Origin of the sequence: Tractidigestivibacter scatoligenes (assembly GCF_001494635.1) — a bacterium.
In the GTDB taxonomy this organism is placed as follows: domain Bacteria; phylum Actinomycetota; class Coriobacteriia; order Coriobacteriales; family Atopobiaceae; genus Tractidigestivibacter; species Tractidigestivibacter scatoligenes.
In genome coordinates this window covers 1-114,320 of the sequence record NZ_LOJF01000009.1, presented here as the reverse complement: position 1 = coordinate 114,320, position 114,320 = coordinate 1, and the positions used below count along the sequence as shown (strand labels likewise).

Annotated in this window: 107 protein-coding genes, 1 tRNA gene and 1 pseudogene (1 of these 109 running past the window's edge); 38 read left to right on the top strand and 71 right to left on the bottom strand. The window is 61.3% G+C overall.

Annotated elements, in window-relative coordinates:
- The 4 genes from AUL39_RS05040 to AUL39_RS05025 all read left to right on the top strand — a co-directional run.
- Window positions 1-1,670: the 3' portion of an ABC transporter ATP-binding protein gene (locus tag AUL39_RS05040; RefSeq protein WP_059054344.1), read on the top strand. Its footprint begins 193 nt before the window's first position; only the last 1,670 of its 1,863 coding nucleotides appear in the window; its start codon lies off the left edge, out of view; it ends in the stop codon at window positions 1,668-1,670.
- A 427-nt stretch (window positions 1,671-2,097) separates the two neighbouring features.
- Window positions 2,098-3,582 (top strand): NAD(P)/FAD-dependent oxidoreductase, encoded by a 1,485-nt coding sequence (locus tag AUL39_RS05035; protein WP_059054342.1) that lies wholly within the window; start codon window positions 2,098-2,100, stop codon window positions 3,580-3,582.
- Window positions 3,579-4,853, top strand: coding sequence for an NAD(P)/FAD-dependent oxidoreductase (locus AUL39_RS05030; protein ID WP_059054340.1), 1,275 nt, complete (start codon window positions 3,579-3,581; stop codon window positions 4,851-4,853). Before AUL39_RS05035 ends, AUL39_RS05030 begins: the two co-directional genes overlap by 4 nt.
- Window position 4,854: 1 nt before the next feature.
- Entirely contained in the window at window positions 4,855-5,217 is a 363-nt protein-coding gene (locus AUL39_RS05025; protein WP_059054338.1) for a DUF1667 domain-containing protein, read from the top strand.
- Window positions 5,218-5,382: 165 nt separating this feature from the next.
- Here the strand turns inward: AUL39_RS05025 and AUL39_RS05020 are convergent, their stop codons facing one another.
- Window positions 5,383-6,123: a hypothetical protein gene (locus tag AUL39_RS05020; protein ID WP_153001572.1), complete on the bottom strand. Its 741-nt coding sequence runs from the start codon at window positions 6,121-6,123 to the stop codon at window positions 5,383-5,385.
- A 566-nt stretch (window positions 6,124-6,689) separates the two neighbouring features.
- The gene (locus AUL39_RS05015) at window positions 6,690-6,890 is read right to left on the bottom strand and encodes a hypothetical protein (protein ID WP_059054334.1); all 201 of its coding nucleotides are present in this window, start codon (window positions 6,888-6,890) and stop codon (window positions 6,690-6,692) included.
- 110 nt (window positions 6,891-7,000) lie between these two features.
- Between AUL39_RS05015 and AUL39_RS05010 the strand changes: the two genes are divergently transcribed.
- The 3 genes from AUL39_RS05010 to AUL39_RS10895 are packed head-to-tail and all read left to right on the top strand — an operon-like array spanning window position 7,001 to window position 8,897.
- Complete coding sequence (locus AUL39_RS05010; RefSeq protein WP_059054332.1) at window positions 7,001-7,582, top strand: cysteine hydrolase family protein; 582 nt, start codon at window positions 7,001-7,003, stop codon at window positions 7,580-7,582.
- Window positions 7,583-7,590: 8 nt separating this feature from the next.
- A complete protein-coding gene (locus tag AUL39_RS05005; RefSeq protein ID WP_032111773.1) occupies window positions 7,591-8,088 on the top strand; it encodes an acyl-CoA thioesterase in 498 nt (165 codons plus the stop codon).
- 41 nt (window positions 8,089-8,129) lie between these two features.
- Window positions 8,130-8,897, top strand: coding sequence for a C39 family peptidase (locus AUL39_RS10895; protein ID WP_160327033.1), 768 nt, complete (start codon window positions 8,130-8,132; stop codon window positions 8,895-8,897).
- Window positions 8,898-8,912: 15 nt separating this feature from the next.
- Here AUL39_RS10895 and AUL39_RS04995 read toward each other — a convergent pair whose 3' ends face one another.
- Complete coding sequence (locus AUL39_RS04995; protein WP_059054328.1) at window positions 8,913-9,431, bottom strand: HD domain-containing protein; 519 nt, start codon at window positions 9,429-9,431, stop codon at window positions 8,913-8,915.
- Between the two features lie 249 nt (window positions 9,432-9,680).
- On the opposite strand from AUL39_RS04995, the gene hypB reads away from it, so the two are divergent.
- From hypB to AUL39_RS04975, 4 genes are all read left to right on the top strand, one after another.
- Window positions 9,681-10,376 (top strand): hydrogenase nickel incorporation protein HypB, encoded by a 696-nt coding sequence (gene hypB / locus AUL39_RS04990; protein ID WP_235810770.1) that lies wholly within the window; start codon window positions 9,681-9,683, stop codon window positions 10,374-10,376.
- A 3-nt stretch (window positions 10,377-10,379) separates the two neighbouring features.
- On the top strand, window positions 10,380-13,286 hold the full coding sequence (locus tag AUL39_RS04985; RefSeq protein ID WP_070807560.1) for an FAD-dependent oxidoreductase: 2,907 nt from the start codon (window positions 10,380-10,382) through the stop codon (window positions 13,284-13,286).
- Window positions 13,287-13,631, top strand: a complete 345-nt coding sequence (locus tag AUL39_RS04980) for a hydrogenase maturation nickel metallochaperone HypA/HybF (protein ID WP_059054326.1) — start codon at window positions 13,287-13,289, stop codon at window positions 13,629-13,631.
- A gap of 197 nt (window positions 13,632-13,828) precedes the next feature.
- Window positions 13,829-14,479 carry an HAD hydrolase-like protein gene (locus AUL39_RS04975; protein WP_059054324.1) on the top strand — a complete coding sequence of 217 codons (651 nt, stop codon included), beginning with the start codon at window positions 13,829-13,831 and terminating at the stop codon, window positions 14,477-14,479.
- A 5-nt stretch (window positions 14,480-14,484) separates the two neighbouring features.
- On the opposite strand, the gene AUL39_RS04970 is transcribed toward AUL39_RS04975, so the two are convergent.
- The 3 genes from AUL39_RS04970 to AUL39_RS04960 all read right to left on the bottom strand — a co-directional run bounded on the left by AUL39_RS04970 (window position 14,485) and on the right by AUL39_RS04960 (window position 17,046).
- Window positions 14,485-14,790 carry a (2Fe-2S)-binding protein gene (locus tag AUL39_RS04970; RefSeq protein ID WP_059054322.1) on the bottom strand — a complete coding sequence of 102 codons (306 nt, stop codon included), beginning with the start codon at window positions 14,788-14,790 and terminating at the stop codon, window positions 14,485-14,487.
- A 190-nt stretch (window positions 14,791-14,980) separates the two neighbouring features.
- Window positions 14,981-15,604, bottom strand: a complete 624-nt coding sequence (locus AUL39_RS04965; protein ID WP_059054320.1) for a hypothetical protein — start codon at window positions 15,602-15,604, stop codon at window positions 14,981-14,983.
- Between the two features lie 242 nt (window positions 15,605-15,846).
- Window positions 15,847-17,046, bottom strand: a complete 1,200-nt coding sequence (locus AUL39_RS04960; protein ID WP_059054318.1) for an alanyl-tRNA editing protein — start codon at window positions 17,044-17,046, stop codon at window positions 15,847-15,849.
- Window positions 17,047-17,294: 248 nt separating this feature from the next.
- On the opposite strand from AUL39_RS04960, the gene AUL39_RS04955 reads away from it, so the two are divergent.
- Both AUL39_RS04955 and AUL39_RS04950 read left to right on the top strand, forming a co-directional pair.
- Window positions 17,295-18,689, top strand: a complete 1,395-nt coding sequence (locus tag AUL39_RS04955; protein ID WP_059054316.1) for a PTS transporter subunit EIIC — start codon at window positions 17,295-17,297, stop codon at window positions 18,687-18,689.
- A 52-nt stretch (window positions 18,690-18,741) separates the two neighbouring features.
- Window positions 18,742-19,938, top strand: coding sequence for a hypothetical protein (locus AUL39_RS04950; RefSeq protein WP_160327032.1), 1,197 nt, complete (start codon window positions 18,742-18,744; stop codon window positions 19,936-19,938).
- Between the two features lie 9 nt (window positions 19,939-19,947).
- Here AUL39_RS04950 and AUL39_RS04945 read toward each other — a convergent pair whose 3' ends face one another.
- On the bottom strand, window positions 19,948-21,348 hold the full coding sequence (locus AUL39_RS04945) for an MATE family efflux transporter (protein ID WP_059054311.1): 1,401 nt from the start codon (window positions 21,346-21,348) through the stop codon (window positions 19,948-19,950).
- A gap of 83 nt (window positions 21,349-21,431) precedes the next feature.
- Between AUL39_RS04945 and AUL39_RS04940 the strand changes: the two genes are divergently transcribed.
- Window positions 21,432-23,048, top strand: a complete 1,617-nt coding sequence (locus AUL39_RS04940) for a RecQ family ATP-dependent DNA helicase (protein ID WP_235810769.1) — start codon at window positions 21,432-21,434, stop codon at window positions 23,046-23,048.
- Between the two features lie 193 nt (window positions 23,049-23,241).
- Here the strand turns inward: AUL39_RS04940 and AUL39_RS04935 are convergent, their stop codons facing one another.
- Genes AUL39_RS04935 through AUL39_RS04920 form a run of 4 tightly spaced genes read right to left on the bottom strand, consistent with a single transcriptional unit; the run spans window position 23,242 to window position 27,873 of the window.
- Entirely contained in the window at window positions 23,242-23,691 is a 450-nt protein-coding gene (locus AUL39_RS04935; RefSeq protein ID WP_059054307.1) for an aconitase X swivel domain-containing protein, read from the bottom strand.
- Complete coding sequence (locus AUL39_RS04930; RefSeq protein ID WP_059054304.1) at window positions 23,691-24,962, bottom strand: aconitase X; 1,272 nt, start codon at window positions 24,960-24,962, stop codon at window positions 23,691-23,693. Before AUL39_RS04930 ends, AUL39_RS04935 begins: the two co-directional genes overlap by 1 nt.
- Window positions 24,963-24,997: 35 nt before the next feature.
- Entirely contained in the window at window positions 24,998-27,052 is a 2,055-nt protein-coding gene (locus AUL39_RS04925) for an oxidoreductase (protein ID WP_059054302.1), read from the bottom strand.
- A gap of 41 nt (window positions 27,053-27,093) precedes the next feature.
- Window positions 27,094-27,873 (bottom strand): HAD family hydrolase, encoded by a 780-nt coding sequence (locus tag AUL39_RS04920; protein ID WP_059054300.1) that lies wholly within the window; start codon window positions 27,871-27,873, stop codon window positions 27,094-27,096.
- 240 nt (window positions 27,874-28,113) lie between these two features.
- Here AUL39_RS04920 and serC point away from each other — a divergent pair, with 240 nt between their 5' ends.
- Together serC and AUL39_RS04910 are read left to right on the top strand one after the other, a co-directional pair.
- Window positions 28,114-29,202, top strand: coding sequence for a 3-phosphoserine/phosphohydroxythreonine transaminase (serC, locus tag AUL39_RS04915; RefSeq protein ID WP_059054298.1), 1,089 nt, complete (start codon window positions 28,114-28,116; stop codon window positions 29,200-29,202).
- Between the two features lie 54 nt (window positions 29,203-29,256).
- The gene (locus AUL39_RS04910) at window positions 29,257-30,426 is read left to right on the top strand and encodes a phosphoglycerate dehydrogenase (protein ID WP_059054296.1); all 1,170 of its coding nucleotides are present in this window, start codon (window positions 29,257-29,259) and stop codon (window positions 30,424-30,426) included.
- A gap of 64 nt (window positions 30,427-30,490) precedes the next feature.
- Here AUL39_RS04910 and AUL39_RS10890 read toward each other — a convergent pair whose 3' ends face one another.
- Entirely contained in the window at window positions 30,491-30,829 is a 339-nt protein-coding gene (locus tag AUL39_RS10890; protein ID WP_153001571.1) for a DUF1292 domain-containing protein, read from the bottom strand.
- Window positions 30,830-30,998: 169 nt separating this feature from the next.
- On the opposite strand from AUL39_RS10890, the gene AUL39_RS04900 reads away from it, so the two are divergent.
- The 11 genes from AUL39_RS04900 (at window position 30,999) to AUL39_RS04850 (ending at window position 42,029) form a co-directional block, all read left to right on the top strand.
- Window positions 30,999-32,393: a M20/M25/M40 family metallo-hydrolase gene (locus AUL39_RS04900; RefSeq protein WP_059054293.1), complete on the top strand. Its 1,395-nt coding sequence runs from the start codon at window positions 30,999-31,001 to the stop codon at window positions 32,391-32,393.
- A gap of 157 nt (window positions 32,394-32,550) precedes the next feature.
- Complete coding sequence (locus AUL39_RS04895) at window positions 32,551-33,288, top strand: CDP-alcohol phosphatidyltransferase family protein (protein WP_059054291.1); 738 nt, start codon at window positions 32,551-32,553, stop codon at window positions 33,286-33,288.
- Between the two features lie 68 nt (window positions 33,289-33,356).
- Window positions 33,357-34,433 (top strand): D-alanyl-D-alanine carboxypeptidase family protein, encoded by a 1,077-nt coding sequence (locus tag AUL39_RS04890; protein WP_235810767.1) that lies wholly within the window; start codon window positions 33,357-33,359, stop codon window positions 34,431-34,433.
- A 35-nt stretch (window positions 34,434-34,468) separates the two neighbouring features.
- Entirely contained in the window at window positions 34,469-35,359 is an 891-nt protein-coding gene (locus tag AUL39_RS04885; protein WP_059054288.1) for a hypothetical protein, read from the top strand.
- An 11-nt stretch (window positions 35,360-35,370) separates the two neighbouring features.
- Window positions 35,371-35,748, top strand: a complete 378-nt coding sequence (locus AUL39_RS04880; protein ID WP_059054286.1) for a Rid family detoxifying hydrolase — start codon at window positions 35,371-35,373, stop codon at window positions 35,746-35,748.
- A gap of 42 nt (window positions 35,749-35,790) precedes the next feature.
- Complete coding sequence (locus tag AUL39_RS04875; protein ID WP_059054284.1) at window positions 35,791-36,225, top strand: FHA domain-containing protein; 435 nt, start codon at window positions 35,791-35,793, stop codon at window positions 36,223-36,225.
- Between the two features lie 3 nt (window positions 36,226-36,228).
- Entirely contained in the window at window positions 36,229-36,966 is a 738-nt protein-coding gene (ftsR, locus tag AUL39_RS04870; RefSeq protein ID WP_059054283.1) for a transcriptional regulator FtsR, read from the top strand.
- A gap of 56 nt (window positions 36,967-37,022) precedes the next feature.
- A complete protein-coding gene (locus AUL39_RS04865; protein ID WP_059054281.1) occupies window positions 37,023-37,559 on the top strand; it encodes an adenine phosphoribosyltransferase in 537 nt (178 codons plus the stop codon).
- Window positions 37,560-37,709: 150 nt separating this feature from the next.
- Entirely contained in the window at window positions 37,710-38,915 is a 1,206-nt protein-coding gene (locus tag AUL39_RS04860; protein ID WP_160327031.1) for a C40 family peptidase, read from the top strand.
- Between the two features lie 116 nt (window positions 38,916-39,031).
- Window positions 39,032-40,321 (top strand): NlpC/P60 family protein, encoded by a 1,290-nt coding sequence (locus tag AUL39_RS04855; protein ID WP_059054278.1) that lies wholly within the window; start codon window positions 39,032-39,034, stop codon window positions 40,319-40,321.
- 94 nt (window positions 40,322-40,415) lie between these two features.
- A complete protein-coding gene (locus AUL39_RS04850) occupies window positions 40,416-42,029 on the top strand; it encodes a ClC family H(+)/Cl(-) exchange transporter (protein WP_059054276.1) in 1,614 nt (537 codons plus the stop codon).
- Between the two features lie 49 nt (window positions 42,030-42,078).
- Here the strand turns inward: AUL39_RS04850 and AUL39_RS11445 are convergent, their stop codons facing one another.
- The 7 genes from AUL39_RS11445 to AUL39_RS04810 form a co-directional block, all read right to left on the bottom strand.
- Window positions 42,079-42,348 carry a hypothetical protein gene (locus AUL39_RS11445; RefSeq protein ID WP_235810766.1) on the bottom strand — a complete coding sequence of 90 codons (270 nt, stop codon included), beginning with the start codon at window positions 42,346-42,348 and terminating at the stop codon, window positions 42,079-42,081.
- 684 nt (window positions 42,349-43,032) lie between these two features.
- Window positions 43,033-43,989: an NAD(P)/FAD-dependent oxidoreductase gene (locus AUL39_RS04835; RefSeq protein ID WP_059054269.1), complete on the bottom strand. Its 957-nt coding sequence runs from the start codon at window positions 43,987-43,989 to the stop codon at window positions 43,033-43,035.
- A 203-nt stretch (window positions 43,990-44,192) separates the two neighbouring features.
- On the bottom strand, window positions 44,193-45,506 hold the full coding sequence (locus tag AUL39_RS04830; protein ID WP_059054267.1) for a solute carrier family 23 protein: 1,314 nt from the start codon (window positions 45,504-45,506) through the stop codon (window positions 44,193-44,195).
- Window positions 45,507-45,674: 168 nt separating this feature from the next.
- Window positions 45,675-46,988, bottom strand: coding sequence for an NCS2 family permease (locus AUL39_RS04825; protein WP_059054265.1), 1,314 nt, complete (start codon window positions 46,986-46,988; stop codon window positions 45,675-45,677).
- Window positions 46,989-47,084: 96 nt separating this feature from the next.
- Window positions 47,085-47,531 carry a dUTP diphosphatase gene (gene dut / locus AUL39_RS04820; protein WP_059054263.1) on the bottom strand — a complete coding sequence of 149 codons (447 nt, stop codon included), beginning with the start codon at window positions 47,529-47,531 and terminating at the stop codon, window positions 47,085-47,087.
- Window positions 47,528-47,977, bottom strand: coding sequence for a transcriptional regulator NrdR (gene nrdR, locus AUL39_RS04815; protein ID WP_059054261.1), 450 nt, complete (start codon window positions 47,975-47,977; stop codon window positions 47,528-47,530). The genes dut and nrdR overlap by 4 nt, the downstream gene beginning before the upstream one ends.
- 149 nt (window positions 47,978-48,126) lie before the next feature.
- On the bottom strand, window positions 48,127-48,576 hold the full coding sequence (locus AUL39_RS04810; protein ID WP_160327030.1) for a LysM peptidoglycan-binding domain-containing protein: 450 nt from the start codon (window positions 48,574-48,576) through the stop codon (window positions 48,127-48,129).
- Between the two features lie 195 nt (window positions 48,577-48,771).
- On the opposite strand from AUL39_RS04810, the gene lexA reads away from it, so the two are divergent.
- A complete protein-coding gene (lexA, locus tag AUL39_RS04805; protein WP_059054257.1) occupies window positions 48,772-49,434 on the top strand; it encodes a transcriptional repressor LexA in 663 nt (220 codons plus the stop codon).
- A gap of 2 nt (window positions 49,435-49,436) precedes the next feature.
- Window positions 49,437-50,225, top strand: coding sequence for a heparan-alpha-glucosaminide N-acetyltransferase (locus AUL39_RS04800; protein WP_082667254.1), 789 nt, complete (start codon window positions 49,437-49,439; stop codon window positions 50,223-50,225).
- Here the strand turns inward: AUL39_RS04800 and hflX are convergent.
- The 30 genes and pseudogenes from hflX to lepA all read right to left on the bottom strand — a co-directional run bounded on the left by hflX (window position 50,209) and on the right by lepA (window position 87,052).
- Window positions 50,209-51,549 (bottom strand): GTPase HflX, encoded by a 1,341-nt coding sequence (gene hflX / locus AUL39_RS04795; RefSeq protein WP_059054255.1) that lies wholly within the window; start codon window positions 51,547-51,549, stop codon window positions 50,209-50,211. The genes AUL39_RS04800 and hflX overlap by 17 nt on opposite strands.
- Before the next feature lie 2 nt (window positions 51,550-51,551).
- Window positions 51,552-52,514: a tRNA (adenosine(37)-N6)-dimethylallyltransferase MiaA gene (gene miaA / locus AUL39_RS04790; protein ID WP_059054879.1), complete on the bottom strand. Its 963-nt coding sequence runs from the start codon at window positions 52,512-52,514 to the stop codon at window positions 51,552-51,554.
- Window positions 52,515-52,522: 8 nt separating this feature from the next.
- Window positions 52,523-53,896 (bottom strand): tRNA (N6-isopentenyl adenosine(37)-C2)-methylthiotransferase MiaB, encoded by a 1,374-nt coding sequence (gene miaB, locus AUL39_RS04785; RefSeq protein ID WP_059054253.1) that lies wholly within the window; start codon window positions 53,894-53,896, stop codon window positions 52,523-52,525.
- Window positions 53,897-54,214, bottom strand: coding sequence for a stage V sporulation protein S (locus AUL39_RS04780; RefSeq protein ID WP_059054250.1), 318 nt, complete (start codon window positions 54,212-54,214; stop codon window positions 53,897-53,899).
- A 147-nt stretch (window positions 54,215-54,361) separates the two neighbouring features.
- Window positions 54,362-55,405, bottom strand: a complete 1,044-nt coding sequence (locus AUL39_RS04775) for an ATP-binding protein (protein WP_059054878.1) — start codon at window positions 55,403-55,405, stop codon at window positions 54,362-54,364.
- A gap of 69 nt (window positions 55,406-55,474) precedes the next feature.
- Entirely contained in the window at window positions 55,475-57,025 is a 1,551-nt protein-coding gene (gene rny / locus AUL39_RS04770; protein WP_059054248.1) for a ribonuclease Y, read from the bottom strand.
- A 352-nt stretch (window positions 57,026-57,377) separates the two neighbouring features.
- On the bottom strand, window positions 57,378-58,082 hold the full coding sequence (locus AUL39_RS04765) for a regulatory protein RecX (protein ID WP_059054246.1): 705 nt from the start codon (window positions 58,080-58,082) through the stop codon (window positions 57,378-57,380).
- Window positions 58,079-59,182, bottom strand: a complete 1,104-nt coding sequence (recA, locus tag AUL39_RS04760; protein WP_059054244.1) for a recombinase RecA — start codon at window positions 59,180-59,182, stop codon at window positions 58,079-58,081. Before recA ends, AUL39_RS04765 begins: the two co-directional genes overlap by 4 nt.
- Before the next feature lie 229 nt (window positions 59,183-59,411).
- Complete coding sequence (locus AUL39_RS04755) at window positions 59,412-59,936, bottom strand: CinA family protein (RefSeq protein WP_059054242.1); 525 nt, start codon at window positions 59,934-59,936, stop codon at window positions 59,412-59,414.
- 2 nt (window positions 59,937-59,938) lie between these two features.
- On the bottom strand, window positions 59,939-60,547 hold the full coding sequence (gene pgsA / locus AUL39_RS04750; RefSeq protein WP_059054240.1) for a CDP-diacylglycerol--glycerol-3-phosphate 3-phosphatidyltransferase: 609 nt from the start codon (window positions 60,545-60,547) through the stop codon (window positions 59,939-59,941).
- Window positions 60,544-61,898 (bottom strand): annotated as a pseudogene (rimO, locus tag AUL39_RS04745) (30S ribosomal protein S12 methylthiotransferase RimO). Before rimO ends, pgsA begins: the two are co-directional and overlap by 4 nt.
- A complete protein-coding gene (locus AUL39_RS04740; protein WP_059054235.1) occupies window positions 61,891-62,388 on the bottom strand; it encodes a YajQ family cyclic di-GMP-binding protein in 498 nt (165 codons plus the stop codon). Before AUL39_RS04740 ends, rimO begins: the two are co-directional and overlap by 8 nt.
- Before the next feature lie 86 nt (window positions 62,389-62,474).
- Window positions 62,475-64,136, bottom strand: a complete 1,662-nt coding sequence (locus AUL39_RS04735) for a RodZ domain-containing protein (protein ID WP_059054233.1) — start codon at window positions 64,134-64,136, stop codon at window positions 62,475-62,477.
- 6 nt (window positions 64,137-64,142) lie between these two features.
- Complete coding sequence (locus tag AUL39_RS04730) at window positions 64,143-66,638, bottom strand: FtsK/SpoIIIE family DNA translocase (RefSeq protein ID WP_059054231.1); 2,496 nt, start codon at window positions 66,636-66,638, stop codon at window positions 64,143-64,145.
- Window positions 66,639-66,642: 4 nt separating this feature from the next.
- Window positions 66,643-68,307, bottom strand: a complete 1,665-nt coding sequence (locus AUL39_RS04725) for a ribonuclease J (protein ID WP_059054229.1) — start codon at window positions 68,305-68,307, stop codon at window positions 66,643-66,645.
- A 424-nt stretch (window positions 68,308-68,731) separates the two neighbouring features.
- Window positions 68,732-71,011 (bottom strand): polyribonucleotide nucleotidyltransferase, encoded by a 2,280-nt coding sequence (locus AUL39_RS04720; RefSeq protein WP_059054227.1) that lies wholly within the window; start codon window positions 71,009-71,011, stop codon window positions 68,732-68,734.
- Between the two features lie 170 nt (window positions 71,012-71,181).
- A complete protein-coding gene (gene rpsO, locus AUL39_RS04715) occupies window positions 71,182-71,460 on the bottom strand; it encodes a 30S ribosomal protein S15 (protein ID WP_032111731.1) in 279 nt (92 codons plus the stop codon).
- Window positions 71,461-71,622: 162 nt separating this feature from the next.
- A complete protein-coding gene (locus AUL39_RS11625) occupies window positions 71,623-74,142 on the bottom strand; it encodes a L,D-transpeptidase (protein WP_160327029.1) in 2,520 nt (839 codons plus the stop codon).
- A 201-nt stretch (window positions 74,143-74,343) separates the two neighbouring features.
- Window positions 74,344-75,093, bottom strand: coding sequence for a DNA repair protein RecO (gene recO / locus AUL39_RS04705; RefSeq protein ID WP_059054223.1), 750 nt, complete (start codon window positions 75,091-75,093; stop codon window positions 74,344-74,346).
- A 15-nt stretch (window positions 75,094-75,108) separates the two neighbouring features.
- Window positions 75,109-76,005 carry a GTPase Era gene (gene era, locus AUL39_RS04700; protein WP_059054877.1) on the bottom strand — a complete coding sequence of 299 codons (897 nt, stop codon included), beginning with the start codon at window positions 76,003-76,005 and terminating at the stop codon, window positions 75,109-75,111.
- 69 nt (window positions 76,006-76,074) lie between these two features.
- Window positions 76,075-76,449: a diacylglycerol kinase family protein gene (locus tag AUL39_RS04695; protein ID WP_059054221.1), complete on the bottom strand. Its 375-nt coding sequence runs from the start codon at window positions 76,447-76,449 to the stop codon at window positions 76,075-76,077.
- The gene (gene ybeY, locus AUL39_RS04690) at window positions 76,446-76,955 is read right to left on the bottom strand and encodes an rRNA maturation RNase YbeY (RefSeq protein ID WP_059054219.1); all 510 of its coding nucleotides are present in this window, start codon (window positions 76,953-76,955) and stop codon (window positions 76,446-76,448) included. Before ybeY ends, AUL39_RS04695 begins: the two co-directional genes overlap by 4 nt.
- On the bottom strand, window positions 76,939-77,937 hold the full coding sequence (locus tag AUL39_RS04685; protein ID WP_059054217.1) for a PhoH family protein: 999 nt from the start codon (window positions 77,935-77,937) through the stop codon (window positions 76,939-76,941). The genes ybeY and AUL39_RS04685 overlap by 17 nt, the downstream gene beginning before the upstream one ends.
- Window positions 77,938-78,048: 111 nt before the next feature.
- Window positions 78,049-79,410, bottom strand: coding sequence for a MiaB/RimO family radical SAM methylthiotransferase (locus AUL39_RS04680; protein ID WP_059054876.1), 1,362 nt, complete (start codon window positions 79,408-79,410; stop codon window positions 78,049-78,051).
- A gap of 20 nt (window positions 79,411-79,430) precedes the next feature.
- On the bottom strand, window positions 79,431-80,693 hold the full coding sequence (dnaJ, locus tag AUL39_RS04675) for a molecular chaperone DnaJ (protein WP_059054215.1): 1,263 nt from the start codon (window positions 80,691-80,693) through the stop codon (window positions 79,431-79,433).
- Window positions 80,694-80,838: 145 nt separating this feature from the next.
- On the bottom strand, window positions 80,839-81,954 hold the full coding sequence (locus AUL39_RS04670) for a DnaJ domain-containing protein (protein ID WP_059054212.1): 1,116 nt from the start codon (window positions 81,952-81,954) through the stop codon (window positions 80,839-80,841).
- A 143-nt stretch (window positions 81,955-82,097) separates the two neighbouring features.
- Window positions 82,098-82,586: a deoxycytidylate deaminase gene (locus tag AUL39_RS04665; RefSeq protein ID WP_059054210.1), complete on the bottom strand. Its 489-nt coding sequence runs from the start codon at window positions 82,584-82,586 to the stop codon at window positions 82,098-82,100.
- Between the two features lie 323 nt (window positions 82,587-82,909).
- Entirely contained in the window at window positions 82,910-84,190 is a 1,281-nt protein-coding gene (locus tag AUL39_RS04660) for a coproporphyrinogen-III oxidase family protein (RefSeq protein ID WP_059054208.1), read from the bottom strand.
- On the bottom strand, window positions 84,180-85,118 hold the full coding sequence (locus tag AUL39_RS04655) for a tRNA dihydrouridine synthase (protein ID WP_328586087.1): 939 nt from the start codon (window positions 85,116-85,118) through the stop codon (window positions 84,180-84,182). Before AUL39_RS04655 ends, AUL39_RS04660 begins: the two co-directional genes overlap by 11 nt.
- Window positions 85,119-85,240: 122 nt before the next feature.
- Window positions 85,241-87,052: a translation elongation factor 4 gene (gene lepA, locus AUL39_RS04650; protein WP_059054875.1), complete on the bottom strand. Its 1,812-nt coding sequence runs from the start codon at window positions 87,050-87,052 to the stop codon at window positions 85,241-85,243.
- Between the two features lie 232 nt (window positions 87,053-87,284).
- Between lepA and rpsT the strand changes: the two genes are divergently transcribed.
- A complete protein-coding gene (rpsT, locus tag AUL39_RS04645; RefSeq protein WP_059054204.1) occupies window positions 87,285-87,548 on the top strand; it encodes a 30S ribosomal protein S20 in 264 nt (87 codons plus the stop codon).
- Window positions 87,549-87,655: 107 nt separating this feature from the next.
- On the opposite strand, the gene holA is transcribed toward rpsT, so the two are convergent.
- From holA to AUL39_RS04570, 15 genes are all read right to left on the bottom strand, one after another.
- Entirely contained in the window at window positions 87,656-88,624 is a 969-nt protein-coding gene (holA, locus tag AUL39_RS04640) for a DNA polymerase III subunit delta (RefSeq protein ID WP_059054202.1), read from the bottom strand.
- Window positions 88,625-88,675: 51 nt separating this feature from the next.
- Complete coding sequence (locus AUL39_RS04635) at window positions 88,676-91,087, bottom strand: ComEC/Rec2 family competence protein (protein WP_235810765.1); 2,412 nt, start codon at window positions 91,085-91,087, stop codon at window positions 88,676-88,678.
- A gap of 64 nt (window positions 91,088-91,151) precedes the next feature.
- Window positions 91,152-91,904: a helix-hairpin-helix domain-containing protein gene (locus tag AUL39_RS04630; RefSeq protein ID WP_070807559.1), complete on the bottom strand. Its 753-nt coding sequence runs from the start codon at window positions 91,902-91,904 to the stop codon at window positions 91,152-91,154.
- A gap of 499 nt (window positions 91,905-92,403) precedes the next feature.
- Window positions 92,404-93,654: a tRNA uracil 4-sulfurtransferase ThiI gene (gene thiI, locus AUL39_RS04625; protein WP_059054196.1), complete on the bottom strand. Its 1,251-nt coding sequence runs from the start codon at window positions 93,652-93,654 to the stop codon at window positions 92,404-92,406.
- Between the two features lie 3 nt (window positions 93,655-93,657).
- Window positions 93,658-93,942: a DNA-directed RNA polymerase subunit omega gene (locus AUL39_RS04620; protein WP_059054194.1), complete on the bottom strand. Its 285-nt coding sequence runs from the start codon at window positions 93,940-93,942 to the stop codon at window positions 93,658-93,660.
- Window positions 93,929-94,522 carry a guanylate kinase gene (gene gmk / locus AUL39_RS04615; RefSeq protein WP_059054192.1) on the bottom strand — a complete coding sequence of 198 codons (594 nt, stop codon included), beginning with the start codon at window positions 94,520-94,522 and terminating at the stop codon, window positions 93,929-93,931. Before gmk ends, AUL39_RS04620 begins: the two co-directional genes overlap by 14 nt.
- Window positions 94,522-94,830: an integration host factor, actinobacterial type gene (gene mihF / locus AUL39_RS04610; protein ID WP_059054191.1), complete on the bottom strand. Its 309-nt coding sequence runs from the start codon at window positions 94,828-94,830 to the stop codon at window positions 94,522-94,524. Before mihF ends, gmk begins: the two co-directional genes overlap by 1 nt.
- Before the next feature lie 220 nt (window positions 94,831-95,050).
- On the bottom strand, window positions 95,051-95,773 hold the full coding sequence (gene pyrF, locus AUL39_RS04605; RefSeq protein WP_059054189.1) for an orotidine-5'-phosphate decarboxylase: 723 nt from the start codon (window positions 95,771-95,773) through the stop codon (window positions 95,051-95,053).
- Complete coding sequence (locus AUL39_RS04600; RefSeq protein ID WP_059054187.1) at window positions 95,767-96,693, bottom strand: dihydroorotate dehydrogenase; 927 nt, start codon at window positions 96,691-96,693, stop codon at window positions 95,767-95,769. The genes pyrF and AUL39_RS04600 overlap by 7 nt, the downstream gene beginning before the upstream one ends.
- On the bottom strand, window positions 96,687-97,505 hold the full coding sequence (locus tag AUL39_RS04595) for a dihydroorotate dehydrogenase electron transfer subunit (RefSeq protein WP_059054185.1): 819 nt from the start codon (window positions 97,503-97,505) through the stop codon (window positions 96,687-96,689). Before AUL39_RS04595 ends, AUL39_RS04600 begins: the two co-directional genes overlap by 7 nt.
- On the bottom strand, window positions 97,506-98,798 hold the full coding sequence (locus AUL39_RS04590) for a dihydroorotase (RefSeq protein WP_059054183.1): 1,293 nt from the start codon (window positions 98,796-98,798) through the stop codon (window positions 97,506-97,508).
- Window positions 98,782-99,717: an aspartate carbamoyltransferase catalytic subunit gene (locus AUL39_RS04585; protein ID WP_032111710.1), complete on the bottom strand. Its 936-nt coding sequence runs from the start codon at window positions 99,715-99,717 to the stop codon at window positions 98,782-98,784. Before AUL39_RS04585 ends, AUL39_RS04590 begins: the two co-directional genes overlap by 17 nt.
- Complete coding sequence (pyrR, locus tag AUL39_RS04580; RefSeq protein WP_059054181.1) at window positions 99,717-100,274, bottom strand: bifunctional pyr operon transcriptional regulator/uracil phosphoribosyltransferase PyrR; 558 nt, start codon at window positions 100,272-100,274, stop codon at window positions 99,717-99,719. The genes AUL39_RS04585 and pyrR overlap by 1 nt, the downstream gene beginning before the upstream one ends.
- Before the next feature lie 242 nt (window positions 100,275-100,516).
- Window positions 100,517-101,623 (bottom strand): ABC transporter ATP-binding protein, encoded by a 1,107-nt coding sequence (locus AUL39_RS04575; protein ID WP_235810764.1) that lies wholly within the window; start codon window positions 101,621-101,623, stop codon window positions 100,517-100,519.
- A 68-nt stretch (window positions 101,624-101,691) separates the two neighbouring features.
- Window positions 101,692-102,576: an ABC transporter permease gene (locus AUL39_RS04570; protein WP_328586086.1), complete on the bottom strand. Its 885-nt coding sequence runs from the start codon at window positions 102,574-102,576 to the stop codon at window positions 101,692-101,694.
- A 403-nt stretch (window positions 102,577-102,979) separates the two neighbouring features.
- On the opposite strand from AUL39_RS04570, the gene AUL39_RS04565 reads away from it, so the two are divergent.
- Window positions 102,980-103,054: transfer RNA gene (locus AUL39_RS04565), tRNA-Asn, on the top strand.
- Between the two features lie 151 nt (window positions 103,055-103,205).
- On the opposite strand, the gene AUL39_RS11060 is transcribed toward AUL39_RS04565, so the two are convergent.
- Window positions 103,206-103,412 carry a hypothetical protein gene (locus AUL39_RS11060; RefSeq protein WP_235810763.1) on the bottom strand — a complete coding sequence of 69 codons (207 nt, stop codon included), beginning with the start codon at window positions 103,410-103,412 and terminating at the stop codon, window positions 103,206-103,208.
- 110 nt (window positions 103,413-103,522) lie between these two features.
- On the opposite strand from AUL39_RS11060, the gene folP reads away from it, so the two are divergent.
- From folP to AUL39_RS04540, 5 genes are all read left to right on the top strand, one after another.
- Window positions 103,523-104,704 (top strand): dihydropteroate synthase, encoded by a 1,182-nt coding sequence (gene folP / locus AUL39_RS04560; RefSeq protein ID WP_059054177.1) that lies wholly within the window; start codon window positions 103,523-103,525, stop codon window positions 104,702-104,704.
- Window positions 104,705-104,884: 180 nt separating this feature from the next.
- On the top strand, window positions 104,885-105,589 hold the full coding sequence (locus AUL39_RS04555; protein WP_235810762.1) for a hypothetical protein: 705 nt from the start codon (window positions 104,885-104,887) through the stop codon (window positions 105,587-105,589).
- Between the two features lie 8 nt (window positions 105,590-105,597).
- A complete protein-coding gene (locus AUL39_RS04550; RefSeq protein WP_059054175.1) occupies window positions 105,598-106,167 on the top strand; it encodes a TetR/AcrR family transcriptional regulator in 570 nt (189 codons plus the stop codon).
- 122 nt (window positions 106,168-106,289) lie between these two features.
- Window positions 106,290-107,081, top strand: coding sequence for a DUF1295 domain-containing protein (locus tag AUL39_RS04545; RefSeq protein WP_059054172.1), 792 nt, complete (start codon window positions 106,290-106,292; stop codon window positions 107,079-107,081).
- The gene (locus AUL39_RS04540) at window positions 107,066-107,581 is read left to right on the top strand and encodes a hypothetical protein (RefSeq protein WP_059054170.1); all 516 of its coding nucleotides are present in this window, start codon (window positions 107,066-107,068) and stop codon (window positions 107,579-107,581) included. Before AUL39_RS04545 ends, AUL39_RS04540 begins: the two co-directional genes overlap by 16 nt.
- Window positions 107,582-107,625: 44 nt before the next feature.
- Here the strand turns inward: AUL39_RS04540 and AUL39_RS04535 are convergent, their stop codons facing one another.
- From AUL39_RS04535 to AUL39_RS04520, 4 genes are all read right to left on the bottom strand, one after another.
- Complete coding sequence (locus AUL39_RS04535) at window positions 107,626-107,907, bottom strand: type II toxin-antitoxin system YafQ family toxin (protein ID WP_059054168.1); 282 nt, start codon at window positions 107,905-107,907, stop codon at window positions 107,626-107,628.
- A 9-nt stretch (window positions 107,908-107,916) separates the two neighbouring features.
- Window positions 107,917-108,561: a type II toxin-antitoxin system RelB/DinJ family antitoxin gene (locus AUL39_RS10885; protein WP_160327028.1), complete on the bottom strand. Its 645-nt coding sequence runs from the start codon at window positions 108,559-108,561 to the stop codon at window positions 107,917-107,919.
- The gene (locus AUL39_RS04525) at window positions 108,488-108,820 is read right to left on the bottom strand and encodes a Rossmann-fold NAD(P)-binding domain-containing protein (protein ID WP_059054166.1); all 333 of its coding nucleotides are present in this window, start codon (window positions 108,818-108,820) and stop codon (window positions 108,488-108,490) included. Before AUL39_RS04525 ends, AUL39_RS10885 begins: the two co-directional genes overlap by 74 nt.
- A gap of 439 nt (window positions 108,821-109,259) precedes the next feature.
- Window positions 109,260-110,243: a YihY/virulence factor BrkB family protein gene (locus tag AUL39_RS04520; RefSeq protein ID WP_059054164.1), complete on the bottom strand. Its 984-nt coding sequence runs from the start codon at window positions 110,241-110,243 to the stop codon at window positions 109,260-109,262.
- Window positions 110,244-110,462: 219 nt separating this feature from the next.
- Between AUL39_RS04520 and AUL39_RS04515 the strand changes: the two genes are divergently transcribed.
- Window positions 110,463-111,554 carry a DUF6273 domain-containing protein gene (locus AUL39_RS04515; protein ID WP_059054162.1) on the top strand — a complete coding sequence of 364 codons (1,092 nt, stop codon included), beginning with the start codon at window positions 110,463-110,465 and terminating at the stop codon, window positions 111,552-111,554.
- Window positions 111,555-112,056: 502 nt separating this feature from the next.
- Here AUL39_RS04515 and AUL39_RS04510 read toward each other — a convergent pair.
- Window positions 112,057-112,617 carry a flavin reductase family protein gene (locus tag AUL39_RS04510; RefSeq protein ID WP_059054159.1) on the bottom strand — a complete coding sequence of 187 codons (561 nt, stop codon included), beginning with the start codon at window positions 112,615-112,617 and terminating at the stop codon, window positions 112,057-112,059.
- Window positions 112,618-112,859: 242 nt separating this feature from the next.
- Between AUL39_RS04510 and AUL39_RS04505 the strand changes: the two genes are divergently transcribed.
- Window positions 112,860-113,792 (top strand): site-specific integrase, encoded by a 933-nt coding sequence (locus AUL39_RS04505; protein WP_059054157.1) that lies wholly within the window; start codon window positions 112,860-112,862, stop codon window positions 113,790-113,792.
- Window positions 113,793-113,805: 13 nt separating this feature from the next.
- Here the strand turns inward: AUL39_RS04505 and AUL39_RS04500 are convergent.
- Window positions 113,806-114,320 (bottom strand): restriction endonuclease subunit S (locus AUL39_RS04500; RefSeq protein WP_160327027.1); only part of this gene is annotated, 515 nt, incomplete at its 5' end.

Sequence of the window (114,320 nt, the reverse complement as noted above, 5' to 3'; positions counted from 1 at the left end):
CTGCTGTCTCGGTGGTGCTCCAGCTCTACGTGCCCATCGTGATTGGCCGTGCGATCGATTGCATGGTCTCGGCCGGAGACGTGGACTTTGCCGCGCTGGTAGCCCTCCTCCAGGAGCTTGCGCTTGTGGTTGTGGGCGCCGCGGTAACGCAGTGGCTCTCTGGCTACTGCACCAACCGGCTCACGTACGAGACGGTCCGCGACCTGCGCATCGATGCCTTCTCGCGCTTCCGTGACCTGCCGCTCTCATTTGTCGACGCACACTCGCACGGAGACCTGCTCTCCCGCGTGGTAAACGACGCCGACCAGGTGGGCGACGGGCTGCTCCAGGGCCTCACGCAGCTCTTCACCGGCGTGGTAACCATCGTGGGCACGCTTGTCTTCATGTTCTCAATCTCTGTTCCCGTGGGCCTTGTGGTGGTTATCGTGACGCCCGTCTCCATGCTCGTGGCCTGGCTCATCGCGCGCTACTCGGCCAAGAGCTTCAAGGAGCAGCAGGCCCTCCAGGGCTCGCTTGGTGGCTACGTCGAGGAAATGGTGGGAAGCCAGAAGCTGGTCTGCGCCTTTGCATATGGCGACCGTGCCCAGGCGGGCTTTGATGAGATTAACCAGCGCCTGCTGGGGGTGGGGGAGCACGCCCAGTTCACGAGCTCCCTCTCTAACCCCGCAACGCGCGTGGTGAACAACATCACCTATGCCGTCGTGGCGGTTGTTGGCTGCATCTGCGTCATCTCCGGATGGCCGAGCGTCCTTACGGTAGGCCAGGTGCAGACGTTCCTCTCGTATGCCAACCAGTACATGAAGCCCTTCAACGAGATCTCCAATGTGGTCACGCAAATCCAGACCGCCTACGCCTCGGCCCGGCGTCTCTTCACACTCATCGATGCACCAGCCCAAAGCGCCGATCCCACCGAGCCCGAGGTGGACGAGAACCCCGAGGGCGCTCTGGAGTTCTCGCACGTCGACTTCTCGTACGTCCCCGACCGCCCGTTGCTCCAAGACATCTCGTTTGTGGCAAAACCCGGCCAGACCATCGCCCTGGTTGGCCCCACGGGATGCGGCAAGACGACCCTTATCAACCTGCTGCTGCGCTTCTATGACGTGGACTCCGGTCAGATCCTGGTTGACGGCCACGACACCAGCCACATGCGCCGTGAGGACCTTCGCTCGCTCTTTGGCATGGTGCTTCAGGACACCTGGCTCTTCAGGGGCACGGTTCGCGAGAACATTGCCTACGGAACGCCCGGGGCAACTATGGACGATGTTGTGGCGGCCGCTAAGAAGGCGCACGCGCACAAGTTCATCGAGCAGCTGCCGCAGGGCTACGACACGCTCTTGGGCGAGGATGGCGGGTCCCTCTCGCAAGGCCAGCGGCAGCTCCTCTGCATTGCACGCGTGATGCTTGCAGACCCCACGATCCTTTTGCTCGACGAGGCAACGAGCTCCATCGACACGCGCACCGAGCTGCAGGTGCAGGATGCCTTCGATCGAATGATGGAGGGCCGCACCTCCCTGGTGGTGGCACACCGCCTCTCTACCGTTCGCGATGCGGATTGCATCCTCGTGATGAAGGACGGCCACATCATCGAGCGCGGCACGCACGACGAGCTGCTGCGTCAGGGCGGTTTCTACGCAAGCCTCTACGAGAGTCAGTTCGAGGGGACGCGGTAGCTCAGGACTCCGTTCTCGTTTGCGCAAAATGCTGCTTGGGCGAGAATTTGGCGCCCGAGCAGCGACTTTATACGCACTTGCTGCTAAAACCCACGCTCGGGCGAGAATTTGACGCCCGGGCGTGGGTTTTATACAGGATTGCGTACGAGGTTTGCCTTCGGGCGTCATTTTGGCGCCGGAGGGCTCCCTTTGTGCATCGTTGCGGCGATAACGTGCTCTCGGGCGTCGCCGTCGCCGTGCGTTGACGCTACCCGTGCTGTCGTTAACTGATAGCACCGTTCGCGGACGCTTGGTGCCGTTCTACGGGACGGCACTACCGTCCGTCCACCGCGCAAATACGCTCCAGCCTTCGGGGTGGATAATCTGCCCCGGTGAGACTCGCTGGATGGCCTCGCCACGTCCACCCACCGGGAACGAGGAGAGGTCGATGCAGGAGAACGAACGCCACTACGACGTTGTGGTCATCGGGGCCGGTGTCTCTGGCTGTGCCACGGCGCGCGAGCTTGCAAAGACTACGGCGAGCGTCTGCGTAGTCGAGCGTGAGGACGATGTCTGCTGCGGCACGTCGAAGGCCAACTCTGCCATAGTTCATGCTGGCTACGATGCCACGCCCGGATCGCTCATGGCTCGCCTCAACGTCGAGGGCAACGCCCTCATGTACGAACTGGCAAAGAAGCTGCAGTTCACGGTTAAGAATATTGGGTCTCTCGTTGTGTGCACGAGCGAGCGCGACATGGACGGCCTGCGCGAACTCTTCGCACGAGGCGTGGCCAATGGCGTACCTGACCTCAAGATTGTTGACCGAGACACGCTTCGCTCCATGGAGCCCAACATCTCTCCGAATGCCGTCGGTGCGCTCTGGGCACCAACAGCCGGCATCGTGGACCCCTTCGGGCTCAACGTGGCCCTTGCCGAGAATGCCGCGACCAACGGTGTCGATTTCATCTTTAATGCTCCGGTGACCTCCATCGAGCGTAGGCCAGAGGGTTGCTTTGCCCTCGTGACGCCGCGTGGCCGCATCTTCGCTCGCTGCGTGGTGAATGCGGCCGGCGTCTACGCGGACCAGATCCACAACATGGTCTGCGAGGACAAGCTGGAGATCATCCCGCGCCGCGGACAGTACATGCTCCTCGACACCACTGCTGGCAACCACGTTCACCATGTGGTCTTTGCGCTTCCCTCAAAGATGGGTAAGGGCGTGCTTGTCTCGCCCACCATTCACGGGAACCTAATCGTGGGCCCCACGGCAGAAGACATCCAAGACAAGGAAGGCACCGACACCACTGCCTCCGGTCTTGCCGAGGTGGCCGAGAAGTGCGGGATCACCGTGGCCGACGTTCCTCTCCGCGAGGTCATTACGTCTTTCTCCGGACTCCGTGCGCACCGGGCGGAGCACGAGTTCCTCATTGGCGAGAACCCCTCAGCACCAGGCTTTGTGGACTGCTCGGCCATCGAGTCGCCCGGCCTCACGGCATCCCCTGCCATTGGGCGCATGGTTGCGGGCATCGTGTCCAACATTCTGGGGCTAGAGGAGAGGCCCTCTGGCGAGTTTGTGGACACGCGCCGCGGCATCCCTAACATGAACGACCTTTCGTTCGAGCAGTGGGGGAGCCTCTGCGAGGAGAATCCGCTCTACGGCAGGGTCATCTGCCGCTGCTGCCACGTAACCGAAGCGCAGATCGTGGACGCCATACACCGTCCCGTGGGCGCCCGCTCGCTCGATGGCGTCAAGCGGCGCACGGGAGCATGCATGGGCCGCTGCCAGGCCGGCTTCTGCACGCCAAAGATCATGGAAATCCTCTCGCGCGAGCTGCCCGACGTCACCATGGAGAACGTCACCAAGTCCGGGCCTGGTTCCGAGTTCATCGAGGGTCACGCAAAGAACGCTATCTCAAAGGAGGCCCGCGCATGAGCGACTACGACGTCATTGTCATTGGCGGCGGCCCCGCCGGACTTGCCGCGGCAACGGCCGCACGTGGCGAGGGCAAGCGCTCCGTTTTGGTGATCGAGCGCGACCAAAAGCTCGGTGGCATTCTCAACCAGTGTATCCATAATGGTTTTGGCCTCATCACCTTCAACGAGGAGCTCACTGGCCCCGAGTACGCCGCGCGCTATGAGAGGCTTGCGCGCGAGGCTGGCGTGGAGTTCCTTCTCGACACCATGGTGCTAGACGTCTCGCCAGACCACGTGGTCACCTGCGTGAGCGAGGCACGCGGCATGCAGCGCATTACGGCCGGTGCCGTCGTCCTTGCTATGGGCTGCCGCGAGCGGCCGAGGGGTGCGCTCAACATTCCAGGCTTCAGGCCAGCAGGCGTCTACACCGCGGGTACGGCTCAGCGCCTGGTGAACATTGAGGGACTCATGCCCGGCCGCGAGGTCGTCATCCTTGGTTCCGGCGACATTGGCCTCATCATGGCACGCCGCATGACGCTCGAGGGCGCGCACGTCGCGTGCGTGGCCGAGCTCATGCCCTACTCAGGCGGTCTCAAGCGAAACATCGTCCAGTGCCTCGACGACTTTGGCATTCCGCTGCTGCTCTCGCACACGGTCACGCGCGTGGAGGGCAAGAGCCGTGTCGAGGCGGTGTGGATTGCCCAGGTGGACGAGAAGGGCCGGCCGCTCCCCGGCACCGAGAAGCGCTATCCGTGCGACACGCTGCTTCTCTCGGTTGGCCTCCTACCCGAGAACGAGCTCTCGCGCGCCGCCGGCGTCGAGCTCTCGCGCGTCACGCGTGGCCCGGTGGTAAACGAGAGCCTGGAGACCAGTATGCCTGGCATCTTTGCCTGCGGAAATGTGCTACACGTGCACGACCTTGTCGACTACGTTTCGCAGGAGGCAACGGCTGCCGGCACCGCGGCGGGTGCGTGGGCGGACGCCTGCGTACAGCACCAGGCGCAGGACGAGGAGCCTGGCATTCCCGTTGTGGCTGAGGGTGGCGTCCGCTACACGGTGCCGCAGTCCATCGACCCCGAGCGCATGCCCGAGAAGCTCACGGTTCGCTTCCGGGTGAGCGGCGTCTACGAGGACAGGCGCATCTGCGTTTATCTGGGTGACGAGCGCGTCATTGCCAAGCGCCGGCCCATCCTCGTGCCCGGCGAGATGGAAGACGTCACGCTCAAGCGCGATGACCTTCTCGCCAGGCCTGGTCTTGAGAAGATCGTCGTGACGCTCGAGGAGGCATAGCATGGAGAAAAGAACGCTTACCTGCATCCGCTGCCCCCGAGGCTGCACCGTGACCGTTACCCTGGCGGATGACGGTACCATCACGAGCGTCACCGGAAACTCCTGCATGCGTGGTGACAAGTACGCCCGCGACGAGGTCACGCACCCCGTTCGCGTTGTCACGACAACGGTGCCGGTCGTGGGCTCGGCAACGGAGAAGATGGTCTCGGTCAAAACGGCGGGGGATGTTCCCAAGGGCCGGGTCTTCGACGTTGTGCGAGCCCTCGCAGACGTCACGGCAACTGCACCGGTTCACATTGGCGACGTCATTCTCGCCGATGTCGCCGGAACCGGAGTAGACATTGTGGCAACAAAGGACGCCTAGGTAGCGTGAGGGGCCGGCTATGTAGCCGGCCCCGCCTGGCCCCCGCTTGCGGAGAATAGCTCCATTTCTTAAACCGGCTTTGCGCCAACTGGGCAAACGCAGGGGGCTTTTAAGAAAAAGGAGCTATTCTCTGAAGCGCGAGCAGTCGCATGACGAGAACAGCGCCTATCGCAGGGCCTTCCAGCCCGTAAGTGGCTCCACCCGAGGTATGCCGTAGCTCTCTAGCAGGCTATCGAAGAATGGCCGGTCCTTGACCTGCGTCGGTGTGAAGCGCATCACGCTTCTGCCGCCTATGGTGAGGCGAGATTCCCGTTGCCGCTCTCGAACAAAGGCCAACAGCGTGTCTCCGCCCGTAAGAGACGAGTCCGAATATTTGAGAAGCCCGTCCATCTCGCCGATGACTGTGCCAGCATCGCCAAGATTCCACGAGAAGTCTGCTCGGTACCATTTTCCGGTAACGGGATCCTGGTAGGGGACCTGCAGATCGGGCATCTGGAACCCCAGCTCAATCATTGCTGCGCGTGCCTCGGACTCTCCCCAGCTCTCGGAACGCCCATCTGCCAAACTTGCAACGAGACGCGCGTTCCTTATCCCAGCCTTGCCCATCTGAGGTTTGGCAACCATTGCCTCCAGGCGCTCGCGCGGTTGGTTTGTTTTGCGCAGGTAGGAATCTGCTACTGCCAGCGCAGAGGGGAACTCGAGCGTACACATGCAATCGACAACAGTCCTGTCCAGCGATGTCACTCGAATGCCATCGATGACAAGAACCTCGCATGGCGAGATGCGCTTCCGAATCGCGTTCGCATAGGTCTTGCACGTGCCATTGCCCGTTGTTGCAATGCAAAGAGGCCACAGTGCAGACGGGGGAACTTGCAGGTCGTAGACAAGCGCAGCCGATGGGCCCACGAATATCCAACTGGGGTGGAGCCGGGCAAGCGTGCGCATAACCCGTCGCGTCCGTTGGCTGGGAAGGAGTCGCGACCAGACATCTGCGCTAGCAAATAGTCCGGCATAGGGGCTCACAAGCTCGCCCTTGCGTCTTAGATACGTGAAGCGATTGAGTTCTTCCCGATTGGTCGGCGATGCGCAGAATCCTCGGCGTTCCGCTGTGGCAAGGATCCTCTCGCACGCCGCCCGTGTGTCTTTGCCCACCAGAGTCTCACCCCCGTAGTTGTTAGGGGGGAGAATACCTAATAAACCCACAGCTCAGAGCCTCATTGACCGTCGAGTTTCTGACAGATTCGTGCAAGGCTGGGCCGAGCGTGCACCTTCTGTTCCTGTGCCTTGCGACCGTGCTGCGGAGAATAGCTCCTTTTCCTAAAACGACTTCGCGTCAACTGGGAAAATGCAGGGGTCGTTTAAGAAAAGGAGCTAATCTCCGGGAGAGGGGGATGGGGCGACCCAGAGTACATGGCGGCCAGGAGGTCGTTGGGGCCCGGAAGCCGTGGCTCATTGGGAGACGTGCGTCTCCGTTACCTGCGATACCGCAGAGAGACCTCCAGGAACTCCGCCCTTCCAGCGATGTAGTCGGCATAGGCCGTCTCGGGATCGCGGCCGTGGTAGGCGGCGCAGAACCCGCACTGGTCGCAGTCGGCAATGCAGGGGAAGCGCTCCTTCACGTACGCGCGTCGCTCCTCCTCGGTCGAGCCTGCTACCTGCGGTGCATTGCTCATTGAGCTCGCCTCTCCCTGCATGCAAAAGGTGCCCGTCCCGTGTGGGACGGCAAACTCCCGTTCCCAAAGGGTACCATGTGCACGTACCCCAACGGAAACCGGAGGACATCATGAACATCGACGCAGCCTCGACTGCCCTGCTTGTCGTTGACATTCTCGTGACGGACGCATCTGACTCGCTTTACAACCCAGATCCCCAAGAAGAGGCACTCGTCTCCAAGGCCGTGCAGGTCACGCGCGCGGCGAGAAGTGCCGGCCTTCCCGTGCTCTTCCTCTGCGACCAGCACATCCCCGGCGTGGACCGAGAGCTTGAGCTCTGGGGCGATCACGGCGTGAAGGGCAAGGCCCACCCGCACCCCGCCCTCGAACCGGGTAGCGGCACGCGTGACTTCGTGATTCCCAAGCGGCGCTACTCGGGCTTCTTCCAGACGGATCTCGACCTCACCCTGCGCGAGCTTGGCGTCAAGACTGTCATCGCAGTGGGGGAGGACACCAACATCTGCGTCCTGCATACCCTCGCCGACGCCTGGAACCTGGGCTACGACTCCGTCGTGGTGTCAGACGCCACGCGCACCTTCCTCGTGGGCACCCAAGAGGGCGCGCTCGAGCACATGCAGCGCTGCTTTGGCACGAAGGTTGCCACCACTGATCAAGTCCTCGCCGCACTCGGCACCGAACCCGCTCGCAGCTAGGGGGACGCATGGCTGAGAGGACCTATTCCAAGGGAAAGAAGAGCGTCTCCGATTCGCTCACCGAGTCGATCAAGTCCGTACGCTACGAGGACATCAACGGCGTCAACCGGCTCTTTGGCGGCCGTCTCATGGAGTGGATTGACGAGACCGCCGGCATCGCGGCACGCCGCCACTGCGGCGGGGACGTCACCACCGCCTGCGTCGACCAGCTCACCTTCAAGCATCCGGCCTTCCTCAACGACGTGGTGGTCATTGTCGCAGCGGTGACCTACGTTGGCCACACCTCAATGGAGGTGCGCGTGGATTCGTACGCCGAGGACGTCCATACCGGGGAGCGCCGTCTCATCAACGTTGCCTACCTCACCGAGGTCTGCGTGGACGAGAAGGGTAAGCCCACACCCGTCGAGTACGGCCTCTCGCTCGAGACAGACGAGGAACGCCGCGAGAACCAAGACGCCCTCAAGCGCATCATCTTTCGCAAGACCCGTGCTGCTGAGGGGTTCTAGCCACCATGCAGCAGGACGATGACTCATGTCGTCCAAGGCACGTGAGAAGATCGCTCCGCCACGCCGCTCTGCGCCTCCGCTGGCACGTCAGACGCCTTACACGGCGAGACGTCATTCTCGCCGCCGCACTGGGGGTTGCCGCCGCAGCAGTGATTGCTGCGGTGGTCGCCCTCGTCTCGCCAAAGGCCGAGCAACCCGGAGAAACCGAGGTAACAGCAATCGACACCACCGGTACGCAGCGCACCGTTGCCTATGACGAGGAGGTCGTGCCGGTCACGCAGGCGCCACAGTCCACACCAAAAGACGAGTGGCACCAGGGCTCCATGCCCTACCTCTACCAGATTGACCCGCAGTACAAGGATTACCCGTACAGCAATGGGACCCTGGAGAAGCAGGGTTGCGGCCCCACGTCGCTCTCGATGGTCTACATCGACCTCACCGGCGACACGACCTACGGCCCCACCGAGATGGCCGACTTTGCTACCGAGAACGGCTACTCGACGGATGGCAACGGCTCTTCGTGGCTTCTCATGTCTGAGGGCCCCGAGAAGCTCGGGCTCGCTAGCACGTCAGTCGCCAACACCCCTGAGGCGCTCGCGGCAGAGCTCGAAGCCGGTCATCCCATCATCTGCAACATGGCGCCTGGCATCTTTACCAAGGTTGGGCACTACATAGCCATAGAGGGCCTCGACGACGAGGGCAAGGCCCTCGCGCACGACTCAAACAGCCGCGCCCGCAGTCTCTGGCACTGGGACCTCTCAATTATCTGCGAGCAAGCACGAGCCGTCTGGAGCTTCTCGGTAGCCTAACCTGCGGGCTCCCGGCTACGAGAGGAACTGGTCCCTAAGCATCGCAAGCCCAGTCTTTGTCTTGAAGACCTTGGCCGCGGCGGACTCCGCCATGCGGCGCCTTGCTTCCGGCCTATCCATGGCGTCCTCGTAGATGTTCACGAGGAAGTCCGCCTCGACAAGGACTTGAAGGTCCATGTCGTGGATGTTGGCATAGCTGTGATGGTGTGCCACGAGCCAACACACGCGGTCAATCTCGGCGGGATCATAGCCGGCGGCCTCGAGCAGCGGGCGCGCGACGCCGGGGCCAAGCTCCTCCTGGTGCTTCCCGGAGGTGTCGTGATAGATGCGCTCGGACTCGTGTATGCCGCTGTCGTGCACGATTACCGCCGCCTCAAGCGTGTGGAACGTCTCCTCGTCGAGGCCTTCTGCCAGGCCGATGGTGCGGGCAAGGGCGCGCACCTTCACAAAGTGCTGGATGCGCTTGGGGTCTCCCTTGTCGTAATCGAACATCGCAAGCTCGAGGGCAGTGTGGTCCTGGGGGTTCAAGCTCATTCTCAAAGCCTTTCTCGTGTTGCCCTGTTAGGCTGCTCCATCTTATGACGCCAATGTCTGGCATCGTGCCGGACCGGCGACCTCGCCGCACGGGCGAAACCTTTTCCATTGGCGTGCGTCTAACCGCACACACCTGTTAGGATATGTTCAGATGTGATAGAGATGTCACGGCATGACAAAGGCGCGTCCATTCGGGCGGGCCACGTTCTTCATGGCAAAAGGGGCGTGAGGGGCGTCTGTCTTGCGTGCATGATCGCACAGGAGAGGAAGCGCATGGAGGAAGTCAAAGTAATCGAGCTCAAAGAGAGTGTCTTTGCCGACAATGACGCTGAAGCAGACCGCGTACGAGAAGACCTCAGGTCACGCGGGCAGTTCCTCCTCAACGTCATGAGCTCCCCAGGTTCGGGCAAGACCACGACGCTCACACGTCTCATCAACCTGCTCAAGGACACCTATCGCATAGGCGTGATGGAGGCCGACATCGACGGCGCCGTGGACACCGATCATATCATCAGCCAAACTGGCGCCCGCGCCATCCAGCTCCATACGGGCGGCATGTGCCACCTCGATGCCGGCATGACGCGCACGGGCATTGACTCTCTTGATGCCACGGGGCTTGACCTTGTCTTCCTCGAGAACGTGGGTAACCTTGTGTGTCCCGCCGAGTTTGATACCGGGGCATCCAAGAATGCCGTGATCCTCTCCGTTCCCGAGGGCGACGACAAGCCGCTCAAGTACCCTCTCATGTTCGAGAAGGCCGACGTCGTGCTTCTCAACAAGATCGATGTCTTGCCGTACTTCGACTTTGACCTCGACACCTTCGAGACCTACCTGCGGCAGCGCAATCCCAACTGCCAGCTCATCAAGATATCGGCCAAGACGGGCGAGGGCATGGACCAGCTCGCCGATTGGGTTCGCCACGAAATCGACCTCTGGAGGGCATAAGAGATGCCGGAACAGTTTAAGACGCAGCACTCCATCTATCAGAACGAGGCTGAGCGCAATGCTGCCGTGGCTAAGCTTGGTCGCAAGATCACTGATGTTGTGAAGCACAAGATTGGCGGCGTCAAGACCGACGATCCCGAGTACTGGGGCCTCAAGGAGGTCCTCACCGACGAGATGGTTGACCTTGGCAACCGTATGAAGCTTCGCCAGTTCTACGACTTTGACCAGATGATGGCCCTGGCGCCCGAGATTGAGCCCGCCCACCTGCAGGAGCTCCTCGACCAGATGAGCGTCATTGGCATCCTCGAGTACGATTACGGAGACCACTACAACGATGACGGCCCCATAGCGGATGCACCGCGCATCAAGCGCTGGCGCCTGCCGTTCTTTGTCCCCGGCTCTGCAGAGCTCTTCAACTCGAGCAAGGACCGCATCGACAAGAACCCCGCCGTCGCGAACTTCTTCGAGCGCATGACCTTCATCCCGCTCGCTGGCATCACGCAGATGGTCCCGCCAGGAGGCGACGGCGTCGGCATGCACGTGATTCCCGTCGAGAAGGCCGTCAACTTCCAGAACGAGGCCGTCAAGCTCGAGCGCATCTCCTACTGGCTCAAGAAGTACGAGGGCCACATTTCGGCAGGCATTTGCTCCTGCCGCTACTCTCGCACGAAGCTTGGCGAGGGTTGTGCGGATGACCCGGACGACTGGTGCATCCAGGTTGGCGATATGGCCGACTACACCGTTGAGACGGGCCGCGCGCACTACATCACCACCGAGGAGGCGCTTGAGATTTTCAAGCGCGCCGAGGACAACGGCTTTGTCCACCAGATCACCAACATCGACGGCGAGAACAAGATCTTCGACATCTGCAACTGCGACGTGAAGATCTGCAACGCCCTGCGCACGAGCATGCTCTTCAACACGCCCAACCTCTCACGCTCCTCGTATACGGCCAAGGTCACGCCGGAGAACTGCGTGGCCTGCGGCCTCTGCGTTGAGTCCTGCCCGGCCGGCGCCGTGAAGCTGGGCCAGAAGCTTTGCCGCGCAAACGGTGAGCAGCCCAAGTACCCGCGCGCCATCCTTCCCGACGCTATCCACTGGGGCAAGTACGCCTGGGACGAGAACTACCGCGACACTGCCCGCATGCACAACACCTGGCCCACGGGCTCTGCCCCCTGCAAGGCCGCCTGCCCGGCACACGTCCCCGTGCAGGCCTACCTCCAGAAGGCCAAGGAGGGCAAGTACCAGGAAGCCGTCGAGCTCATCCGTACCATGAACCCGTTCCCTGCCGTGTGTGGTCGCATCTGCAATAAGCGCTGCGAGGACGCGTGCACGCGCGGCACCATTGACCAGCCCGTCTCCATCGATGCGGTCAAGAAGTTCGTCGCCGACTACGATCTTGCGCAGGCCCAGCACGCCGTGCCCAACCGCGCTGTTCCCTCGGTCCACGACCACTTCGACCAGAAGATTGCGATCATCGGTGCTGGTCCCGCAGGTCTCTCCTGCGCGTACTACCTGGCCCTTCTCGGCTACTCGCCCGTCGTGTTCGAGAAGCACGAGCAGCCCGGCGGCATGATGATGTACGGCATCCCGTCCTACAAGCTCGAGAAGGACGTGCTTCTCGCCGAGGTCGAGATCATCAAGAGTCTGGGCGTCGAGATTCGCTGCGGCGTCGAAGTTGGCCGCGACGTGACTCTCGATCAGCTGCGTGAGCAGGGCTTCCGGGCATTCTTCGTGGCCGTGGGCTGCCAGGGCGGCAGGCGCCCCGGAGTCCCCGGCGACACCGCCGAGGGCACGGACGTTGCCGTGCACTACCTCGAGGACTCCATGGCCAAGGGCAACCCCGCCATGTCCGGTGACGTTGTGGTGGTTGGCGGCGGCAACGTGGCCGTCGACTGCGCGCGTAACGCCAAGCGCCGTGGTGCCGCCACTGTCACGATGGTCTCGCTCGAGCAGCGCGACGAGATGCCCGCCACCAACGCAGAGATTGCCGAGACGCTCGAGGATGGTGTCACCGTTCAGAACGGATGGGGCCCCAAGGAAGTGCTCGTCGACGAGTCCGGTCATGTGAAGGGCGTCGTCTTCAAGCGCTGCACGCAGGTCATCGACCCCAAGACCAAGCGCTTCTCGCCGCTCTACAATGAGGACGAGACCATCACCGTGCCCTGCACCCAGGTGGTCTTTGCCATTGGCCAGGCCATCGAGTGGGGCGGCCTTCTCGACGGCCGTTCGGTCACCTTCCATCACGGCAACTACCCGCAGGCAGACGCCCTCACGTTCCAGACGGCAGACAAGGACATCTTTGTGGGCGGTGACGTCCTCACTGGCCCCAAGTTCGTGATTGACGCCATTGCCGCCGGCCACTATGCCGCCGAGTCGCTGCACCGCCGCGTGCAGGAAGGTGCGAGCATGACCATTGGCCGCGATCGCCACAACTACCTTGAGTTCGACAAGGACGACCTTCTTATCGACTCGTACGACAATGAAGGCCGCCAGGAGGAGGGCATGGACACCGAGGGTGCCGACCGCTTCCGCGACACGCACCGCACGCTCACGGCCGAGCAGGTGGCCATCGAGACCAAGCGCTGCCTGAGCTGCGGCGCGTCCGTTGTCGACCCCAACAAGTGCATTGGCTGCGGCATCTGCACCACCCGCTGTAAGTTCGACGCCATCCACCTCTACCGCGACCACCCCGAGATGACCGACATGCGCGTGGCCGAGGACAAGGTGGGAGGCCTTGCGAGCTACGCAATCAAGCGCGCCGTGAAGATCGTGGCAAACTCTGGCTCGGAGGAGGCCAAGATCATGCGCGAGAAGCGTCGCGAGTACAACCGCACGCACAAAGAGTTCAACCGAACGCACCCCTACACTGGCAACTCAAGCGACGAGTCTCGTGAGGAGAACGCGTAAATGCACGAGCTGGGCATCGTCGTGCGCGTAATCGACATGGTCGAGGAGGCCGCTCGCAAGAACGGCGTGAGCAAGGTGGTGCGCGTTGACCTCGAGGTGGGCGAGGTTAGCACCATCGTGCCCAGCTACTTCCGCGACTGCTTCGAGTGGGCAAAGCTCCGCACCGAGCACATGCAGGAGTGCGAGCTCAACTTGATAATCGTGGCGGGCATCTCATACTGCCGCGACTGCAAGAAGACCTACCGCACCACCGAGTACGGAAAGGCCTGCCCCGTCTGCGGCGGTCACAACACCTACCTCGTGACCGGCAGAGACGTGATGGTGAAGGACATCCAGGCTGTATAGGCGAGCGGCCCCGGGTTTGCGCCTGGGGCCGCCTTGTTCTTCTCGTCACAGGTCTCTCGCTGCGAAGTTTAGCTCCCTTTCTTAAAATCGCTATTGGCTACCTGGGCAAACGTAGGAGCCGTTTAAGAAAAAGAGCTAAACTCTGGTGAGCAGCGTTGCGCGTCTTCTTGGTAGGACTGGCAGACAGGGGAGGGAACGTGGCAAAGGCGGTGCTCTTCGATCTCGATGGGACGCTCACCGCATCTGGCGAGGGCATTATTAAGTCCGTCCAGTACGCGCTCGAGAAGATGGGGCGAGAGGTGCCGGACCCCTCTGCGCTCTCGGTCTTCATTGGTCCGCCGCTCGTCCAGGAGTTCATGGACTTCTCCGGCATGTCGCACGAGGAGGCGCTGCGAGCGCTCGAGCTTTATCGTGAACGCTACACAACCGTTGGGCTCTTTGAGAACCACCCGTACCAGGGAATTATTGAGCTTCTTGGCACGCTGAGGGCCGTGGGCATCATCACCTGCGTGGCCTCGTCCAAGCCAGAACCATACGTGCTGAGAATCCTTGACCACTTTGGGATGACAGACCTCTTTGACCAGGTGGTAGGGGCAACGCTGGACGAGAAGCGCACCGCGAAGGCAGACGTCATCAACGAGGCGCTCGTTCGTCTGGGAATGCGTGGCGAGAAGAGTATGGTCACTATGGTGGGAGACCGAGCCCAGGACGCGCGAGGCGCACAGGCTGCCTCGGTGGGCTTTGTGGGCGTCACCTATGGCTACGGGTCCCGAGATGAGCTTCTCCGCGCTGGTGCCACTACGGTGGTAGACACGGTCGATGAGCTTGGGCGCGTTCTTCTCGGGTAATAACCCTACGACGCTTGGGCCGCAAGGGCTTCCTGGAGGGCCGCCTCGACGGCCCCCGTGCAGCGTCCGCAGCGCGTTCCCGCCCCGGTTGCGTTCCCCACATCCTCGAGCGTCCTTGCGCCGTTGATAACGGCCTGCTCGATGTCTGCCTTGGTCACCCCGACGCACGGGCAGACCAGTTCGGAATCCTTCTCTGACTGGCCCTCTCCGCTGGCGTAATCGTGGTGATAGCAGTGCTCGTGATGGCAGCCGCCGTGATGATGACCGTAGTGCCCACCATGCCCATGGCGCTCGTGATAGTCTGCGTACATGCTTCTCTCCTTGTATCAAATATGTCTTGAAAAGTGGGATTAGGTCCTCAATGTGGGATCGATTCTTATGTTACCCAATCTATGGCATATGTCACAAAGGTTGCACATCACTGCAAGCACCCTAACCTTCATGTAAAGCGCCCGACAGCCAGAGGCGGCCGCCGGGCGCCCATCTTTGATGTAGGATTACCTACCTCGTAAAGCTTAGGCTCTGCGGGAGGTGCGGATAGCTTATCGTGCCCAAGAACCCCGCATTGACCGTGGGCAGAGGAGCCACCGTGTCAGGCGCAAAGCCGCAGGCAATAAGGCTAACGAGTGCCATTGCCGCGCCCGCTCCGCAGATGATGGCGCCCACCACCAAGTGTGCAACCCAGCGTCCAAATCGAATGGATGTCTGGTACAGGATGCTCGTCACCTGGATGGCAATGGGAGTCAAAAGCACCGCGGCACCACCAAGTGCAAGTGAGACACCTCCATCCATGGCTCCTGCAACCCAGTTGCCCGACGTTGCGCCAAGAATAAACGCAATAATTGATGAGAGGCCAAAGACATACCCGGATGCGACAAACGCCCACGCAGCAAGAATAAGGCTCCATAGGAGCACATACACCGCAACGGTCATCATCGCGATGGCAAACACAACTGGCACCCAGGCAAGAGCGCCAAGAACGAGAGGCACCGTAACCAGCGCCGTCCTCTCGTGGTTTTGCCGAAGGTTGCAGAAGCTTCGCTGGATGGTTGGCATACTCTCTACCACCGACGTTGCGGCAGCATCGACACTCCCAAGATCATAGACGGCGGCTTCCTCGTCCATGCCCGACTCAATGCGACCACTGTATGCCTCATACTAGTAATTCGCTTTGGGTTTTCAGGGATCCCTGTGCCCAAAAATCGGACTTTACAGTACTTTTTCGAAGTAGTGCTTAGTATCACCCAATAGGTGGCAATTCCCTACCTGCGGCTCGAAAAAATAGCCAGCGTGTTCGTACTCGACCATTTTCTCAAAAAGTACTGACAACCGCACTTTTTGGGCAGGCACCTTTGGGTGAGGCCCTGCTATCCCAGCACGTCGCGGATTGCAGTCAGGGCTGCATCGCTGGATGACGCCCAACTGCCCTGAACCAGCTGGGCTTTTCCGCCGCCACGGCCATCAAGCCTGCGGTTAAGCTCCTTGCATGCTGGTCTCAGGTCAGCATCAGTAGACGCAATCACATACGCAAGCCGGGGGCAATCTTCAACGGGCGAAATGCCAGCGCAAACTGTTGCGTCCGTGCGCTCGAGGACTTGCTCGCACAGGTAGCGGAGGTCCTCAACGTCCAGCTCGGGAAGGCAGCACACAGCCAGCGACCCCTCGGGTGCCAACGTTGCCACATACTGGTCAATCTGCTTGCGACCAGCTTGCTTGAGCTGGTGCTTGAGGTCATCCCTTTCGGTAGAGAGGCGACGTACCGCCTCGGGAACCTCCTCGTCTCCAACCGTGAGGAAGTTGCTGGTGTCACGTAGTGCCGCCATGGCAGCCTCGCATGCCTCCAACGCGCGGCGGCCGCAAAGTAGCTCAAGGCGGGTCCGCTTCTTCTTGGTGGTCACCCGCAAGATCTTGATGAGCCCCACCTGACCGGTGGAAGACACATGCGTGCCGCAGCAGGCGCAGGAGTCCACGCCGGCAATCCTCACCACGCGAATCTGGCCGTCGTGGTCCTTCTTACTGCGGTAGTCCATTTCAGCAAGCTCGGCGGGAGAGGGGAGAAGCGCCTCTACGCTCACGTCCTCGCGAATTGCCGCATTGGCGCGCCGCTCTACGTCGAGCGCGTCATCGGACGTGAGGACGCCGTCAAAGTCGACCTCGATGCAGCGCTCGCCCATGTGAAAGCCAACGTTGTTGTAGCCAAAGAGGGCATGTACGATGCCCGAGACAATGTGCTCGCCGGTGTGTGCATCCATGTTGTCGCGCCGCCAGGTCCAGTCAAGGCAGCCATGGACGCTAGCACCAACGGGAAGCGAAATGTCCGAGAGATGGATAACCTCGCCCGCGCCCTCTCCGGGTACCGCCTCGCGCACGTGGGCCACAACCTGGCCTTCATCCGTACCAACGCTCAACGTGCCCCTATCGCCCGGCTGTCCGCCGCCTGTGGGATAAAACGCGGTCTGGTCAAGCTCGATTGCAAACCCCTCATCTGCAGGCTCGCAGGACACAACAGAGGCATCGAACTCTCGCGTGTAGGGCTCCCGATAGTAAAGCTCATCAAAGGTTTCCATGACTCAATGCCTCCATGCACTGGCACGTAATGCGCGTTTTCCTCACAGCGGCCCATGATAGGCGCAATTGGGATGAAGACGGTCCTGGATGCCGACTCTTTCGTTTTGCGTCACACAGATTCAGCGGCAGACGCCTGTCCGATGACACGGGCATGGTTACATGGTTGATACAAAAAAGCTCCGCCGATCACACACAGCGCTAGCATGGATGCATCTAAGGAACCCAAAGCTCAAACGCGGAGGCAGAGATGGACGAAAAGGCGCTTGCGCAAAGCATTCTCGAACTCGTTGGTGGTCCAAGCAACGTAGAAGGTGTGACGCATTGCGCAAGCAGACTGCGATTCACACTCAAGGATGCCGGTAGGGCAGACGCCGATAAGCTCAAGGCAACGGAGGGCATCCTCGGCGTAGTCGAGAAGGGCGGACAGCTCCAGGTGGTCATCGGCCCGACTGTCGAGACCGTATACACGCCGCTTGTGGGCCTTCTCGACGCCTCGGCCCCGCAAGCACCAGAAGAGCCCACGCCTGCCGAGAAAGACCACCGCTCGGTGATGGCGAGGATCTTCGACTACATCTCTGGCGCTCTCACGCCGCTTCTGCCCATTTTTGCTGGTGCTGGCATCCTTACAGCCGTGCTCATCATTCTTGCGGGACTTGGCGTCTGTCCCGCTGATAGCGGCCAGTTTGCCGTCTGGTATGCCGCCGGTCACGCGATCTTCTACTTCCTGCCAATCTTTGTTGGCTTCTATGCGGCCAAGAAGCTAGGCGTTACGCCCCTCGTTGGCGCAATTATCGGCGCTGCGCTCCTTGAACCCAACTTCACAGCGCTTCAGACCGGCGACCCCAAGAGCTTCTTCTCGATCCCCATTGTTGCCGTGGACTACTCGGCAACCATCGTTCCGAGCCTCCTCGCCGTGTGGGTCACAAGCTTCCTCGAGCGCTTCCTCAACGCCCATCTGGCCAAAAACCTACGGAGCTTCCTCGTTCCCGCAATTGACCTGGCTGTGATGGTACCCCTCACCGCGCTGGTCCTCGGCCCCATCGGCAACGCCGTCGCAAATGGCGCAGGCGCCGCCATCAACTACCTCGTGAGCGCCAATATGGTTGTCGCTGGCATCGTGATGGGCGGGTTCTGGGGCCTTCTCGTTATCTTTGGCGTGCACTGGGCAATCATCCCCATCATCCTTGCAAACCTCAACGCCAACGGCGGAGACCCGATCTTTGCCCTTGCTGCAGCCAGCGTCTTTGCATGCCTTGGCGTGAGCTTCGGCGTCTTCCTGCGCACCAAAGACAAGGACTACAAGACCCTCGTTGGCTCCTACCTCATCTCTGGCATTCTCTCTGGCGTTAACGAACCCCTCATCTATGGCGTCATCATGAGGTACCGCAAGCTCATCCCCATGGTTGTTGTGGCGGGAGCGATTGGCGGGGCCGTTGGCGGCATTGGCAATGTTCAGCTCATTGTCTTCAACTTCCTGGTCAACGTGTTCACGCTTGCCTCGTTTGCACCAATTGGATGGTTCCTGGCAGAGGCGGCAGTAAGCTTTGTCATTGCGCTTGTGCTCGTGCTTGCCTTTGGGTTTGAAAGCAAGGGCGATGCTGCCGAGCAGAGAGCGGAGCAAACGGCGACAAAGGCAGCCTAAGATGCACGTTACTTACGCTCAGCAGGACATAACCCCGGCCGTCCCTTGCCCTATGGACGGCTACGGCCGGCGAGAGGCCACAGGAGTTCATGACAACATCACCGTACGCTGCGTGCTTATCTCCGATGGGGAGGGGCAACTGTTTCGCCAGTTCTGCCTTTGCGTTGCGGACATCTTCTTCCTCGAGCCGTCACTTGCGGAGGAGGCTCGGCAGGCAATTACCTCGCGCACAGGTCTTCCCAAAGACAACGTGCACGTGGCCGCAATCCACACCCACTCTGGCCCAAAGGTAAGCAGGCTCGCAGACTCAGGGTGTCCACCAGATCCTTCGTTCATCGAGGCGCTTCTCGACGCGATGGCCGCAAGTGCCGAGAAGTGCAAGGATCAGCAGGAAGGCCAGGGGAACGCAACAGCTCGGCTTGGTACGTGCGACCTCTCAGGGCTCTTTACAAACCGTAACGGTGCCAGCGCCGGTTGCGACACAACCGGAACCGTCCTCAGCCTTACCTCGGCTGACGGTTCCCAGCGCGTCGACATCCTCCACGTTGCCTGTCATCCCACTGTGCTCCATGGGGAGAACCACCTGCTTTCCACGGATTACGTAGGGGCTCTACGCGTAAAGTACGAGAAGCTTACTGGTTCGCATGCGATTGTCCTCGTTGGCGACGCCGGAGATTCAAGCACGAGGTTCACGCGGCGCGGCGAGGGCTTCGACGAGGTTGAGCGCATTGGCGGAGAGATTGGTCGGCGCTTTGCCGCTGCAACGTTGCAAACCGCCTCGATTGCACTTGGGGACACCAGAGAGGTGCCTGTGCATCTCGACTACGTGCCGGCAGAGGACGAGACGCTCCTCTCTGCCCGTCGCATGCTCACTGGACTTCTCAAAGACCCAGCTGCTGCCAAGGCTTCTGGCATTGCCACCCGAGAGGACGACCTTCGTCAGATGCTTGGCATGGTTGAGGCAAAGCTGGCAATACCCCGGATTTGCCTCGATGCCACGGCCACGCTAGTCGACCTTGGATGCGTGAGGCTTGCCCTTGTTCCCTCTGAGGTCGTCTTCTCTTTTGGAAAGCAGCTGAGAGATGCCTCGACCGCCCCCTTGCTGGTATGCGGCTATGTCGACGGCTATCTTGGCTATGCGGTGGACCTCTCCGAGTACGGCAGGTACTTCGAGAGCTACATCACGGTTTTTCCCAAGGGCGCCGCGGATGAGTGGTTCTCTCGCATGGCGGCGGCACTTCACAGCTAAGGTTTAGCGCTACTTGGCCGGCATGGCAGCCTCGCTCGTGCGCTTGCTTTCACGCTCCTCGGCAGAAAGCTCATGCAGGATTGACCACGCCATGGGGATGGTCACCAAAAACGTGATGATATCGGTTACGGGCTGCGCCAGCTGGACGCCGAGAAGCCCCAGCAGGGGCGGTAGCACCAGCACCACGGGGCCAAGAACAAGGCCCAGCCTGCAAGCGCCAAGGATGGTTGCCCGCCACATGCGGCCGGTCGTCTGAAGCAGGAAGTTGGTGATCATCGCGGTGCCGGTGAGCGGGAGCGTGAAGCTCTCCACGCGCAAGGCGAGCGTACCTATATCGACAACCTCGGTGTCGCTCGAAAAGAGCCCCACAAGCTGCGGTGCCAGGGCAAAGGTCACAACGCCTACCAGGGCTACGGCAATGAATGCCGTGCGCACCGCAAAGTGGTAGCCAGCCCTAATGCGCTCGTAGAGCTTGGCGCCGTAGTTGTAGCCAACCACCGGCTGAAAGCCCTGGCCAAAGCCAATCTGAACGTAGTTGCCAATGCTCGTGATGCGTTGCACCACGGCGAGCGCGGCTATCGCTGCGTCGCCAAAGGGACGCGCCGCCTCGTTGAGGAGCGTGGTAGCCACACCGAGCATGCACTGGCGCACAAAGGAGGGAAGACCGCCGTTCACGATCTTGGTGACCATGGCGCGAGCGGGCCTTCTCAGCCACTTGGGCGAGAGGGGCGTTATCCCCACATGTTGGATCTGCCAGACAAGAATGCAAAAGCTGATGAACTGGCAGATCACCGTAGAGGTGGCGCTGCCTGCTATGCCCAGACCAGCCCCATAGATGAGGAGCGGCTCAAGGCCAATGTTGATGAGGGCGCCTGTCATGATGGCAATCATGGAATGGAGCGCCTCTCCCTCGAAGCGCAACTGCATGTTGAGCATGAGCGAACTGCACATGAAGGGTGCGCCCAGAAGAATGATGCCCACGAAGGTCTTGGCGTAGGGGAGGATGGTCTCGGTCGAACCTGCCACCAGGCAGATGGGCTCGATGAGGATGTTGCCCACAATGGCGATGAGCGTGCCGAGAAGAAGCGTGGTCGCTAGGCCATTGGTTGCCATGATGCAGGCGCGTTCCCGCTCCTTTGCGCCCAGATAGCGCGAGATTGCGTTGCCGGTGCCCTGTCCCATGCCAAAGCCTACGGCCTGGATGGCGGTCATGACTACGAACGAGATGCCAATGGCGCCTTCGGCGGAGGTCCCAAGCGATCCCACAAAGAAGGTGTCGCAGAGGTTGTAGATGCTGGTCACAAGGTTGGAGACGATCGAGGGAGCGGCAAGCGTGAGGATGAGGGGCTTTACGGGCTCCTCAGTCATCTGCCGATACTTTGCTGTTGCTGTGTCTTCCTTACTCCCCATGCGTTGTATGGTAGTACCTGCGGATGGCGCTAAACAATCGGCGAGCGGCATCGTCTTTAAGTAGACATAAAGGGGGTTTGTTGGTGGCAGGCGAGAACAGCATGGACTGGGAAGAAGGAGCCATGGTCCGCGCTCGCGAAGCGCTGCGCACCTACTTTGGCTATGACTCCTTTCGTCCCGGGCAGGAGGAGGTCATCTCGTCGATTCTCTCTGGTCGCGACGCGCTTGCCGTCATGCCTACGGGAGCCGGTAAGTCCATCTGCTACCAGATTCCGGCGGTACTTCTCGGCGGGCTTACGCTTGTGGTGTCGCCGCTCATCTCGCTCATGGGCGACCAGGTGCGTTCGCTCAAGGAGGCGGGCATCCGGGGTTCCTACCTCAACTCCACGCTCACACCTCGCCAGCAGGAGGTCGTGATGGCACGCGCCATAGCCGGCTGGTACGACATCATGTACGTTGCGCCGGAACGCCTTGCTGACCAGCGCTTCATTGCCTTTGCGCGCCAGGTGCGCGTGCCGCTTGTTGCCGTTGACGAGGCGCACTGCGTGAGCCAGTGGGGACAGGACTTTCGCCCGGCCTACCGAGGCATCCCCGCCTTTGTCAACCAGCTGCCACAACGTCCCGTTGTCTGCGCTCTCACGGCAACCGCCACGGCGCGGGTGCGGCAGGATGTCTCGCGCCTGCTTGACCTGCGCAACCCCGCCATCCAGGTGAACGGTTTCGACCGGCCCAACTTGTGTCTCTCGTCTTTTGAACTTACACCAAAGGAGCGCACTCGCTGGCTTCTGGGCTACCTTTCGACGCACCCAACATGGTCCGGCATTGTCTATGCGACCACCCGCAAGAAGGTGGACGAGCTGGCGGAGACCCTGCGCGCCGCGGGAATAACCGCAGCGAGCTACCACGCGGGCATGGAGATCGACGAGCGCGCGGCCTCGCAGGAGGCCTTCGTGCGCGACGAGGCGCGCGTCATGGTTGCTACCAACGCGTTTGGCATGGGCATCGACAAGTCCGACGTGCGCTTCGTCGTGAACTGTGGGTTGCCCCTCTCGCTGGAGGAGTACTACCAAGAGGCGGGACGCGCCGGTCGCGATGGCGAGCCGGCAGAGTGCTACCTCCTGTGGAGCCGCGGTGACATACGCACGTGCCACTTCTTCATTGACAACACCGAGTTCCCACCCGAGACCCCACAGGCCGAGAGGAAGACGCTGCTACGCAACAGGGAGCGGCTCCTCTCGTCCATGATTGGCTATGCGATGAGCGACTCGTGCCTTCGCGCACGAGTGCTGCGCTACTTTGGCCAGGATGCGTCGACGCTTGGGGCAGGTGTTGTCCCGGCTGGTTGCGGAGGCTGCTCCGTGTGCCTGGGCACCTCCGCAGACAAGTACCTGCGTGCCGCACGACCTCGCAGAGCCTTTGGCGCCGCGGGATCTAGCAGTTATCGTACGTGCGAGCTTCCTAGTGAGGCGGAGGTCACCGACGAGGACGAGTGCCTCTTCCAGCGCCTGCGCGCACTGCGAAAGCAGCTTGCGGGCGAGTTCCGCATCCCTCCCTACATGGTCTTCTCGGACGCAACCCTGCGCGCTATGGTGCGACGCCGCCCCACGAGCGAGGAGGAGCTGCTTCAGGTTTCCGGCGTAGGACGTGCCAAGCTCCAACGATACGGCGACGCTTTCCTCGAGGAGATCAACCGGTGGTAGATGGTCGTGATTGAAACAAGAGCAATGCTGCGGTGTTCACCACTCACGGGCAATCGCCAAAGTGGTCATTTTGGCAAGAGTTGCAACATTAACCGCCCTCCGGCGACAAATAATCGCCGGAGGGCGCTGAGTGACGGAAAATGCAATAAACCTGTCCTTCCGGCGACGAGCACAAACATCGCCGAAGCCATCATCATCCCGTTATAGTAACGGTTCCATCCTCGGTCACGCTCACGTCCATGCCGTCATGCACGTAGTCGAGAAACTCGTCGCCCAACTGGTCAACCACGACAAACGGGTGCTCCGTCCAGTTCTTGGAAAGTATGGCTCCCGCTGCCGCAATGGGGTCGATGGGCTTCGAGAAAAGCATGCATGCCGGACCCGCGCCCATATCGCACGCGCACATGAGGACCATGCCGCCCGTGGTGGAGCCTATGGTCTGCGGCAGGCAGATTGCTGCCCCCTGGAGCGGCTTCTTATAGAGGTCGGGGTTGTTCTGGTCGGAGCAGGGCGCCTTTACGTTCTTTAGGATGAGCGGCTGCTGGTAGCTTGCCAGCGTGTTGAAGCCACCATGGCTTACCAGAGCCTTTGCGCTCACGGCACCGCCAACAACGACGCGCCCCCTGAAGGTCTTCTCAGCCATTAGTCGATCCTTCCCCTCGCGATGATGCGAAGCAGGTCGTCCTCGTCAAAGTAGCGCGCGCTCGTGTACGTGCGCAGCTTGTTGGAGCACGTCACTACCGGCAGGTCCGTTGCGGGGTTATCCATGTACATGAGCGGGCAGATGTAGGTGAGCTTGGTGCCTGTGGCCAGGAGCTTGCGCTTCTCTGGCGTGCCGTCAAAGGCTGCAAGCACATCGGGTGCGCTCGAGACAACCGTGGGCACCGCAACGCGCGTGCGCCCCTCGCGGGCGAGGGCCTCGGGAATGCGATGCGCCCAGTCCTTGAGTTGGTCAAGCGAGCAGTGCGGGCAGCCGATGAACGCCAGACGCGGGCGGGCGTCGGGCTTCTTCCAGATGTTGGGGTAGCTCGCTTTCACGCGCTCAAGTTCCGCATCGTCGATCACATAGTGCTTCGTGCCCTCTGCGATGAGGGACTCGCCCATGTCTGCCGCCTCGGGCGTGATGCCTGCCACGTGGTAGAGGCCCACGGCGCCGTTTGACGCCGTGGCGGCCCCCATGTCCTTGAGGTAGGCCTTTGCGGCATCGTCAAGCGTGCAGCCCAGCCACTGGTCAAGCCCACGGATATAGGGGACCTCATCCATCACCTTCATGCCAATGGCAGAGCCCAGCACCTGCGCCTCGGGCCTCTTGGTGCACTCCACGTCCACGATCCATGTGGCCTTGCGTCCCTCATCGGTGAGCAGCCCAAACTCCGGGACCTCGCCCACGATGTTGCCAAAGAGATCGATAAATCCGCTGTTCCGGTTGCACCGCGCGCCCAGGACAGAGTTGGCATAGACCACGGCGGAGGACTCGGCCCAGCTCAGGACGTCGCCGCGCTTTGGGGCGTTGCCAACCTCGGGCAGGTAGCAGGCGCAGGTGAAGGCGTTCTCGTCCTTGAGGCCAACGGCACGCAGCTGGCGCTCGTAAGCGTCCTGCTTACCATACGTAACCGCTCCCACGACCTTCTGGACCACGCTAGCAGGGACATCTGCGTTGTCGATGGGACGCGGGTCTACAGTGAAGGGCTCCTTGGTCTTAAGCCCGGCCTTGATGAGCTCGTCCATGAGGCGGAAGTTCGCCTCGAGGATCGAGATGCCAAAGCTGGTCACCAGGTGACCAGGCGCCGTCACCTTGACCATGCGCGTGGCGCCAAAGGCCTCTCCGTACTCAACGAGCGTTCTCATTACCTTGGCAAGCGTCTCTCCCTGCTTGCCATCGAGGATGTCACGCTCCTCCTGGGTCAGCTCCATGGGCTGACCTCCCTTCCTTCTCGTGATTCCCCCAACTAAACGCGCGAAGCAGCCTCGTAGGCACGCCAAATGACCGAGCGCAAGTTGCCTACGCCGGCGCAGTCGCCAACAAGCTGAACGTGGCGACCGTTTGGCTGCGAAACGGGATCGGGCGTGTAGCCAACGGCGCTCACAACCGAGTCGCACGTGATGCGCTCGAGCGTGCCGTCCTTGTGGGAGATCTGCACCCAGTCTTCGCCAATGGCGCGCACCGTGGACTCCAGATAGACGGGAACCTTCTTCCAGGCAAAGAACTCGCGGAGGTAGCTTGAGTTGGCAAGGCACACACCGTCCTGCGCCACCAGGTCGTCCTTCATCTCCACAATGACTGGCTGCTTGCCGGAGAGGTAAAGTTCGAGCGCCACCTCGCAGCCGGTGAGGCCGCCGCCAATAACCACTACGCGCTGACCAACTTTGGCGCCATCGAGGTAGTCAAGGGCGTCCATCGCGCGCTCGAAGCCCTGGACAGGCAGGCGCTTGGGCGTGGCGCCGGTGGCCACGATGGCATAGTCCTCGTCAAGCTCCTGCACGTCGATGACCTCGCGGTTGTAGTGGATCTCGACGCCAAGCTCCTTCATCTGCCGCTCGTACCAGGCGAGAAGGTCGCGGAGCTTGCCCTTGAAGCTCGCGGACGCGGCCTCGCGGAAGACGCCGCCCAGATGTTCTGACTGCTCGTAGATGACGGGCCAGTGGCCGCGAAGCGCGAGCACGCGCGCAGCCTCCATGCCGCCGATGCCGCCACCCACCACGGCGACGCGCCGGGGCGTGGTGGTGGGGCGGATGTGGTGCTTCTCGTACTGCATGGTCTCAGGGTTCACCGCGCAACGCGAGAGATGCAGCGAGTCCTCGAGCGTCTGCGTGTTTGCGTGCCCCTTGTAGTGGCACATGTTGAAGCAGCCGTTGTGGCAGCAGATGCAGGGGCGAATGTCCTTCTCGCGCCCCTCGACAAGCTTGGTGACCCACTCGCCGTCGGCCAGGAACTGGCGAGCAAAGCCCACTGCGTCAAGCTTGCCCTCGGCCACGGCCTGTGCGCCCACATAGGGGTCCATGCGGCCAGCACACACCACGGGAACGTCTACAAAGCCCTTGATGTGCTCGACGTCTGCAAGGTTGCAGTTCTCGGGCATGTAGATGGGCGGGTGAGCCCAGTACCAGGCGTCGTAGGTGCCGTTGTCGCAGTTGAGCATTGCGTAGCCCTCGTCGGTGAGGTAGCGCGCGGCCCATTCGGACTCCTCCATAGTGCGCCCCACCTCGACGTAGTCCTCGCCGGGGAGCGCCCCCTCGCGGAAGCCCTTGGTGCGGCTCACCACCGAGTAGCGAAGCGACACGGGGAAGTCCCCGCCTGCTGCGTCGTGGATGGCGTGGACAATGCGCACCGGGAAGCGGTAGCGGTTCTCGCGCGAGCCGCCGTAGATGTCGTTGCGGTGGTTCACGTAGGGGAGGGTGAACTGGTCGAGAAGGTAGCCCTCGTGGACGGCGTGCACCTCCACGCCGTCCACGCCGGCATCACGCAGCATCTTTGCGCAGGTGGCAAACGCCTCCACAAGCCGGTCGATCTCACCGATGGTCATCTCGCGTGAGGGGACCTTGTCCGACCAACGGTTGGGCGAGGGGGACGCTGTGGCGCAGATCTTGTCCAGGTCCAGGAAGGGCTTTGACAGCGCGCGCAGCAGCGGGTTGGTGTAGAGCTCCTCCATGGAGTCAGACACCGTGAAGCTGCGTCCAAAGCCAGCCGTGAGCTGCACGAACATCTTGGCTCCCGTGGCGTGCAGCTCCTCCATGAAGGGCTTGAGCTCCTCGTACATGGTGCGGTTCTGGTCTAGCCACTGGCCGCCGATGGGGTTGTAAACGGGCTGGCAGCCGGGAAGGAGTAGCCCCACGTTATTCTGCGCGCGCTCCATGAGGAAGCGGGCGCCGTCCCGGTCGAAGTGGTTTCTCTCCATCCACCCAAAGATGTTGGTACCGCCCATGGACGTCATGACGATGCGGTTCTTGATCTCGCAGCCGTCGATGCTCCACGGAGTGAACAGTGGTTCAAGCCTTGAATCCATTTCCTGCCCTCTCTCTTAGCGTGTGCCCATCATAGTGCGCCTTATGTGTGCGAGAACCGCCAAAAGGACTCGCTGCCGATTAGCGCACGGAGCTCCTCCTCGCTCCCAACCTCCCAAGTTGGGGAGACCCCCCTTGCGTCCTGCGGCCGCATACGCCCACGACGGTTGAACCATACGCACGGCATCCCCGCCGCACATGCACCCACGACGTCCGTGTCCCAGGCATCACCAACATAGATGCAGCGACCGGGCGTTGTACCAAGGTGGTCGCATGCGTAGTCAAAGAGCGCCGGGTCGGGCTTTGCCAGGCCCACGGCCTGTGAGACAAAGACGGCCCCGGGAGAGACCCATTGCGAAATGCCGAGAATTTCGAGCTTCTCGGCTTGAAGCTCCTCCCGTCCGTTTGAAATGACGCCCACGCCCAAGCGGGCACGAGCGCGACACGCGTCCAGGCAGGAAGCCATGGCAGAGGAGAGCGACATGGCCACTCCAGACTCGTCCGCGTAGACGCGCTGCGCCTCCACGGCGGTCTCGTGATTGATCGAGACGCCAAAGTCGGCAAGGGTCTGCTGCATACGCAGGGCATACTCCTCCGTAGTAGGGGTGCGCCGCGCCGAGAAGGCAGCGAAGATGGGGCCGCTATGCCTGCGGCTCGCGTCGTAGAGCGCTGCGTCCGTTGCGCCGGGAATTTCACCACAGACGCGCCTCACCGCATACGCGAAGGGCCTTGCCTGATCGTACAGGGTGTCGTCGATGTCAAAGAAGACAACGTCTACGCAGGTGTGAGCTTTGGCCCCATCGTGTCGCGCCACCTGTCCCATGGACCCTCCTCGCTCGACGCCTTTAGTCCAAGTCTAGCAGCTGACACGTGTGCGTAATTGAATTCCAGCGGATAGAACCACGCGCAAATTCCCACCGTCCGCCTAGGTTATCAAAACGTAACGGATGAAAAGACTCGTCATTTGCCGGCTATCATGTTGAAACATGAGCCGACTACAAGCCGAGCACCTGCGCGGCTGCAGCCGGGAAACCGCGATGTACCAGAATTTGGAGTGATCTACATGGCACGCGTGTACAACTTCTCCGCCGGCCCCGCCGTACTTCCGGAGGAGGTGCTTTCTCGCGCGGGTTCTGAGATCCTCGACTACCAGGGTTCCGGCATGTCCGTCATGGAGATGAGCCACAGGTCCAAGGTGTTCCAGGGCATCATCGACAAGGCCGAAGCCGACATCCGCACCCTTATGGGCATCCCCGAGAACTACAAGGTGCTGTTCCTCCAGGGTGGTGACTCGCTGCTCTTTGCGACCACCTTCATCAACCTGGCACCGCACCGCAAGGCGGACTTTGTGATTACGGGTAACTGGGCAAAGAAGGCCTATCAGGAGGCCCAGATCCTTGGCGACCCTAACGTGGTGGCAAGCTCGGCCGACAAGAACTTCACCTACATCCCTGACTGCTCGGACCTCCCCATCCGCGAGGACACCGACTACCTCTACATCTGCCAGAACAACACCATCTACGGCACGCAGTACCACACCCTGCCCAACACCAAGGGCCACACGCTCGTCTCAGACCAGAGCTCGATGTTCCTCTCCGAGCCTGTCGACGTGACCAAGTTTGGCTGCATCCACGCGGGCGTCCAGAAAAACGTTGGCCCCGCCGGCGTGCAGATTGTGATCGTGCGCGAGGACCTCATCCCCGATGACTTGCCCGGTGTTCCCACGATGCTGCGCTTCAAGACGCAGGCTGACAAGGGCTCGCTCTACAACACGCCCAACTGCTGGGGCATCTACATGTGCGGCCTGGTGTTCCAGTGGCTGCTCGAGAACGGTGGCCTTGCGGCTATGCACGAGAAGAACGCCGAGAAGGCCAAGATTCTCTACGACTACCTTGACGCCTCTGAGCTCTTCCACCCCACGGTGGCCGATACGCAGAGCCGCTCTCTTATGAACGTGCCCTTCGTCACGGGCGACAAGGACCTCGACGCCGAGTTTGTCGCCCAGGCGGCAGAGGCCGGTCTCGTGAACCTCAAGGGCCACCGCACCGTTGGCGGCATGCGCGCCTCCATTTACAACGCCATGCCCAAGGCGGGCGTCGAGGCGCTCGTGAACTTCATGGATGGCTTCGAGCGCTCCCACAAGAAGGCCTAGACCCTCTCGCCAGCGCTATTTCCACCATTCCACAACACCCAAGGAGCCATCCACATGTACAAGGTTCACTGTATGAACAACATCGCCAAGGCAGGCACCGACCGCCTTGGGGCCAACTACCAGCTCACGGACACCCTCGAGGACGCCGACGCCATCATGGTGAGGAGCGCGAGCCTCCACGAGACCCAGTTCCCCAAGGGCCTTCTCGCCATCGCACGTGCCGGTGCCGGGGTGAACAACATTCCGCTTGACCGCTGCGCTGACGAGGGCATCGTTGTCTTCAACACGCCCGGCGCCAATGCAAACGCCGTGAAGGAGCTCGTCTTTGCGGGGCTGCTGCTTGCCAGCCGCGACATCGTGGGCGGCATCGAGTGGGTGCGCGTCAACGCCGACGACCCGGATCTTGGCAAGCACGCCGAGAAGGCCAAGAAGCAGTTTGCCGGTCACGAGCTTGCGGGCAAGCGCCTGGGCGTCATTGGGCTTGGTGCCATTGGTGCGGCTGTTGCCAACACCGCCACCCGCTTTGGCATGCAGGCCGTGGGCTATGATCCGTACCTCTCGGTCTCTGCCGCGTGGAACCTCGACCGCCGCATCGAGCACGCCGACGACCTCTCCCGCCTTGTCGCGGACTGCGACTACATCACCATCCACGTGCCCGCCATGGACTCCACCAAGAACATGATCAACGCCGAGCTCATCTCGCAGATGAAGCCCGGTGCCGTGGTCCTCAACTTTGCCCGCAACACCATCGTGGATGAGCAGGCCATGGCCGCCGCCCTTGGCGAGGGCCACATCGCCCGCTACGTGACGGACTTCCCCAATCCCATCTCGGCCGACATGAAGAACGCAATCGTCCTGCCGCACCTGGGCGCCTCCACAACCGAGGCGGAGGAGAACTGCGCCGTCATGGCCGCAGAGGAGCTACGTGACTTCATCGAGAACGGCAACATCACGCACTCCGTGAACTTTGGTGCCGTTGACCTTGGCCCCATTGCCTCCGGCGAGCGCCTGGCCATCATCCACCAGAACGTGCAGGGCATGATCGGCAAGTTCTCGCAGTACCTGGCGGACTCTGGCATCAACATCGAGAACATGGCAAACAAGAGCCGCGGCACGATGGCCTACACGCTCATCGACATTGCGGGCGAGGTTCCTGCTGACGTCATCGACCACCTCTCGCAGGCCGAGGGCGTCCGTCGCATCCGAGTGATTCGTGCACAGTAACTTCTAGGGCATCTCTAGTAGCAGAAGTCGCCCCTCTCAGATGTTTCTGAGAGGGGCGTTTGCGTTACTCCATGAGTGACTGGTACTCAGCGGCTACGGCATCGAATTCCGTGTCGTCCTCGATGGGGACAATGTCGTTGGTGCCATCATCATGCTCAACGTAACCGTAGAGGTAGAGCGACTTCTGGTCGCCCTCGGGCGCAAGCGCTATGTATTCCCTGCCATCGTAGGGAAATATCCCCAGCACGTCGCACTTCTCGGAGGTTCCGTCGTCGTACTCGAGCGTGATGGTCTCCGGGTCGTCGTCGGCCCAGCCGCCTTGGTCCCCGAGGCCATAGTCGTCTCCCTCAAGCTCGTCAAAGTCGAGCTCGGCGTCTTCGAAGTACTCCTCGTCTTCCGCCATGGCTACTCCTTCTTTCGGGACCGGGCGCCTCCTGCGCCCATAGACAGAGTTTATCTGCATAATCATTTCTTGAACGTGAAAGCGGCGCCTTCTCGGTGAGTAGCCCAAATTACGCCGTCTACCATGGAAAAGACAACTTTGTCAAACCGTGGGCGGTAGAAGGGAAACCATGAGCGGTATCAATGTATACGCACATTACACAAGCGAGGAAGACTACTCAGACCTCGACTATTCCGGTGCCTGCGAGCGTCTTGCGAGTGCAATAGCTTGCAAGACCATAGACCAAGGCGATGGGACCGATAGCGCTCCCTTCGAGCGCCTTCACGCGCTGGTACTCTCATCGTATCCGCACATCATGGCCGCTTCCTCCTTCGAGGAGGTGGGCAGGAACCTCCTCATCACCTGCCCGGGGACTGAGCCTTCGCTTCCCTGTGTGCTGCTCCTGGCCCACCAGGACGTGGTTCCCGTAGTCCCCGGCACCGAGAAGGACTGGCTGCATGACGCCTTTGCGGGAGAACTCGACGAGACGTTCATCTGGGGCAGGGGAGCGCTTGACATCAAGGACATGCTCATGGGCGAACTCGAGGCGCTCGAGTACCTCCTTGCGCGAGGGGAACGTCCACGTCGTACTGTCATTCTCGCCTTTGGGGCAGACGAGGAAACCTCAAGCACCGGCGCCACGGAGCTGGCCGGCCTCATCAAAGAGCGCGGCGTTCGTGCAGACTGGCTGCTCGACGAGGGCACGACAACCATTATTAACGGCGCCATGTGGGGCGCTGCCGGCCACGTCCTTACGGATGTCTGCATCTCTCAGAAAGGCTACCTTGACCTGCGGCTGGATGCGCACGGAGAGGGCGGCCACTCCTCGAACCCCTTTGGCGGGACCTCGCTTGAGCACCTTTGTGTGGCAATAGCTCGCATCGCCGAGTCACGCCCGACGCCCAAGCTCACGCCCATCGTGGAGGACACCTTCCGCACGCTTGCCCCTTACATTACCGAAGAGCCGCTTCATACGCTCGTCCAGGACGTGCATGGCAACGCAGAGAAGATCGCTGCCCTTGCTGCCACCAGGCGTGATCTCTATCCCTTCGTGGTAACCACGATGGCCGTCGACATGCTCCAGGGCGGCTCTGCCGCGCCCAACGTGATGCCAGGTGATGCGAGTGCCACCATCAACTTCCGCCTTCTGCCTGGAACCACGGCAGATGACGTGCTCGCTTGGGTCGAGCGAGCAGCGCAAGGCACCGGCGTCACTGCAACGCTCGTCCACACAACGCCGGCGGGAAGGATGGACTCCACGGACGGCCCTGGCTACGCAGAGGTCGCCGAGGCGCTTGGGCATTACTACGGCAACGTCGACGTGGTGCCATCGTTTGTCTGCGGAGGCACTGACGCCATTCGCTATGAGGCAGTCTGTGACTCGATTCTTCGCGTCATTCCCTTTAGGCCAACGCCCGAGGAGGAGGCAACGGGCGTCCATGGCGTGAACGAGCGCATCTCTCGTCGCACGTACGCACAGGGGATTCGCGTTCTCGTCCGGCTCCTGGAGAGGACCATCCTCTAAACAGACTCATCTTCGTCAATGTATCGGGGTCTGGTCAGCTTTTGGGGTCATTGGCGAAAAGGCGGAGAGCACATGCATTTGGGGTAGTATGAGGACTTCAGGGGCGTCCGCATTCTTGCGGGAGGCCGGGTTTGGATAGCGCCAGAAGGGCAATGCTGTGTCAAGAAAACTCGAGAGCTTGGGTTCCCAAATTAGGAGTGCGACTGACTCCGATGCTGAGTCAGCCCAACAAAGTGGGACCACAACCGCACCGGTTGGAACACCCGATAACCCTTCATTCAAGATTCTCACCGTCGCCAATTTCATTACGGCATGCCGCCTTGCCCTCACGATTGCCTTCCTTGTGCTCTTTGTGCAGGGCACCAACCGCGTTTTGGCTCTTAGCTTCTACGCCATCGCAGCCGTGACGGACTTCCTTGATGGCCAGATAGCGCGCCGTACCCAAACGGTGAGCTGGCTGGGTAAGGTCATGGATCCCATCATGGACCGCGTCCTGCTCTTCACGGGCGTGCTGGCCATCGTCCTTACCGGCGAGCTGCCAGTATGGGTGGCGGTGCTCGTCATTGGACGCGACTGCTACCTTGCCGTGGGCGCCCTCATTCTCCAGAAGTACCGCCGTCGCCCCGTCGACGTGGTCTACATTGGCAAGGTCACCACGGCCCTTCTCATGTTTGGTTTCTGCGACCTCCTGCTGGGCGCGCCTGTGGTGCCTGGCCTGGGGCTGGTTGATGTTGCGTGGCTTCCGGGCCTCAACGCGCAGCCGTCTGCGCTCGGCATCTTCTTTGTCTACGTGGGCCTTATCTGCTCTATAACCACTGCCGTGATGTACACGCGCGAGGGCATCCAGATCCGTCGCGAGGCTCTTGCCGAACAGGAAGGGGAGAAGAAGCAGTGACCTCTCTGCGCCATATGCCCATTGCGGCCGCACTTCTCGTCGTAGCACTGGTTTTTGCGCTGCCGCGGGTGGCACATGCCGACGATGTTTCCCTCGCAGACCCTGTCCTGAGCGAGGCCCAATGCGCCATCGTCGAGGACTCGGCCGGAAACGTTCTCTACTCGAAAAACGCTGACACGCAAATGCCCATGGCGTCCATCACCAAGGTCATGACGGCCATGGTAGCGCTTGACTCTGGCATGGACCTCGATACTCCCTGCCAGATACACGCGACCGACCTAGGCGCAGACTCCCAGACAGCCGGCTTTGTCGAGGGCGACACGCCAACGCTTCGCCAGCTTCTCCGCGTGATGCTTATCTACTCGGCAAATGACGCCGCAGAGAACATTGCCTTGAACGTAGCGGGATCCGAGGACGCCTTCGTCGAACTTATGAACGAGAAGGCCCAGGAGCTGGGCATGACCAACACCCACTTCATGAACCCGCATGGCTTGGACGAGGATGGGCACTACTCCACCGTCTCTGACCTTGCCCTCATGGGCCGCATTGCACTCTCGGAGTACCCGTTCATCGCTGGTACCGTACACACTCGATCGGTCACCGTGAGCGTGGCCGGAGCGCAGAAGACGTTCTACTCGACAGACGAGCTGTTGGGGACCTACAAGGGCATTCGCGGCATCAAGACCGGCTACGTTGCGGGAAGCGCCGCCTTCCTTGGAGCCTGCCAGCGCAATGGGGTCGAGCTCTTCACCTGCGTTTTGGGCGCACAGACCAGCTCTGGTCGCTTCACGGACACGGTGTCGCTTCTCAACTGGGCGTACTCGAACTTCAAGCAGACCTTCGTGGCAAAGAGCTCGTGGGTTGTGGGCGCGAGGCCTTATGCATGTAACTTTGCCATGACCTGCTTGGTTACCCCCACAGACGATGAGACCGCCGTCACGTGGCCGCAGGGTGGAAGCCTCTCCTTTAGCACAACGATGCTTCAGCGAAACATGGTTGTGGATGACGGCCAGCTGGTAGGTTCAACGGCATGGTCACAGGATGGCAGGTCGGCGGGAAGCGTCCACTACACGGCTCGCCTTATCTTGGACAATATTCCTCGGGTGAACGTGTTCACGTTGCCACTCTATGGGTATGCCGCTTAGTGTACGGAAATGTATCTGCACCGAAGGGGGATTTTGTGGCAAACGAGCACGAAGAGGTGAAAGGCGCTTCTCCGCATACCGTAAGGGGCGCGCTTTACGAGGAGCACCTCACCCTAGGTGCAAGCTTTGAGCGTGCGGAGGATACGGGTCTGGCATACCCAAGCTCCTATGCAGGGGAAGAGAAGCTGGAACATGCCCTTGAGGGCGCTGCCATAGCCGATCTCACCGGTGCCACGTATAGGCTTGTCTCCGGGGCTCACCCACAAGAGCTCTGCGAGGCGGCGTTCTGCGCCAAAAAGCTCCGAGTGGGCCAGTGCGCCTTTGAGCCCGCGCTCACGGGTGACGGAGCCATCACCTCCGTGCCGCTCATTGCGCGCACGGGCGCTCACGAGTACGTGCTTCTCGACCCTTCTCGTCGTGGAGCCGTAGTTGCCGGGTGGCTCACGTTTCTTTCGCAGGTAAGGAGCAACGGCAATGCGCCGTACGATGGAACCACTTTGGAGGAGGCAAGCGGAATGCTTGCCCCCGTGCTCGTCATGGGTGCCCGGGCAAACGAGCTTCTCGCAGACTATCTTCCGCAAGGCGCCCGTGCCCTTCCTGCACGTGGTGCCGTTGAGAGTGTGACACTTGATGGCCATATTCCCGCGCTTATCGCAGGCGTGCCGCTCGATACGGCTGCCGGAGTGGCCTCGTACGTGCTTCTTGTTCCTAAGGCAGCCGCCCGTGTGATGTGGAGGAGTCTTCTCTCGTTTACCTGGGTTGAGCCGGTGGGCAGGAGTGCGGTGCTTCAAGCCTGGTCAAAGCTACCTTGGTCACGCGCTCTTGACTCGACGGATGTAGTTGAGATCAGCGAGCAGGACCTGCGCACATGGGGGCTGCTTCGCCATGGCAACGACTTTGTTGGTGTGCGCGGAATACACGAGTGATAGGGGAGCGCATGAAGTACGCAATCAACGCAGCCCAGGCGCCGGATGCCTACGGTTCATGTTCCCAGGGGACAACCGCCGGCCGATTTGTCTATACCTCGGGCCAGCTTCCTGTTGCTCCAGATGGCGAGGCCATTGTGGGAACAACCGTGGCTACACAGACGTCGCGTGTCATCGACATTATCGAGGAGATTCTCGCGGAGGTGGGCTGCTCGCTCTCCGACGTTGCCCAAACCACCGTCTACCTGGCCCACATTGAAGATTTCGATGCCATGGACCAGGTCTTTGCTAAGCGCTTTACCCAACCGGCACCCTCGCGTTCCGTTGTTGCCGTGTCCGCCCTGCCCCTTGGCGCGCTCGTCGAGATGGACTGCGTGGCCTGCAGGTAAGCGGTATCATGTGAGGGTAAGGTTTACTCGAGGGGAGATTCGATGCAGCCCACCAACAACCACTCCACCGACATGGGGGCAACGGAGATTTTCCGCATGCCCTCCGCAGATGCCACCGTCCCCGACCTCATGGCCGAGGAGAAGCCAGCCCATCCTACCCTGACCATCGTCAAGGGCCCCCAGATTGGCGAGACGTTCGAGCTTGATGCGCCCATCATTACCCTTGGTCGCGACCCGCGCAACAGCGTCTTTCTTAACGACATGACCGTGTCACGCCACCATGCAAAGATGGACCTCTCCGCCTGTCCGCAGGGCAGGGCCACGGTGGAGGACCTCGGCTCGCTCAATGGCACCTGGGTAGATGGTGCCATTGTGAGCAAGGCCTCCCTTAAGGATGGATCAACCATACAGATTGGCACGTTCCGCATGGTGTTCCACACCAACGCACGTCCGCGCAGGATCGACACCGAGGGCTAGGCCATGCCTGACGCCGGATACCTCACCATCGGCAAGGTCGTGAAGCGGCTCCAGAGCCTCTATCCCGACCTCACCATATCGAAGGTCCGCTATCTCGAGGACGAGGGGCTTCTCAACCCGTCGCGCACCCCAGGGGGATACCGCCTGTACTCTCAACGCGACATCAAGCGACTGGAGACCATCCTCTACCTACAGAAGAACAGGTTCCTGCCGCTCTCTGTGATCAAGGACGAGCTGGAGCGCGAGGATTCCGGAGAGCCGCCATCGGCTGCTGCAGAGTCTGCCGTCGAGGCGTCGCTTGTTGGGCCGGTGGATGAAGAGATTGCCGAGAAGTTCCATCCCATCGATCGCATGCCCGAGGTTGCAGGCGTCTCGGTAAGCTTCGTCCGCCAACTCTCCGAGGCCGGTGTCATTACGCTCAAGCGTTCTCCTCACGGGCGGGACCTGGTGGATGGTCATGACATTGGCCTCATCCGCACCTGCGACGAGCTGCGCCACTACGGGATTGGCCCCAAGAACCTTCGCCAGTACGTGAACTCGGCAAACCGTGAGTCTGCCATGTTCGAGCAGGCATTGGTCGTCTATGCCAAAAAAGGCGGTGGCGTGGAGGCCGAGGTTACCAACGAGGCACGCGAGCGCTTTGAACAGGCCTTCTCCCGCATGCTTGCCCTCACCGACGTGGTGCGTACAGAGCTCATACGCAGGCTTGTCCACCAGTCATTCAAGGACATGGAGGGCTAGCCCACGGGCCCCCTCCCTGCCATAGCCACAACAATTACCGAGGAAAGGAACCGCACGTGTCTGATTTCGACTACGAGAGCCGCATCGTGAGCATCCCCGACTATCCGGAGAAGGGGGTCATCTTTAAGGACATCACGCCGCTGTTCGCCGATTCCGATGGCCTTGTGCATCTCGTTGACGACATCGCGGACCACTTCCTGGGCCGCGGTATCACCAAGGTCGTTGGCGCCGAGGCCCGCGGCTTCCTCGTTGGCGCTCCCGTTGCCTACAAGCTGGGTGCGGGCTTTGTCCCGGCACGCAAGCCCGGAAAGCTTCCCCGCGAGGTCTACTCCCAGTCCTACTCGCTCGAGTACGGCACCGACGAGCTGCAGATCCACAAGGACGCCCTGAAGCCCGACGATGTGGTGCTCATTGTGGACGACCTCGTTGCCACGGGTGGAACGGCGGCGGCAACGGCAAAGCTCGTCGAGCAGTCCGGCGCGCGGATCGAGGGCTTCTCGTTCATCCTCGAGCTCACCTTCCTGAACCCCCGCGAGGTTATTGCCAAGGAGTTCCCGGACCGCGAGGTCTACACGCTCATCCCCGTCAAGTAGGGAAGTCGCAAGCCTGCACGTCTCCTCGACCGCTCCCTTCACATGGGGGCGGTCGAGTTGCATTCGAGCCTTTTGCCCATCGTATGGAAAGCCATGCGGCTTACCGGTCCCTGACGTAGAATGGTCTCCAAGCGTCGAAAGGACTACGCAATGACCCACGCAAGATGCATCATCACTGCCGGATTGGTTCTTGCCCTTGCCACGCCGTGTGCGCTTTCCGTTGCGCCCACCGTTGCCATGGCAAGCCCCGAGGATGATCTCTCTGCAGCATCTGCAAAGCTCGACTCGCTTGGAGCAACCCTCTCTTCTCTCCAGGATCAGCTTTCCTCCGCCACTTCCGAGCTTGAGCAGACAGGCTATGACATCGCCAATACCGAGCAGCAGATCTCCGACACGCAGACCCAGCTAGACGAGAAGCGCCAGGAACTGGGCGCGCGCATGAAGAGCTCGTACAAGTCCGGCTCCTCGAGCGCACTCGACCTCATCCTGTCCTCTGCCTCCTTCGAGGAGCTCTCCTCTAACATCTACTACCTCGACAAGGTCTCCGAGGCAGACGCTGCCGCCATCTCTGAGGTGCAGTCGCTCTCGAACCAGCTTGAGCAGCAGAAGAGCGAGCTCGAGCAGCAGCAGGCAGACCAGCAGAGCCAGGTGGATAGTCTCCAGTCACAGACCTCTGATTACCAGAACCAGGTAGCGAAAGCCCAGGCTTATTACGACTCACTCAACGAGGAGGTCCAGGCGCAGCTCGCGGCAGAGGCGGCTGCTGCAGCCGAGGCCGAACAGTCCAGCTCCGTTGCCACCGTTGTCCAGGCCATTCAGACCCAGGAGACCATCAGCTCCAATGGCGGTGGTGCCACCGAGAGCAACACGAACAACTCGAGCAACACCAACACCAATACCTCGAACAACACGAACAACAACTCGAACACCAACACTAACAGCGGCTCTAATTCGAACAACAGCTCGAACACGAACAACAGCTCTAACACCAACAGCGGTTCCAGCAGCACGAACGTGCCCTCTGGCGGTGGAGTCTCCGCAGCGTTGGCACTTGTCGGCCACCCCTATGTGTGGGGCGCTGCCGGCCCTAACGCCTTTGACTGCTCGGGCCTCGTTTGCTACGTGTATGGCTACGCACGCGGGCGTGACACGTACTCGATGATTAGCTCCATCAAGGCAAGCGGTGGCTGGAAGACGAGCGTCGATCAGCTCTCCTATGGTGACCTTGTCTTCGAGTACGGCGGCAGCCACGTGGGCATTTACCTCGGCAATGGCCAGATCGTCCACGCTGCCAACCCCTCTTCTGGCGTTATCGTAGGCGGTATCTACGGCTTCTATGGCGGCGGCTCGTACTAACTTGTGGCCATTTGCCATGATGCGTTCCGTCTGATAGCCGGTGCTGGTACTATAAATGCAAAAGCGTGTGGCTCCCGAAAGGGAGCCACATTGGTAAAAGCAAGGGAGGTCACGACGTGACCAAAAACATATCGCGCAGGGCACTCTTTCTTGGGGCCATCTCCACCACGTGGCTTGGCCTTATGTCGGGCATCCAGACCGCCCAGGCAGAGCCAACGAGCGAGGAGCTCCAATCGCAGCTCGAGGAAGCCCGTCAGCGTCTGGAGAGCGTTGGCAACACGCTCTCCTCGCTTCAGGACGAGCTCATGAACGCCCAGGTTGACCTCGAGAACATTCGATATCAGGTCGAACAAACCACCCAGCAGATTTCCGACACCCAAACCCAGCTGGACGAGAAGCGCCAGGACTTGGGCGCACGCATGAAGAGCTCGTACAAGTCTGGCGCTTCTAGCGCGCTCGACCTCATCCTGTCCTCCGCCTCCTTCGAGGAGCTCTCCTCGAACATCTACTACCTTGACAAGGTCTCTGAGGCGGACGCCGAGGCAATCTCCGAGGTGCAGGACCTTGCCAACCAGCTGTCCGAGCAGCAGGCGCAACTCCAGAACCAGCAGGACGAGCAAGAGGCAAAGATCGAGGCCACCCAGCAGAGCGTTGATGACTACACCGCCCAGGTGAGCGAGGCACAGGACTACTACAACAGCCTTGATTCCGCCGTGCAGGAGCAGCTTGCGAAGGAAGCGGAAGAAGCGCAGCAAGAGAGCGCCGCTACAAGTGGCGTGGCTGCGGCAGTGGCCACAGCAGAGAGCGCCAACGGCGCCGTCACGCCATCGACAGCCGGCTCCTCATCGCAGTCTTCTGACAACGAGTCGTCGAGCAGCTCTTCCAGCTCTAACAGCAGCTCCAATTCAAGCTCCAACAGCGGGCCAAGCTCAAGCGGCGGTGGGTCGAGCTCTGGGAGCAGCTCGAATTCCAGCAGCGGTTCCACCTCTAGCTCCAGCGGTGGTGGCTCAAAGACCTACTCGAGCAGCGTCATCGCAAACGCTGCGCAGTTCATCGGCTACCCTTACAAGCGTTGGACCCAAGGTGTGAACTACGGTCCCAACGCAGACGGCTTTGACTGCTGCGGCCTGGTGGCAACGGCCTATCACATGGCGGGCTACTCCACGCCTTCATATGCCACCTCCGTTCCCGGCCTCATCGCCGAGATGAAGTCGCGCGGAAACTGGAAGGACTGCAACCTCTCCAACTATCAGTCTGTGCTCTCGCCCGGTGACGTTATCTTTTGCTCGACGGGCCATGTCGCCATCTACTGCGGCGGCTCCACGATGATCCACGCACCCGTGCCGGGCAGCTACGTTTGCTACGCAAACGTGTACGCCTGCATCGGCGGAGGTTTTGGCGGCTAAGCCGTTCTTAGCCTCACATACTCGCACCAACGCCCCCAGAGGAGTAATCTGGGGGCGTTGTTGTTGCAGATGCTAAGAGAGTGGTGGTTGGTGCATGACTGAGCGTGCGGCGCGCAAGCTCACGGTGGGACGTCGCCTTTCGCGGAGGTTCCAGGTGAACTTGGTGGGGGAGGGCGCGCTCGCGGGACTCCTTGGCGGTGGAGTCGTGACTCTCTATCGGCTCGCGCTTTCGCTTGCAGAGAAGGGTCTGCGCTCCATTACAAGCGCCTTTGCCGGTCATGCGATTCTCGTGGCTGCGTGGTTTGCCATTCTCGCCGTAATTCTCATTGTGGTCTCTAAGCTCCTGCTCTGGGAGCCCTATACGCAGGGGAGTGGCATTCCCCAGATAGATGCTGAGGTAATTGGCCGCATTGACATGCCGTGGTACCGCGTCGTCGGCGCAAAGTTCCTAGAGGGGACGCTCTGCGCCTTTGCAGGCCTCTCGCTTGGACGAGAAGGCCCTTCGGTCCAGCTTGGCGGCATGTCCGGAAAGGCTGTGGCAAAGGCGCTCAAGCGCGGAAGGGGAGAGGAGCGCCTGCTTGTCACCTGTGGCGCAGCAGCAGGCATGTCGGCGGCCTTCCACGCACCGCTTACGGGAGTCCTCTTTGCGGTTGAGGAGATTCACAAGCAGTTCAATGCCCCCCTCATTGTCTCGGTCATGACGGCCTCGGTTGTCTCGGACTTTCTCGTCTCTCAGGTGCTCGGAGTGCGCCCGGTACTCAGCCTCTCTTTTGCAGCAGACCTTCCGCACATCGACTACGCTCTTGTCGTGCTTCTTGGCCTTGCCTGTGGCGTCCTTGGGGCGCTTCACAACCGTGGCATGTTCTTTGCCCAGCGCTGCTACAACAAGATCAAACGCCACCTGCCCTATGCTCGTCTCGCCATACCCTTTGCTGCTGCAGGTGTGGTTGCGTTTACGTTTCCCGAGCTCATGTGTGGTGGCGATGCCATTGTGGAGATCATCCAGCATACGGGTGGCCTTGCATGGTGGACCATCATGGGGCTTCTTCTTGGCAAATACCTCTTTACCACCATCTGCTTTGCCTCTGGGGCACCCGGCGGAACGCTCTTCCCATTGGTAGCCATGGGCTCGCTCGTGGGTGGCCTCTTTGGGGTCATTGCCATCAACGCCCTTGGGCTTCCAGAGGCCTATGTGGTGAACTTTGTGGCACTCGGCGTGGCAGGGTGCTTCTCGGGCGTCGTGAGGGCGCCCGTGACTGCAGTGGTGCTGGTCTTTGAGCTTACGGGGTCGCTCGACTCGCTGCTCTCGGTTTCCATTGTGGCCATTCTTGCATTTGTCACAGCAAACGTCCTTCGGGTGGACCCGTTCTATGAGCACCTACTCGCAGGCCTCCTTGGCGTAACGCCAGATGACCCCATGGTAAACGGTGAGGCTGGCGAGAAAATCCTGCATACCTACACGGTAGGCGCGGGCGCACGCATCGAGAACATGCTCATTCGCGACATCCCCTGGCCAGACAACGTGCGCGTGGTGACGGTCGAGAGAGCTGGACAGGAGATTGTCCCCACGGGAAGCACGCGGATCATGGCGTTGGACAACCTGCTCATCATCATGGATACCGATACTGAGAGCGACGCGGGCCTTAAGCTTCAGCAAATGACGCGGGCGAGTATCGATACGCAGTGGACACCATCAAACGCGCGGTAAGTGTATTCCTAGAAGACACCATTGTTACTTTCATGAGAAGGGGAGAGCGTTAGAGTGGTTGGGCACACCATGCCTCGTATGCACCTTCATCTGTCGTGAACTCGGAGAACCAGACGTCTATGGAGTCGCCAACGTTATAGGTTGAGAGGTTCTCGCGCATGGTCCAAGCCGTGAGGTCAAATGTGCAGGTGGTGTCGGAGGCAATTCCAATGTCCTGAGCGTTAGGCGATGACGAATCGACGGCTAGGGTCACAAGGGCACTGCTACTGTCAATCGATGTGACCTTTCCCTCGCACGAATAAACGGGTGAGAAAGCCAAGTCGTGAGAGGCGGTAAGCGTTGGGTCACGTTCCGAAGGAGAGTCCAGACCTTTGAACTCAATGCAATACCCATCCCGAGCTCCCTCATTGCCGACACAGCCATGGACGTAGCCAATTTGCACTGTTTGGCCAAGGTCAGACTCATACAACTCTTCGCCATCGCGAAAGACGAAGCGGATGGGATCTTCTGAGAAGGGAGCATCGCTAGACATACCGTCTGGATGAATGGACATCGCATGTGACTCTGGTTCAACGGAGACAACGGTTCCGGTGACGTAATCAAGGTGGGCACTGCTTAAATCATTTGAAATGGTATTTGGCCTTGAGAGAAGAGCAACGATAAGTCCAGCGAGGAAGCAAAGGCACATTACAAGCGCAAGCGTTGCGTAGCGCCTCTGCCTTGCAAGCATGATGCCGCCTCCGCCCGATTTGGGGACCTTTATGAAGATAGTCTCACATATTGAGAGAGCTGGGATGAGCACTTTGCTAGAGAAGTAGTGAACGGTCTTCTCCGTTTATTTGATGGCTTTGTTCGCCAATGACTCTACTTTACATAAGATATATTATCGCGGTTACAAAGGGGGAGTTCAAGGAAAAGAAGGGCGTGCCTTTGACGGTGTCTCCTCCGTCGTAAGGCACGCCCTTGACTCGCCAGACACTCTCGAGGGCTTATGTTGCAGCAACTAGCCTTCGACAGGTCTTCCCAGATACGCCGCGGCACTGTTTGCTGCTACGGCACCGTCTGCCGCTGCGGTCACAATCTGGCGCAGCGGCGTCTTTCGAACGTCGCCGGCTGCAAAGAGTCCTGGAGTCCTTGTCGCCATGCGCTCATCAGTAAGTATGTAGCCCGACGGGTCGAGCTCTACCAGACCGCTCACAAGTTGGCTTGCGGGCACGCGACCCACAAAGACAAAGACGCCAAAGGATCCCTCCTCGTAGGTCTCGACGGTGGTCTCGCCAGTCTCGTTGTTCCTGAAGGTAATGGTGGTTGGAAGCTCGCCACCCTCGAGTGACACGATACTCGTGAGATACCTTACGGTTACCTTCTCGTTCTCCTCAAGCTCTTGCGCGACTGCGGCCTGAGCGCGCAGATGGTCCTTGCGCACAATCAAGATAACCTCGTTCGCAAAGCGTGTGAGGAACAAGGCCTCCTCAGCTGCAGAGTTACCGCCACCAACAACGTAGACTCGCTTGCCTCGATAGAACATGCCATCGCAGGTCGCGCAATACGAAACGCCGTGTGAGGCGAACTTCTCCTCGCCATCGAAGCCGGCACGACGTGGCGTAGCGCCGCCGGCGAGAATGACCGACTTGGCTGCGATCTCGCCATCGGGCGTTCTGAGGGAAAAGATGCCATCCTCGCCGCTGTGGGAAATGCCGGTAACTTGCTCCATACGGACCTCGGCGCCAAGGTCGACGGCCTGGCTTCGCATCGCCTCGGAGAGCGTGTAGCCATCTGTGTGCGGAAGTCCCGGGTAGTTATCAATCTCGCTCGTAAGAATGGTCTGTCCCCCAAACGCCTCTTGCTCGAGCGTGACCGCATCAAGAAGCGATCGCTGGGCGTAGATGGCCGCCGTAAGGCCCGCGGGGCCACCACCGACAATGACAAGGTCCTTTACCTGCTGGTTATTGCTTCCCATGTGATTCCAATCCGACCAGGGAGAAAGAAGTGCCTCACTCCCCCGGTCTTCCCTCTTGTTCTTACTCTCCCCTGCTATACCCAACTGGTTAGGTAGCATATACGACTGTCAGGGATGCATATAACAACCCCCATGGGAACCACGCAAGAAGGGATGTCCCATGGGGGTTGGTGCTGGGCAACACTGAGACGAGCTTATGTGCCTTAGTCCTTAGGCTTGGCAGCGCCCGCATTGCCCTCTGCGGGTTCGGATGGCCTATCCGCGGAAGACATGGGAAGCACAAGGTTCATGACGATACCCACGAGCGTGGACGTGGCCATGCCAGGAAGTGCGTACTGGCCAATTGGAATAGAGATGCCGGAGGTCTCCATTCCAACGCCAAGGATAATCACAACAGACGCAATCATGAGGTTGCGGTTGACGCCAAAGTCTACCTTGTTGGTCACGAACATCCTGAGACCGTTGGAGGCGATAAGGCCAAAGAGCAGAAGGCTCACACCACCCATGACGGGCGAAGGGATGGAGCGGATGAGGGCAGAGAGCTTGGGGCAAAAGCCGCCGACGATCAGAGCAAAGCCCGCCGCATACCAAAAGACCTGCGTAGAGTAGACGCGAGTAACACTCATGACACCAATGTTCTCAGCGTATGTAGTGGTAGGAGGACCACCAAGGAAACCAGAGATGACCGTTGAGATGCCGTCACCGGCAAGCGAGCGCGGCAGCATGGGACGGTAGTCCTTGCCAACGATCTCGCCAACGGCAAGGAGGTGGCCAATGTGCTCAATGACCACGACAAGGGCAACAGGCCCGATAAGGGCGATGGCACCCCAGTCCCAAACGGGATGCTGGAACGTGGGCAGCCCCACCCAAGCAGCATCGACAACCGCCTGGAAGTCAACGAGCCCGCAGGCCAGAGAAACAACGTAGCCCAGAATGATGGCGAGAAGCACGGGGACAGTGCCAATAAGCCCGCCCATGCTCGAGAAGATGACGGCAGCAAAGAGGGTGATCGCGGCAATAATCGCACCCAGTCCGTAGAAGACCGTGGAGCCGTCGGATGCCGTAGTCTGGAATGCCATGCCAGCGGCAGTGGCGGAGAGCCCAACGCCGATGACAACCATCACCGAGGCTACGAGCACCGGTGGGAGCAATCGATCAAGCCAACCCGTGCCTACCAGCTTGACAATGCCCGCAACGACAAGAAAGACAAGGCCTGCAACGACAACGCCTGAGAGGGCTGCATTAAGGCCACGCGTAGCGCCAATGATTACGATAGGGCTGATGAAGGCGAATGAACTACCCAGGTAGCTGGGAATCTTGTTTCTCGTGACAAGCAGGTAGCAGATGGTGCCAATGCCGGAGCACATGATGGCCACGTTTGGATCAAGTCCTGTTAGAACGGGAACCAGGACCGTAGAGCCAAACATGCTCATCATGTGCTGAATGCCCAGAGGGATTGCGCGAGAGACCGAGACTCGGTCATCAACGCCAATTACCTCTCGTTCGTGTCGTTGCATGCGATAAACCACACTCCTCCTTGTTGCGCCCGGACACGCCCAGGCAATTGGATACATACGTCACATTGTGTTGGTTAGGCTTGATACATGGTAGAAAAAGGGGACCCGGAAGGAAAGCCAACCGGGTCCTTTGCTGGAGTTTATTGCGATGTGCTCAACCGACGCCTCTTACGAAAGCAGGAAGTAGACGAGGAAGGCAGCGGTAGCTACCCACATGAGAGGCTTAACCTTCTTGCCGCGGCCAGTGACCAGGGCAACGATAACGTAGGCAATGAAGCCCATGCCGATGCCGTTGGAAATGGAGTACGTAAGGGGGATGCCTGCAATGACCATGAATGAGGGGAAGCCCTCGAGAAGGTCGGTCCAGTCGATGTCAACGACGTCGGTCATCATGAGGAAGCCTACGATGACGAGAGCGCCGCAAGTGGCAGCACTGCTCACGATGGAGATGACCGGCGCGAAGAACGCGGCGATGATAAAGAAGATGCCGGTGAAGACAGAGGAGAGGCCAGTGCGCCCGCCGTCAGCTGCACCAGAGGCGGACTCGACGAAGGTCGTGATCGAGGAGGCACCAACGAGGCCGCCAATAGCTGCAGCGGCGGAGTCTGCAATCAGGATCTCGCGAATGTTCTCGACCGTTCCGTCCTCGTTGAGGAACTCGCCCTGCTTGGCGACGGCCATTGCGGTTCCCATGGTGTCAAAGAAGTCAGACATCATAAGCGAGAACGCAAAGACGAGCAGGATTGGCGTGGTGAGCACCCTTACCACGGCGACGGTACCGGTGGAGTCCACCATGAAGGGAGCACCAAAGGACGAGAAGTCCAGAGCAGAGACAATGCCGGTGGGCATCTGCGTGACGCCGAGCGGAATACCGCAGAGAACGGCAATGATGATGCCAATGAGGATGGACCCCTTGACGTTCATCGCATAGAGAATGACCGTGGCAACAATGGAGATGAGGCCCACAAGGAACTTGGGACTTGTCACGTCACCAAAGGCAACCATTGTGGACTCGTTGGCAACGATGATGCCACCGTCGGCAAGGCCAATCATCGCGATGAAGATGCCAAGGCCAACGGAGATGGCATGGCGAAGCGAGACTGGGATGGCATCCATGATTGCCTCACGCAGGCCGCAGAGGACCAGGACGAGAATGGCACAGCCTTCGACAAAGATGACGGCCATAGAAACCTGCCAGTCGGCACCGTTAATGGCAGCAAGGGTAAAGGCAACAACCGCATTGATGCCCATGCCCGAGGCACAGGCGAGAGGCCTGTTGGAGAAGAGGCCCATGAAGATGGTCATGATGCCCGCGCCAACGCAGGTGGAGGTGACAGCGGCGTTCATGGGAACGCCGGCCGCAGCGAGCAGGGAGGGGTTAACGGCAATGATGTAGGCCATTGCAAGGAAGGTCGTAAGACCAGCGCGAAGCTCTTGGCCTGCGGACGACCCTCTTTCCCCGAACTTGAAGAACTTCTCCATGCTTCCCGTCCTTTCTACTCAAAAGCCAGGGATAGAAATAACCAGCCGCGGCCGCAAATGGACGTGGCACGACAAACATAGGTGTGCCCGAAAGGCCTAGACTCCGCTGGAGCCAAACCCTCCGGCACCACGATCGGTCTCATCAAGCTTGTCGACCTCCTGGAGGCGAACGACTGGAACCTGCTTAATGACGAGCTGGGCGATTCTCTCTCCCCGCTTGATGTGTATACTCTTAGCTGAATCGAGGTTTATGGCGCAGACCTTGAGCTCACCACGATAATGAGCATCAATGAGGCCGGGGGTGTTTGCCATGGAGAGGCCCTCGCGCAAAGCAAGGCCACTCCGGGGTTGCACAAACCCGGCATATCCCTCGGGAATGGCTATTGCTAGACCGGTGCCTACGAGCCTCCGCTCGAAGGGCGCGAGCGTGACGTCTTCGTTCGACCTTAGGTCAAGACCCGCATCACCCTCGTAGGCGTAGCTAGGAAGTTCCACGGAAGGGTCAAGGCGCTTGATGGGGAGTGTCACATTGTTCTGTGTCATTTGTTGAGACTCCTCAGCTCCTCGCTAAACTCGTCAACATCCTTGAAGTCCCGATAGACCGAGGCGAAGCGAATGTAGGCGACTTTGTCAACGTCCACTAGGCGCTTAAGCACCATGCTTCCGAGGTCATGAGAGGCAACCTCATTGACGCCTTCATCCCGCAGCTCAGACTCGATGTCATCAATAAGACCATCGAGCGTCTCGACGGGAACGCTTCGCTTTACCGTGGCTGCAAGCAGCCCGCGCATAAGCTTTTGCCGGTCGAAGGTCTCTTTTCGGCCGTCCTTCTTAACAACCAAGAGCGGCATCTCTTCGCGCCGCTCATAGGTTGTGAACCGATAACCACACTTGACGCACTCGCGCCTACGGCGAATAGCGTCATTGCTCTCGGATGGCCTCGAATCAACGACCTTAGATTCCTCACACCCGCATTTTGGACAGCGCATCAAACCTCCTAATGGACTCCATTAGGAACTTAACACAAAGTGTCCAAAATTCCACCACAAAGATGCCAATTATCACGAACTGGAAAAGGAATGCAGGAGTAGTTGGCGACAGGGGATGCTCACGGCAAACGCACGAGGCATCCCCTAAACTAGTTAGATGCCGGAACAAGCAACACTTGTCCCGGTTGCAAGCTAGAGGTACTGAGTGAGTTCTTCTCATAGATCCACTGCGCAAGCTCGGACGTGCTGTACCCATCTACCTGATGTTGGCCGGCAAGGCCCCAAATGGAATCTCCAGGCTCAACGACAACCTCCTGGGCGGGGATAGAGGACAGCGCAGAATCAAGCTTGGCAGAGCCAGAGGCGTTGCTCACCACAAGCGCAACAAGAAGCCCGGCTGCAACCATAAGTGTGCAGACAACAACCGTAAGAGCCTCTCGGCGCGTGAGGCGCGGGCGTACGACGCTCTCATCCTGAGCCTGTGGCTGCTCGCAGACGCCACCTCGCACAATGCCACCCTCGATAAGTGTGAGCATGGGATAAGAAGGAACGAGAGCCGAAGAACCCTCGGTAGCGTACATGCGATTAGTGCTTGTCATGGTGTGCTCCCCTCTTGTGTGTTTGCCGGGACCTTTATACCGGTCGCGCGGGACACAAATAAGCACCTTGCGTTTGTGACCGAACATCTGTACTCTAGTATCAACGTACATTTGTTCGTGTCAAGTCTCATACGAACATTTGTTTGCAATGAATTCCCCAAACGGGTATCATGAAGACAGATGAGAGGAGACGCCATGTCAAAGGGAAAGCTCAGCAAGCGCCAGAGGGCCATCTATGACTTCATCTGCACCTACACAGACGAGCACGGCTATCCCCCCTCGGTGAGGGAGATTGGCGCTGCAGTAGGCCTGGCTTCGCCCTCAACCGTCCACATGCATCTCAAGGTTCTTGAGGAGATGGGGCTCATTAGCAGGGACCCAAAGAAGCCTCGAACCATCGAGGTTGTCCCAGACAAGCAGGTCTCTGAGGACGGTAGTGCCCAGACTAAAATTGTCACGGTACAGGAGGATGTGGATAAGAACGCCATCACGCTGCCTCTTGTGGGCCGCGTTGCTGCAGGCATACCCATCCTGGCAGAGCAAAACGTCGAGGAGACGCTTACGCTCCCCACAAGCATCGTGGGTGATGCGAGCTCCTTCATCTTGCGCGTCAAGGGCGAGTCGATGATCAATGCTGGCATCTTCGATGGTGACTACATTGTGGTGAAAGAGCAGCATGATGCTCATGACGGCGAGATTGTGGTGGCACTTATCGACGACTCGGCAACGGTTAAGACCTTCTATCGCGAGAAGAACAGGATCCGCCTGCAGCCCGAGAATGACAGCATGAGCCCAATCTACGCGGACAACCCGGTCATCCTTGGACGTGTGACGGCGCTCATCAGAACCATTTCATAGCCATGGGAGAGGAGCCCTCTGGCAAAACTGCGGGCACAGGAGTCGCGAGCGGGATCCCAAGGGGTCAGCGCAAAAGGATTGGCATCTTCGACGCGGTGCGAGGCTTCTCCGTCATCTCGATGGTGCTGTTTCACCTTTGCTATGACCTGCGATTCCTAGCTGGGGCAGGCCTCTCATGGTTTGCCCCTCCCTTACAGGACATCTGGCGGGCGAGCATCTCGTGGACGTTCCTCTTTGTCGCCGGCTGCATGTGCTCGCTTTCGAGAAACAATCTCAAGCGCGGCTTAACCTACGGTGCTGTGGCCGTAGCCATCTATGGGGTGACGGCGTTGGCAGCTGTGGATGTGCCCATCTCGTTCGGCATCATCTACTGCATGTCTGCTTGCACCCTCGTAGCATGGCTTCTCGAGAAGTTCCGCTGCATGCCGCGAGGCCCCATTGCCGCCGCAGTTCTCTTTCTGTGCTTTGTATTTTTCCTCGGGCTTCCCTCGGGTACGCTGGGTGTTGGAGCACTCTCGATTACGCTTCCGCAATCGCTCTATGCTCAGCCCGGCCTTGCTTGGCTTGGCATTCCTGGTCCAGGCTTCGCCTCCGGCGACTACTACCCTCTCGTCCCCTTTGTTCTCATGTACCTCGCGGGCGCTTCAATGGGGGCATGGTTCAAGGAGCGGGGCTATCCCACTTGGGCACTGAGCGCCAACGTACCCGTACTCAACTTTGTTGGACGGCATGCACTTCTCGTCTACGTGATTCACCAGCCTGTTCTGCTGTTTCTCACTGGCGTGGTGTAGGAGCAGTGGAACCCCAGGGTTCAAAGTTTTCATCCGGAACAACATAAGGGGCAAGGGTAGAGCGCATCCTTTCAGAGGCACTTACGGTAGCCAGAAGGCCCTTCTCGGTATACACCTCGCGTATGACCTGGCAGCGTTCGTGGACCATCTTCATGAGGATGCCCTTGGAAAACGGCACCAGAACGGTAACTGTGGCATCGCCGCGTGACGCCTCCCGAGCCACTCGATAGAGCAGTCCGGAGAGGCCCGTTCCCTCGCGTGCAGAGATGGTTACCGCATCGGGGTGGCTGGCCTGCAGATCCGAAAAAGCCTCGGGGGTAAGGAGGTCGCACTTGTTGAGGACAAGCACCGATGGAATCTGGCTTGCGCCAATCTCATCCAGGACGGAACGTACCGCCCGCACCTGACGCTCAACCCCAGAATCCGAAGCATCGGCAACAAGGAGGATGAGGTCTGCGGCACGCACTTCAGCAAGCGTGGACTTAAACGCCTCGACGAGCGTTGTCGGGAGCTTCTGGATAAACCCCACGGTATCCGTAAGAGTGACCTTGCGCCCCTCCTCGAGCTCAATCGAGCGCGTCGTGGGATCAAGCGTGGCAAAGAGCTCGTCTCGCACGTACACCTCGGAGCCAGTGAGGGCATTGAGCAGGGTAGACTTGCCTGCATTGGTGTATCCGGCAAGGGCCACGCGATAGACGCCAGAGTCCCAGCGGGCCTTCGACTGTACCTCTCGCCTAGTCTCGAGCCGTGCGAGCTCGTCACGAAGCGTCGATATGCGCTTGCGCACAAGGCGGCGATCCACCTCGAGCTGGCTCTCTCCCTGGCCAAAGCGTGAGCCAATGCCGCCACGCGTCTGCTCGCCCACGAGGTGACTCCACATGCCGCGTAGCCTGGGCAGGACGTACTGAAGCTGCGCAAGCTGAACCTGCAGGCGCCCCTCGCGCGTTGTTGCGTGAACGCCAAAGATGTCGAGAATAAGCGCGGTACGATCGATAATCTTTACTGGCTCACCCACGATCTTCTCGAGGTTTGACTGCTGCGATGGCGTGAGCTCATCATCGAAGATCACAACGTCGGCGTCAAGGTTGCGCACGTAGGAGACGAGTTCCTCAACCTTGCCCTTACCAATGAACGTGCGTGGCACCGGCGCGTCTAGGCGCTGCGTGAGCGTAAAGACGACGTCTGCGCCGTCCGTCTCAGCAAGGCGGCCAAGCTCAGCCATGGACTCTTCAAGCGTCCAGTCGTCATTCTTGCCAAAGTCGACCCCCACGAGGATGGCCCTCTCTCGCACAGGGGCCGTGGACGTGGGCTCAAAGCGCGCCATAGCTAATCGACCTCCTCTTGATTGCTGCTGGAGGCGTCGAGCTGGCCCAAGACATCATGAACGATAAGGTCACAAGCATGGTCCCGGCCGATCTCGTCCACATCGATCCACCGGGCACGGCCATCCCTCTTGAGCCACGAGAGCTGACGCTTGGCATAGTGGCGCGTGCGTCGCTTAATCTGGTCCCTTGCTTCCTCGAGCGTGCTCTCCCCCGCAAGGGCGGCGAGAAGCTCCTTGTAGCCGATTGCCTGGCCTGCAGTGTGAGATCGATTGAGGCCACACTCCCTCAGCCCACGAACCTCCTCCACAAGACCAGAGTCGAACATCTTGTCGACACGCGTGTCAATGCGTTCGTAGAGCCTCTCGCGTGACATGGAGATAGCCCAGATGCGGGCATCGTAGTGAGGTTCTCGGCGCTTGAGGCCCTCGTTGTTCTTGGCATAGCTCACGCCTTCATCAAGCATCTCAAGTGCGCGCACGCAGCGGCGAACATTATTGGGATGAATGAGCGCAGCGCTCTTTGGGTCCCGCGCGGCAAGAAGGCGATGGAGTGCCTCCGGTCCCTGCTCAGCCGCTATTCGCTCATAGCTCTGCCGTCGTTCGTCGCCGATGACACCAGCGGGAAAGTCCATCTGATCAATAACCGCATCAAGATAGAGCCCAGTACCACCACAGAGCACAGGAACCACACCGCGCCCAAGGAGCCCATCAATGCAGGCGCGGGCATCCTTCTGAAATCGTTGGACCGAGTAGTCTTCGTCTACGTCTGCAACGTCCACCATGAGGAGGGGCACGCGCCTCTCGCCTTTTGGCGTCTTGGCGGTTCCCACATCCATCCCTCGATAGACCTGCATCGCGTCAACCGAGACAACAGAGGACCCCAGGCGTTCGGCAACAAGCTCGGCGAGCGAGCTCTTCCCAGATGCCGTTGGCCCGACGATGCAGACGACGCGTCGAGAAGCCATGGGCTCACTCACGTAAGGTCGCCCTCGACGGTGCCACGCAGGTACCAGGTACGCGCCTCTTTCACGCGGACGCGAGCAATCTTGCCAACGGCGTCCTGTGCACTGACTCCCTCGGGCAGCCGGAAGTGGACGGTGCGGTTCTTCTCGCTGTGACCCACCATCACAGAGTCGTCTCGCTTTGACGGACCCTCGACCAGCACGCCAACGAGCTGCCCCAGGTCCTCCTGGTTGGCATCGTGGGCCTGCTGGGCGACCTGCTCGGCAAGTCGGTCAAAGCGATCCTGGATGACCTCGTGTGATGTGTTGTCAACCATCTTGGCGGCGGGGGTTCCAGGACGCGGCGAGTAGATGAACGTGAAGGCAGACGAGAAGCCAGCCTCATGCACGAGGGAGAGCGTTTCCTGGAAGTCTTCCTCGGTCTCGCCTGGGAAGCCAACGATGATGTCGGTGGAGAGCGCAATATCAGGGATTGCGGCGCGGAGACGCCCCACAAGCGCCAGATACTCGTCCCTTGTATAGCTACGGTTCATCGCCTTGAGCACGCGCGTGGAACCCGACTGCACCGCCAGGTGGAGATGCGGCATCACGGCAGGTACCTCCGCCATGGCGGCGATGGTCTCATCCGAGAGGTCCTTTGGGTTGCTGGAGGTGAACCGGATGCGCTCGATGCCCGTCTCGCCCACCGCACGTAGCAGCTCGGCAAAGCGTGGCTCACCGTAGATGTTTCTGCCATAGGAGTTGACGTTTTGGCCAAGGAGGCAGATCTCCCGCACGCCATCGGCAACAAGCAGGCGGCACTCTGCCACCACGCTCTCGATGGTGCGGCTGCGCTCACGACCACGAACATACGGGACGATGCAGTAGGTGCAGAAGTTGTTGCAGCCGCTCATGATGGGCACCCAAGCATGGTAGCGCTCTGCACGGTGGCTGGGCAAATCGGTCGAGAAGCCCGTGCCAGGCTCTTCTGTGTCCACTTCGATGGCGCCGGACTGATCGCCAAAGGCCTCAGAGAGGAGTCTAGGGAGGCTTGCCAGGGCGCTTGTGCCAAATACCACGTCGACGTTGGGAATGTGGGCTCGCAGCCGCTCTCCGTCACGCTGCGCGATGCAGCCACCAACAGCGACGACACGCCTTCCGGAAGGAGGCGTGGGAGCAGAGACCATGGCAGACGCCTGACCATAGAGGCGCTGGTCCGCATTCTCGCGGACGCAACACGTCATGTACACCACGATGTCAGCGTCATCGGGGCTTGCGACCTCGATGCACCCGCACGAGTCGAGAAGGCCTGAGACCCTCTCGGAATCGTGCATGTTCATCTGGCAGCCGAAGGTCTTGATGCTGTACGTCTTGCCGACGAGCACCTGGGTGTCAGAAGATGCCATCTACGCGACCACTCCCCTGTCGTCCATAGCGTCTGCCGAGGTGCTTTGGGGCGTAAGCCTGTGGACGTAAACGGCAAAGCGGATTGCCGTGCGCTTCTCGCCCCCGATGTCGATGTCCGAGAACGTTGGCGCACAGGAGATGTCAACACCGGTAGGGATGAGAAACCCACGTGCGATGGCAAGCGCCTTCACGGCCTGGTTGACCGCACCAGCTCCGACGCACTGCATGTTGACGGGAACCCCGTCCTTAACCATGCCGGCAATTGCCCCGGCGACAGACGCCGGAGATGACTTGCTCGAGACCTTCAGAAAATCCATGCTGTTGATGCTCCAATGGTGCGGTGGTTATCGGTGTGGTGCGTTTGACTTCGCTGATGAGAGTTTATATAGCAACGATTGTAATGTCCCAGCTAGCTAATGCAAATGCAAAGTGAAGCAAGCGGAGTGACAGATACGCGAATACGTCTAATCCGCCTCTTCAAGGTCAAAGGTCACGGTAATGCGGCCCTTGCCAACCCTCACCTTTGGATTGTTGACAAGAGAAACGTAATACCGGTCTTCGATAAACGAGAAGTCCTTCGCAAGGACACGGGAGAACTCTTCTGCGTCAGGCTTTGAGAGCTTAAGGCCGCGACGGTCACGGTAAAGGTCAACCAGCTTGGGCCCCGTGGGGGCATCCGCCTTGCGGAGCATGCGCGAGGCGACGCTTCTCAGAGGGCGAATCTGCCCAGACACCACACGGTGCGCCGTGCGTTCGCTCATCTCAAGTCCAAGGCCCTTACAGACCGAGAGGAGCTCCCTCGCATCCGCAGCTGCCCGAAGTCGTTCAAGCACGGGCAGGGCTGTGAGGTCGTCGATAAAGAGCAGATCTGAGCCGTCGACTGAGGGAGTAACACGAGCGCGAGCGGTGGCAGCGATCTCTGCCGGAGAACCAACATAGACCTCGCAGCTGCCATACTCCTCGAGCGCGAACTCGCAGCACGTACGCACGATGTTGTGAGGTCCCCGAGCGCAGGTGCGCCTTCCGTCTTCGTCTTCACCCAGCGCGGGCCACGTGGACTGATCGGCACGCTCGGTAAGCTTGGTGGCGTCAGTCACAACCGTGATAGACGCCCCTTTCCCCGGGGCAGACGAGGCAACACGCGCTGACTCTGCGTTCTCCTTTACCGAGTAGAGCGCCATGCCACGCCCATGGACACCCCAGCGGTCAACGTGGACACTTTCGAGCTTCGAGGTAACGCGCGCCTCGAAGATATGCTCCTGCATGTCCTCCGGAATGCCAGAGCCATCGTCGAGGATGGTCGTGGTGCGAAGGTCCCCTTCACGAGACGTGGCAAGGTAGATGCGCTTTGCGCCGGCATCCCTAGAGTTGCGTAGAAGCTCGATGACCATGTCCTCCACGCAACGGATATCATGCTTTGCCTGGCGGCGCTCCGCCTCCGCAACGCGGAGGCGGACATAGCCCTCGCCAAGGTTCTCCTCTACGCGGAGCGACCGCTCGCCGCCCATGCGAGCGACGAAATCGGCCAAACCGGCCGCGTTGGAGTCCTGCTCCCCTGCCACGGTAGTACCTCTCGCCTACTTGGCGACGTCAACCGCGCGGGACTCGCGGATAACCACAACGCGCACCTGACCGGGATATTCCATCTCGTCCTCGATCTGCTTGGCGATGTCATGCGCGAGCACGGTTGCCTGAGCGTCAGAGATCTTCTCGGGCTCGACCATCACGTGGAGCTCGCGTCCTGCCTGCATGGCGTAGGTACGCTCGACTCCCTCGTGGGCATTGGAAATCTCCTCAAGCTTCTCGAGGCGCTTGATGTAGGTCTCGGCAGACTCACGACGAGCACCGGGACGTGCGGCGGAGATGGCGTCTGCCGCCTGTACGAGGACGTCGAGGACGGTATCTGGGTCGACGTCGGCATGGTGTGCCTCGATGGCATGAACGATCTCGGGACGCTCTCCATAGCGGCGAGCGAGGTCGGCGCCAATAACGGCATGCGGGCCCTCGACCTCGTGGTCGATTGCCTTGCCAATGTCATGAAGAAGCCCTGCGCGCTTGGCGGAGGCGGGGTCCATTCCCAGCTCTGAGGCCATGATGCCACAGAGCGCGGAGACCTGGATGGAGTGAGAGAGGACGTTCTGCCCAAAGGAGGTACGGTACTTGAGCGCACCCAGGGTCTTCACGATTTCGGGGTGGAGGTCATGGATGCCTGCGTCGAAGGCAGCCTGCTCGCCAGCCTCACGAACGCGCTCGTTGACAAGGTCCTCGGCCTTCTTATAAAGCTCCTCGATGCGCGCGGGATGGATGCGCCCGTCAGCGATGAGGTTCTCGAGGGCAACGCGGGCCGTCTCGCGGCGGACGGGGTCAAAGCTCGAGAGGACTACGGTCTCTGGGGTGTCATCAATGACAAGGGAGACACCCGAGACCTGCTCGAAGGTGCGAATGTTCCTGCCTTCGCGGCCGATGATGCGGCCTTTGAGGTCATCGGAGGGAATGTGGACGGTGGTGACGGTTATCTCGCCCGCCTGGTCGGCAGCGCAGCGCTGGATAGCCGTGGAGATGATCTCTCGGGCGGTCTTGTCAGCCTTTGCACGCACGTTCTGCTCGGACTCGCGGAGGATCTGGGCCTCATCACGAACGCTCTCGGCACGGACGCGTGCGATGAGCTCGTCGTGAGCCTCGTCCTTCGAGAGGCCGGCGATACGCTCGAGCTCGGTGGTCTGTTTGCCCTCGAGGGCATCGAGGTCGTTCTTGCGACGGTCAAGCTGGCTCTGAAGGCCAGAGAGCTGACGCTCGCGCTTGTCGAGTGCATCGTTGCGGCGATCGAGGGACTCCTCACGCTGCATGATGCGGCCTTCCATAGACTGCAGCTCGCCCTTGCGCTTCTTCTCCTCTGCCTCAGAGTTCTGCTTGAGCTGGAGAATCTCCTCCTTGGCTTCGAGCACCGCCTCCTTCTTGGCAGTGTCCGCTTGGCGACGGGCCTCAGACGTGATGCGCTCGGCCTCGCCGCGCGCGCTCTCGATTTGCTCATTAGCAGACTTGAGCTTGGAGTTGCTCTTCCCAGCCAGGAAGAAGTACGCCAAACCCGCTCCTACCGCTAGGCAGATAATTCCTATAACAATTTCCATAGCCGCTCCTCAGATGACGAATTCACGAGATTGTTCAGGAGACCCCAACGCATAGCGCTGGGGAACCCGCCATCGGGGTATCCGGCCGCAGATGCCAAAAACATGACGTTCCATGATGCTGACACGGTGAAACAATTACAATGCACAGCTGGTAAACCAGCGGAAGATACGCTCTCAGGCCTTTCAATCATATGTTCGCATTTGATACCTGTCAAACTGTTAGGGTACCGCCCGCGCCCAAACCAGCCCCGCTTCACGGAATATACGAGAGAAGCAAGAGAGGAGACGAACTGTGGAGAGAACGGGTATCGATTGCGGGCTCGACGCAGAATGCAACGAGCCCGCAGAACGGTTAACTCTCCTCTTGGCGCTCATCTAGGACGCGTCTGGCAGTTCTAGTGGCAAGGCCCAAGGGAAATCCCCGCGTAGACAGGAAACGCACAATCTTCTCGTAGTCGTTTTTGCCAGTAAGGCGACGCCTGGAAGCAAGCTCGTAGGCCGTCTCCTCCTCAGACTCCTGCGTGAGGTAGAGCTCGGGCCAGCCAGGAACATCACCAATGTCTATGCCACGGCGCGAAAGCTCCCGCTCAATCCGAACCCTTCCCCAGCCCTGGGATAGCTTCGAGCGGATAAAGGCGTCGGCAAAGCGGGTGTTGTCCACAAGGCCGCATTCGACTGCCCTCTTGCAAGTGTGCTCGACGGTCTGAGGTGCATAACCATCCCTCAAGAGCCGCTCAGAGAGCTCGCCTTCGGAGTAGTCCCTTCGGTCGATGAGGGAGGCCGAACGCTCCATGGCGCACTTGCGAGAGATCTCCCCCATCGAATACAACAGCTCGGCGCGTGACGAGGGAAGAAGCTCTCGGCCTCTGGCCTTGGCGTCTAGCGAACGCGCCACCGCAACGGGGACGCTAATGTGCTCTTCCCCGTGCTTGGGCGTTCTCACCACGACCTCACCGCGAGGAGCGGCCTGCCCCAGGCCGCGTGATCCGCGCTGGGGCAGGTGAACCTCCCAGTCAAGAGCCGTCTTTGGCCACTCCCTCTTGGCGGAACGCGTCACTGCTGAACGTCCTCAGAGTCTGGGGCGGCACCGTCTACAGGCTCGCCCACGCGCTCGTCCCCAAGGACAAGCCCACAGGCAACGCGCACCTTGTGGTCAATCTCCTCCATGAGGTCCGGATTGGAGGCAAGAAACGCCTTTGCCGCCTCGCGACCCTGGCCAAGGCGCTCTCCCTCGTAGGTGAACCAGGAGCCAGACTTGTCGACAATCTGATATTCAACCGCCATATCAAGCACCGAGCCCTCCTTGGAGATACCCGTGCCGTACATGATGTCGAACTCTGCCGACTTAAAGGGAGGGGCTACCTTGTTCTTGACAACCTTCACCCTTACGCGGTTACCAACAACCTCGCCGTTGACCTTGATGCTATCAACACGCCTGATGTCCATGCGCACCGACGAGAAGAACTTGAGTGCGCGGCCACCGGGGGTTGTTTCAGGGTTGCCAAACATGACGCCAATCTTCTCGCGCAGCTGGTTGATGAAGATGCAGGTGGTGTTTGACTTGGAGAGGGAGCCTGCGAGCTTGCGGAGTGCCTGGCTCATGAGACGGGCCTGAAGGCCAACCGTAGTGTCTCCGATCTCACCCTCGATCTCGGCACGAGGAACAAGCGCAGCCACGGAGTCGATGACGACGACGTCAATGGCACCCGAGCGCACAAGCATGTCACAGATCTCCAAGGCCTGCTCGCCGGTATCTGGCTGCGAGATGAGAACTTCATCGATGTCTACGCCAATGCGTGCCGCGTATCCTGGGTCAAGCGCATGCTCTGCGTCGATGAAAGCCACGACCCCACCCATGGCCTGGGCCTCTGCAAGAATCTCAAGCGAGAGCGTAGTCTTACCCGAGGACTCTGGACCGTAAATCTCGACAATGCGCCCGCGCGGGACGCCACCTATGCCAAGCGCGGCGTCAAGAGCCAGAGAACCAGTAGGGATGGCCTCGACCTCAAGGCTGGCGTTGTCATCGCCATAGCGCATGATGGCGCCCTTGCCAAACTTCTTCTCTATCTCTTGCGTGGTAACCTCGAGCGCCTTATCGCGCTCCTCCGTAGTCTCGGGGTGGTTGACCTCTTTGACAGTACCCTTGCTCCTGGCCATGCTTGCTCCTCATCTATTGGCTGCCACCGATGATATACGAACACCCGTTCGTAGTCAACATCGCTGGCCACAGCTTACGAGGAAGGGCTTGCACCATTTTGACGCTGTACGGACAGGATTCTTTCACAGGGCAGTCACGTCTCTGACGTGCAAAGATATCTACCTGCATAAACAGCATCGCCCAAGGACTGGCGCGTCTAGCAGAAACGCGTAGCGAGAAAGAAAAAAGTTAGCGCTTATCGGCAGAATCTCTAACGCCCTGGATGAGAAGTTCGAGCGCACGCCTCACGGCACGCGCGCGCACCTCAGCGCGGTCCCCCTCAAAGAGGTTTGGGAACGTTTGCGTGAAGAAAGGCGTGGACAGGCCCATCCACACGGTTCCAACGGGCTTGCCGGGCTCTTCGCCGCCCGGCCCGGCTATACCGGTTATCGAGACAGCAACGTCGCACCCTAGCACGCGACGTGCCCCCTCCGCCATGGCTGCTGCGCATTCGCTTGAAACGGCACCAACGCCTGGGGCATCGAGAATGTCGTTCGAGACGCCCAGCACTTCGCGCTTGACGGGTATCGCATAGCTAACAACTCCGCCACGTATAGCCTCGGAGGAGCCTGGAATGGCCGTGATGGCCGATGCCACCAGCCCTCCGGTACAGGATTCTGCCGTGCCAACCGTTACGCCAGAAGCCCGACACGCAGCGACGAGCGACTCGCATGCATCGAGCGTCTCGCCGTCGAAGATGACGGAAGGTACCATGGCTATCGCTCCCCCACTACGTACGACCATGCCTTGACGAAGTAGTCGATACCCGACCAAGCCGTCAGTACAACCGCTGCGACCATGAGCACCTGTCCGAGCAGCTCAAAGGCCTCCGCAGCGCCACCCGTGGGAAGCGCCATGGCAAGGAGCAGCGCGGAGATGGCAACCATCGTAACAGCGGTTTTCCCCTTGCCCAGAGAAGAGGCCGCGATGACGGTGCCAGATGAGGCCACGACCATGCGCAGCCCAGACACGAGGAACTCGCGTGCAACAATAACGAGCAGAACCCACGAGGAGACCTCTCCCCGCTCGAGGAGAAAGCAGAGGGCAACCACCACGACGAGCTTGTCGGCTATGGGATCAAGGAACTTGCCAAAGGTCGTGACCTCGTTCCTGCTGCGCGCAAGGTAGCCATCGAGCTTATCGGTGAGCGAAAGCGCCACAAAGAAGAGAAAGACGCCAAGTGACCACCCGGAGCCCAAGCCAGCAACAGGAGACATCTCGGCGACGAGAAGCCACAGTGGGACGGCGGCCACGCGAACGCAGGTCACAATGTTGGCTGGGGTCCAGATGGAGGACGCATCCCCCTTGGAGGTTGCGCCGCTCATCGCACCCCCTCCTCGCCCTCAACGACCTCACCAACGAGGTCGTACGTGAAGGAGTCGACAAGATCGCAGGTCACTATGTCGCCAACGGAGAGCTCGCCACTCGCGATGTGAACGACGCCGTCGGAGTCTGGAGCCTGGAACCAGGCATGGCCGATGAACTCAGCGCCGTCGGGTCCGTCCTCAATGCCATCAACGATGACGCGCACGCGCTCGCCGACATGTCTCTCGGCAGCGGCAAAGCCAAGCTGCTCGGTAAGGTCGATGAGGCGCTGCGTGCGCTCGAGCTTGACCTCGTCGGGGACCTGATCGGGCATGGTCGCGGCACGCGTGCCCTCCTCGGGGGAGTACGTGAAGACGGAGCAGTAGTCAAACTCCTCATCTTGGAGGAAGTCGAGCAGCTCCTGCGCCTCCTCGTCCGTCTCGCCAGGGAAGCCCGCCATTGCCGTCGTGCGAAGAACCATGCCGGGAATCTCTTTGCGCAGATGCGCAAAGAGATCAGAGAACTCCTCTGCCGACCCCTTGCGGCCCATGCGCTCGAGCACAGTGGCCGAGCAGTGCTGGATGGGGATGTCGATGTAGGGCAGCACCTCGGGGACGTCGCGAATCGTGGAGACGAGCTCCTCAGTCATGCCCTCGGGCTGCAGGTACAGCACGCGTACCCAGCCACCGTAGGGACGCACGACCTCGGCAACCTGGCGAAGGAGCGATGCCAGGGTGCGCGGCTCGTCGAAGTCAGAGCCCCAGATGCCGGTGTCCTGCCCAATGAGCACGACCTCACGCACGCCGCCCTCCATGAGGGAGTGGACCTCCTCGCAGATCTCCTTTGCATCACGAGAGTGGTAGCGCCCGCGAATGTACGGGATAGCGCAGAACGCGCAGAACCTATCGCAGCCCTCGGAAATCTTCACGTAGGCGCTGGCGCCGTCCACGGTGCGCAGCACGCCCTGGGGGACGCCTGGCGCAACGTCGCGCTCGAGCCCCAGCACGCTATCAACGACGTCCACGATCCCGTCCTCGTCGTCGGCGTTCACGAAGGCGGATACCTCGGGAAGCTCCTCAGCGAGGGGAGCGCCGTAGCGGGATGGCACGCAGCCACACATCACGATGGGGAGTGCATGCCCTTCCCCCTCCTCCTGCTGTGCAAGCTCGAGGGTGGTATCGAGCGACTCTTGCGTAGCAGAGACGAGAAAGGAGCAGGTGTTGATAAGTGCAATATCTGCCTTGTCCGGATCGTCCGTCTCGTCGTATCCGGCACCAAGGAGAAGGGCGCGCATGCGGTCAGTGTCGACCTCGTTCTTGGCGCACCCGCGGGTAATGAAGAGAATGCTAGGCATGTATTGACCTTATCGATAGTTGACGTACTGGAGGGGCTGGCCGTAGTCGTTGCCGCGAAGCAGGGCGATGACCTGCTGCAGCGCGTCCTTGGAAGGAGAGCTCACACGAAGCTTGTCGCCCTCGATTGCGGCCTTTGCCTTGATCTTGGAGTCACGGATGTCCTTGGAGATCTTCTTTGCCAGATCGGCATCGATGCCTTGCACGAGGTGGCCCTGCTGCCTAACGCTCATGCCGGAGGCCGCCTGGGGCTTGTCCCAGCGCAGCGCCGTGAGGTCTACTCCACGCTTCACGAGCTTGGAGCCGAGAATATCGCGCACCTGGCCAGCAACAAAGTCAGACGGAGCTTCAACCGTAAACGTACCCTCGCCCTTAGCGAGCGTGAGCGATGCCCCAGTTCCCTTGAGGTCGTAGCGCTGCGAGATCTCACGGGTAGCCTGCTGGTAGGCGTTGTCGACCTCCTGCATGTCAACGACAGAGACGACGTCGAAGCTCGAATCCTTGGCCATGCCATATCCTCCCCCGTTCGCTGCGCAACCATTCTGCCCGCAGCAAACGATTGTCGTAACCATGGGCCCGCATGAGGCCCATTGCCCTAGTTGCTCGTGGAAGTACTCGTAGTGCCAGACGTCTTGGATGACGTCGAGGTGGTGCCCCCAGACGTCCGCGAGCCTGACGTGCTCGTGCTGCCTGTGGAGCTTGTAGTGCTCGTGCTGCTCGATGAGTCGCCGGTGGTACCCGTCGTGGAGTCCGTGGTACTGCCGTCGGTTGTGGCGGCAGGCGTTCCTTGAATGGTGAGAGAGCCAATGCCGGACGCCTTAGAGTCAAAGCTCTTCTGCGTGCCATTCTCGGTGACAGTGACTGCCCCAGGATTGCCAGCTCGGATGGTAATCGAATCCGTGACGGTGTAGGTTTGCTCCCATGGCCCCGTAACGGTACTTGCGACCTCGCTGGTGCCATCGTTTGTGATCTCGAGCCACGAGGTCTCCCCGCTGGCAACGGAGACCGTAACATCCGTCTCGGTTGTCGTGGTGGAATCGCTTGCGGTGGTGTCAGAGCTCGCCGTCCCCTGGGTGGTCGTCGTAGTGGTTGGCGTTGACGAGGTGTCCGTGGACGTCGAATTGGTCGAGCTGGAGTCCGTGGACGTGGTGCTCACGGGAACTGTCGTCTTGTTCTCCTGAGACGTTGACCGGTTGCTCACGCAAGAGCGCACTGAGAAGACCAAGATGAGGGTGAGCGCCAGCGCAAGAGCGCAGATCACGAGGAGCGTCGTGCGGCGGTTGTCCTGAGATGCACGTCCACGGGCGCGCCCGGAGAGGCGACCGCGCTGGTCATCGCGGCGACGTACCTTGGGCCTGTCAACGCTGGCGATGTTTCTCGACGAGCGTCTGCCGGAGATGGTCGACGCGCGATCATAGGGCCTGGCCCCGTCGTCGTAGCGAAGGTCGTCGGTGTACTCGCCGGCGCGCACGCTCCTCGTGCTTACGCTGTCTCGCTCGTAGAGGCGCTGGGCTCGGGACGTATCGCGACGGTAAGCCCGCGCGGTCTCGCGCCTCTCCTCCACGCCGTTTTGCCCCTCGCGCAAGAGGCGGTTCGCCGGATCGTCGACGCGGCGCCTTTGCTGGGCGTACCTGCCACGCTGGCGCGAGGCGTAACGGTCCCTGTCGCGCTCGCGGCTGTCGTCGCGCTCGCGCTCGGATGTGGAGTTGTACGGCCTGCCGTAGACGTACTCGGCATGAGAGTAGGACGGTGACTGGCTACGGGAGCCAGCGGGGTAGCTCGAGCCAGCGAGCGGCACCGAGGATGGCGTGCGGGGCCTGGGCCCAGAGGTAGTGGCAAAGGCACCCATGTCACCCGCGGGTCCACCGGAGGTGGGAAGCAGCCCTCGATACTGCACATATGCCTTGGGCCGCGACTCGGCCTCGTTGACTACGTCGTAGCCCTGGACTCCGCGACCAGACTGCGTGTCGCGCGTACGACGGCGCAGCTCGTGCGAGGAGGTGCCATGCACGTGCTCGTAGAGTTCCTCCTGGAAGAGGTCAACAATCTCACGGGGATTGAGGCCCAGGTAGCGGGCGTACGACGAAAGCATGCCCTGGGCATAGCCGCTTTGGGGGATGTTCTCAAAGTCACCCTCTTCGAAGGCAATGAGGACCTGCTCCTTGAGCTTTAGGACCTGAGAGGCCTGGCCCACCGTGAGTCCAAGTTGACGACGGCGGTCAAGCAGCATCTCGCTGAAGCGCGGACGCGACGGCATGGTGGGCTACACCTCCTCAAAATCCTGCTCGGCGGCCTTAAGGTCCTCGAGGCCCTCCTTGTCGAGAAGCACCTCGCGCGGCTTCGAACCGTTTGCGGGCCCCACGACGCCCTTGTTCTCGAGCATGTCCATGATTCTCCCCGCCCTAGCGTACCCCACCGAGAGCGCTCGCTGAAGGCTGGAGGTGGAACCAAGCTGAGAGTTCACAACGATATCGGCAGCCTCCCAGAGAAGGGGGTCATCCGCCGGAGCAGAAGCCTCGCTGGGGCCGCCGGGTGACATGGGCGAGACGGCAGTGAGAATATCGTCGTGGTAGTCGGTGTCGTGGTGCTCCTTGATGAAGTCGACCACGCGCTCGACCTCCTCCTCCGAGACAAAGCAGCCCTGGGCACGGCGCGGGCGCTTGCCGCGAAGCTTGTAGAGCATGTCGCCGTGGCCGAGGAGGCGCTCGGCACCCGTCTGGTCGAGGATGATGCGAGAGTTCATGCCGTTGTCGACCGAAAGCGCCACGCGGTTGTCGATGTTTGCCTTGATGAGGCCCGTCACGACGTCTGCCGAGGGGCGCTGCGTGGCAACGATGAGGTGTATGCCGGCAGCGCGCCCCAGCTGGGCGATGCGCACGATTGAGGCCTCGACGTCCTTGCCGGCAACCATCATGAGGTCAGAGAGCTCGTCGATCACGATGACGAAATACGGCATGTGCTTTGGAGGGTTCTCCATGTCGGCGTACTTGTCACCGTCAACGTCGCGGTTGTAGGACTTGATGTCGCGGACCTTGTAGTGCTCGAAGACCTTGAGGCGGCGCTCCATCTCGGTGACGCCCCAGGAGAGGGCGCTTGCTGCCTTGTTTGGCTCGGTCACCACAGGCACGTAGAGGTGGGGCAGGCCGGCATAGTAGGTGAACTCGACGCGCTTGGGGTCCACCATGATGAGACGGACCTCCTCGGGTGTTGCGCGCATGAGGATGGTCATGACGATGCTGTTGAGCAGCACAGACTTGCCGGAGCCCGTGGTTCCTGCAACCAGAAGGTGCGGCAGGCCGGCAATGTCCACAACAACGGGGTTGCCCTCGGAGTCGCGGCCAAACGCGGCCTCGAGCGGGCCACCTTTGACGTAGGGCAGCACGTCTCCAAGATAGACAGGCTGCGTTGTCTTGTTGGGAATCTCAATGCCCACGAGCGAGGTGCCCGGGATGGGTGCGAAGATGCGCACCGAGCGGGAGGCAAGCGAGAGCGCAATGTCATCCTGGAGGTTGGTAATCTTGCTTACGCGCTCGCCCTCGCCCATCTCGATCTTGAACGTGGTGACCGAGGGACCGGCAACCCAACCGACCACGCGCGAGGTGAGGCCGAACTCCTCAAGCGTGCCCTGGAGCTTGGCCGCAACGGAGGAGAGCTCCTCGTCGGACTCGGCGCTCACGCCGGAGTTGGGGTTCACCTTGAGCATGTCAGCGGGCGGAAGCTCCTTGCCATCTTCGGCAACGGCAGGCTCGGGCGCCTGCGCGCGCTTGGATGCGACATTGCCGCCAGCCAGAAACGCTGGGGTTGTTCCCTTCTCCTTAGGCGCACGAGAAGCGCGAGCCTTTGGGCCCTTCTCGGGGATGTCGAGGAGGGTCGTGGGAGCAGCGTCAAGAAGCGTCGTGGCCCCGCTGTCCAGCTCCCCCGCCTCGGTTGCCGCGGCGTCAGGCTTCTTGGAGCGTCCACGCCGAAGAACGCTGGTCTTGCGCGCGCCAATGAAGGACGTCTCACCCTCGCCCGTCTCGTCAAAGAGCGAGCCCTGCGCTCGCGCTGCGGGGACAGCTGCCTGCGGTGCCGGCGGCTCTACCTCGCGGGCAGCCTCACGCTCGGCCGCGCGCTCCTCGCGGGCAATGCGGCGGCTCTCGGACGCCTCCTGGGCACGCAGGTGAATCTTGGCGACAGCACCAGAGATCGAGAATCCGCAGACCACGGCACCGGCAATGATGACGCCAACGAGAATGACGTTGCCAACGATGAGGCCAACAAGACGCACGAGCACATAGGCAATGCCGCCGCCCACATAGCCGCCGGCGGACTCAAGCGTGTACTCCGCCAGTGCAATCTGGGGATTATCCGCAACGCCAGGATGATTGAGGGAGAGCATCGCCAAGATGGCAAGAACAATGAGCACAAGGCCAGCCGCCACACGACCGGAGATGGGGCCGTCCTCGTCCATGAAGAACGTGCACGCAAAGATGAAGAGGGCTATGGGGGCAAGAATCGCACCGGTGCCAAAGAGCAGCGTAAGCGCATGGCCAACCATGCTCGTCACGATGGCCGAGGTTGGTGCAACCAGCGAAACGAACATGGCAACGGCAACAACGGCCAAGACCACGCCGAGGATGTCGTTCTGCGTGGATGAGAGACCCTGCGCGGCCTTGTCGGCGGCACGGCCGCGCGATGCCTGGCGTGCGCCGGCACCCCACGACTTTGACCCCTTCTTTGCTGCCTTGCCTGCTGCGTTTGATCTGCGATTCGAGGGCATGTGCCTAGACCTCCATCACGACCGGTATCACCATCGGTCGCGTGTGCGTCTTGCTCCAAAGGAAATTAGAGAGCGAGTTTCTCACTCCCTTGCGAACGGTGTCAATGCTCGCGCCGTTACCCTTCTCAAGACGCTCGACCTGCGAACGCACAAGATCACGGGCATCGCCCATGAGTACCTCGTCCGTGGCAAAGGAGACGCCGCGCCCAGAGAGGTCGATGGTATCGACGGAGTGGTTCCTCGAGCGGATGGCAACAACGCACGTGATGACACCATCCTGTGCGAGGCGCTGGCGATCGCGAAGCACAACTGGGTTGGCATCGGTTATGGAAAGACCATCGACGTAGACCACGCCGGAGTCGACAGAGGGACCGCGACGTGCCTTGCCGTGGCGCACCTCAAGGGAGTCGCCGTTGTCGAGGATGAAGATGTTCCTCTCGGGAATGCCAACCTGCTGGGCAAGCTTGGCGTGCGCACGCAGGTGTTGGGCCTCGCCGTGGACCGGCATGAAGTTGCGAGGCTTCACCATGGCAAGCATGAGCTTAAGCTCCTCCTGGGAGCCGTGCCCAGAGACGTGGACAAGGGCCTGGCTCTTGTCGTAGATGTCGCAGCCCAGCTTGGAAAGCGAATTGATGATGGCCTGGACGCTCTTCTCGTTGCCTGGAATGGGGTTGGCGGAGATGATGACCGTGTCGCCCTCGTGGATGGAGAGGCTCTTGTGCTCGCCGTTGGCCATGCGTGCAAGTGCCGAGAGTGGCTCGCCCTGGCTGCCGGTGCAGAGGACCACGATCTGCTCGTCCGGGAGCTTCTCGAGGTCATAGGCATCGATGATGTTCTCGTCCGCAATGCGCAGGTAGCCAAGCTCGCGAGCAACCTTGGTGTTGGTGACCATCGAGCGGCCCGTCACGACGACCTTGCGGCCAACCGCCACGGAGGCATCGCAGATCTGCTGCAGACGGTGGATGTGGCTGGAGAACGAGGCGACAAAGACGCGGCCGGGTGCGTTCTTGATGATGTGACGCAGCGCCGGTCCCACGGCCGCCTCGGAAGGGGTGAAGCCAGGACGCGTTGCATTAGTGGAATCGGAGAGCAGGACGTCAATGCCCTCGGCAGCAAAGCGGTTGATGGCGGCATAGTTGGGTCGCACGCCGTCGATGGGCGTCTGGTCAAGCTTGAAGTCTCCGGTGTGCATCACATTGCCAGCAGGCGTGTTCATGAAGACGCCAAACGCGGCTGGGATGGAGTGCGTCATAGCAAAGAACGTGATGTTGAAGGCGCCAAGCGTGATGGTAGAGCCGTCCTGGACCTCGCGGAACTTGGGGCTCTTGATGTTGTGCTCGGCGAGCTTGCCCTCGATGATGCCAAGTGTGAGCTTGCTGGAGTAGATAGGCACCTTGTGCGTGAGATCCTGCAGCAAGTACGGAAGCGCACCCGTGTGGTCCTCGTGGCCGTGGGTAATGATGATGCCGCGCAGCTTGTCCTCGTTCTCCAGGACGTAAGTGTAGTCAGGGAGTATGAGGTCGATGCCTGGCTGCTCGTCATCGGGGAACATGAGGCCGGCGTCAATCATGACCATATCGTTTCCGTACTCGAAAACGGTCATGTTCTTGCCGATCCCGTCAAGACCACCAAGCGGGATGATCTTGAGGGCGGAATCTTTCTTTGGCATTGCTGGAGGGATCCTTTCCTCGTGGTCTATACGTGCGGCTTGCGCCGTTATCTAGTGAGCGGTCCTGGTGGCCGAATACCACCAGCCGCAACAGCTACGAATTTGTGAGCCAATGCGGGAAGAAGGCGCATTGGCACTCTAGCCTACCTATTGTAACCAAGACGATGAAGGCGTGACGAGGCTCCACGATGATTGCGGAGTGCGTGCCGCGCTTCCGTGGCGGATTCGCACTTCTACAACTGTTGAGAAGAATATGGACATTTCTCTGTGATTTAGCACCAAAAAGTGTCGGAATTCTTCTCAACAGCGTTACTTGGGGTTGTAGCCGGGAAGCTAGGGGCATCGACGACGGCCTTCTGCCAAAAAAGCGGGCGGCACTCAAAGGAGCACCGCCCGCCACATAAAGCAATGAACCGAGAAAAGCCTACTGAGCCTCGTGGTGACGGCGCGGCTGGCGCTTCTCGCCATTCTCGCCGCCGTTGTTGGTGCGAGAGGAGCCCTCGCCACGGTCGCCGGGGTGACGACGCGCGCGGGGACGGCGCTCGCCGGAGCGCTCGGAACGCTCATGACCGTTGCCCTCGTCGTGGCCGTTGTGGCCGGAGCCGGCAGGAGCCTCGGGCTTGTCGAGGCGGTCGAGGGAAATCTTGCCCTTCTCATCGACCTCAAGGACCTTCACGCGGACCTCGTCACCAATGTTGAGCACGTCCTCGACCTTGTCGACGCGACCCTTGGCAACGCGGGAGATGTGGAGCAGACCGTCTTTGCCGGGCAGCAGCTCAACGAAGGCGCCAAAGGGCTGGATGCCCACAACGCGACCGGTGTACTCCTCCCCCACCTCGGGGACCTTGACGATGGCCTTGATGCGCTCGGCAGCAGCCTCGCCCGCACCGTTGGTGCCAGCAATGAAGACGGTACCGTCCTCCTGGATGTCGACGGTGGCGCCAGTGTCCTCCTGGATGCCACGGATAACCTTGCCGCCGGAGCCGATGACGTCGCGGATCTTGTCCGTGGGGATCTGGAGGCTGATGATCTGGGGAGCGGTGTCCTTGGCGTGCTCGCGAGGTGCGGGGATCTGCTCGAGCATCTTGTCGAGGATGAACATGCGGCCCTCGTGAGCCTGCATGAGCGCCTTGCGCAGGATCTCGGGCGTGAGGCCGGTGGCCTTGTTGTCCATCTGCATGGCGGTGATGCCCTTGGTGGTGCCCGTCACCTTGAAGTCCATGTCGCCGAGGAAGTCCTCGAGACCCTGGATGTCGGTGAGGACAACGGTCTTGCCCTCCTCCTGGATGAGGCCCATGGCAACGCCGGAGACCGGGCGCTTGATGGGCACGCCGGCATCCATGAGCGCCAGCGTGGAACCGCAGGTGGAAGCCATCGAGCTGGAGCCGTTGGACTCCATGACCTCGGAGACCACGCGGATGGTGTAGGGGAACTCCTCCTCAGAGGGAATCACAGGAAGCAGCGCGCGCTCGGCCAGCGCACCGTGGCCAATCTCGCGGCGCTTAGGGCTGCCCATGCGGCCGGTCTCGCCCGTGCAGTAGGGCGGGAAGTTGTAGTGGTGGATGTAGCGCTTGCCGTCGACGGGCTCGATGGTGTCAAGGCGCTGCCACTCGTTGAGCATGCCGAGGGTGCAGATGGAGAGCACCTGGGTCTGGCCACGCTGGAAGAGACCGGAGCCGTGGACCAGGGGCAGGTAGTCGGGCTTGACCATGATCGGGCGAATCTCGGTGGGCGTACGGCCGTCGACGCGCTCGCCGGTCTCAACGACCATCTTGCGCATGGCGTGCTTCTCGAGGCCCTTGAGCTCGACGGCGATGGCGCGGCTCCACTGAGCCTGCTCGTCCTCGGTGAACTCGGCCTTGATGGACTCCTTGAGGGCCTCGACCTTGCCCATGCGGGAGAGCTTGTCGGCGTCCTTGAGGGCGGCGCTCATCTCGTCGAAGTGCGCGAAGATGCGGTCGTGGACCTCGGGGATGGGCTCGTCGAGGACGTACTCCTTCTTGACGATGGGGCCGTTGGCCTCCTCCCACTTGGCGAAGAACTTCTTCTCCTCCTCGCAGAAGGCGGCAATGGCCTCCTGGCCAAACGCCATGGCGGCGAGCATATCCTCTTCGCTAATCTCCTTAGCGCCAGCCTCGAGCATGGAGATGAACGTGGACGAACCGGCAAGCTCAAGGTCGAGGTCGGAGGTGTCGCGCTCCTCGTAGGTGGGGTTCACGAGGAACTCGCCCGTCTCGGGGTTGCGACCAATGCGCACGCAGGCAAGCGGGCCCTCGAAGGGCACGCCACCAACAGTGAGGGCTGCAGAGGCGCCCATCACGCAGATGGTGTCGACGGAGTGGATCTGGTCTGCCACGAGCGGGGTGGCAACAACCTGCACCTCGTTGCGGAAGCCGTCGGGGAAGGACGGGCGCAGCGGGCGGTCGATCATGCGGGCCGTGAGGGTTGCCTTCTCGGAGGGCCTGGCCTCACGCTTGAGGTATCCGCCGGGGATGCGGCCCACGGCGTACATCTTCTCGATGAAGTCGACCGTCAGGGGGAAGAAGTCGTAGTCCTTGCGCTCCTTCGAGACCACGGCGGTCACGAGGACGGTGGAGTCCCCGCACTTCACCAGGCAGGCGCCCGTGGCCTGCTTTGCGAGCTCGCCCGCCTCGAGAGCGTAGTGCTTTCCGTAGAGGTCGAACTCGTGTGTAACCTTTGTCATACGTTTCCTCTTATCTCCGCCTGCCCCATTGCAGACGGGCCGTCTTGCGGGCCTCCGCACCACGCGCGGGGACGATAAAAGCGTGTGCGACGCATCGCACGCCCGCGGCGCGCCCTCGCTTCTCTCGGGCGCACAAGCAAGGGGCGCCCGCAGGCGCCCCCTTAGAACACTTACTGGATGTTGTCGCGGATGCCGAGGCTCTTGATGAGGGAACGATACTCCTCGATGTCCTGAGCCTTGATGTAGGAAAGCAGGCGACGACGCTTACCGACGAGCATGAGCAGGCCGCGACGAGTGTGGAAGTCCTTCTTGTGGCTCTTCATGTGCTCGGTGAGGCCCTTGATGCGCTCGGTGAGCAGGGCAACCTGGACGGCTGCGGAGCCGGAGTCCTTCTCGTCCTTGCCGTACTGCTTGATGAGCTCGGCCTTGCGCTCCTTGGTGACTGCCATGTGAACCCCTTTCGTTCTTTGGATACGCCCCGGACCGAGACGGTCGCCAGGCAGTTGGCGGGCCGCTAGGTGCGGGGTAATGACCTAGGTATGATAGCACGCACCTCGCAGCGGCGGTCGTGCCCACACAATCGCCGCATACGAGGTGCGTGAAGCTACCGGCTAGTAGCTGTAGACCCTGGTGTTAGGAGGGATGTTCTGGTTAATCCAGTACGCGTTGTTGATGTCGAGACGGACGCAGCCATGCGAGGCCGGGACACCAAGCGTTCCATCCATCACCGTACGAGAGCCCTCATAGTACAGAACGGAGTGGAACAGGTAGTTTCCATAGAACTGGGTCCAGTAGTAGCAGGTGAAGCCTTGGCCAAAGCTGTAGCCGCGAGAACCAATGTAATAAGTGCCGCGGACCGTAGGCGTCGATGCCTTTCCGGGCGAGCAAACCCACTTGTAGATGGCGCACCAATCGCCGTTGACCCACTTGAAGACCCAGGTTATGCAGTTCGAGTTGTCAATGAGGAGAAGGTAGTTAGTTGGGCTGCCCACGGACCTGGCAATATTCACGGCAGAGCTGGCCTCCCAGGAATAGCACAGCCAAGCGCCATCCGGGTCAAAGTAACTCCCGGCAGCAAACCCGGTTGCCATCTTCCCGGTTGATGGATCGAGGTAGTACGACTTCCCACCCCAGTTGAGCCAGCCCGTCTGCATGACTCCGTAGCTGTTGAAGTAGTACCAGGCGCCGTTGATGCTTGCCCAACCGGTTGCTTCGGCACCGGAGTCATACGCATAATGCCAGGATCCAGCAGAGGTGAACCAGCCAGACTTGTGAACCTCGGCAGAGAAGCTCGGCTGTGTGCCGTTGGGATACTTCACGTCAAGGTAGATCTCATAGGCCGTAGCGCTGGAGTTAAGGGTGTCACGCGAGAAGCTCACCGAAGCCGTGCTCGACCAATCCTGAAGCGTGCCGGAGGCGGAGCCGTCGGCGGAGGCCCAGCGGAAGCGGTAGAGGGTGCCGGGGACCCCGTGGCCCTCGAAGAGGTCGGCCGAGGCCGTCCAGCCGGAGGCGGCGGAGCCGGAGGCGGAGACCCCCGTCACGCCCCAGGCCACGACCCGCGTGGAGGCGGTGCGCCTCTCGCCGCGCGCTGAGACGGCGTCCACGTAGAGGGTGTAGCGCCCGGGCGAGCCGAGGGCCCCGGTGTGGGAGGCCTCGTCCGTGTCGGAGCCGGTGCAGAGCTCCGTGGAGCCCCAGTCGCCGGACGCCCAGGAGCCCTCCCACTGCCAGACGTAGTTGTACCTGAGGCCGGAGGCGTCTCCGGAGACCCGCGGCGCGTAGGTCACCTCGTCGCCGGCCACGACCTCCGCCGGCGCGGCGGTGACGCCGTCGAGCGACCAGGAGTCGTCGTAGGCCTCAACCTCCGCGGACATGGTGCGCGTCTCGCCCGCGCGGTCGGTCACGTCCACGTAGAGGACGTAGCGGCCGGGGCGGTAGAGGGAGAGGGTGCCGGTGGGGTCGGCTGTCGCCTTGCCCTCGTCCCTCACGGTGGAGCCCCAGAGGTCCCACCCGCCCCCGTAGGACCACACGTAGTTGTACGTGGCGCCGTCGAGGTCGCCGGACACCTGGGGCGTCACGGTGACGGGCTCGTCGACCCTGGCGCGCGGGGAGGAGACCCTTACGCCGGTGAAGGACCACTCGGGGGGCGTCACCTCGAGCGTCGCGGACATCGTCCTCTTCTCGCCAGAGCGGTCGGTCACGTCCACGTAGACCGTGTAGGTGCCCGCGCGGGAGACCTCGGAGGCGAGGGTCGCGGAGGAGTCGGGCGTGCCGGAGCCGCCCGAGAGCACGGTGGAGCCCCACTCGCCCTCCGCCCAGGAGCCGTCCCGCTGCCAGACGTAGTTGTACGTTGCGCCCCCGAGGTCGCCGGTCACCTGCGGGGCGACCGTCACGGGCTCGCCGGAGGTGACGCGGGAGGAGGAGAGCTCGACGCCGGAGAACGACCACTCGGGCGACGCGACCTCGAGCGTCGCGGACATGGTGCGCGTCTGCCCGGAGCGGTCGGTCACGTCCACGTAGACCGTGTAGGTGCCGGGGCGGGAGACCTCGGAGGAGAGGGTCGCGGAGGAGTCGGGCGTGCCGGAGCCGCCCGAGAGCACGGTGGAGCCCCACTCGCCCTCCGCCCAGGAGCCGTCCCGCTGCCAGACGTAGTTGTACTCGGCGCCGCCGAGGTCGCCCGAGGTGACGGGTGTCACGGTGACGGCCTCGCCGGAGGTCACGCTGGAGGCCGAGAGGCTCACGCCGGTGAAGGACCACTCGGGCGGGGCCACCTCGAGCGTCGCGGACATCGTCCTCTTCTCGCCCGCGCGGTCGGTCACGTCCACGTAGACCGTGTAGGCGCCCGGCTTGGTCAGCGTCAGCGTCCCCGTGGCCTCATTGGTGCCCCTCCCGGTGTCCCTGACGGTGGAGCCCCAGAGGTCCCAGCCGCCCCCGTAGGACCACACGTAGTTGTACTCGGCGCCGCCGAGGTCGCCGGTGACCTGCGGGGTGACCGTCACGGCCTCGCCGGAGGTGACGCTGGAGGAGGAGAGCTCGACGCCGGAGAACTCCCATATAGGCTTGGTCGCATCAGCGCTTTCGGATACCGAAGCCTCTTTTCCCGACGCGTCTACAGAATCAGCTGCAAGCGCCATGGAAGGAACCGCAAGCACACAGGTCAAGATGACTGCAAAGACAAGTAGCGCGTTCTTGCATCTCGCCGCAGATCTCATTGGGGCTACCTCCGGGGTCACAAATGGCCAGACATCTAGCTGAACGAAAGTATAAGCACTCAAACCTGCATAATTTCTCAACAATCGCGTTGATGACGTGAGTGGCAGCATCGTCCTTGTTCCTTACAGAGCAAGCATGAACTCAAACGCTTTGAGACGTGCGTCAAGGTGTGTGGCCGCCCACATGTGGGCACACCCCACAAGCCAAAGCGCGCACTCGGCGCTAACGTCTGCGGCAAGGAGCTGGTCAAAGGTCGAGCCGATAAGCGCGCGCATCCAGGCAAGCTGAGACGGCGAGACGGGCTCTGCCCCTGGGACCTCGCGTGCGCAGCTCTCGCAGAGGGCGCCACCGGCCGCTGCGGAGAACCACAGCGGGGATGGGTCCCCACAGGCAATGCAATGGTCAAGCTCTGGCCGCCAGCCTTCATGCGCCAGCACCTTAAACACGTAAGCGGCAACGGAAAGGTCGAGGTGTGCCTGGTCAGCCGCCTCTTCCAGCGCCCTAAGCGCACGCGACAGCAGAGGGTAGACAAAGGAATCCTCGGCGTCCTCAAACGATGTGAGGCGCGCCACCTCGCAGGCGGCCGATGCGGCGCTCACACGCTCCAGGTCCCCGCGCAGCCGCTCGTGCGGGTCCACAAGGGTTGCCTCGGAAACGATGTCGAGGTTCCTGCCCGAGGCCAGAAGGAAGTCCGTCTCGGAGAAGAGCTCCACACGCGCCGCCAGACGACCGCCAGGCTTGCGGGCACCCTTCGCGACGGCCCGCGCCCGGGCGCCGTCGGCCGTGAGCAGCGTCACGATGAGATCTTGCTCTCCCAGCTTAACGTGGTCGAGCACGATGCCGCGGGTGCGGTGTGTGCGCCGGCCGGGCATGGGTGGTCTACTCCCCTAGTCCTCGGCGCTGTAGCCCAGGCGGCGGATCTCATTGGCGTCACGGCGCCACTGGGGCTGGACGCGCACGGAGAGGTCCAGGTAGACCTTGCAGCCGAGCAGGCGCTCGACATCGCGGCGCGCCTCGGTACCCACCAGCTTGATCATGGAGCCGCCCTTGCCCACCACGATGCCCTTCTGACCCTCGCGCTCGACGAGTACGGTCGCCGTCACGGAGGCGTGGCCGTCCTTGGCGTACTCGATGTCGTCGCAGATGACGCCAATCGAGTGCGGCACCTCCTGACGGAGGTTGAGGAAGAGCTTCTCGCGCACAAACTCTGCCACAAGGTCCTCGGGTGTGGCGTCCGTGTCCATGTCGTCGGGGAACCACTTGGGACCCTCGGGCAGATGCGCCGAGACAAGCTTCACGAACGCGTCGACGTTGAAGCCCTCGCGCGCCGAGATGACCAGCTCGTCGTCGAAGTGCGCAAGCTCGCGCGCGGCGGCAAGCTGGGAGGTGACCTGCTCTGGCGTCGCCTTGTCGGCCTTGGTGATCACCAGGAGCTTGAAGTCTGCCTCGGAACCGTCGACGTGGCGTGCAACCCAGGCGTCACCCGTGCCAACCGGCTTGGTCGCGTCGACGAGAAAGGCAACCACGTCAGCATCGGCGAGCTCGGCCAGGGCAGCCTGATTGAGCTCCTTGCCAAGGCTGTCCTTGGGCTTGTGGAGACCCGGCGTGTCGATGATAACGAGCTGCGAGTTGGGCGTGTTCACCACGGCACGCAGACGCTTGCGCGTGGTCTGCGCCACGGGGCTCGTGATGGCAACCTTCTCGCCCATGCAGGCGTTGACCAGCGTCGACTTGCCCACGTTGGGCCTGCCGACAAGTGCCACGAAGCCGCTCCTGAAGGGCATGTTGCTGTCTTTGTTGTTTTCCACGTGCTGCTCCTCAATGAGACAAAGGGAGTTTCCCTTTGTCTCATTCTAGAAAAAGATTGCATTTGCAAAGACGATGATGCCCACCAAAGCGACGAGTACCGAGAGCACCCACACTGCTGCCGCCGCAATGTCCTTTGCCCTGCCCGCAAGCGGGTGGAACTCGGGCGACACCAGGTCGACCACGGTCTCGACGGCGGTGTTGAGAAGCTCCGCTGAGATGACCACCCCACAGCACATGAGCACGATCGCCCAGCTCAGGGGGTCAAGGCCCACCACAAAGCCAGCCACGATGGCGCCAATACCGCCGCCGATCATCACCTTGATGTTTCGCTCGGTGCGCACAGCCGTCCTGAAGCCCTGGATGGCGAAGAGGAAGCTCTTGCGAAACGACGGATGGTCGTTGTTCGACCCGGGAATCACTCGTCTACCCCCTCGCGGTGCCTGGTGAGCGTGACGGGTCGCGTGGTGCCGTCATGCGGGAGCAGGGCGAGCAGGGCATCCTCGCGCGCCTCCATGACCTCAGCCTCATCGTCCTCAAGGTGGTCGTAGCCAAGAAGGTGCAGGGTTCCGTGTACAAGAAGCAGGCGGAACTCGTCTGCCGCCGTAGTTCCAAAGCGCGTTGCCTGGCGAGCAATGTAGTCTGGGGCAAGGACGATGTCGCCGAGCTCGCAGGGCTCGCCGGGAGCAAGGTCCGGGTCATCCGGGCGCTCGCACTCAAGCGAGATGACGTCGGTTGCCACGTCACGCCCGCGCCACTCGGCATTGAGCTCGCGGATGCGCTCGTCGCCCACGATGGATACGGAGACCAGGCAGTCGCGGTCTACGCCTTCCTCCGCAAGCACGCGGTCGAGGTCGGCGCGAATCTCGTCTTCGCTAATGGGTGCGTCCATGCCCTCCTCAGCAGTGATGTCATACTCGTTTGCCATGGTTGGCCCCCTTTCCAGCCGCCTTTGTACCACGCTCGGCCGCTGCGCGGTCGTATGCGTCCACAATGCGGGCTACCAGGGCGTTTCTCACTATGTCATTGCGGTCGAGGTCCACAAACTCGATACCGTCGATCCCCGCGAGTACCTCGCGCACCTGGTCAAGGCCGCCCGGGCCCACCAGGTCGCGCTGCGTGGCGTCGCCCGTGACCACGAACTTGGATGAGAAGCCCATGCGGGTGAGGAACATCTTCATCTGCTGGGGCGTGGTGTTCTGCGCCTCGTCCAAGATTACGAAGGCGTCGCTAAACGTGCGCCCGCGCATAAAGGCGAGAGGAGCGATCTCGATGGTGCCCTGCTCCATGTAGGTGGCGACCTTCTCGGCGTCTGCCATGTCGAGAAGGGCGTCGTAGAGTGGCCGCACGTAGGGGTCGAGCTTCTCCTCGAGCGTGCCAGGGAGAAAGCCCAGGGACTCCCCCGCCTCAACAACAGGTCTTGTGAGCACGATGCGACTCACCTCGTGGCGCTTGAGGGCAGCAACCGCCATTGCCATGGCCAGGTAGGTCTTGCCCGTGCCGGCCGGCCCCACGCCAAAGGTGATGGAGTTCGAACGTATTGCCTCCACGTAACGACGCTGTCCTGCAGTCTTTGGCCGCACGGGGCGCCCATGATGGCTGAGAATGACGTCGCCCGCATGCCCGCGGTCGTGGCGCACGCCGTGCGTCACCTGACCAAGAAGGATGTCGACCTCATCGGAGGTGGGAATTTCCCCTCCCTCGACTGCCTTGATGAGCTGCGAGAAGACGGAGGTTACCTGCTCGACCTGATCTGCCGGGCCAACAATGAGCACCTGGTTGCCGCGCACCACGACCATGGCGTCGTCAAACGCGCTCTCGATGCGGCGCAGATGGCTGTCGGCCGGGCCCATGAGGGCCGTGGGGTCAACAGTATCGGGTATCGTGAGGCGGACGCGGGTGGGTTCCATGCTCCTCCGGGCTAGACGCAGGCGAACGTGCAGACAGTCAAGCGCGGCACGCAGCGCTAGGGTGCGCGGCCGCAGAAACCAATCATAGCCAAACGGATGGCTCGGGGCACGTCACAGGGTGCGTTCCTCCTGCGAGCACACATGGCCCAGAAGGGTGGTCCCGTCAGGCGAGACGCCCGTTAGGCGCACGGGGACGATGGCATCAATGGGAGCCTCGGTATCTAGCGTGACATCGAAGAGCCCACCGGAGACTCCGCGGAACGGCGCCTGCACGCAGACGAGGTCTTCCGTGCCAACAAGACGAGCAGCCTCCTGTGCGCGCAGCTCATGGGCAAGCTCGCGGGCACGGGCGCTTCTCTCGGCCATCACATGGGGGTCTACCTGGCCCTCTTCGGTGGCGGCCGGCGTACCCGGGCGCTTGGAGTACCTAAAGACGTGCATGCGCGAAAAGCCCATCTCGCGGCAGAACGTGAGCGACTGCTCAAACTCCTCGTCCGTCTCGCCCGGGAATCCCACGATGAGGTCTGTCCCCAGGGACGCCTGGGGCAGAAGCTCGTGGGCACGCTCGACGGCGGCGCGGAAGAACGCCGTGTCGTAGGTCCGCGCCATGCGCCCAAGCGTTGCATCACAGCCGGACTGCAGACAGATGTGCAGGAAGGGCGCAATGCGGCCGCTGGATGCTACCATAGTCGAGAGGAGGTCGTCGGTGACGTCGGGCGGCTCGATGGAAGAGAGCCTTATGCGCCCCACAGGCGTGGTCTCAAGCAGCCAGGCGAGAAGCCCGGGAAGCCCAACCTCACGGCCATCTGGCAGCTGGGAGCGATATACGCCCAGGTTGATGCCCGTGAGCACGACCTCGCTGGCTTTGCGCTCGAGTGAGCGGAGCACAAGCTCGCGCACTCGAGCGGCGTCCACGGAGCGAGAAGCCCCTCTCGCCTTCCACACGATGCAGTAGGTGCAGCGGTTGTCGCAGCCGTCCTGGATCTTGATGCCGGGACGCGTGCGGCCAGTGGGCGTGGGGGTTGAGGCAGGTGATGCCGATACGCCGCCGAGAAGCTCGCCGTCATCGCCCACCGCAAAGATGCCCGCTCCCAGGCCTTCGAGGACCGTGGAAGGAACGCGCGACTTATCCCGCTCGACCGTCACGTTGGGCGCAAGGGCGGCAAGCTCGTCGGCAAAGAGGTTTGCCACGCAACCGGTAGCCACCACAAGCGGGGCTTGCGGCAGCGACGCCGCATGGCGCACGGCCTTTCTGGCCTTGGCCTCGGCCTCGGCCGTAACGGCGCAGGTGTTAATAACCACCGCCTGGGCATCTTCCTCGGGAGCGACCGCAAGGCCGGCGCGCGCGAGCTCGTCGGCAATGAGGTCCGTCTCGACACGATTGACGCGACAGCCAAGGTTCACATAGGCAACAGAGGGGAGGCCAGCGTGGGCGCTCTGCTCACCGGCAGCGCCCGCAGCTTCACGCCGCATGGAGTGAGAGGGCCCGGCGCTCACCTGCGACCGCCCTTGCTGCGGGAGCGCGACTTGCGCTTGGCGTCCTTGAAGGGGTTCTTGGGTGCGGTCCAGCGCTCGCCGGCAAGGTGCTCGGCCTCCTCGTCCCTGGCGGGAGAGTCGCCCTCCTCCTCGGCGAACGTCTCGCCCTCGGAGGCGTTGCCCTCCTCGCCAAGCGTGCGCTCCGCGACGATGCCTGCGATGTCGAGCAGCTGGCGCTTGTCGAGGTCGGTGGGGACAACCACCTGCACCACGGCAATCAGGCTACCGCGAGAGATCATGCCCTGGCGCGGCATGCCGCGGCGCTCCACCTTGATCTGCTGGCCGTACTGGCAGCCCGCGGGAATCTCGACCTTGACGCGCTCGCCCCTCATGATGCCGTCGACCGTGACTGTGGTGCCCACGATTGCCTGGAGTGCGTCCACGCGCACGGTGGTGTAGAGGTCGTCGCCCTGGCGCTCAAAGCGTTCGTCCTGCGCGACCTCGATGCTCACAACGAGGTCACCAGAGGTATCGCCGCGCACGCCCGCCTCGCCCTTGCCGGCTATGCGGATGGTCTGGCCCGAGTGGACGCCGGCAGGCACCTTGACCTCGACGGTCTCACGCGAGGGGGTGCGACCCTGGCCCTCGCAGGTCTCGCAGGGCTTGTCGACGACCTTGCCCGAGCCATGGCATACGGGGCAGGTGGTCTGGGTCTGCATCTGGCCAAAGATGGTGCGCTGGACCTCGATGACGCGACCGGTGCCGTGACAGCGGTCGCAGGTGCGCTCATGGCCACCCTCGGCGACGCCGGTGCCGCCACAGTCATCGCAGGGGGCAAGGCGATCGTAGGCGAGCGTCTTGGTGACGCCAGAGGCAGCCTCGGCGAGGGTCACCGTGAGGCGGATGCCCATGTCACGACCGCGCGTGCGAGCGGCACGCCCGCCAGCACTGCCAGAGGCGCCGCCACCGAAGAACGAGTCGAAGATGTCATCGATGCCAAAGCCCGAGCCGTTGAAAATATCGGACATATCGACGTAGTCGGAGCCAAAGCCTGCGGGGCCGTTCTCATCGCCATAGCGGTCGTAGTTTGCGCGCTTGCGCTCGTCGGAGAGAACGGAGTACGCCTGGTTGACCTCCTTGAACTTCTCCTCTGCATTGGGGTCGTCGGAGACGTCGGGGTGAAGCACCCGTGCCTTCTTGAGAAACGCCCGCTTTATCGTCTTTGCGTCCGCGTCACGAGGCACGCCAAGGACCTCGTAGTAGTCCTTCTTCGATTCCACTCTCACCAAACTCCCGAAATCGCCCCGACCCCACGGGGCCAACCTGCAGACAAGGCGCCGCCATAGCGGCGCGTACAAGGGTCTTCTCTACCCAAAGGCGCGCCAAGCGAACGCGAGAAAAGCCAGGCGGCCTACTCTGTGCTGGCTACCAGATGTAGCCGTAGTACCTCACGCCGGGCCCAGCAGCCGTGCACGAGAACATCGAGACCATGAGCAGGGCGATAAGGAGTCCGTTTGCGGCGCCGTTCCCCAGAGAGGCCAGGGCGTTTCTCCACCAGCGGGAGTTGGTCTTGAGCCCACCACCACGCACAATGAACGCGACGCCAACCGCAGCAATAACGAGGATGAAGACGAGAAGCCCCGCGAGTGAGTTAGAGAGCGCCCCAAAGACGAGGAACGGCAGGTCAAAGCCAAGGACCCTGAAGCCCGAAGCCTGGTATGGGTTAAGGCGCTCCTCAGGGACCACGACCCTGCAGACAAAGTCTCCGGCAGCCGAGCCGTTGGTTCCAGCGTTACCCATGCCCTTCACGCGAACGAGGTCGCCGTCGTGGGAGCCAGCAGGAACATTGAACACAACCTCGCTTGCCGTAAGCACGCGACCCGACCCCCCACAGGCCTCGCAGGGGTCCGCGACAACGCGACCGGTGCCCTCGCACTCGGGGCACTTTATATCCATGACGCCAAAGCCAAAGATTCCGGACAGGTCAGCGGAGATGCGACCCGTTCCGTGGCAGGTCGGGCAGGTCTCGGAGTGCTCTGCCTGGACGGAGCCCTTGCCGTGGCACACCTCGCACGCGGCGTAGCGCTGGTAGGTGACGCCACGGCTGACGCCCTTCTCGGCTGTCGCAGCATCGAGCGTAAGGTCAAAGACGACGTCCGCACCAACGCGCGGATTGTAGGAACGAGAGCGCCCGCGGGTCGAGGTGCGGCGCGTATATCCGTTGGAGCCAAAGGGGAAGCCCCAGCCGAAGGGGTCTCCGCCGCCGTAGCCACCGGCATACGGAGAGCCAGCCGAGCCCGTTGCGCCGGCGAACGGGGAGCCGGCACGCATGGCATCGTAACGGGAGCGCTTCTCGGGGTCAGAGAGAACGGCGTAGGCCTCAGAGACCTCCTTGAACTTCTCCTCTGCGTCAGGTGCCTTGTTGACGTCGGGGTGAAGCTTGCGCGCCTTCTGTTGGAAGGCCTTGCGGATATCCTCTGTCGAGGCGTCCTTCTCGACGCCGAGAATAGCGTAGTAGTCCTTGTCGTTCATCGAAGCCATGCGAAGTCTCCTGCCGATGCTTGGGGGCGGGCCCTCCGTGGGTCCGACTTCGCACGATTGTAGCCGGAAGGCAGCAATTCTATACAGCGTGCCTCCCAGCCCAACGCATTTACCACGTGAGACAAAGGGACAGTCCCTTTGTCTCATCGCTGCGACGCGGCCGAGAGGTCGATGCCGATGGGACGATAGGTCACGCCGCACTCGTCGAGGACATGCTTGGAGATGAGGTTGTCCTCGGTGCCTTCGTACTTGTCGTCCAGGTAGACGACCTCGCCGATACCCGCCTGAACAAGGGTCTTCGCGCACTCGTGGCACGGGAAGAGCGTCACGTAGACGGTGGCATGGGCCATGTCCTTGAGCGAGCCGCGGTAGTTGAGAATGGCGTTGGCCTCAGCATGGATGACGTAGCTGTGCTTGTCATGGAGCGGGTCGTTCGAGGTACCCCAGGGGAAATCCGCGTCGGCAAGGGCGGACGGCGTGCCGTTGTAGCCCACAGAAAGGATCCTATGGTTGGTGTCAGCGATGCAGGCTCCCACCTGCGTGTTGGGGTCCTTGCTCCTCAGGCTTGCCGCAATGGCAACTCGCATGAAGAACTCGTCCCACGAGATGACATCGGTGCGCTCACCAGCCATGTTCTCCCCTTCCTGACCCGTCTCCCGCTGAGGCGCATGTCTGCGCAGCTGCAGCTAGCATGCCGCGCGCGCCGCAACAAATCAAGATGTTTCGCGCCCATCCGTGATGTGACAGGGCAAACGTAGTTGCCGCCCGTGCGATGCCGAAGGGCGCGTCTCATACGGGGTTGCTGCTGCAACGGCCCCCTCCGGCGCCGTTTTGGCGCCGGGGCGCGCGTCTCGTACGGGATTCCGTCGGAAACCCTCGCTCGGGCGGCATTTTCTCGCCCGAAGGCGGGTTTTGGTAGCGAGTGGAGGTGCGGGAATCGCAGCAGGTGGCAAGGCTACGTGCTTCGCCTCGTGGCCGTCCCGGTGTCGCCCGCAAGGTCCCACAGCTCCCCATAAAGCTCGTTGCCGAGAAGCCAGCCCTTCTGGGTGGGCGCAAGGGCATCGTCGAGGTATCCCTCCCGTACAAGGCGGTCGAGCGTCTTGTCAACACATGGGCCGAGAAGCTCGCGCGCATAGGTACCAAGCCCAGCGTCAAGCCCACAGGCGAGGCGAGCACCCAGCATGAGGTCCTCGGCGACAGCCTGCCGCTCAGTCAGGAACTCCTCCTCGAACGCCAAAGACGAAAGGGTGGCACCCCTTGCAACCTCTTCTCGACCAGAGACGACCTTGAGACGCGCACGAGCCATACCCTCTGGTAGAGGTCCAAGCTGAGGGCAAGCCTCAAGAAGCCTCTTGTAACCCTCTGCCGTAAGCATTGATGCGGCACCGGTTCCCAATCCAAGGTATGGCCGTCCGGTCCAGTACATCTTGTTGTGGCTGCATTCCTTCTCGGGCAGGCGAGCGTAGCTCGCCACCTCGTACCTGCGGAACCCATAACTCTCAAGTACAGATTGAGCCTGTTCCATACGCGACGCTTGCGTATCCGGAGAGTTCCATGAGGGCTGCTCGTCTCCAACCCTCCGCGCAAGCGCCGTGTCGTCTTCGATCTGGAGGGGGTAGACGCTCACGTGTCCCACTCCCAGAGACGCCACACCCTCAAGCGTTGCCTGCCATGAGTCGGCCGTCTGGAGGGGGATGGCGCACATGAGGTCGCACGAGACGTCCAGCCCGCTCGCGACTGCCACAGAGACACGCTCGCGTGCGCGCGCCGCGTCATGAAGCCTGCCCAGCTCGGATAGCTCGGCGTCGCACAGGCTCTGCACCCCGATTGAGAGCCTTGTGCAGCCAGCCGCCGCAACATCGCTTAGCACGGCGTCCGACAGCGAATCCGGATTGGCCTCGCAGGTGAGCTCGCAAACCCTCGGCGCGCATCTCGTAACGCAGCGGACGAGCCCACCTAGCGCCTCTCCCAGAAACGTGGGCGTGCCACCGCCTATGTAGGCAGTCTCGCACTCTGCGAGAAGCCCAAGGTGAGAGACCTCCTCAACCTGCCTCTCCAGTGCCTCGGCATAGTGCCTAGACAGCGCATCCCCACGCGCTGTAGCCCACGAGGCAAAATCGCAGTATGCGCACTTCCTTGCACAGAAGGGGATGTGCAGGTACAGGGCATCCGCGCCGCTTGCAGAAAGGCGAGCCCGCCACTCGGACCCAATGCCACCCGAACCGCTACTCGGCATCGCAAAGCATCCGCTCTGCCTCGTCGGCAACGGCTAGGTAGTCCTCAAGGGTGAGGCAGGTGACGGCCATGCCACGCAGGCGGGCCGCCTCCGGCATGCCACGCAAGTACCATCCGGCAAGGCTCCGGGCCCGCTTGAGGTTCGCTCCCGTAGCGGAAAGTAGCCGCACGTGGCACCGGAACGCAGCGATCTTCTCGCGCGCGTCATGCGGCGCAGGGCTCTCGCCCAAACGAAGCGCCGCTGCATCGCGGAAAATCCAGGGGTTTCCGTAGCTCCCGCGGGCAACCATGACAGCGGAGGCGCCGGTCTCCGCAAGCATGCGTGCCCCCGCCTGGGCAGACGAGACGTCGCCAGACCCAATGACCGGCACGCTCACCGCCTTGACCACTCGGCTCACGCACCCCCAGTCCGCCTCGCCATGATAGAGCTGGTTGGCAAAGCGCCCGTGGACGGCGATTGCCGAGGCGCCAGCGGCCTCCATTGCCCTGGCAAACTCCGGCGCAACCTCCTCGCCCATACGGCGACCGCGACGAATCTTCGCCGTCACCGGCACCTGCGCACCAGATCCCTCAATGCATGCCTGCACAAGCGAGGCCGCAAGCTCTGGGTTGTCGAGCAGCGCAGACCCCTCCCCCTTTTTGGTCACCTTGGGGACGGGGCAGGCCATGTTGATGTCGATAAGGGCAAGACGGTTTCCCAGGCGCTCACAAACGCTTGCCGCTGCCTCTCGGAAGAGCTCGGGCTTGGAGCCAAACAACTGCACCGCGATGTCCGGTTCCGTCTCCGCAGGCTCGACGAGCTCCCAGGTCTTCTCGCCACCGTAGTGAAGCCCTGCGCAGGAGACCATCTCGGTGTAGGCAAGGCCAGCACCGCCAGCACGGGCCATGGTGCGATACGCAGCGTCAGAGACGCCCGCCATGGGAGCCATGAGAAAAGGCTTAAGTCTAAACCTCGACTTGAGGTTAAGCCCATCTGTTTGCGCTGGCAGAGCAGCTGGTGCGGCAAGCAGTCCCGCAGCCGGCCCCCATTCAGCCAGGACTTGGGAAGGCGTCATTCGTCGTCCACCTTGAGGACGGCAAGGAAGGCCTCCTGCGGTACCTCGACGGAACCGATGGACTTCATGCGCTTCTTGCCCTCCTTCTGCTTCTCGAGGAGCTTGCGCTTGCGCGAGATGTCACCGCCGTAGCACTTGGCGAGAACATCCTTGCGCACTGCCTTCACCGTGGAGCGGGCAATGATCTTGTTGCCGATTGCCCCCTGGATGGGAACCTCAAACTGCTGGCGCGGGATGATCTCCTTGAGCTTGTCGCAGAGGCTCCTGGCCATGTCGTAGGCACGGTCGCGCGGAACGATGAACGAGAGTGCGTCCACCTCCTCGCCAGCAAGAAGGATGTCCAGCTTCACGAGGTCGCTCGTGCGGTAGTCGCCAATCTCGTAGTCAAGCGAGGCGTAACCCTTGGTACGGCTCTTGAGCTGGTCGAAGAAGTCGAGGATGAGCTCTGCCAGCGGAATGTCAAAGTGAATCTCTACGGACTTCTCCGAGAGGTAGACCATGTCGCTGGTCTCGCCGCGGTGATCAATTACCAGCTGCATCACGGCGCCCATGAAGTCTGGCGGCACGATGACCTTGGCCTTGAGATAGGGCTCCTCGATGTGGTCGATGCGCGTGACGTCGGGAAGGTCCTGGGGACTCGTAATGTCGACCATCTCGCCGTCGGTCTTGTACACGTGGTAGTCAACCGAGGGCGAGGTGGCAATGAGGTCGAGGCCAAACTCGCGCTCGAGGCGCTCCTTGACGACCTCCATGTGGAGAAGGCCGAGGAATCCCACGCGGAAACCAAAGCCCAGCGCCACGCTCGTCTCGGGAGCCCAAATGAGCGAGGGGTCGTTCACCTTGAGCTTCTCGAGGGCGTCACGCAGGTTCTCGTACTGCTTGTTGTCGATGGGGAAAAGCCCCGTGAAGACCATGGGCTTAGCCTCGTGGTAGCCGGGGCAGGCCTCTGCGCAGGGACGGTCCTCGTACGTGATGGTGTCGCCGGTCTTTACGAGGGCAGGGTCCTTGAGGCCCGTAACCACGTAGCCAACCTCACCCACGCCAAGCTCGTCAAGCGGGGTCTCCATCGGGCGCTTGCAGCCCACGCCGTCGCAGAGGAAGGTGTCACCGAGCGCCATCATGCGCAGGTGGTCGCCCTTTTTGATGGAGCCGTCAAAGACGCGCACCGTGGCCACCACGCCGCGATACTCGTCAAAGTAGGAGTCCAGGATGAGCGCCTTGAGCGGTGCCTTGGCATCTCCCTTTGGCGGCGAGACAAGATAGACGATGGCCTCGAGAAGGTTGTGAATCCCCTCGCCGGTCTTGCCCGAGACGAGCACCGCATCGTCGGCCGGGATGGCAAGGTCTTCCTCGATCTCCTTCTTGACCTCCTCTGGGTGGGCTGAGGGGAGGTCTATCTTGTTGATGGCGGGCACGATGTCCAGGTTGGCATTCATGGCTAGCGTTGCATTGGAGACGGTCTGCGCCTCCACGCCCTGTGTGGCGTCAACCACGAGCACGGCGCCCTCGCAGGCGGCAAGCGAACGCGAGACCTCGTATGTGAAGTCCACGTGACCCGGGGTGTCGATGAGGTTGAACTGGTAGGACTCCCCGTCGTCGGCATCGTAGACCACGCGCACGGCGTTCGACTTGATGGTGATGCCGCGCTCGCGCTCGATGTCCATGGTATCGAGGAGCTGATCGGCCATGTCTCGTTCGTCCACCGTGTGCGTGAGCTCCAGGATGCGGTCCGAGATGGTCGACTTGCCATGGTCTATGTGCGCAACAATTGAGAAGTTGCGGATGTGTGAGGTGTCTGTCGTCTTCATGCGAGACATAATAGCGCATGCCCCGTGCGTCTTGCCTGCGTCAATGCGTATATGAAAATTGCTCGTGGAAAATTCGAAGCGGGCACATCGGGGCAAATAGATGGTTCCATGGGCGTTTGCTCTGCTATACTGCTCTAGTTGACCTCGCCGTGTCTGGTGCGGAACCCCCACTTCCCACCTACCTAGTTCTTAAGAGGCCTCTAGGAACAAGATTTTTGAAAGGATCCGCACCGTGGCAAACATCAAGTCTCAGAAGAAGCGCATCATCACCGCCGAGAAGGCCCGTATGCGTAACAGGGCCGTCCGCTCCGAGCTGAAGACCTACGTCAAGAAGGTTCACGCCGCCGTCGAGGCTGGCGACGTTGATGCCGCCCAGGCTGCCGCAAACGCCGCCTGCAAGAAGCTCGACAGGGCTGCCGCCAAGGGCATCATCCACAAGAACCAGGCCGCCGACCGCAAGTCCGGCGTCCAGAAGCTTGTCAACTCCATGAAGTAGAGTTGCCTCTCTCTGAGATGAACTGAACTTTGGGAGCCCGACCATGCGCCGGGCTCTTTCTTTTGCCGACAAGGGGACCGGACGCCCTGGCGGGAACCACGAGCTCTCTACCGGGCAGCACCACAGATAGTCGCGATAAGCGAGAGGAACGCGGAATCCGAGTCTGCCGACCCCTTGAGAGCTCGCTCGCAAGACGCGCAGGCCGCAAGGTCACGCTCCAGCTCGCCTGGAGCAAAGCGACGAGCCCAGCGCACGTAATTCCTCACCTGCCAGTCCTGCTTGCCAAGCGCCCGTGCAACGCCACTACCCTCACCGCGGGCGTCAAGCGCCCGTGCGCATATGAGCTCGCGGATACGAATGGTCACAAGGGTGAGGAGCCCCACCTGCGAAGATCCCCTGAGAAGCGCGTAGAGCTCCAAGGAACGGCAGGCATCCTTCTCGCTCAGGCGATCGAGAAACTCCCACGGCTTGACCTCCGCCACGCGAGCGACGCTAGCCTCGACGTCCGCAAGAGTCACCTGGCCCTGCCCTCCCTTGAGCGCCGAAAGCGTGCGCAGTTGCGTATCGAGCATGGTGGTCGACTCCCCCACGCGATCCACGAGCGCACGGGCGGCATCCTGGTCGATGGCAAGACCATGCGAGCGCGCCAGCTTCTGCACGTAACCGGGGAGGTCCCTTCTCGTTGCCGGCGTGCAGTCGATGACCGCCTTGGGGCCAACCTTCGCAACCGCCTTGTAGAGACGCGTCGACTTTGCCAGCGTGGTTGCCGAGAGAAGCAGCGTGCAGGCGGGATTGGGGTCCTTCAGGTACGCAACGAGGGCTTCTGAGACGGGCTTGGGAAGCTTGTCTGCAGGGTTGATGATCACGATGCGGGGCGAGTTGCCCACGGGCATCGTGTTGAGGGACGAGATGACGCTGGTTGGGTCGGTGTCTGCCGTAGGCACAATCTCGTCCAGGTTGAAGGCAGCCAGACCCTCGTCCAGGTAGCCCTTGAGGCGCGTGATTGCGCTCTTGCGCTTGAGCTCGTCCGCACCAACCACCAGATATGCTGGCAGCAGCTTTGCCGTCTTTGCCATGCATTCCCTCCATCATGTTGACCTCCCTACTTTGCCACAACCCGGACCACCTCACATGGCAGATGCCATAGCGGCCGCAGACCCGCCTGGCGTTCGCTCCGTGAAGACCGTGGGTCCCCTGACACCGGGCCTCACCGTGACATCTCCCACGTCCTTGGTGCAGAGAAAAACCGAACCGGCGCCCGCCAGCACATCCATGCACTCCTTGCGCGGGTGACCGTACTTGTTGCCCTCTCCAGCGCTTGCAACGGAGACCTCTGGGTCGAGAAGCGCGGCCTCGTCCGCCGTGAGAGATACTTCAGAGCCGTGGTGCCCCACCTTGAGGAAGTCGATGTCCCCCACATCGCCACGCGCCAGGCAGGCAGCCGTCTCGTCCTTCTCGGCGTCTCCTGTGAGAAGGGCTGAGAGCTCGTCGCCGTTGTGCTCGTAGGAGACCGCCAGCATCAGAGAGTCCGCGTTGTCGCCGCCGTCGACAGGCTCGGTTGGCGAGACAACGCGTAGCGAGAACGATCCGGCACGAATGGTGTCCCCATAAGAAATCTCCTCTGCCTCATGCCCCGAGAGCCGGCTGATGCTTGCAGAGAGCTCCGCAGGGATCTTCTCCGCAACACCTTTGGCCACAAGCACCCGCTCACAGGCTACGCGGCCAACAAGGTCATCCATGCCTCCCACGTGATCGTCATGAAGGTGCGTAAGGACAATCGCGTCCAGGTGGATGACCCCCTGCCGCGTCAGCGCCAGCGAAATCGCCTCGTCTGGGCCCGTGTCCACAAGCACTGCCGCGCTCCCATCAGCCACGAGAATGGCGTCGCCCTGTCCCACGTCGAACACGCAAACCCTTGCAGGTTGCAGGAGGCGAAGCCCCAGCAGGAGGGCGACGGCTCCGCAGGCAAGAACCGCAGCGAAACGAACGAGGAGACGTCGCCGCGGTACAGGCCAAACCACGTAGAGTGCCACGCATGCGCCACAGAGAACTGCGAGCATGGGGGCTGCACTTGCCTCCATGGTCAGACAGGCCAAGGGGAGCCTGGCCAGGGTGGAAAGCACCTTGCAGAACGCCTGTGAGACGCCCTCTGCCGCAGCGAGCACCGGGGACTGTAAGGCAGGCAGAGGCGTAAGCACAGCCGCCCCCAACCCCAAGGAGACGAGGCCCGCGAAGAGCGGGGCCAGCACCAGGTTCGCAATTGGCGCGATGAGCGACACCTCGCCAAACGTCGGACAGGTCAGCGGCAGCGTGAAGAGCTGAGCCACCAGAGAGACGCCCAAAGCGTCACAGGCATTGGAGCGCAAACGCCCTAGGCCGTGCGCCAAAGCAAGCAAGCGCCCACCAGAATGCCTCGGCAATCGCGTGAGCACGTCAAGCGCATAGCTGGCATAGCTCCCAAAGAGGCAGATTCCTACCACGGAGGCAACCGAGAGGAGAAACCCCAGCTGTCCCGAAACGTAGGGATCGAGAAGGGCCATGGCGAAGGCAGCCGCACATGTGGAGGAGAGAGCATGGGACCTTCTCCCCACAAGAGAGCCGCCAAACGAGACGCAGCTCATTATGCCAGCGCGCATGGCGGACGCAGGTGCCCCGCAGAAGACGATAAAGAGCACAATCACACCCAGGGCGAGAGAGCCCCGCACGCCTGGTCCCAGCCTCGTCTTGCCGAGCAACGCCGCAAGGGCTCCGGAAAGAATCGCCAGGTGTCCCCCAGACACTGCCACCAAGTGGGAGGCGCCGCAGGTCGCAAATACGCCATCCAGCCCGCGAGAGCGTATCGGCGCCCGGTCGCCGCAGACGCTTCCGGCAAGCACCGCCGCCCCGTCAGACTCGTCTGGCGAGAAGGACGCGAGCACCGCCTTTCTCGCGCGAAGCACGACGCCGAGCGGGCCATCCGCCTCGCGCGAGGCAATCACATGCACGACTGACACCGTGCCCGCAAGCCCCTGCATGCGCGATGAGACGCCCCATTCGTCATCGCCGTTTGGCTTGAATCGACCCACGCACGAGACCACGGAGCCACACTCGAGGCGGCTTGGGGAACTGAGCCAGACGGTACCAACGTTGGCACCGTTCTCGCCATACACGCCCGCTCGACCCCACCAGCCACGACCTCCCTCTGCCATGTCACCCTCGACCTCGAGGCTCCACGCCGAGACAGGTGACGTCGAAAGCGCCTCTGCTGCCGAGGTTACACGCGCGAGCGCGAGCCACCCCAGGAGCGCACCGGCGAGGCCAGCTGCAAGGACAAACAATGCCGCGACCGGCACGTGATGCTTGTCTCGACCACGGTCTCTCCGCTTTCTGAAGAGCATCGTGATGATAACCGCCGCCAGACAGAGGCTTGCCGCTACTCCCGTCGGCGTCACAAGCAGGTCAAACGATGGCGACATCCCATGGCGCAGGACAGTGCGCTCTGCCAGGATGACCGCCACAAGGCACCAGAGCGTCACGGGGATAGCTGGCCGCGTGGGCATGCGAGTAGCGCTTGAGTCAGGCACGCGCGAGACGCTTGCGACACGCGTGGCCCCCTCCTCTCCCTCACACACGGATCTTGTCCTTGAGCTTGGCGAACTTCTTCTCTCCTATGCCCGAGACGCGCATGAGGTCCTCGATGCTCGTGAACGCCCCATTGGCCTCTCGGTCATGAACGATCTCCGCTGCAGTTGCCTCGCCAACTCCGGGAAGCGTCGTAAGTTCGGCTGCCGTTGCAGTGTTGATGTTCACGATGCCGTCTGAACTTGCAGCGGAGGTCTCAGTAGAGGGCATCGTTCCCAATGAGGGTGAGGTGCCTCCCGTGCCTGCATCCTCTTCCCCTATGGCAGGCACGTGGACCTTCTGACCATCGGAGAGCGGCTCCGCAAGGTTTACGCGAGAAGTGTCTGCGCCATCCGCAAGCCCACCAGCCGCCTCAACCGCATCGTTCATGCGTAGCGATTCGCCTTGTAGCTGATAGACGCCTGGATTGGCGACCATGCCGTCAACGTGCACCACCACAACGGGAGGGCCATTGGAGGGGGCTTCTTCCGCGGCGTCCTTCTCGCCTTGAGCCGAGGCCTCGTCAGTCGCGCTTTCCGCAGCGGGGGCGGCCTCCCCACGCTCAATGGAAAATGAGGGCGTGGGCTGGCCAGACAATAGGCGCGCACAGGCAAGCGTCACAAAGAGACCGACAAGAACAAGCCCAGCGGCAACAGCCTTCGAAACAGGAGAGAGGCCAGCCCTTCTCCCCAACTCATGTGCTTTTCTCCGAACACTAGCGCCCACGCCGCCGCGCCTTGTAGAAACCTGTGCCATAACAACCACCCCCCTATTCCAATGATGGAGGCGGGATTGTGCTGGCAGGCTGCCTATTTAAGAAAGTCCTGCAGGCTTCTGACAGGACACAGGCACATGTCTGACGGATTTCATTGTTACTGCATGAATATTGGGGTGAGCCCTGGTTGATTCATGTTATCTGAAGGCGCCGTTCACAGCGTTTGCCCAGGCGTGAGCGGTCGAGAGCCACCACAGTACAAAAGGGGTGGTTCGGCGCGTCCTCTGATGTACAACGATGTCCTTGCCCAACGTCCCTCTCCCCCCGAGACACACGTGGACGTCTGGGTGGCAACGGAAACTTCCCCTTAGGCGAGAACTTGGTGCCGTAGGGCGCGTTATCGCAGCGATCCCGTACGGGACGGGCCTTCGGGCGTCACCCTGGCGCCGTAGGGCGCGTTTCCGCGGCAACCACGTACAAAAATGCCGCTTCGGCGCCAAATTCTCGCCGAAGCGGCATTTCTTGCAGAGAAGCACGTCGTCACTCGGTGGGCGCATCATCCCTCGGCGCAAGCGATGAGTGGTGCGCGCGCAGCGGCCCCTTGGGCGCATGGTAGCTCGGGCACTGCGGGAAGTCCTCGTACTCGACGGAAGCCACCAGGGCGTTCACCATGGCCTCGTGGTCAAAGAGCTCCCAGGCGTCGAGAACCTCGCGCATGCGCGCATGCGTCTCCGGGCGGCGCGGCATAAACAGCGTGCAGCAGTCGGGCGCCGTCTGGGAAGAGATGTCGTAGGTCCCAAGCTCCTGCGCGCGACGGATAATCTCCTGCTTGTCAGAGCCAATGAGCGGACGAAGCACGGGAATGGTGACGGCCTGGTTCACCGCCGCAATGTTGTCGAGCGTCTGAGACGCCACCTGACCCAAGGACTCACCAGTCACGATGGCCTTTGCACCCTCGAGCTGCGCGATCCTCTCGGATACCTGGTACATGACGCGTCGGTACATGATGATACGCAGGCTCTGAGGCACCACCAGGGAGATCTCACGCTGATATTCGCCAAAGGGCACCACGTACATGCGGCCCACCACGCCAGAAGGCGCAAGTGCGTCAACAATGTCGCGGCACAGGTACTCGCTGGTATCAGACGTCATGGGCCTGCCCGAGAAGTGCACGGGGATACAGGTGGCACCGCGACGTCCCACCATCCACGTGGCAACCGGCGAGTCAAAGCCGCTCGAGAGGAGCGTCACGACCTTGCCGGCCGTCCCCACGGGCAGCCCGCCCACACCCGGCATGGACGCGGCGTAGACAAAGGTCGAACCCTGCACCACGTGCACCACCACGGTGACGTCGGGGTCGTGCATCTGCACGATCTTGTCGGGGAATGCCTCGCACAGCGCAGATCCCACGATGTGGTTCATGTCGATGCTGTGCACCGGGTACGTGGTGGAGCTGCGGCGCGCATGCACCTTGAAGGTGGAGAAGTCCCCCGCCTCACGAAGCGCACGAATGGCAGCGGCGTTGTACTCGCCCTCGTCAAGCCCGCACTTGTAGGCAAGCGAGACGCGAGCGACGCCGGGCACCTTGGCAATGGCATGCGCCATCTCCGGCGTTGCCATGCGGTCCTCGGACTCGACCACAATGTAGCCGGAGATGCGCTGAATGTTGGCGATGGGAAACGCCTTGAGCGCACGGTGTAAATTGGTCACGAGCTGGTTCTCGAAGGTGGAGCGGTTCTTCCCCTTGAGGCCAATCTCGTGATAGTGGACCAGGCAGAGTCTCTCGGTCATGGCCTACTGGATGCCCGTGTTCTCGCCGCGGATGGCCTCGTCGAAGTCATCCTGAACAAAGCCCAGGGTGCCGTCGGCAATCTCGCCCATGGCGATGGAGACCGAGTCCTTGCCGGACGCGACGGTGGTAATGTCGTCAAAATCCTGGATGGCCGTCACGCGAAGGTGCTGGCCACGCAGCATGTTGTTGATGTCGCAGGCGCGCTTGGACGCAACGGAGCAGAGCAGGAACGGGTTGTGCTCAGTCCTCTCGAGCAGGGTGTCGATCTCGGGCTTAATCACTGACATCTTTGGTAGATCCTCCATTTGACTCGTACAGGTCTATGGTGCGCTCCAGCTCTTGTGCGGCACGCGCGAGGTCGTCGTTCACAATCCTCACGTCGTAGGACTCACCCATCTCCATCTCGCGCCGCGCGTTCTCGAGGCGGCACTCGATAGATGCCTCGTCCTCGGTACCGCGACCGCGAAGCCGGTGCTCCAGCTCTTCCATCGAGGGTGGCTCGATAAAGACGAGCACGGCATCCGGATGGATACGACGCACGTTGAGACCACCCTGGACATCAATCTCCAAGATAAGCGACCTCCCCGCAGAGAGGTTCCTCTTCACCTCGGAGACAAGCGTGCCGTAGCGGTGCCCATGCACATTGGCCCACTCGAGGAACTCGCCCTGGCTCACCCGGCGAGAGAACTCGGCGTCATCCATGAAGTAATACGAGACGCCATCGGCCTCCCCGGGCCTGGGAGGCCTTGTCGTAGCGGAAACCGTCAGGCCAAGCGAGGGGCGGTCGTCGCGAACCTTCGCGACGAGCGTTCCCTTGCCCACGCCTGACGGCCCAGATACGACGAAGAGCCTAGCGGAGCGCTCCACTACTTGGAGAGCGCCTCGATGAGCTGCTCGCGCTGACGGGCACCAAGGCCCTTAACGCGACGGGTAGCAGAGATGCCAAGCTCGTCCATGATCTTGGCGGCCTTGGCCTTGCCATAACCAGGGAGGGACTCGATGAGCGCGGAGACCTTCATGCGGTTGGCGATGGGGTCGTCCGAGTCAAGGACCTCCTCGAGGGTGACCTTACCGCTCTTGATCTTCTCGCGAAGCTCGGCGCGCTCGTGGCGAGCCTGGGCGGCCTTCTCGAGGGCTTCCTTGCGCTGCTCATCGGTAAGCTGGGGTAGAGCCATTGTTCCTCCAAACATCGAAACAAACTGTTGTGAGGGGCTGGGAGGGAACCTATGGGCCGCCCCAGCGACACAACTAGCTAGTTTGCCAATTCCTTGCCTAGTTTACAAGCCCTTTGTGACTACTAGCAGCAGGAATGCAGCCTACACACAATCAGAGCGACACAAAGGGTAGATCAGATGGCACGAACGTCGTATTGCGAATGGGACGGCATAGCCCCAGCTAGTGGCTAAGCTCGGCGACAATTGCCTCCATCGCGGCCGCCGGGTCATCTGCCTGCGTGATGGGGCGTCCCACCACAAGCTTCGAGGCACCAGCGGCAATGGCGGCGGCGGGTGTGGCAACGCGACGCTGGTCGCCCACAGCAGCGCCGGCAGGGCGCACGCCAGGAGTCACGATAAGGGCCTGGGGCCCGAGAAGCGCGCGCATCTCGGCTGCCTCCTGCGGCGAGCACACAATACCGTCCGAGCCAGCGCCCACGGCCAAGCTCGCAAGGCGTGCGACCTCCTCCTTGAGCGGGCGCTCAATGCCAATCTCGGAGAGCGAGGACTGGTCCATGCTCGTGAGGACAGAGATCGAAACAAGCTGCGTGCGCTTGCCTCCGCGCTCCTTTGCTGCAGCCTCGGCGCCCTCGCGCGCGGCCGCAACCATGGCCGAGGAGCCCAGCGCGTGGATAGAGAGGATGTCTGCGCCAGAGAGAGATGCGGACTCCACGGCGCCCCTCACCTGAAATGGGATGTCAAAGACCTTGAGGTCGAGAAAGACCGAGAGCCCGCGGTCCTGCATGGCGCGCACAATTGAGGGACCCTCGCGGAAGAAGAGCGTCATGCCCACCTTGACCCACGAGGCGACGCCCGAGAGGGTGTCCGCAAGCTCGATGGCGCGGTCGCGGTCGCAGTCCAGCGCGACGATGACGGCGTCGCGTGCCTCGTTCTCGCTTAGCATTCGAAGGCTCCAATCAGCTCGTTGATGTCGGATACGCCCTGCTCGACAGCCCATGCCTCGAGCTCGTCGAGGACGCGTGAGGCCGCGGCGGGGTCGTAGAGGTTGGCGGTGCCAACAGAGACCGTGGTGGCGCCGGCAAGGATCATCTCCGCGGCGTCCTCGCCCGTGGCCACGCCACCAATGCCGTTGATGGGGATGCTCACAGCCTGCGCGGCCTCCCACACCATGCGAACGGCAATGGGATGGATGGCGGGGCCGGAGAGGCCGCCCGTTGGCCTTGAGAGCCTTGAGCGGCGGGTATGTACGTTGATGGACATGGCGTTCACGGTGTTGACCAGCGAAAGCGCATCTGCGCCGGCAGCCTCGCAGGCGCGGGCAATCTCGCCCACGCGCGCGGGCGCGAGCTTCACGAGGAGCGGCTTCTTCGTGAGCGGACGTACCGCGGAGACAACCTCCTCCGCGTCCTCGGGAGTGCCGCCGAGCAGGCGGCCGCCGCGCGCAAGGTTGGGGCAGGAGATGTTGACCTCGATGCCTGCGGCCCACGGCGCCACCTCGTCCAGAAGCTCAACCGAGCGGCGGCACTCGTCAACCGAGTGGCCCACGGCCTGCACGATCACGGCGCATCCGCGCGAGGAAAGCTCGCCCAGGTAGTCACCGTACTGCTCGGCGAAGGCGCGAGCACCGGGGTTCTCGAGGCCCACGGAGTTCAGGATTCCCGAGGAGACCTCGCACACGCGGGGCGCGGGGTTGCCGGGCCAGGACTCGGCCGCCACGCCCTTGCAGGTAACGGCGCCAAGGCGCGCCACGTCGTAGAACCCCTCGAACTGCCAGGCGTGCCCAAAGGTTCCCGAGGCGGTGTTCACGGGGTTCTTCATGTGAATGCCGCCCAGGTTAACGGCCATGCTCACATTGCTCACCACGCCACCTCCCCGGCGTTAAAGACGGGCCCGTCCATGCAGCACGAGCGGCTCGTGCCGTCGCGCATGGCCACGTTGCAGCAGCTGCAGGCACCAAACCCGCAGCCCATCATACGCTCGAGCGACGCCTGGCAGGCAATGCCAGCGCCCTCGGCGAGACGGGCTACACCCGCCATCATGACGGTAGGACCGCAGGTGAGCACGGCATCGTAGCTGCGCTCGGCGAGAAGCTCCGCCATCGCGTCTGTGGTGAAGCCGGCGCGCCCAAGGCTGCCGTCGTCGGTGCACACAACCACGCGGCTCGCGGGGTCTGCCGAGGCAGCCTCGCGCAGCAGGTCTACGTCAACGCCCACCAGCTTGGAGCCACGCTGGGCGCCAACCACCGCGTCGAAGGTACGCCCTGCAGCCGCCAGCATCTCTGCCGCGGCAAGCACGGGAGGAAGCCCAATGCCGCCGGCAACGAGAAGCACGCGCCCCTCTCCGCCAGGGAGCCTCCAGCCGTGGCCGCAGGGGCCAACCAGCGTGGAGGTGTCACCCGGCCGCATGAGCGAGAGCCGACGCGTGCCGTCGCCCACAACGGCGTACTCGATGCGCACGGTTCCCGCCTCGGCGTCTGCACGAGAGAACGAGAGGGGCACCCTCAGCACCTGCGAGGGGTCACCCGGCACCGAGACCTCGACAAACTCGCCCGGCGCGAGAAGTGCGGCCACCTCGCTCTTGAAGACCATGCACCAAGCGCCCTCGGCGACCTGCTCGTTAGAGACAACGGCAAAGTCGAAGAGGTGGGCGCGGGCGCTGTCCCTTGTCGCCTTCACCTAGGCCACCACGCCGTCGGCCAACGTGCGGCGGCCGTCCACGAAGACGTCGGTAGCCTGGCCGGTGAGGTGCCAGCCCATGAAGGCGGAGTTCTTGGACTTGCCCACCAGGTAGTCCGGCGTGACCTCGAACTCTGCCGTGGGGTCGATGAGCGTGAGGTCTGCCGCAGAGCCGCGCTCGATGCGCACGGGGGCAAGGCGTAGGATCTGCCTGGGGTTCACGGCCATGACCTCCACGAGACGCTTCCAGCTCATGCGGCCCGGGTTCACGAGCTTGGTGAGCATGAGCGGCAGCGAGGTCTCGAGGCCCACGGTGCCAAAGAAGGCGATCTCCCACTCGCAGTCCTTCTCGTGCGGGGCGTGCGGCGCGTGGTCGGTGACCACGCAGTCGATTGAGCCGTCGAGAATGCCCTCGTCGAGTGCGGCCATGTCATCGGGGGTGCGCAGCGGCGGGTTCATCTTGAGGTTGGTGTCGTAGGCGGGGGTGATGTCGTCCTCGTTCAGGAACAGGTGGTGCGGGGTGACCTCGCAGGTCACGGGCAGACCCTCGGCCTTTGCCTTGCGCACGAGGTCAAGTCCCTTGGCCGTGGAGATGTGCGCAATGTGCAGCGGGCAGCCGGTAAGACGGCACAGCTCGATGTCGCGGTAGATCTCGAGCTCCTCGCCAAGCGCGGGCCAGCCAAACATGCCCAGGCGCGTGGAGGCCTTGCCCTCGTTGATCACACCGTGCGTGGTGAGCGTCTCGATCTCGCAGTGGGCCGAGACAACGCGGTCGAACTGCGAGACGTACTCCATGCAGGTACGCATCATGCCGGCGCTCTGCACGCCGTGGCCGTCATCGGAGAAGGCGCAGGCGCCCTCCATGACCATGTCGCCAATCTCGGCGAGCTGCTCGCCCTTCTCGCCAGCCGTCAGCGCGCCGATGGGGCGCACGTGGCAGAGCCCTGCCTGACGCGCGTGGTCGAGCTGGTAGCGGATCTCGGCGCCGGTATCGGTCACCGGGTCGGTGTTGGGCATGGTCGCCACGTCGGTGAAGCCGCCGTGCGTTGCCGCGCGGGCACCGGTCTCGATGGTCTCCTTGTACTCGAAGCCGGGGTCACGGAAGTGCACGTGCATGTCCACAAGGCCGGGCACCAGGTACTTGCCGCGGGCGTCGATGACCTCGCAGCCCTCGGGAGGCTCGAGGCCCTCCCCCACGGCAGCGACCTTGCCGTCGTCGATGAGCACGTCGCAGACGCTATCGAGGTCGACCTGCGGATCGACCGCGTGCGCACCCCTAAGCAGAAAGGCCATTGTTCTCTCCTCCCAGAAGCAGGTACATCTCGGCCATGCGCGTAAGGACACCCGCGTTGACCTGGTTAAGGATGCGCGAGCGCGCGCAGTCGGCAACGTCGGCGTTGATCTCCATGCCGCGGTTCATGGGGCCCGGGTGGCAGATGATGGCGCCCGGCTTCATGCGGTTCACGCGCGTCATGTCAAGGCCGTAGAGGCGGTTGTACTCGCGGCGGGACGGGATTGCCGCGCCCTCCATGCGCTCGAGCTGCACGCGCAGCATGTAGACGACATCCATGTCCTCGATCACGTCGTCGAGGCTCGCCGTCTGCGGGCAGCCAAACCAGTCAGGGTCGTCCACCTGGAAGGTGGGAGGGCCAACGAGCGTGACCTCGGCGCCCATGGTCTTGAGCGCAGGGGCCAGCGAGCCGCACACGCGGCTGTGCGCCAGGTCGCCAACGATGGCAACCTTGAGGCCGTCGAGGTGACCAAAGTTCTTGCGGATGGTGTAGAGGTCGAGCATTGCCTGCGTGGGGTGCTGGTGCTTGCCATCGCCGGCATTGATGACCACGGCGTCGGTGTTCTCGGTGATGCGCTGCGGGGTGCCCGCGAGCTTGGCGCGGCACACGAACATGTCGACGTTCATGGCAGAGATGGTCTGGATGGTGTCGGCGAGGCTCTCGCCCTTGACCACCGAGGAGGTGCTTCCACCCATGGAGAGCGAGTCTGCCGAGAGGCGCTTCTCGGCCAGCTCGAAGGAGCTCTTGGTGCGCGTGGAGGGCTCCAGGAACAGGTTCACGATGGTGCGACCGCGCAGAGCCGGCACCTTCTTGATGGCGCGGTTGTTCACCGACTCAAACGACGCGGCAGTATCCAGAATCTGGGTGATGTCATCCGCCGTGAGGCTGTAGGTGTCAATGAGGTGCTTGACCGAGAGCATTACCTCTCCCCTCCCTCGATGCCCCAGATCTCGACGGCGTCGTGGTCGTCGAGCGGACGCGCGCACACGCGCACGTCCTCCTCGTGCGAGGAGGGGACGTTCTTTCCAACGTAGTCAGCGCGAATGGGCAGCTCTCGATGGCCGCGGTCGACCATCACGGCAAGCTGGACAGACTTGGGGCGACCGTAGTCCATGAGGGCGTCGAGCGCCGAGCGCACGGTGCGGCCGGTGTAGAGGACGTCATCGACGAGGATGATGTCCTTTGAGTCGATCTCGAAGGGGATGTTGGTGCCGTGGACCACCGGCTGGATGTGGCGCATGACGTCGTCGCGGTAGAAGCTGATGTCGAGCGAGCCCACCGGGGGACGCTTGCCCTCGATCTTCTCGATTTCGCCCGCGAGGCGATTGGCGAGGGTCTCTCCGCGGCGAATGATGCCAATCACCTGGATGTTCTCCGAGCCCTCGTTGTGCTCGATGATCTCGTGAGCGATGCGTGTGATGGCACGCTCCATGGCCTGCTCGTCCATGATGACGGCCTTGAGCCTTGGCTCTCCCATGGGACTCCCTTCAAGAAAAAAGATGCCCGAACCGACGTAAGCCGGCACGAGACATCCCATGATGGAAGGCCATGTGTCTGGGTTGGTCGCAGGCGTTGGCTGTGCGAACTCCCCTGAGCCTTGCGGGCATCTCGTGCGCGCTTAAAGGTCGTGGACACTTTACCACGAACCTGTGGCACGAGCGCCAACTTTGATGAAGGCCGCGCGATTCACAGATGAGACAAAGGGAAACTCCCTTTGTCTCATCGCTTGAGGGAGCGGTACGCCTCGCAGACCTCGTCCGTCTCGCCAAGCATGCGCATGTGGCCCTTCTCAATCCAGCACACACGGTCGCAGATGCGCTCCACCAGGCTGATGTCATGGCTCACGAGAAGCACGGTCACGTTGTCGGACTCAACGAGCTCCTTGATGCGGCGCTCGCACTTCTGCTGGAAGAGGAAGTCGCCAACCGAGAGCGTCTCATCGACAATGAGGATGTCAGGCTCGGTTACCGTGGCAATGGCAAAGGCTATGCGCGCGACCATGCCCGAGGAGTAGTTCTTGAGGGGCATGTCCATGAAGCCGTCGAGCTCGGCGAAGTCGACGATGTCCTGGAAGTGCTCGTCGATGAAGTCTTTGCGGTAGCCCAGTAGCGCTCCGTTAAGGTAGATGTTCTCCTTGGCCGTAAGCTCCATATCAAAACCCGCACCAAGCTCGATGAGAGGCGCGATGGTGCCGGAGACGCTGATTTTTCCAGCAGAGGGCTCGAGAACGCCCGCAATGATCTTGAGCATGGTCGACTTGCCGGAACCGTTGGTGCCCACAAGGCCAAAGGCCTCGCCGCGCTTGACCTCAAACGAGATGTGGTCGAGGGCGCGGAACTCCTTAAAGGTGAGCTCGTGCTTGGCGGCAGCGATGAAGTACTCCTTCAAGGAGTTGAACTGCTCGGACGCGATGTTGAAGATCATCGACACGTCATCGGCGAGAACCGCCGTTGGGGCATCCGCAGGGGGCACGGGCGGCCGCATGAAGCTGTTCTGACCAGCTACGATGAGCCATCGTTCGACGTTACCGAGGAGGTTGCCCTGCTGGTCTTCTATGTCAACAATGATGCAGTACCTACCTGGGGACTCTGGGGCAAAAGTCCATGACCCATCCGCCACGGGATGGCCAAGCTCTTTGACGGTAGAGCCCCATTGCCCTTCCTCCCAGTTACCGTCGATATTCCAGACATAGTTGAATAGAAAGTCTTCCTTGTTTGCATCGCGGAAGTTGGGAGTTACCACGACCTTATCGCCTACACGAATGGAGGTCGAGGAGAGGCCGAGAAATACGCTGCCACCGCCGTCCAGATTGAGCGTGTCCTGCACTTGTGCCACCTGACCCTTAAACCTGCGGCTCTCATGCCATTGCACGATAGAGCCAACTCGTATCTGCCTTAGATGAAGAGAATGAACCTGCGCTCGTTTGCGCGAAACACCCAGTAACCGAGTGCCAGCGACACAGCCGCCCATACGACACAGCTCAGGACCACCGAGGATGGGGGCATGGTTGCGTAGACAACGGTGTCGCGCATGAATGTCACGAAGTTATACATGGGGTTTACATACATGAGCGTACGGACAAACGCATATGGCACCTGCTCGATCATCGAGACCGGCCAAAAGAGCGGCGTAGCGTACATCCAAGCCATGAGGAGGACGCTCCACAAGTGAACGAGGTCCCGGAAGAAGACGGCAAGCGCAGAAAGAAACAGCGATAGGCCAACGCAAAAGAACATAAGCAGAATGATGCACAAAGGCGCAAGGAGCATCATGGGCGTTGGGGCCACGCCCTCCCAAAGCATGACAACAAAGACGGCAATAAGCGAGAAGAGGAAGTTCACCAGTGAGAACAAGACCTTCTCAACAGGGAAGACAAACTTCTTCACCCGTACCTTCTTGAGCAAGGGCGCCGCATCGATAATCGACATCATGCCGGCATTGGTGGAGTCCGAGAAGACCTGCCAGGTGATGTTGGCCACGATGAGGTAGAGCGGATAGTGCTCAATGTTGTCGTAGCGAAGGAAGAACGAGAAGACAAGCGACATGACAATCATCATGAGGAGCGGGTTGAGCACGCTCCAAATGACGCCGAGAACGCTGCGACGGTACTTGAGCTTGAAGTCCTTCGTGACAAGTTCGCGGAGGATGAAAAGGTCGCGCTTGCCGGCGGGATACCACGCGTCACGCGCCGAGGTGGTGTGCACGGGGGTCGCGGGAGCCGATGCTTCCTGTGCAGCCAAAGCCGCGTCCTTCTCTGCAGGCTCAGTGTTTGATGCCAAGGTTCCTCCCGTCGAAGGAGTGTACGGGCATGCGGCGCCCGCCTGTGTTGAATATCCTCAAGATGCTAGCACAGGGCTCGCGCACTCACACAAAAGGCAGAGGGCTGAGGCCGATACAGATTCGGGTGCCGAATGTGTGTCCGCTCGCCACAGGTTCGTTACCGAATTTGTATCCCGCGCTGGTCGATACAGATTTGGGTGCCGAATGTGTAGCAGCAACCCCTCGGCGAACCCCCGCGAACCCAAGACGCAGCGAATCCATGCGACAGCAACCCCATCCCCCTATAAACTCAGGACAAAACCAAGCGAGCGAACCAGTCTCGTCCAAGCTGCGAGAAAATATTTCAAAATGAGACTTGCATCCTTCGAGCCGATTCGTATACTTATTTCTCGCGTTGAACATTCCCCGGTGGCGCAGTGGTAGCGCAGCTGACTGTTAATCAGCGTGTCGCAGGTTCGAACCCTGCCCGGGGAGCCAGAGACTTCGCAGGCCACATGGTATTTGCCATGTGGCCTGCTTTGTTATGTGCGCAGAGGTCAGCAGAACCCGGTTGGCTCCCCTTTGCACAAAAAAGGGGAGCCCCTAAGGGCATCCCCCACAAAGACGCGCTAAGGACGTTTACGCTTGGCTAGCATCGATCAGACGAGAAGCGAATGCCGGTTACGCCAGCCAGGGCTGCAGCACCGAGAACCGCAAGAGCAGCTGCAATGCCGCCAAGGTCGGAGTCTCCCGTCTCGGGGACCTTGGGAGCCGCCTTAGCGCGCTTATCTGGACTGAATCGCAGGCTGTCCAGGACATCTAGGGAACGCGGTCTCAGGCCTTCCATTGCGCCCACACTCGCGCATCCTGTATCATCTGCACCGCTGGGCCAACCGCGCCCGGCCGGCACACGCATGCCGAACAACCTGGCTGGGGCGGTCCGGCCGCGCGCCCAGGGAGACCGCTATGCCAATCGCATCCACATGGAACTGCTCGAACGTCGCACTCGACCTGTCACGTCCTCGCGTAATGGGCGTGCTCAACGTCACGCCAGACTCCTTCTCGGAGGGCGGCGCCCACAACGCCCCCAAGGCAGCCATTGCAACTGCTGCGCAGATGCTCACCGATGGCGCCGACCTCATCGACGTGGGCGGTGAGTCCACGCGCCCCGGCTTCACCCCCGTCGAGCCAGACGAGGAGTACCACCGCCTCGAGCCGGTGGTTCGCCGGCTCGTAAAGGAAGGAACGCTCGTCTCGATCGACACGCGCCACCCCACGGTCGCGCAGCGATGCATTGAGCTTGGGGCGCAGATCATTAACGACGTGACGGGCTTCTCGGATCCCCAAATGGTGCAGGTAGCAGCAAACTCAACCTGCGGATGCGTGGTCATGCACTCCGGTCCCGTATCTGGCGCGGCCACGCGCAGCTCCGCTGTTATGGCTAGCTCCGGCCGAGACGACCTCTCCACGCTCATGAACGTCGCATCCGCGGGCGACCGTGCATGGGAGAACGAGCAGGACCAGCCGCTTCTGCCGCAGGTTGACCATGTGATGGGGCTGCTCGAGGGCTACCTTCTCGAACGCGCGAAGGACCTCGAGGCGCAGGGTGTCGACGCCTCGCGCATCTGCCTGGACCCGGGCGTGGGGTTTGGCAAGAGTCCCGAGGACAACATCGTAATCCTGCGTGCCACGCAGCGGCTCTCTGACCTGGGATATCCCCTCATGTGCGCGGTGTCGCGCAAGCGCTTTGTGGGCACCGTGAGCGGTGTCGCAGATGCCGCAGCGCGCGACGACGCGACGATTGGCGTCTCTCTTGCGGCGGTGGCTCGTGGCGCCCGTGTCCTTCGAGTCCACAACGTGGCTGGCATGGCGCAGGCGCTTGACGGCTTCTGGGCCGCGTCCGAGGCGTGGACGGCGCACGTCTCGCTCCTTCTCTCCCCTGTCGCTAACAACGATCGCCAGGTCATCAAGGCAGTCGACGCGATGCCCCTCACACGGGTAAGAGCCACGCAGGCAGCAGGTGACAAGCTTCGCCTTGAGATAGAGACCGGCCTGGACCGCATTCCCTTCCAGCACGCGCTTGACGCGGCGATACGGGGCGTTGCGACCCAGACCAGCTCACCGATATTCGAGAGGTGCGGAGAATGAGCTTCTCGGCAGCCTTGTTGCGAATCATTGGGAACTCAACGTTGCAGGGAGTCGTAGGGAAAGTGTAGTCATCTCGCATGTCGGCTTGACGGGCCGTACGCCGAGCGCAAACATGAACACTGTTCATGTTGCGTCAAATGGTCCGGCGGAAGCACTTCGCGGGCCAAGGAGGAGAGACTCATGGGTCAGGAAGCAGTGACGCCAAAGCAGGAGGGCATGCCGCGCGGCATGCGCATCGGCGAGAGCGTCTTTGATATTGCGTACCTGGTATTCGACCTGGTCGCAGCCATCATTTTCTTTGCAAACGCCAATGGGCGCCTGGTGTTTGTACTCTATGGCTGGCTCACGCTGTGCCTTGGCGGCGGCGACGCCTTCCACCTCATCCCCAGGGTCCAGATGCACCTCTTTGGGGTACGCGAGGACACCCAGAAGAAGCTGGGCCTGGGCACTGCCATCACCTCGGTGACCATGACGGTGTTCTACGTGCTGCTGTACTTCATCTGGAGAGAAATCTTCCCCAACATCGAGGTCTCCCCCGCCATCCCCACGCTGATCTTCATCACCGCAGCCGTGCGCATTGTCCTCTGCCTCTTCCCGCAGAACGACTGGTTCTCTGGCAAGGAGAACATCCGCTGGTCGCTCTACAGGAACGTCCCCTTTGCCATCACCGGGATCCTGGTCATTGTCCTGTTTGCCATCTCAGGCAACACGGGTGGGTACGGCCTTTGGCGCATGTGCATAGCCATCGCGCTGAGCTTTGGCTTCTACCTTCCCGTAACCTTCCTGGCCAAGCGCAAGCCCGCGGTGGGAGCGCTGATGCTTCCCAAGACCGTCATGTACATGTGGGTCATTGGCATGGGGCTCTCGCTCCTCAACGTCCTCTAGGGGTAACGATGAACCCAAAGGCAACGTCGAGAGAAGACATCCTCGAGGTGTGTCGCGGCATCGTCCGGGAACAGGGGCTTTCCGGCATAAGCATGCGTACGGTGGCCTCGGCCTGCGGCATTGCGCCGGGAACGCTCTACAACTACTTTCCCGGCAAGAACGCGCTGGTACTTGCCGTAACCGCCGACGTCTGGTCGGACATCTTCAGCTTTGGCCCGCGCAAGGGCACGGACGCCGAGAAAGACTTTGCCGCCCACGTCGAGAAGACCTTCAATAGTGCACGGGCAGGCATGTCGCGCTACCCGGGGTTTCTCCCCTCTCATGTGCTGGACCTTGCAGCCGACCAGGGCCCACGAGCTCAAGGCCGAGAGATGATGCACTCGTTCTTTGGGCACATCGAGGATGACATACTTCATGCCTTGGATGCAGACAAGCGCGTGCGAGAAGACGCGTTCACGGGAGGCCTCACCAGGGAAGGCTTTGCAGAGCTGGTGACCCAGCAGCTGGTGGTCCTCCTGGTGCTTGGGCAAGACGACTGTCAGCCCCTTGTCGCCCTGGCTAGGAAGGTCCTCTACTAAGGCGTCGATGCGGCCGCTGTCCAACGGCCCGTTCGCCGCAAGGTGGCGCACCGGTCGGGCGGGCCCTAGAATGGGGTGGTTTCACATTACAGGCCTACGTAATTCAGCATCGAGGCGCAAACATGCAGAGCTTCCTCATCCTTCTCGTCCTGGCCCTTCTCGCCAGCTCCTGCGGCTTCCGCAAGTACGTGTGGTTCATCTCATTGGGCTACGGGGCGGCCATCGCCCTCGTATGCATCGGCCTTCTGGTTATCTTCGGGGGCTCCCTCACCGTGGGGACCGCGCTCCAGTGCGTCCTGCTCGTTGTCTATGGGTGCCGGCTTGCCGGGTACCTGCTGTACCGTGACATGAAGACCGCCTACAACCGTCGCATGAAGGGCGAGGTCAAGTCCGACGAGGGCGTTTCCGTCGTGGCCAAGGTGGGCATCTGGGTCTCTGCGTCGCTGCTCTATGTGCTGCAGACGTCGCCCGTCCTGTTTCGCCTGGCAGACGGCAAAGGCACCGATGTCCTTTGCGTAGTTGGCCTGGTGATCTCGGCGACGGGGCTCGTACTCGAGACGACGGCGGACCTCCAGAAGAACCGCGCGAAGAAGGCAAACCCCAAGCGCTTTGTTGACACAGGCCTCTTCCGCCTGGTGCGTTGCCCCAACTACTTTGGCGAGATGGTCTTCTGGACCGGCGTCTTTGTCTCCGGACTCTCCGTGTACGCCAACGCCGTCCAATGGATCTGCGCCATCCTTGGCTACCTGGGCATCATTTACGTCATGTTCGGCGGGGCGCGCCGCCTGGAGATTAGGCAGGACAAGAACTACGGAGACGACCCTGAATACCGGAGATACAAGTCCACGACGCCAATCATGATTCCGTTCGTCCCGCTCTATTCCGTGAAGGAGCACACGTGGCTGGTCGCATGAGTTCCCGCGGAGACAGACAGGGCGATTCCGTCCCGGAGGGCTTCACGCTCTCGATGGCCCTCATGGACTGCCTGCCCGTGGCGTTCTTCGGCGTGGGCGCGGGCGTCCTGGCAACGCGCTTTGACAGCGCGCTGTTCCGTGTGGGCGTTGTTCTCGTCGTGCTTGCCGGCGTGCTCAAGGTGAGCTGGAAGCTCGTTTTGGCGCTGGCGAGAAGAGATGCGCGCTTTCTCAACCGGCAGATGCGCTACCTGATGCCCGCGGGCTTTGCGCCGGCGCTCTGCGCGCTTGTGGTCGACCGCGCCAAGTGGTCTCCCGCCGCAGTCCTGGCACACGTGACAGCCATGCCCTCGCTGCTGTTTCTTATTGCGGGGCTGGCAGGAATGGTTCTCATGGGCTGGTTTGCCCGTCACTTGAACGGCCGCGACGCAAAGGCCAACTGGCGAGAGCAGGCGGTCAATGGGATATCCCAGTTGTGCATCATGCTTGCGATTGTGCTCTGAAGGGCGAGTGGGGCAGCTAAAGCCGAGGGGTGCTACATCAAGAGTTACTCGTCAAACAAGTCAGAATGCGTGCCCGTCCTGACAGCGGTAAGAATGAGCCTGTCACCATCGATTGCATAAATGAGTAGCCAGTCAGGAAGAATGTGGCATTCACGGAAACCCAAATACCGACCTACTAGCGTATGGTCTCTCAAGCGTTCTTCGAGCTTCTCTCCCTTCCGCAATGATTCAAGGACCTCTTCAAGAAGTGAAATGTCATAACCCCGCTTCTTAGCCAGCTTGTAGTCCTTCTTGAACTGAGAAGTGGGAACGAGTTTCAACTTCATGAGGCAAGCCTACTCGTCAATTGCGGAGAAGAGCTCCGAAGCAGATTCGTAGGCAGGGGCGTTAATTCTCCCTGCCATGATATTCCTGGCCTCATCAATTGCGCGCTCAGTTTCCACGTTGTACCGCGGCTGCTTCACCTCGAATGGCAAGCCTCCCTCGATTACAGACATGTGCAGAAATACATTAATTGCCTCAGTAAGAGAAAGGCCAAGACTGCCAAAAACAGACTCCGCCTCACTCTTGAGCTCCGGCTCTACGCGCATGCTAATTGCCGCCGTCTTTGCCATTGATATCACCTCATATGTGCGCAGATGTATGGTTGACGCAATGCAATTCCACACATAGTATACCCTTCCACAGTTATTGCGTTTATCCCGCAATCTATGCGGCTTCCTTTGCCATAAACTCCATGGCCTCGCGCGCTCGACACCGGGAACTTCCCGCACGTTTCTGCTGTAGCCCAGCAACTGCATGTCAAAGGCCCGGCAAAGCGCGGCAACCCGTTGCCCAATGTGGCCCAGCCCGATAAGGCCAATCGTCTTTCCGGCAAGCTCCGAGCCCATGTAGTCGAGCCTGCTCTCATCTCCATGCGCCTTCTTGAAACCATCCAGGTAGATGAGGTTCTTGTACCAGCAGAGGACGAATGCCAGCATATGCTCCGCCACGGCGTGTGCAGTCATCAAGGTTCACGTTGTTGTACCCGGCGCCAATCTGCACGAGCTTCAGAGCCGGGGCCTTCTCCAACAGGGCGGCATTCACTTGCACATGCTCGAGGATCAGTGTATCCGCCGTGCCGATCTCTCTTTCGATGTCCTCCGGCCGCAAGAACGCGACGTCCCAGTCACTGGGAAAGGTGTCGATGATCTTCTCCCGTGCTGTAGAGGGAAAAACGCCTGCGATAACGACCTTCATGCTCTTCTCCCCCACGCGCTGCCGGGCAAGGTGCAGGCGGTAGTCACATCTGTCCCCCGCCGGTCGCCACCGTCGGCACAACCAGCTCCCCCCACCTAGAATGTGTACAATTTGGAATTCAGTTGCCTGAAATTACCTGGTGAGTTTTCTCCAGCAGTTCCAAATTGTACGCATTGAAGAGAAAGGGACCCACCAGGTAGCGACATGGCCTGGTTAGCGTCTCGTAAGCGCGCTCACCAGTTGGAGCATTGCGTTCTCTAGCGGTTTCTGAGAATCGGGAGTTGCATTTGCCCAGTTGGCGAGAAGCGCAATTCTCAAATACCGCTAAAGAACGGAGCAGGGGCCGGCTTTCGCGCCCCAAGCGGGCGCCGGCGTACACTCCCGGAGCAGGGGCCGGCTTTCGCGCCCCAAGCGGGCGCCGGTGTTCGCGCCCCAAGGCCTAGCGGCCTTCCTTCCGGACCCCGCGGCGAATCCTCCTCACAATCCAGAAGGCACGAGAGCCAATGTGGTCCATCAGCTGCCCGATTTCCTTCTCGAAGAAGCAGTTCACAAAGCCGCCGGCAAGCAGTATGTAGAAGAAGCAATACATCCAGAAAAGCGAAATCGCAAAGGCACCGAGTGTCCCGTAGAAGGCAGTGAACTTGTTCACGTGGTTCACGTAGACAGAGAAGACCTCGGAGAGCACGAACCAGGCAACGGCCACAAGCGCGGCGCCCAGCAGCTGGTCCTGGAAGCGCCGCTTTCCGTTTGGCATGAACCAGTATGTGGCGGCAATGAAAAGCCAGGCGATGACCATGGAGAGGACAATGCGCAGGGCCGAGAAGTCCAGCAGCCGGAAAGGAAAATGGTAGCCAGGCAGGTAGGTCTCGGCAAACTCCCTGATCTTCCCGCTGAACACGAGAAGCATGAGGGTGAGAAAGACCAGCATCAGGATGGTTGTCCAGACAAAGGAGATGAGGAGTCTCATCCAGTAGGGACGGGTCTCTTCCACGTTGTAGGCGCTGTTCATGCCCCGCAGAAGAGCCATGTTCCCCTGTATCGAGGTCCATAGCAGGCTCACCACCGAGAGGGGGATGAGGGCCGAGGCATGCTGGAAGGCTTCGGTCACAACCATATCAAGAAAGCCGTTCACGATATCTGGCACGACCGCGTCGATAGCCCGGATTAACTCGCTCTGCCCGATGTCCGTGAAAGGGAGAAGCACCGAGATGAAGATGAATATTGGGATGATTGCCAAGAAGTAGAAGTAGGTCACGCTGGACGCATGCATGCCAAACTGACGGCGATTCCACTCCTGCACGATGCCGGATACCCATGTTGCCACAGGAGAGGGGCCCGATGCTTTGGTCTTGTCCTTGCTATTGTCGTTGCCCATGAGGAGTTGCCCCAGCTCTTCCCGTCTTCCAGAGGAAGCCAAGTTCATTGGCTCTCCCCTACATATTCCCTCGGAGCATCACGCCAAACGAGAACCCAGGAGTTTGAAGGTGCCCTTATAAGCCGGCTGGACTAGGCAATGCCTAAACCACAAAGCGCAATTGTTGCGCAACAGAATCCGCTCTACTCCTCAGAGAATGTGGCCAGCAAGGCACAAGGGCTGGCGTTGCACGGTGCATACGCCACCATCCAGACTGAGGGGGTTCTCATGAGCATGACAATCGATCGCCGCGCGTTTCTCGGCCTTACCAAGGGCGTCGCAGCCATAGCGGCACCGTATCTCGCCTTTACGCTAACGGGGTGCTCGTCTAGCAGCGAAACCGTCGCTTCCCCAAGCAATAGCGATGCCTCCGCCCAGGAAGATTCCACGGAGGAACAGACGGACACGGTCGACGAGCAGCAGGAAGAGGAGACCCCTCAGGTGCCCGGCGTGGAGCAGAAGGCTAACCTCGAGGACTACTCCTGGGATGAGATAGCTCAGATAGCAGCGGCAATCTCTGCTGCAGAGAGCGACGAACGAGGCTTCAAGATTGCCAAGGGATACAACGTTACAGAGCCCTATAACCTTTCTGGCGGAGGGACAAAGACACTCACGTTTGCCGACGGCAGCACGGTCACCGCTTGGGTTGCCGGCTTCAGACATGACGACAAGGCAGACGGCACCGGCAAGGCAGGCATCACCTTTATCACCAGTGCCACGAAGTTTGAGAGCGACTTCGACACTTCAACAGGGAGGCCGTGGGTGAAGTCCGATGTGAGGGACTACCTTGCCAACACCGTGCTTAGCGAGAAGTTTCCTCAGGATCTTGCATCCAAGGTCGTTACAGTTAACAAGGCCACTGTCAGCAAGTTCGGCTCGACGGACCCCTCTGTGTGCACGGCGACGGCCGACGCCGTCTGGCTCCCATCGGCTGTCGAGATTGTTGGCACCTACCCCTCGTTCCTCTCGAGCAAAGACGAGGCATACGATGCGCTGATGAAGGCGGAGGGAAACCAATACACCCTCTTCTTCAATCCCAGCGACGAATCCCTGGAAGGCCGAGATGACTCTTCCAAAATCTTCGTTGATGAAGACACTGGAATAGCTAGGCACGAGGTTGCGTATCGCGTTATGAGCCGAGACAACAATTTCCTGAATTCCCTGGTCGGAACTAGCGACGGGTTCTGGACGCGATCCGTATATCCCACGGATGGCGGTGGCGCAATCTCCTTCTGCAAGCCGGACGGAGAAAATGAGAAAGATTTCAACTGCATCTATCCGTGGGCAAAGCTGAACCTGCTTCTTGGGTTCTGCCTGTAAGGGCCCTGGATGGCGAACGGCCACCGCCAGCCCCCGAGACTGCGACTTTCGCAACCAAGGCCTACCCTGCGAGGCAAACGCACACATTGCCATCGAAATGGCCGGCCACTTTCGTATGAGCAGAGATGAGTCGAGAGGCTACGCCCGTAGATTGGCCACGGTGCTGCGACGCTGGCAAGTGGTTCAAGGCAGCAAGGTATCTCGGGCACGTCGATCAAGGCCGTGGAGCCCAGCCTCGATCGAGGCATCTCTACATGCTAAAGAAAATCGAAATGCCGAGGGAGGAGGACTTCAAAATCTCACCTTGACGAGGCCCAGGCTTGGGCTAAGTCCGTTGGCTATCGAAAGTCGGACGACAACGATGCCATCGCAGCAGTGCGCGCGAGGAAACGCTCATGAGGGTCGTCATCGATACCAATGTTAATGGCCAAAGCCCGAAAGGGTTTTATATGGCGGAGACGCGCCGGCGCCTCCGTCTCATTTTTACCTCGCGGCCCGTTGCCTACAACAACTTCTTACCAGCGTTCCAGGCGCCGCCGACCTCCTCGCCAACAACGCGGTAGACACGCCTCGTGCTGTCATAAATAATCGGGCGCATCTTGGCAAAGTCGACGCGTCCCTCGTCGTCGAGGATCGACTCATCCACACGAGTGTTCACGACGCGTCCAACGATGCGCGCGCCATGCTCGTCTCCCTGGACGTCTGTGACCTCGCACTCCATGGTCAGGGGGAACTCCTCGATCACAGGCGCGTCCACATGCTCAGACTTGACGAAGGTCATGCCAGACGCGGCTGCCTTGTCCACCTTGTTGCCGGTAGCGATGCCAAAGTAATCGGCCTCCACCACGTGGGCAACGTCGGCCGGCGCCACCGTGAAGGCGCGCCTTGCCACAATGTTTGCCGTCGACTTGTGGTTCCCGATGTTGAGGCAAATCTCGTTGTTGCCGCACTCCCCCGCCCATGCCGCGTTCATAGCGTTGGGGGTGCCGTCCTCGCCGTAGCTCGCAACGATGAACACCGACTGCGGAAAGAGCTCGCCTGCGCTTCCAAGGTCCTTCTTCATGCCGTCCTCCTCTTTGGTTCAGCTTGCACGTACCGTTTAGAAGAGTATATTTCGCCGCTAGAGCATGCCGCTAGACCTCAAGCACACTCAGCGTCCCCTTGTGCAGGAACCCCGCTCGGCCTCCGCGCGCGTCCTTGTCCGGCCAGGTCATGAATGCCATAAATGCATTGTTGCACCTTCCCGATCCAGCTGGTTTTATCCATAAGAAGAGAGTCGCCCTGCAAGCGTTATCGAGGTGAACGATGCTTAACGACCTTTCCGGCAACGACCTGTTCTGCAACTACTACAAGGAATGGATATCCGTATACAAGGAGAACGCAGTAAGACAAGTGACACTCAACAAGTACCATCTCGCCCATACCTGGATAGAGAGGCTTGCACCAGACGTGAAGCTATCGGAGCTTGATCGAATCTCCTACCAGAGGATCCTAAATGGGTACGCGAAGGAGCACGAGCGGCAGACCACGATGGACTTCCACCATCTACTCAAGGGCGCGGTGCTCGATGCAGTCGATGATGGGCTCATACCCAGAGACCCAACCAGGAAGGCAATCGTCAAGGGAAAGCCACCGCGCCCGAAAAAGAATCGCTACCTCAACCAGTTCGAGCTCCATCGGTTGCTAGCCGGGCTCGATTTGGGTTCAGAGATCAGCTGGGAGTGGTTTATCCTTCTTGTCGCAAAAACCGGGTTGCGGTTTTCTGAGGCGCTTGCAATTACCCCCTCCGACTTCGACTTCACTAGGCAGACGCTTTCAGTGAACAAGACTTGGGACTACAAGAACGGCGGGGGCTTCGTGCCGACAAAGAACCGGTCCTCCGTGAGGAAGGTCCAGATTGACTGGCAGCTGATAGTTCAGTTCTCCGTCCTGGTAAAGAACCTCCCGGACGAATGTCCCATTTTTGTCAGAGAGGACGCGAAGGTCTACAACTCGACAGCGAACAACACCCTCGCGAGGCTATGCAAGAAATCGGGGGTACCGGTGATCACGATTCATGGGCTGCGACACACGCACGCCTCCCTGCTCCTCTTCGCAGGGGTGTCAATAGCGAGCGTCGCGAAGAGGCTAGGCCACGCCAGCATGAACACAACTGAGAAGACCTATCTCCATATCATCCAGGAGCTGGAGAACAAGGACGTAGACCTGGTGATGCGCTCCCTCACCAGCCTCGTCTGATTGTCAGCGTAAGTCAATAGGGCGGCTCTCGCTGATGAAGGGTGATGAGGGAGTCGAGGCGATCGAACAAGACACCGATCTCGACTTGTTCTTTGATGCTCGGCATTCTTATCTCACTGAGAAGCAGCTTGTCGAAGAAGAAGTAGAGTCTAACGCCGCCCTCTTGCAGGGCTTCTATCTGCCTTGAGAATAACGGCGATTTGAACCAATGCCAGAGGAACCTGTCGTTGCAAGAATCATCACTTCGGAAGACCTCATACAGTGAGCTGACAATGACGTTTTTGCTGGTAGATAGGTATCCTATAGAGCCGACGTTGATTCTGGCCGGGTTGTAGGCAAACGACCCTGGCTCGACGATCCAGTAAGCTCGCTTGTCAGCCTGGCTTGGTGTGCCGCCATTCTCAAACTGCTCGTCCTGGGGGACGAACCCCTTATCGTTAGAAACGGAATAGCTCTCAAAGGGGAGGTTATCGCTGTTCCGAACACCCGAAGGGAAAACGAAATCTGAGAACTTACGCTGTTCCCAAG

What these genes read in the sequence shown, in the direction of transcription:
- AUL39_RS05035 (WP_059054342.1), top strand. Translation starts at nt 2,098, where the DNA reads ATGCAGGAGAACGAACGCCACTACGACGTTGTGGTCATCGGGGCCGGT.
- AUL39_RS05030 (WP_059054340.1), top strand. Translation starts at nt 3,579, where the DNA reads ATGAGCGACTACGACGTCATTGTCATTGGCGGCGGCCCCGCCGGACTT.
- AUL39_RS05025 (WP_059054338.1), top strand. Translation starts at nt 4,855, where the DNA reads ATGGAGAAAAGAACGCTTACCTGCATCCGCTGCCCCCGAGGCTGCACC.
- AUL39_RS05015 (WP_059054334.1), bottom strand. Translation starts at nt 6,890, where the DNA reads ATGAGCAATGCACCGCAGGTAGCAGGCTCGACCGAGGAGGAGCGACGC.
- AUL39_RS05010 (WP_059054332.1), top strand. Translation starts at nt 7,001, where the DNA reads ATGAACATCGACGCAGCCTCGACTGCCCTGCTTGTCGTTGACATTCTC.
- AUL39_RS05005 (WP_032111773.1), top strand. Translation starts at nt 7,591, where the DNA reads ATGGCTGAGAGGACCTATTCCAAGGGAAAGAAGAGCGTCTCCGATTCG.
- AUL39_RS04995 (WP_059054328.1), bottom strand. Translation starts at nt 9,431, where the DNA reads ATGAGCTTGAACCCCCAGGACCACACTGCCCTCGAGCTTGCGATGTTC.
- hypB (WP_235810770.1), top strand. Translation starts at nt 9,681, where the DNA reads ATGATCGCACAGGAGAGGAAGCGCATGGAGGAAGTCAAAGTAATCGAG.
- AUL39_RS04985 (WP_070807560.1), top strand. Translation starts at nt 10,380, where the DNA reads ATGCCGGAACAGTTTAAGACGCAGCACTCCATCTATCAGAACGAGGCT.
- AUL39_RS04980 (WP_059054326.1), top strand. Translation starts at nt 13,287, where the DNA reads ATGCACGAGCTGGGCATCGTCGTGCGCGTAATCGACATGGTCGAGGAG.
- AUL39_RS04970 (WP_059054322.1), bottom strand. Translation starts at nt 14,790, where the DNA reads ATGTACGCAGACTATCACGAGCGCCATGGGCATGGTGGGCACTACGGT.
- AUL39_RS04965 (WP_059054320.1), bottom strand. Translation starts at nt 15,604, where the DNA reads ATGGACGAGGAAGCCGCCGTCTATGATCTTGGGAGTGTCGATGCTGCC.
- AUL39_RS04960 (WP_059054318.1), bottom strand. Translation starts at nt 17,046, where the DNA reads ATGGAAACCTTTGATGAGCTTTACTATCGGGAGCCCTACACGCGAGAG.
- AUL39_RS04955 (WP_059054316.1), top strand. Translation starts at nt 17,295, where the DNA reads ATGGACGAAAAGGCGCTTGCGCAAAGCATTCTCGAACTCGTTGGTGGT.
- AUL39_RS04950 (WP_160327032.1), top strand. Translation starts at nt 18,742, where the DNA reads ATGGACGGCTACGGCCGGCGAGAGGCCACAGGAGTTCATGACAACATC.
- AUL39_RS04945 (WP_059054311.1), bottom strand. Translation starts at nt 21,348, where the DNA reads ATGGGGAGTAAGGAAGACACAGCAACAGCAAAGTATCGGCAGATGACT.
- AUL39_RS04935 (WP_059054307.1), bottom strand. Translation starts at nt 23,691, where the DNA reads ATGGCTGAGAAGACCTTCAGGGGGCGCGTCGTTGTTGGCGGTGCCGTG.
- AUL39_RS04930 (WP_059054304.1), bottom strand. Translation starts at nt 24,962, where the DNA reads ATGGAGCTGACCCAGGAGGAGCGTGACATCCTCGATGGCAAGCAGGGA.
- AUL39_RS04925 (WP_059054302.1), bottom strand. Translation starts at nt 27,052, where the DNA reads ATGGATTCAAGGCTTGAACCACTGTTCACTCCGTGGAGCATCGACGGC.
- AUL39_RS04920 (WP_059054300.1), bottom strand. Translation starts at nt 27,873, where the DNA reads ATGGGACAGGTGGCGCGACACGATGGGGCCAAAGCTCACACCTGCGTA.
- serC (WP_059054298.1), top strand. Translation starts at nt 28,114, where the DNA reads ATGGCACGCGTGTACAACTTCTCCGCCGGCCCCGCCGTACTTCCGGAG.
- AUL39_RS04910 (WP_059054296.1), top strand. Translation starts at nt 29,257, where the DNA reads ATGTACAAGGTTCACTGTATGAACAACATCGCCAAGGCAGGCACCGAC.
- AUL39_RS10890 (WP_153001571.1), bottom strand. Translation starts at nt 30,829, where the DNA reads ATGGCGGAAGACGAGGAGTACTTCGAAGACGCCGAGCTCGACTTTGAC.
- AUL39_RS04900 (WP_059054293.1), top strand. Translation starts at nt 30,999, where the DNA reads ATGAGCGGTATCAATGTATACGCACATTACACAAGCGAGGAAGACTAC.
- AUL39_RS04880 (WP_059054286.1), top strand. Translation starts at nt 35,371, where the DNA reads ATGAAGTACGCAATCAACGCAGCCCAGGCGCCGGATGCCTACGGTTCA.
- AUL39_RS04875 (WP_059054284.1), top strand. Translation starts at nt 35,791, where the DNA reads ATGCAGCCCACCAACAACCACTCCACCGACATGGGGGCAACGGAGATT.
- ftsR (WP_059054283.1), top strand. Translation starts at nt 36,229, where the DNA reads ATGCCTGACGCCGGATACCTCACCATCGGCAAGGTCGTGAAGCGGCTC.
- AUL39_RS04860 (WP_160327031.1), top strand. Translation starts at nt 37,710, where the DNA reads ATGACCCACGCAAGATGCATCATCACTGCCGGATTGGTTCTTGCCCTT.
- AUL39_RS04850 (WP_059054276.1), top strand. Translation starts at nt 40,416, where the DNA reads ATGACTGAGCGTGCGGCGCGCAAGCTCACGGTGGGACGTCGCCTTTCG.
- AUL39_RS04835 (WP_059054269.1), bottom strand. Translation starts at nt 43,989, where the DNA reads ATGGGAAGCAATAACCAGCAGGTAAAGGACCTTGTCATTGTCGGTGGT.
- AUL39_RS04830 (WP_059054267.1), bottom strand. Translation starts at nt 45,506, where the DNA reads ATGCAACGACACGAACGAGAGGTAATTGGCGTTGATGACCGAGTCTCG.
- AUL39_RS04825 (WP_059054265.1), bottom strand. Translation starts at nt 46,988, where the DNA reads ATGGAGAAGTTCTTCAAGTTCGGGGAAAGAGGGTCGTCCGCAGGCCAA.
- dut (WP_059054263.1), bottom strand. Translation starts at nt 47,531, where the DNA reads ATGACACAGAACAATGTGACACTCCCCATCAAGCGCCTTGACCCTTCC.
- nrdR (WP_059054261.1), bottom strand. Translation starts at nt 47,977, where the DNA reads ATGCGCTGTCCAAAATGCGGGTGTGAGGAATCTAAGGTCGTTGATTCG.
- AUL39_RS04810 (WP_160327030.1), bottom strand. Translation starts at nt 48,576, where the DNA reads ATGACAAGCACTAATCGCATGTACGCTACCGAGGGTTCTTCGGCTCTC.
- lexA (WP_059054257.1), top strand. Translation starts at nt 48,772, where the DNA reads ATGTCAAAGGGAAAGCTCAGCAAGCGCCAGAGGGCCATCTATGACTTC.
- AUL39_RS04800 (WP_082667254.1), top strand. Translation starts at nt 49,437, where the DNA reads ATGGGAGAGGAGCCCTCTGGCAAAACTGCGGGCACAGGAGTCGCGAGC.
- hflX (WP_059054255.1), bottom strand. Translation starts at nt 51,549, where the DNA reads ATGGCGCGCTTTGAGCCCACGTCCACGGCCCCTGTGCGAGAGAGGGCC.
- miaA (WP_059054879.1), bottom strand. Translation starts at nt 52,514, where the DNA reads ATGGCTTCTCGACGCGTCGTCTGCATCGTCGGGCCAACGGCATCTGGG.
- miaB (WP_059054253.1), bottom strand. Translation starts at nt 53,896, where the DNA reads ATGGCATCTTCTGACACCCAGGTGCTCGTCGGCAAGACGTACAGCATC.
- AUL39_RS04780 (WP_059054250.1), bottom strand. Translation starts at nt 54,214, where the DNA reads ATGGATTTTCTGAAGGTCTCGAGCAAGTCATCTCCGGCGTCTGTCGCC.
- AUL39_RS04775 (WP_059054878.1), bottom strand. Translation starts at nt 55,405, where the DNA reads ATGGGCGGCGAGCGGTCGCTCCGCGTAGAGGAGAACCTTGGCGAGGGC.
- rny (WP_059054248.1), bottom strand. Translation starts at nt 57,025, where the DNA reads ATGGAAATTGTTATAGGAATTATCTGCCTAGCGGTAGGAGCGGGTTTG.
- recA (WP_059054244.1), bottom strand. Translation starts at nt 59,182, where the DNA reads ATGGCCAGGAGCAAGGGTACTGTCAAAGAGGTCAACCACCCCGAGACT.
- AUL39_RS04755 (WP_059054242.1), bottom strand. Translation starts at nt 59,936, where the DNA reads ATGGTACCTTCCGTCATCTTCGACGGCGAGACGCTCGATGCATGCGAG.
- pgsA (WP_059054240.1), bottom strand. Translation starts at nt 60,547, where the DNA reads ATGAGCGGCGCAACCTCCAAGGGGGATGCGTCCTCCATCTGGACCCCA.
- AUL39_RS04740 (WP_059054235.1), bottom strand. Translation starts at nt 62,388, where the DNA reads ATGGCCAAGGATTCGAGCTTCGACGTCGTCTCTGTCGTTGACATGCAG.
- AUL39_RS04735 (WP_059054233.1), bottom strand. Translation starts at nt 64,136, where the DNA reads ATGCCGTCGCGTCCGCGCTTCAGCGAGATGCTGCTTGACCGCCGTCGT.
- AUL39_RS04730 (WP_059054231.1), bottom strand. Translation starts at nt 66,638, where the DNA reads ATGCCCTCGAATCGCAGATCAAACGCAGCAGGCAAGGCAGCAAAGAAG.
- AUL39_RS04725 (WP_059054229.1), bottom strand. Translation starts at nt 68,307, where the DNA reads ATGCCAAAGAAAGATTCCGCCCTCAAGATCATCCCGCTTGGTGGTCTT.
- AUL39_RS04720 (WP_059054227.1), bottom strand. Translation starts at nt 71,011, where the DNA reads ATGACAAAGGTTACACACGAGTTCGACCTCTACGGAAAGCACTACGCT.
- rpsO (WP_032111731.1), bottom strand. Translation starts at nt 71,460, where the DNA reads ATGGCAGTCACCAAGGAGCGCAAGGCCGAGCTCATCAAGCAGTACGGC.
- AUL39_RS11625 (WP_160327029.1), bottom strand. Translation starts at nt 74,142, where the DNA reads ATGGCGCTTGCAGCTGATTCTGTAGACGCGTCGGGAAAAGAGGCTTCG.
- recO (WP_059054223.1), bottom strand. Translation starts at nt 75,093, where the DNA reads ATGCCCGGCCGGCGCACACACCGCACCCGCGGCATCGTGCTCGACCAC.
- era (WP_059054877.1), bottom strand. Translation starts at nt 76,005, where the DNA reads ATGCCCTTCAGGAGCGGCTTCGTGGCACTTGTCGGCAGGCCCAACGTG.
- ybeY (WP_059054219.1), bottom strand. Translation starts at nt 76,955, where the DNA reads ATGGCAAACGAGTATGACATCACTGCTGAGGAGGGCATGGACGCACCC.
- AUL39_RS04685 (WP_059054217.1), bottom strand. Translation starts at nt 77,937, where the DNA reads ATGGAACCCACCCGCGTCCGCCTCACGATACCCGATACTGTTGACCCC.
- AUL39_RS04680 (WP_059054876.1), bottom strand. Translation starts at nt 79,410, where the DNA reads ATGCGGCGTGAAGCTGCGGGCGCTGCCGGTGAGCAGAGCGCCCACGCT.
- AUL39_RS04670 (WP_059054212.1), bottom strand. Translation starts at nt 81,954, where the DNA reads ATGGCTTCGATGAACGACAAGGACTACTACGCTATTCTCGGCGTCGAG.
- AUL39_RS04665 (WP_059054210.1), bottom strand. Translation starts at nt 82,586, where the DNA reads ATGGCTGGTGAGCGCACCGATGTCATCTCGTGGGACGAGTTCTTCATG.
- AUL39_RS04660 (WP_059054208.1), bottom strand. Translation starts at nt 84,190, where the DNA reads ATGCCGAGTAGCGGTTCGGGTGGCATTGGGTCCGAGTGGCGGGCTCGC.
- AUL39_RS04655 (WP_328586087.1), bottom strand. Translation starts at nt 85,118, where the DNA reads ATGGCTCCCATGGCGGGCGTCTCTGACGCTGCGTATCGCACCATGGCC.
- lepA (WP_059054875.1), bottom strand. Translation starts at nt 87,052, where the DNA reads ATGAAGACGACAGACACCTCACACATCCGCAACTTCTCAATTGTTGCG.
- holA (WP_059054202.1), bottom strand. Translation starts at nt 88,624, where the DNA reads ATGGCAAAGACGGCAAAGCTGCTGCCAGCATATCTGGTGGTTGGTGCG.
- AUL39_RS04635 (WP_235810765.1), bottom strand. Translation starts at nt 91,087, where the DNA reads ATGCCCACGCGGCCAGCTATCCCCGTGACGCTCTGGTGCCTTGTGGCG.
- AUL39_RS04630 (WP_070807559.1), bottom strand. Translation starts at nt 91,904, where the DNA reads ATGGCACAGGTTTCTACAAGGCGCGGCGGCGTGGGCGCTAGTGTTCGG.
- thiI (WP_059054196.1), bottom strand. Translation starts at nt 93,654, where the DNA reads ATGACCGAGAGACTCTGCCTGGTCCACTATCACGAGATTGGCCTCAAG.
- AUL39_RS04620 (WP_059054194.1), bottom strand. Translation starts at nt 93,942, where the DNA reads ATGTCAGTGATTAAGCCCGAGATCGACACCCTGCTCGAGAGGACTGAG.
- mihF (WP_059054191.1), bottom strand. Translation starts at nt 94,830, where the DNA reads ATGGCTCTACCCCAGCTTACCGATGAGCAGCGCAAGGAAGCCCTCGAG.
- pyrF (WP_059054189.1), bottom strand. Translation starts at nt 95,773, where the DNA reads ATGCTAAGCGAGAACGAGGCACGCGACGCCGTCATCGTCGCGCTGGAC.
- AUL39_RS04590 (WP_059054183.1), bottom strand. Translation starts at nt 98,798, where the DNA reads ATGGCCTTTCTGCTTAGGGGTGCGCACGCGGTCGATCCGCAGGTCGAC.
- AUL39_RS04585 (WP_032111710.1), bottom strand. Translation starts at nt 99,717, where the DNA reads ATGCTCTCGGTCAAGCACCTCATTGACACCTACAGCCTCACGGCGGAT.
- pyrR (WP_059054181.1), bottom strand. Translation starts at nt 100,274, where the DNA reads ATGGGAGAGCCAAGGCTCAAGGCCGTCATCATGGACGAGCAGGCCATG.
- folP (WP_059054177.1), top strand. Translation starts at nt 103,523, where the DNA reads ATGCCAATCGCATCCACATGGAACTGCTCGAACGTCGCACTCGACCTG.
- AUL39_RS04555 (WP_235810762.1), top strand. Translation starts at nt 104,885, where the DNA reads ATGGGTCAGGAAGCAGTGACGCCAAAGCAGGAGGGCATGCCGCGCGGC.
- AUL39_RS04550 (WP_059054175.1), top strand. Translation starts at nt 105,598, where the DNA reads ATGAACCCAAAGGCAACGTCGAGAGAAGACATCCTCGAGGTGTGTCGC.
- AUL39_RS04545 (WP_059054172.1), top strand. Translation starts at nt 106,290, where the DNA reads ATGCAGAGCTTCCTCATCCTTCTCGTCCTGGCCCTTCTCGCCAGCTCC.
- AUL39_RS04535 (WP_059054168.1), bottom strand. Translation starts at nt 107,907, where the DNA reads ATGAAGTTGAAACTCGTTCCCACTTCTCAGTTCAAGAAGGACTACAAG.
- AUL39_RS10885 (WP_160327028.1), bottom strand. Translation starts at nt 108,561, where the DNA reads ATGCTGGCATTCGTCCTCTGCTGGTACAAGAACCTCATCTACCTGGAT.
- AUL39_RS04525 (WP_059054166.1), bottom strand. Translation starts at nt 108,820, where the DNA reads ATGAAGGTCGTTATCGCAGGCGTTTTTCCCTCTACAGCACGGGAGAAG.
- AUL39_RS04520 (WP_059054164.1), bottom strand. Translation starts at nt 110,243, where the DNA reads ATGAACTTGGCTTCCTCTGGAAGACGGGAAGAGCTGGGGCAACTCCTC.
- AUL39_RS04515 (WP_059054162.1), top strand. Translation starts at nt 110,463, where the DNA reads ATGAGCATGACAATCGATCGCCGCGCGTTTCTCGGCCTTACCAAGGGC.
- AUL39_RS04510 (WP_059054159.1), bottom strand. Translation starts at nt 112,617, where the DNA reads ATGAAGAAGGACCTTGGAAGCGCAGGCGAGCTCTTTCCGCAGTCGGTG.
- AUL39_RS04505 (WP_059054157.1), top strand. Translation starts at nt 112,860, where the DNA reads ATGCTTAACGACCTTTCCGGCAACGACCTGTTCTGCAACTACTACAAG.